General features: G+C 64.4%; 104 protein-coding genes (2 of these 104 running past the window's edge). 55 read left to right on the plus strand and 49 right to left on the minus strand.

Going from position 1 to position 114,138, the window contains the following annotated elements:
* The 4 genes in view from NYR58_RS02760 to NYR58_RS02775 are tightly spaced (at most 4 nt apart) and all read left to right on the plus strand, a layout consistent with a single transcriptional unit that may run on beyond the window.
* Positions 1-477, plus strand: the final stretch of a protein-coding gene (locus NYR58_RS02760; RefSeq protein WP_378074529.1) for an ABC transporter ATP-binding protein. 702 nt of this gene lie to the left of the window's left edge; the window shows 477 of its 1,179 coding nt (coding positions 703-1,179); the start codon falls outside the window, past its left edge; its stop codon occupies positions 475-477.
* Positions 474-1,406: an ABC transporter permease gene (locus NYR58_RS02765; protein WP_261518943.1), complete on the plus strand. Its 933-nt coding sequence runs from the start codon at positions 474-476 to the stop codon at positions 1,404-1,406. The genes NYR58_RS02760 and NYR58_RS02765 overlap by 4 nt, the downstream gene beginning before the upstream one ends.
* Positions 1,403-2,230, plus strand: coding sequence for an ABC transporter permease (locus NYR58_RS02770; protein ID WP_261518944.1), 828 nt, complete (start codon positions 1,403-1,405; stop codon positions 2,228-2,230). The genes NYR58_RS02765 and NYR58_RS02770 overlap by 4 nt, the downstream gene beginning before the upstream one ends.
* A 4-nt stretch (positions 2,231-2,234) precedes the next feature.
* Positions 2,235-3,377: a DmpA family aminopeptidase gene (locus tag NYR58_RS02775; protein ID WP_261518945.1), complete on the plus strand. Its 1,143-nt coding sequence runs from the start codon at positions 2,235-2,237 to the stop codon at positions 3,375-3,377.
* Positions 3,378-3,602: 225 nt separating this feature from the next.
* On the opposite strand, the gene NYR58_RS02780 is transcribed toward NYR58_RS02775, so the two are convergent.
* The 6 genes from NYR58_RS02780 to NYR58_RS02805 all read right to left on the minus strand — a co-directional run bounded on the left by NYR58_RS02780 (position 3,603) and on the right by NYR58_RS02805 (position 9,890).
* Entirely contained in the window at positions 3,603-5,510 is a 1,908-nt protein-coding gene (locus NYR58_RS02780; protein ID WP_261518946.1) for a bifunctional sugar phosphate isomerase/epimerase/4-hydroxyphenylpyruvate dioxygenase family protein, read from the minus strand.
* Positions 5,507-5,953, minus strand: a complete 447-nt coding sequence (locus tag NYR58_RS02785; protein WP_261518947.1) for a type II 3-dehydroquinate dehydratase — start codon at positions 5,951-5,953, stop codon at positions 5,507-5,509. Before NYR58_RS02785 ends, NYR58_RS02780 begins: the two co-directional genes overlap by 4 nt.
* A gap of 21 nt (positions 5,954-5,974) precedes the next feature.
* Entirely contained in the window at positions 5,975-7,276 is a 1,302-nt protein-coding gene (locus NYR58_RS02790; RefSeq protein ID WP_261518948.1) for a TRAP transporter large permease, read from the minus strand.
* Positions 7,273-7,788: a TRAP transporter small permease gene (locus tag NYR58_RS02795; protein ID WP_261518949.1), complete on the minus strand. Its 516-nt coding sequence runs from the start codon at positions 7,786-7,788 to the stop codon at positions 7,273-7,275. Before NYR58_RS02795 ends, NYR58_RS02790 begins: the two co-directional genes overlap by 4 nt.
* Before the next feature lie 67 nt (positions 7,789-7,855).
* Positions 7,856-8,842: a TRAP transporter substrate-binding protein DctP gene (dctP, locus tag NYR58_RS02800; RefSeq protein ID WP_261518950.1), complete on the minus strand. Its 987-nt coding sequence runs from the start codon at positions 8,840-8,842 to the stop codon at positions 7,856-7,858.
* 166 nt (positions 8,843-9,008) lie between these two features.
* Entirely contained in the window at positions 9,009-9,890 is an 882-nt protein-coding gene (locus NYR58_RS02805) for a shikimate dehydrogenase (RefSeq protein ID WP_315903318.1), read from the minus strand.
* 151 nt (positions 9,891-10,041) lie between these two features.
* On the opposite strand from NYR58_RS02805, the gene NYR58_RS02810 reads away from it, so the two are divergent.
* A complete protein-coding gene (locus tag NYR58_RS02810; RefSeq protein ID WP_261518951.1) occupies positions 10,042-10,719 on the plus strand; it encodes a TetR/AcrR family transcriptional regulator in 678 nt (225 codons plus the stop codon).
* A 287-nt stretch (positions 10,720-11,006) separates the two neighbouring features.
* Here the strand turns inward: NYR58_RS02810 and NYR58_RS02815 are convergent, their stop codons facing one another.
* The 8 genes from NYR58_RS02815 to NYR58_RS02850 all read right to left on the minus strand — a co-directional run bounded on the left by NYR58_RS02815 (position 11,007) and on the right by NYR58_RS02850 (position 20,852).
* Positions 11,007-11,885 (minus strand): 2-oxo acid dehydrogenase subunit E2, encoded by an 879-nt coding sequence (locus NYR58_RS02815; RefSeq protein ID WP_261518952.1) that lies wholly within the window; start codon positions 11,883-11,885, stop codon positions 11,007-11,009.
* Positions 11,886-11,895: 10 nt separating this feature from the next.
* Positions 11,896-13,326 carry an NAD-dependent succinate-semialdehyde dehydrogenase gene (locus tag NYR58_RS02820; protein ID WP_261518953.1) on the minus strand — a complete coding sequence of 477 codons (1,431 nt, stop codon included), beginning with the start codon at positions 13,324-13,326 and terminating at the stop codon, positions 11,896-11,898.
* Between the two features lie 15 nt (positions 13,327-13,341).
* A complete protein-coding gene (locus NYR58_RS02825) occupies positions 13,342-14,628 on the minus strand; it encodes a biotin/lipoyl-containing protein (RefSeq protein WP_261518954.1) in 1,287 nt (428 codons plus the stop codon).
* Positions 14,618-15,613 (minus strand): alpha-ketoacid dehydrogenase subunit beta, encoded by a 996-nt coding sequence (locus tag NYR58_RS02830; RefSeq protein ID WP_261518955.1) that lies wholly within the window; start codon positions 15,611-15,613, stop codon positions 14,618-14,620. Before NYR58_RS02830 ends, NYR58_RS02825 begins: the two co-directional genes overlap by 11 nt.
* Positions 15,614-15,625: 12 nt before the next feature.
* Positions 15,626-16,639: a thiamine pyrophosphate-dependent dehydrogenase E1 component subunit alpha gene (locus NYR58_RS02835; protein WP_261518956.1), complete on the minus strand. Its 1,014-nt coding sequence runs from the start codon at positions 16,637-16,639 to the stop codon at positions 15,626-15,628.
* A 57-nt stretch (positions 16,640-16,696) separates the two neighbouring features.
* Positions 16,697-17,995 carry a M24 family metallopeptidase gene (locus tag NYR58_RS02840; protein ID WP_261518957.1) on the minus strand — a complete coding sequence of 433 codons (1,299 nt, stop codon included), beginning with the start codon at positions 17,993-17,995 and terminating at the stop codon, positions 16,697-16,699.
* A gap of 64 nt (positions 17,996-18,059) precedes the next feature.
* Positions 18,060-18,869 (minus strand): SDR family NAD(P)-dependent oxidoreductase, encoded by an 810-nt coding sequence (locus tag NYR58_RS02845; RefSeq protein ID WP_261518958.1) that lies wholly within the window; start codon positions 18,867-18,869, stop codon positions 18,060-18,062.
* A gap of 12 nt (positions 18,870-18,881) precedes the next feature.
* Positions 18,882-20,852, minus strand: a complete 1,971-nt coding sequence (locus NYR58_RS02850) for an ABC transporter substrate-binding protein (protein ID WP_261518959.1) — start codon at positions 20,850-20,852, stop codon at positions 18,882-18,884.
* Between the two features lie 79 nt (positions 20,853-20,931).
* Here NYR58_RS02850 and NYR58_RS02855 point away from each other — a divergent pair, with 79 nt between their 5' ends.
* From NYR58_RS02855 to NYR58_RS02930, 16 genes are all read left to right on the plus strand, one after another.
* Entirely contained in the window at positions 20,932-21,891 is a 960-nt protein-coding gene (locus tag NYR58_RS02855; RefSeq protein ID WP_261518960.1) for a sugar ABC transporter substrate-binding protein, read from the plus strand.
* 479 nt (positions 21,892-22,370) lie between these two features.
* On the plus strand, positions 22,371-23,345 hold the full coding sequence (locus NYR58_RS02860; protein WP_261518961.1) for an ABC transporter permease: 975 nt from the start codon (positions 22,371-22,373) through the stop codon (positions 23,343-23,345).
* Positions 23,346-23,357: 12 nt separating this feature from the next.
* Positions 23,358-24,359, plus strand: coding sequence for an ABC transporter permease (locus tag NYR58_RS02865; RefSeq protein WP_261518962.1), 1,002 nt, complete (start codon positions 23,358-23,360; stop codon positions 24,357-24,359).
* On the plus strand, positions 24,356-25,876 hold the full coding sequence (locus tag NYR58_RS02870; protein ID WP_261518963.1) for a sugar ABC transporter ATP-binding protein: 1,521 nt from the start codon (positions 24,356-24,358) through the stop codon (positions 25,874-25,876). Before NYR58_RS02865 ends, NYR58_RS02870 begins: the two co-directional genes overlap by 4 nt.
* Positions 25,873-26,745, plus strand: coding sequence for an NAD(P)-dependent oxidoreductase (locus NYR58_RS02875; RefSeq protein ID WP_261518964.1), 873 nt, complete (start codon positions 25,873-25,875; stop codon positions 26,743-26,745). The genes NYR58_RS02870 and NYR58_RS02875 overlap by 4 nt, the downstream gene beginning before the upstream one ends.
* A complete protein-coding gene (locus NYR58_RS02880) occupies positions 26,742-27,449 on the plus strand; it encodes a ThuA domain-containing protein (RefSeq protein ID WP_261518965.1) in 708 nt (235 codons plus the stop codon). Before NYR58_RS02875 ends, NYR58_RS02880 begins: the two co-directional genes overlap by 4 nt.
* 284 nt (positions 27,450-27,733) lie before the next feature.
* Positions 27,734-28,588 carry a PaaX family transcriptional regulator C-terminal domain-containing protein gene (locus NYR58_RS02885; RefSeq protein WP_261518966.1) on the plus strand — a complete coding sequence of 285 codons (855 nt, stop codon included), beginning with the start codon at positions 27,734-27,736 and terminating at the stop codon, positions 28,586-28,588.
* A gap of 157 nt (positions 28,589-28,745) precedes the next feature.
* Positions 28,746-29,951, plus strand: coding sequence for a 3-oxoadipyl-CoA thiolase (gene pcaF, locus NYR58_RS02890; RefSeq protein WP_261518967.1), 1,206 nt, complete (start codon positions 28,746-28,748; stop codon positions 29,949-29,951).
* 22 nt (positions 29,952-29,973) lie between these two features.
* Positions 29,974-30,966 carry a 1,2-phenylacetyl-CoA epoxidase subunit PaaA gene (gene paaA, locus NYR58_RS02895; RefSeq protein WP_261518968.1) on the plus strand — a complete coding sequence of 331 codons (993 nt, stop codon included), beginning with the start codon at positions 29,974-29,976 and terminating at the stop codon, positions 30,964-30,966.
* 53 nt (positions 30,967-31,019) lie between these two features.
* Positions 31,020-31,304: a 1,2-phenylacetyl-CoA epoxidase subunit PaaB gene (gene paaB / locus NYR58_RS02900; RefSeq protein ID WP_261518969.1), complete on the plus strand. Its 285-nt coding sequence runs from the start codon at positions 31,020-31,022 to the stop codon at positions 31,302-31,304.
* Positions 31,304-32,104, plus strand: a complete 801-nt coding sequence (gene paaC / locus NYR58_RS02905; protein ID WP_378074526.1) for a 1,2-phenylacetyl-CoA epoxidase subunit PaaC — start codon at positions 31,304-31,306, stop codon at positions 32,102-32,104. Before paaB ends, paaC begins: the two co-directional genes overlap by 1 nt.
* A 6-nt stretch (positions 32,105-32,110) precedes the next feature.
* Positions 32,111-32,632: a 1,2-phenylacetyl-CoA epoxidase subunit PaaD gene (gene paaD / locus NYR58_RS02910; RefSeq protein WP_261518970.1), complete on the plus strand. Its 522-nt coding sequence runs from the start codon at positions 32,111-32,113 to the stop codon at positions 32,630-32,632.
* A 31-nt stretch (positions 32,633-32,663) separates the two neighbouring features.
* A complete protein-coding gene (paaE, locus tag NYR58_RS02915) occupies positions 32,664-33,743 on the plus strand; it encodes a 1,2-phenylacetyl-CoA epoxidase subunit PaaE (RefSeq protein ID WP_261518971.1) in 1,080 nt (359 codons plus the stop codon).
* Between the two features lie 22 nt (positions 33,744-33,765).
* Positions 33,766-34,518: a Phenylacetic acid catabolic protein gene (locus tag NYR58_RS02920; protein WP_261518972.1), complete on the plus strand. Its 753-nt coding sequence runs from the start codon at positions 33,766-33,768 to the stop codon at positions 34,516-34,518.
* 78 nt (positions 34,519-34,596) lie between these two features.
* Positions 34,597-36,666 carry a phenylacetic acid degradation bifunctional protein PaaZ gene (paaZ, locus tag NYR58_RS02925; RefSeq protein WP_261518973.1) on the plus strand — a complete coding sequence of 690 codons (2,070 nt, stop codon included), beginning with the start codon at positions 34,597-34,599 and terminating at the stop codon, positions 36,664-36,666.
* Positions 36,666-37,295 carry an acyltransferase gene (locus NYR58_RS02930; RefSeq protein ID WP_261518974.1) on the plus strand — a complete coding sequence of 210 codons (630 nt, stop codon included), beginning with the start codon at positions 36,666-36,668 and terminating at the stop codon, positions 37,293-37,295. Before paaZ ends, NYR58_RS02930 begins: the two co-directional genes overlap by 1 nt.
* Here the strand turns inward: NYR58_RS02930 and NYR58_RS02935 are convergent.
* The 4 genes from NYR58_RS02935 to paaG all read right to left on the minus strand — a co-directional run bounded on the left by NYR58_RS02935 (position 37,279) and on the right by paaG (position 40,585).
* Positions 37,279-37,878, minus strand: coding sequence for a TetR/AcrR family transcriptional regulator (locus NYR58_RS02935; protein WP_261518975.1), 600 nt, complete (start codon positions 37,876-37,878; stop codon positions 37,279-37,281). The two genes, NYR58_RS02930 and NYR58_RS02935, sit on opposite strands and share 17 nt — an antisense overlap.
* A gap of 119 nt (positions 37,879-37,997) precedes the next feature.
* On the minus strand, positions 37,998-39,308 hold the full coding sequence (gene paaK / locus NYR58_RS02940; RefSeq protein ID WP_261518976.1) for a phenylacetate--CoA ligase PaaK: 1,311 nt from the start codon (positions 39,306-39,308) through the stop codon (positions 37,998-38,000).
* 27 nt (positions 39,309-39,335) lie between these two features.
* Complete coding sequence (gene paaI, locus NYR58_RS02945) at positions 39,336-39,785, minus strand: hydroxyphenylacetyl-CoA thioesterase PaaI (RefSeq protein ID WP_261518977.1); 450 nt, start codon at positions 39,783-39,785, stop codon at positions 39,336-39,338.
* 11 nt (positions 39,786-39,796) lie between these two features.
* Complete coding sequence (gene paaG, locus NYR58_RS02950; protein ID WP_261518978.1) at positions 39,797-40,585, minus strand: 2-(1,2-epoxy-1,2-dihydrophenyl)acetyl-CoA isomerase PaaG; 789 nt, start codon at positions 40,583-40,585, stop codon at positions 39,797-39,799.
* A 104-nt stretch (positions 40,586-40,689) separates the two neighbouring features.
* Between paaG and paaN the strand changes: the two genes are divergently transcribed.
* From paaN to NYR58_RS02985, 7 genes are all read left to right on the plus strand, one after another.
* On the plus strand, positions 40,690-42,339 hold the full coding sequence (gene paaN, locus NYR58_RS02955; RefSeq protein WP_261518979.1) for a phenylacetic acid degradation protein PaaN: 1,650 nt from the start codon (positions 40,690-40,692) through the stop codon (positions 42,337-42,339).
* A gap of 34 nt (positions 42,340-42,373) precedes the next feature.
* Positions 42,374-43,519 carry an ABC transporter substrate-binding protein gene (locus NYR58_RS02960; protein WP_261518980.1) on the plus strand — a complete coding sequence of 382 codons (1,146 nt, stop codon included), beginning with the start codon at positions 42,374-42,376 and terminating at the stop codon, positions 43,517-43,519.
* 69 nt (positions 43,520-43,588) lie between these two features.
* The gene (locus NYR58_RS02965) at positions 43,589-44,461 is read left to right on the plus strand and encodes a branched-chain amino acid ABC transporter permease (protein WP_261518981.1); all 873 of its coding nucleotides are present in this window, start codon (positions 43,589-43,591) and stop codon (positions 44,459-44,461) included.
* Positions 44,461-45,420: a branched-chain amino acid ABC transporter permease gene (locus NYR58_RS02970; RefSeq protein WP_261518982.1), complete on the plus strand. Its 960-nt coding sequence runs from the start codon at positions 44,461-44,463 to the stop codon at positions 45,418-45,420. The genes NYR58_RS02965 and NYR58_RS02970 overlap by 1 nt, the downstream gene beginning before the upstream one ends.
* Complete coding sequence (locus tag NYR58_RS02975) at positions 45,417-46,196, plus strand: ABC transporter ATP-binding protein (protein WP_261518983.1); 780 nt, start codon at positions 45,417-45,419, stop codon at positions 46,194-46,196. The genes NYR58_RS02970 and NYR58_RS02975 overlap by 4 nt, the downstream gene beginning before the upstream one ends.
* Positions 46,183-46,884 (plus strand): ABC transporter ATP-binding protein, encoded by a 702-nt coding sequence (locus tag NYR58_RS02980; RefSeq protein WP_261518984.1) that lies wholly within the window; start codon positions 46,183-46,185, stop codon positions 46,882-46,884. The genes NYR58_RS02975 and NYR58_RS02980 overlap by 14 nt, the downstream gene beginning before the upstream one ends.
* A gap of 2 nt (positions 46,885-46,886) precedes the next feature.
* Positions 46,887-48,851 carry a 3-hydroxyacyl-CoA dehydrogenase NAD-binding domain-containing protein gene (locus tag NYR58_RS02985; protein WP_261518985.1) on the plus strand — a complete coding sequence of 655 codons (1,965 nt, stop codon included), beginning with the start codon at positions 46,887-46,889 and terminating at the stop codon, positions 48,849-48,851.
* 556 nt (positions 48,852-49,407) lie between these two features.
* Here the strand turns inward: NYR58_RS02985 and NYR58_RS02990 are convergent.
* Complete coding sequence (locus tag NYR58_RS02990; RefSeq protein ID WP_261518986.1) at positions 49,408-49,629, minus strand: PIN domain-containing protein; 222 nt, start codon at positions 49,627-49,629, stop codon at positions 49,408-49,410.
* A gap of 276 nt (positions 49,630-49,905) precedes the next feature.
* Positions 49,906-51,012: an ABC transporter ATP-binding protein gene (locus NYR58_RS02995; RefSeq protein ID WP_261518987.1), complete on the minus strand. Its 1,107-nt coding sequence runs from the start codon at positions 51,010-51,012 to the stop codon at positions 49,906-49,908.
* Between the two features lie 92 nt (positions 51,013-51,104).
* On the opposite strand from NYR58_RS02995, the gene NYR58_RS03000 reads away from it, so the two are divergent.
* Genes NYR58_RS03000 through NYR58_RS03030 form a run of 7 tightly spaced genes read left to right on the plus strand, consistent with a single transcriptional unit; the run spans position 51,105 to position 57,742 of the window.
* Positions 51,105-51,806 carry a GntR family transcriptional regulator gene (locus NYR58_RS03000; RefSeq protein ID WP_261518988.1) on the plus strand — a complete coding sequence of 234 codons (702 nt, stop codon included), beginning with the start codon at positions 51,105-51,107 and terminating at the stop codon, positions 51,804-51,806.
* Positions 51,803-52,810, plus strand: a complete 1,008-nt coding sequence (locus tag NYR58_RS03005; RefSeq protein ID WP_261518989.1) for an alpha/beta hydrolase — start codon at positions 51,803-51,805, stop codon at positions 52,808-52,810. The genes NYR58_RS03000 and NYR58_RS03005 overlap by 4 nt, the downstream gene beginning before the upstream one ends.
* 8 nt (positions 52,811-52,818) lie before the next feature.
* Positions 52,819-54,033: an ABC transporter substrate-binding protein gene (locus NYR58_RS03010; protein WP_261518990.1), complete on the plus strand. Its 1,215-nt coding sequence runs from the start codon at positions 52,819-52,821 to the stop codon at positions 54,031-54,033.
* Positions 54,034-54,092: 59 nt separating this feature from the next.
* Positions 54,093-55,010, plus strand: a complete 918-nt coding sequence (locus NYR58_RS03015; RefSeq protein WP_261518991.1) for a carbohydrate ABC transporter permease — start codon at positions 54,093-54,095, stop codon at positions 55,008-55,010.
* Entirely contained in the window at positions 55,010-55,846 is an 837-nt protein-coding gene (locus NYR58_RS03020; protein WP_261518992.1) for a carbohydrate ABC transporter permease, read from the plus strand. Before NYR58_RS03015 ends, NYR58_RS03020 begins: the two co-directional genes overlap by 1 nt.
* Before the next feature lie 22 nt (positions 55,847-55,868).
* On the plus strand, positions 55,869-56,753 hold the full coding sequence (locus NYR58_RS03025) for a sugar phosphate isomerase/epimerase family protein (protein ID WP_261518993.1): 885 nt from the start codon (positions 55,869-55,871) through the stop codon (positions 56,751-56,753).
* The gene (locus NYR58_RS03030) at positions 56,750-57,742 is read left to right on the plus strand and encodes a Gfo/Idh/MocA family protein (protein WP_261518994.1); all 993 of its coding nucleotides are present in this window, start codon (positions 56,750-56,752) and stop codon (positions 57,740-57,742) included. Before NYR58_RS03025 ends, NYR58_RS03030 begins: the two co-directional genes overlap by 4 nt.
* 211 nt (positions 57,743-57,953) lie before the next feature.
* Here the strand turns inward: NYR58_RS03030 and NYR58_RS03035 are convergent, their stop codons facing one another.
* Entirely contained in the window at positions 57,954-58,658 is a 705-nt protein-coding gene (locus NYR58_RS03035) for a glutathione binding-like protein (protein ID WP_261518995.1), read from the minus strand.
* 105 nt (positions 58,659-58,763) lie between these two features.
* On the opposite strand from NYR58_RS03035, the gene pdxR reads away from it, so the two are divergent.
* From pdxR to NYR58_RS03050, 3 genes are all read left to right on the plus strand, one after another.
* Positions 58,764-60,212: a MocR-like pyridoxine biosynthesis transcription factor PdxR gene (gene pdxR / locus NYR58_RS03040; RefSeq protein ID WP_261518996.1), complete on the plus strand. Its 1,449-nt coding sequence runs from the start codon at positions 58,764-58,766 to the stop codon at positions 60,210-60,212.
* A 138-nt stretch (positions 60,213-60,350) separates the two neighbouring features.
* Positions 60,351-61,283 (plus strand): sigma-70 family RNA polymerase sigma factor, encoded by a 933-nt coding sequence (locus tag NYR58_RS03045; RefSeq protein WP_261518997.1) that lies wholly within the window; start codon positions 60,351-60,353, stop codon positions 61,281-61,283.
* Between the two features lie 281 nt (positions 61,284-61,564).
* Complete coding sequence (locus NYR58_RS03050; protein WP_261518998.1) at positions 61,565-61,942, plus strand: putative quinol monooxygenase; 378 nt, start codon at positions 61,565-61,567, stop codon at positions 61,940-61,942.
* 188 nt (positions 61,943-62,130) lie between these two features.
* On the opposite strand, the gene NYR58_RS03055 is transcribed toward NYR58_RS03050, so the two are convergent.
* From NYR58_RS03055 to NYR58_RS03065, 3 genes are all read right to left on the minus strand, one after another.
* Complete coding sequence (locus NYR58_RS03055) at positions 62,131-63,270, minus strand: threonine ammonia-lyase (RefSeq protein ID WP_261518999.1); 1,140 nt, start codon at positions 63,268-63,270, stop codon at positions 62,131-62,133.
* A 61-nt stretch (positions 63,271-63,331) separates the two neighbouring features.
* Entirely contained in the window at positions 63,332-63,820 is a 489-nt protein-coding gene (locus NYR58_RS03060) for an anthrone oxygenase family protein (protein WP_261519166.1), read from the minus strand.
* 175 nt (positions 63,821-63,995) lie between these two features.
* On the minus strand, positions 63,996-64,814 hold the full coding sequence (locus tag NYR58_RS03065) for an alpha/beta fold hydrolase (protein ID WP_261519000.1): 819 nt from the start codon (positions 64,812-64,814) through the stop codon (positions 63,996-63,998).
* Between the two features lie 591 nt (positions 64,815-65,405).
* Between NYR58_RS03065 and NYR58_RS03070 the strand changes: the two genes are divergently transcribed.
* On the plus strand, positions 65,406-66,950 hold the full coding sequence (locus NYR58_RS03070) for a Fic family protein (protein WP_261519001.1): 1,545 nt from the start codon (positions 65,406-65,408) through the stop codon (positions 66,948-66,950).
* A gap of 200 nt (positions 66,951-67,150) precedes the next feature.
* Entirely contained in the window at positions 67,151-67,756 is a 606-nt protein-coding gene (locus NYR58_RS03075) for an efflux RND transporter permease subunit (RefSeq protein WP_261519002.1), read from the plus strand.
* A 140-nt stretch (positions 67,757-67,896) separates the two neighbouring features.
* Here NYR58_RS03075 and NYR58_RS03080 read toward each other — a convergent pair whose 3' ends face one another.
* The 12 genes from NYR58_RS03080 to NYR58_RS03135 all read right to left on the minus strand — a co-directional run bounded on the left by NYR58_RS03080 (position 67,897) and on the right by NYR58_RS03135 (position 82,651).
* Entirely contained in the window at positions 67,897-69,474 is a 1,578-nt protein-coding gene (locus NYR58_RS03080) for an ABC transporter substrate-binding protein (RefSeq protein WP_261519003.1), read from the minus strand.
* Between the two features lie 36 nt (positions 69,475-69,510).
* Positions 69,511-70,605, minus strand: coding sequence for a DUF917 domain-containing protein (locus NYR58_RS03085; protein ID WP_261519004.1), 1,095 nt, complete (start codon positions 70,603-70,605; stop codon positions 69,511-69,513).
* Positions 70,602-71,729: a DUF917 domain-containing protein gene (locus NYR58_RS03090; protein WP_261519005.1), complete on the minus strand. Its 1,128-nt coding sequence runs from the start codon at positions 71,727-71,729 to the stop codon at positions 70,602-70,604. Before NYR58_RS03090 ends, NYR58_RS03085 begins: the two co-directional genes overlap by 4 nt.
* The gene (locus NYR58_RS03095) at positions 71,710-73,281 is read right to left on the minus strand and encodes a hydantoinase/oxoprolinase family protein (RefSeq protein WP_261519006.1); all 1,572 of its coding nucleotides are present in this window, start codon (positions 73,279-73,281) and stop codon (positions 71,710-71,712) included. Before NYR58_RS03095 ends, NYR58_RS03090 begins: the two co-directional genes overlap by 20 nt.
* Before the next feature lie 33 nt (positions 73,282-73,314).
* On the minus strand, positions 73,315-74,994 hold the full coding sequence (locus tag NYR58_RS03100; RefSeq protein ID WP_261519007.1) for a dipeptide ABC transporter ATP-binding protein: 1,680 nt from the start codon (positions 74,992-74,994) through the stop codon (positions 73,315-73,317).
* Positions 74,995-74,997: 3 nt separating this feature from the next.
* On the minus strand, positions 74,998-75,873 hold the full coding sequence (locus NYR58_RS03105; protein ID WP_261519008.1) for an ABC transporter permease: 876 nt from the start codon (positions 75,871-75,873) through the stop codon (positions 74,998-75,000).
* Complete coding sequence (locus tag NYR58_RS03110; RefSeq protein ID WP_261519009.1) at positions 75,873-76,901, minus strand: ABC transporter permease; 1,029 nt, start codon at positions 76,899-76,901, stop codon at positions 75,873-75,875. The genes NYR58_RS03105 and NYR58_RS03110 overlap by 1 nt, the downstream gene beginning before the upstream one ends.
* A 114-nt stretch (positions 76,902-77,015) precedes the next feature.
* Entirely contained in the window at positions 77,016-78,920 is a 1,905-nt protein-coding gene (locus tag NYR58_RS03115) for a helix-turn-helix transcriptional regulator (protein ID WP_261519010.1), read from the minus strand.
* Positions 78,921-79,086: 166 nt separating this feature from the next.
* Positions 79,087-79,899: a glucosamine-6-phosphate deaminase gene (gene nagB / locus NYR58_RS03120; protein WP_261519011.1), complete on the minus strand. Its 813-nt coding sequence runs from the start codon at positions 79,897-79,899 to the stop codon at positions 79,087-79,089.
* Between the two features lie 3 nt (positions 79,900-79,902).
* Entirely contained in the window at positions 79,903-81,015 is a 1,113-nt protein-coding gene (locus tag NYR58_RS03125; RefSeq protein WP_261519012.1) for an N-acetylglucosamine-6-phosphate deacetylase, read from the minus strand.
* On the minus strand, positions 81,015-81,740 hold the full coding sequence (locus NYR58_RS03130; RefSeq protein WP_261519013.1) for a GntR family transcriptional regulator: 726 nt from the start codon (positions 81,738-81,740) through the stop codon (positions 81,015-81,017). Before NYR58_RS03130 ends, NYR58_RS03125 begins: the two co-directional genes overlap by 1 nt.
* On the minus strand, positions 81,737-82,651 hold the full coding sequence (locus NYR58_RS03135) for a BadF/BadG/BcrA/BcrD ATPase family protein (RefSeq protein ID WP_261519014.1): 915 nt from the start codon (positions 82,649-82,651) through the stop codon (positions 81,737-81,739). Before NYR58_RS03135 ends, NYR58_RS03130 begins: the two co-directional genes overlap by 4 nt.
* A gap of 159 nt (positions 82,652-82,810) precedes the next feature.
* On the opposite strand from NYR58_RS03135, the gene NYR58_RS03140 reads away from it, so the two are divergent.
* From NYR58_RS03140 to NYR58_RS03160, 5 genes are all read left to right on the plus strand, one after another.
* On the plus strand, positions 82,811-83,725 hold the full coding sequence (locus NYR58_RS03140; RefSeq protein WP_261519015.1) for an N-acetylmuramic acid 6-phosphate etherase: 915 nt from the start codon (positions 82,811-82,813) through the stop codon (positions 83,723-83,725).
* Positions 83,722-84,975: an ABC transporter substrate-binding protein gene (locus tag NYR58_RS03145; RefSeq protein ID WP_378074525.1), complete on the plus strand. Its 1,254-nt coding sequence runs from the start codon at positions 83,722-83,724 to the stop codon at positions 84,973-84,975. Before NYR58_RS03140 ends, NYR58_RS03145 begins: the two co-directional genes overlap by 4 nt.
* Positions 84,976-85,059: 84 nt before the next feature.
* On the plus strand, positions 85,060-86,025 hold the full coding sequence (locus NYR58_RS03150) for a carbohydrate ABC transporter permease (RefSeq protein WP_261519016.1): 966 nt from the start codon (positions 85,060-85,062) through the stop codon (positions 86,023-86,025).
* Positions 86,026-86,036: 11 nt separating this feature from the next.
* On the plus strand, positions 86,037-86,909 hold the full coding sequence (locus NYR58_RS03155) for a carbohydrate ABC transporter permease (protein ID WP_261519017.1): 873 nt from the start codon (positions 86,037-86,039) through the stop codon (positions 86,907-86,909).
* 24 nt (positions 86,910-86,933) lie between these two features.
* On the plus strand, positions 86,934-88,061 hold the full coding sequence (locus NYR58_RS03160) for an ABC transporter ATP-binding protein (protein ID WP_261519018.1): 1,128 nt from the start codon (positions 86,934-86,936) through the stop codon (positions 88,059-88,061).
* A 32-nt stretch (positions 88,062-88,093) separates the two neighbouring features.
* Here NYR58_RS03160 and NYR58_RS03165 read toward each other — a convergent pair whose 3' ends face one another.
* Genes NYR58_RS03165 through NYR58_RS03175 form a run of 3 tightly spaced genes read right to left on the minus strand, consistent with a single transcriptional unit; the run spans position 88,094 to position 90,925 of the window.
* Positions 88,094-88,921, minus strand: a complete 828-nt coding sequence (locus NYR58_RS03165; protein WP_261519019.1) for an ABC transporter ATP-binding protein — start codon at positions 88,919-88,921, stop codon at positions 88,094-88,096.
* The gene (locus tag NYR58_RS03170; RefSeq protein ID WP_261519168.1) at positions 88,914-89,924 is read right to left on the minus strand and encodes a FecCD family ABC transporter permease; all 1,011 of its coding nucleotides are present in this window, start codon (positions 89,922-89,924) and stop codon (positions 88,914-88,916) included. The genes NYR58_RS03165 and NYR58_RS03170 overlap by 8 nt, the downstream gene beginning before the upstream one ends.
* A 5-nt stretch (positions 89,925-89,929) precedes the next feature.
* Positions 89,930-90,925: a FecCD family ABC transporter permease gene (locus NYR58_RS03175; protein ID WP_261519020.1), complete on the minus strand. Its 996-nt coding sequence runs from the start codon at positions 90,923-90,925 to the stop codon at positions 89,930-89,932.
* Positions 90,926-91,017: 92 nt separating this feature from the next.
* On the opposite strand from NYR58_RS03175, the gene NYR58_RS03180 reads away from it, so the two are divergent.
* Positions 91,018-91,923: an ABC transporter substrate-binding protein gene (locus NYR58_RS03180; RefSeq protein ID WP_261519021.1), complete on the plus strand. Its 906-nt coding sequence runs from the start codon at positions 91,018-91,020 to the stop codon at positions 91,921-91,923.
* A gap of 42 nt (positions 91,924-91,965) precedes the next feature.
* On the opposite strand, the gene NYR58_RS03185 is transcribed toward NYR58_RS03180, so the two are convergent.
* The 8 genes from NYR58_RS03185 to NYR58_RS03220 all read right to left on the minus strand — a co-directional run bounded on the left by NYR58_RS03185 (position 91,966) and on the right by NYR58_RS03220 (position 101,996).
* The gene (locus tag NYR58_RS03185) at positions 91,966-93,510 is read right to left on the minus strand and encodes an alkaline phosphatase family protein (RefSeq protein ID WP_261519169.1); all 1,545 of its coding nucleotides are present in this window, start codon (positions 93,508-93,510) and stop codon (positions 91,966-91,968) included.
* Between the two features lie 14 nt (positions 93,511-93,524).
* Positions 93,525-94,346, minus strand: coding sequence for an ABC transporter permease (locus NYR58_RS03190; RefSeq protein WP_261519022.1), 822 nt, complete (start codon positions 94,344-94,346; stop codon positions 93,525-93,527).
* On the minus strand, positions 94,343-95,227 hold the full coding sequence (locus NYR58_RS03195; RefSeq protein WP_261519023.1) for an ABC transporter permease: 885 nt from the start codon (positions 95,225-95,227) through the stop codon (positions 94,343-94,345). Before NYR58_RS03195 ends, NYR58_RS03190 begins: the two co-directional genes overlap by 4 nt.
* Positions 95,220-96,314, minus strand: coding sequence for an ABC transporter ATP-binding protein (locus NYR58_RS03200; protein ID WP_261519024.1), 1,095 nt, complete (start codon positions 96,312-96,314; stop codon positions 95,220-95,222). Before NYR58_RS03200 ends, NYR58_RS03195 begins: the two co-directional genes overlap by 8 nt.
* A 69-nt stretch (positions 96,315-96,383) precedes the next feature.
* Positions 96,384-97,553, minus strand: a complete 1,170-nt coding sequence (locus NYR58_RS03205) for an extracellular solute-binding protein (protein ID WP_261519025.1) — start codon at positions 97,551-97,553, stop codon at positions 96,384-96,386.
* 458 nt (positions 97,554-98,011) lie between these two features.
* On the minus strand, positions 98,012-99,463 hold the full coding sequence (gene phnY / locus NYR58_RS03210) for a phosphonoacetaldehyde dehydrogenase (protein WP_261519026.1): 1,452 nt from the start codon (positions 99,461-99,463) through the stop codon (positions 98,012-98,014).
* A 42-nt stretch (positions 99,464-99,505) separates the two neighbouring features.
* Complete coding sequence (gene phnA / locus NYR58_RS03215; RefSeq protein ID WP_261519027.1) at positions 99,506-100,765, minus strand: phosphonoacetate hydrolase; 1,260 nt, start codon at positions 100,763-100,765, stop codon at positions 99,506-99,508.
* 31 nt (positions 100,766-100,796) lie between these two features.
* Positions 100,797-101,996, minus strand: a complete 1,200-nt coding sequence (locus NYR58_RS03220; protein ID WP_261519028.1) for a 2-aminoethylphosphonate--pyruvate transaminase — start codon at positions 101,994-101,996, stop codon at positions 100,797-100,799.
* 119 nt (positions 101,997-102,115) lie between these two features.
* On the opposite strand from NYR58_RS03220, the gene NYR58_RS03225 reads away from it, so the two are divergent.
* Positions 102,116-103,006 (plus strand): LysR substrate-binding domain-containing protein, encoded by an 891-nt coding sequence (locus tag NYR58_RS03225; protein ID WP_261519029.1) that lies wholly within the window; start codon positions 102,116-102,118, stop codon positions 103,004-103,006.
* 32 nt (positions 103,007-103,038) lie between these two features.
* Here NYR58_RS03225 and NYR58_RS03230 read toward each other — a convergent pair whose 3' ends face one another.
* On the minus strand, positions 103,039-103,977 hold the full coding sequence (locus tag NYR58_RS03230) for a carbon-nitrogen hydrolase family protein (RefSeq protein ID WP_261519030.1): 939 nt from the start codon (positions 103,975-103,977) through the stop codon (positions 103,039-103,041).
* 413 nt (positions 103,978-104,390) lie between these two features.
* On the opposite strand from NYR58_RS03230, the gene NYR58_RS03235 reads away from it, so the two are divergent.
* The 6 genes from NYR58_RS03235 to NYR58_RS03260 all read left to right on the plus strand — a co-directional run bounded on the left by NYR58_RS03235 (position 104,391) and on the right by NYR58_RS03260 (position 110,886).
* Positions 104,391-105,383: a glycosyltransferase family 2 protein gene (locus tag NYR58_RS03235; RefSeq protein ID WP_261519031.1), complete on the plus strand. Its 993-nt coding sequence runs from the start codon at positions 104,391-104,393 to the stop codon at positions 105,381-105,383.
* A 156-nt stretch (positions 105,384-105,539) separates the two neighbouring features.
* Entirely contained in the window at positions 105,540-106,421 is an 882-nt protein-coding gene (gene rfbA, locus NYR58_RS03240; protein ID WP_261519032.1) for a glucose-1-phosphate thymidylyltransferase RfbA, read from the plus strand.
* Positions 106,414-106,974, plus strand: a complete 561-nt coding sequence (gene rfbC / locus NYR58_RS03245) for a dTDP-4-dehydrorhamnose 3,5-epimerase (RefSeq protein ID WP_261519033.1) — start codon at positions 106,414-106,416, stop codon at positions 106,972-106,974. Before rfbA ends, rfbC begins: the two co-directional genes overlap by 8 nt.
* 37 nt (positions 106,975-107,011) lie before the next feature.
* Complete coding sequence (gene rfbB / locus NYR58_RS03250) at positions 107,012-108,082, plus strand: dTDP-glucose 4,6-dehydratase (RefSeq protein ID WP_261519034.1); 1,071 nt, start codon at positions 107,012-107,014, stop codon at positions 108,080-108,082.
* Positions 108,079-108,963, plus strand: coding sequence for a dTDP-4-dehydrorhamnose reductase (rfbD, locus tag NYR58_RS03255; RefSeq protein WP_261519035.1), 885 nt, complete (start codon positions 108,079-108,081; stop codon positions 108,961-108,963). Before rfbB ends, rfbD begins: the two co-directional genes overlap by 4 nt.
* 33 nt (positions 108,964-108,996) lie before the next feature.
* The gene (locus NYR58_RS03260) at positions 108,997-110,886 is read left to right on the plus strand and encodes a glycosyltransferase family 2 protein (RefSeq protein ID WP_261519036.1); all 1,890 of its coding nucleotides are present in this window, start codon (positions 108,997-108,999) and stop codon (positions 110,884-110,886) included.
* 197 nt (positions 110,887-111,083) lie between these two features.
* Here the strand turns inward: NYR58_RS03260 and NYR58_RS03265 are convergent, their stop codons facing one another.
* On the minus strand, positions 111,084-111,800 hold the full coding sequence (locus tag NYR58_RS03265) for a hypothetical protein (RefSeq protein ID WP_261519037.1): 717 nt from the start codon (positions 111,798-111,800) through the stop codon (positions 111,084-111,086).
* A gap of 278 nt (positions 111,801-112,078) precedes the next feature.
* Here NYR58_RS03265 and NYR58_RS03270 point away from each other — a divergent pair, with 278 nt between their 5' ends.
* Entirely contained in the window at positions 112,079-112,351 is a 273-nt protein-coding gene (locus NYR58_RS03270) for a hypothetical protein (RefSeq protein ID WP_261519038.1), read from the plus strand.
* Between the two features lie 223 nt (positions 112,352-112,574).
* A protein-coding gene (locus tag NYR58_RS03275) for a hypothetical protein (protein ID WP_261519039.1) crosses the window boundary here: on the plus strand, positions 112,575-114,138 show its 5' portion. The gene runs 434 nt beyond the window's last position; only the first 1,564 of its 1,998 coding nucleotides appear in the window; it begins with the start codon at positions 112,575-112,577; its stop codon lies beyond the right edge, outside the window.

The following is a 114,138-nucleotide window of genomic DNA, read 5'->3' on the forward strand; positions in this document are numbered from 1 at the left end:
CATGGGAAGCTGCAGCAGATCGGCCGCCCGCAAGAGCTCTATCGCGCCCCGCGCAACGTCTTCGTGGCGCGTTTCGTGGGCGAGAGCAATCTCTTTCCTGCAACCGTCACCCAATCCGACCCTGCCGGAATCGCCTTGCGACTGTCCGACGGCCAGGAGGTGCGCCTGCCCGCGTCAACGGGCAACGTCCTGATGGTGGGCGCGAAGGTGCGACTGATGGCCCGTCCCGAAGATGCGCGGCCCGCCACCGGCAAGAATAACGCGGGCGGTCTGCGCTTTCAGGGCCGGATAAAGCAGGTCTTCTTCGTTGGTGCACACTACAAGATCCTTGTGCACACGCAGGCCCACGGAACGCTCAAGGCATCGCTGCCAGCAGGCGAGGATCTTGGCTCCACGCCCGCCCCCGGCCAGGCGGTAGAGCTGCACTTTCCGCCGGCCACGCTGCATGTGCTCCTCGATGAGGAGGCCGGCCGATGATGGTTCGCGGCACGCTGAAATGGCGCCAGGCGATAGCGCTTCTCGGCCTGCTCGGCGGCCCGACATTGTTCCTCGGCGTCTTCTTTCTGGGGCCGCTCGTCATTATGCTGATTTATAGCTGGCTCGAGCCCGGCCTCTACGGCGGCGTGGTGTGGAACTTCTACCACCTGAATTACGGCCGCATCTTCGGCTGGGCCAATACGCGCTACGAGCAGTTCGACCCCGCCTATCTGCGGATTTTCGCCCGCTCGATCTGGCTGGCGCTGTGCACCGTGGGTTTAAGCCTCGCCATCTGCTATCCAGCCGCCTTCTGGATCAGCCGCCAGCCCGAGTGGCGCAAGAACCTCTTCATCTTCCTCATCACGCTTCCTTTCTTCGTGAGCCTCATCGTGCGGCTGTTTGCCTGGGTGCTGCTGCTTCGGCCAACGGGTTTCATCAACCAGGCGCTCATGGGCCTCGGCATCGTCGACCAGCCGCTGGAGATGATCTTCACCGGCTTTGCCGTGGTGCTCGGCATGGTCTACATCTTCATCCCCTTCATGTTCCTGCCGGTCTATGCGAGCGTGGAGAAGCTCGACATGGCCATGGTGGAAGCCTCATTCGACCTCGGCGCCGGCCGCTGGCAGACCTTCCGCCGCGTAATCCTGCCGATGACGCTGCCCGGCGTCATCGGCGGTTCGATCATCGTCTTCATACCGAGCCTGGGCAACTTCATCGTGCCGTCGCTGCTCGGCGGCGCCAAGGTGATGATGATCGGCAATCTGATCGAACAGCAGTTCCTCTCGGCGCGCAACTGGCCCTTCGGCGCCGCACTCAGCATGGTGGTCATGGCCACCGTGCTCGTTCTGCTGCTCGTCTATGTGCGACAGATGACGCGAGAAGATCGCGCCGTCGCGGCCGCCCCCGAACCGACGGGAGACATGAGATGACGCGTTCCGGCATCCTGTCGCGCCTCCTATCGGTCTATGGGCTCCTCTTCTTCGCCTTCATCTATGCGCCGATCCTGCTGATCGTGGTCTTCTCCTTCAATGCCAACCCGGTCAACATGATGATCTGGGACGGTTTCACGCTCGACTGGTACCGCACCATATTCGGTTTCCCAAGTCGACTTACGGAGTCCACTCTCTACGTTGAATCGACCCGCCAGCTCTATGCTGCAGTGCGCAACAGCCTGTTGGTTGCCCTGGTTGCCAGCAGCGTGTCGACGATTTTTGGGACGGCGATCGCGCTCGCAGTTGCGCGCTACCGTTTCCGCCTGCGCAGCTTCTACCGGGCTTTCATGTTCATGCCGATGATCATGCCGGACATCGTGCTCGGCATCGCGCTCTTGATCTTCTTTGTTTCCCTTGGCGCGCAGCTCAGCATCTACACGATCATGATCGGCCACTGCACCTTTCTGATCAGCTACGTCTTCATCGTCGTCAGCGCCCGCATCGCCGACATGGACGACAAGCTGGAGGAGGCTTCCGCCGATCTCGGCGCAAACCCTTGGCAAACCTTCCGCCGCGTGACCCTCCCATTGATCCTGCCCGGCGTCGTCGGCGGCGGACTGCTTGCTTTCATCATCTCCATGGACGATCTGGTCATTACCTACTTCATCGCCGGCGTCGACTCGACCACGCTGCCGGTCTTCATCTACGGCATGCTGCGGCGCGGCATAAAGCCGGAGATCAACGCCATCGCGACGATCATGCTCGTCTTCTCGATCCTGGTCGCCTCGGCTGGCCTCTATCTTCGGGCCAGGAGGAAATGACAGGATGATCGAGAAGCAGACACGCCGCAGGCCGCGCGCCCGTGAGCTTGGCCTCCGCCTGCCCGGAGTGCCGGGCGCCCACAACGCCATCACCGACGTGCCCGGCGTTCTGGTCGGATACGAGACCTTGAGCTCGCATCGCGAGCCGGGCCTGCAAACGGGGCCGCTGCCGGTGCAGACGGGCGTGACGGCGATCCTCCCCGCCGGATTCGAGACAAGGCCGCGCCCGGTCTGGGCAGGCCAATTTACGCTCAATGGCAATGGCGAAATGACCGGCACGCACTGGATCCGCGACGGCGGCTACTTCGTCGGGCCGATCCTGCTTACCAACACCCACAGCGTGGGCGCGGTGCATGACGGGGCGACACGTTGGATTCTGGAGCACCACGGCAAGGCGTGGCGGGACACGCATCTCTGGGCCATGCCCGTCGTCGCGGAAACCTATGACGGCGTGCTGAACGACATCAACGGCCAGCATGTCCGTCCCGAGCACGCCTTGGCAGCCATCCGCGCGGCATCCCCGGGGCCGGTGGCCGAAGGTAATGTGGGCGGTGGCGCAGGCATGATCTGCTACGAGTTCAAAGGCGGCACCGGCACCGCTTCGCGGCGTGTGGAGATTGCAGACGGCACATATCACCTGGGTGTGCTCGTACAGGCCAATCACGGCGTGCGGCCATGGCTGAATGTCCTCGGCGTTCCGGTCGGCCATGCCATGAGGGAGGATCGCATTCCCGACTTGCACCACGAGCGCGGGTCCGTGATCTGCATCATCGGTACCGACCTTCCCCTGCTGCCATCCCAGCTTCAAAAGCTGGCGCGGCGGGCCACGATCGGGATCGGCCGCGGCGGCACGCCGGGCGGTAACAATTCGGGTGACATGTTCCTCGCCTTCAGCATCGCCAACGACATGGACCTGCCCCAATTGAGCGGCCCCTGGCGGCAGATGACCTGCCTCAACGACGAGCTGCTCGATTCCGTCTACCTTGCCGCCGTAGAGGCGGTCGAGGAGGCGGTGCTCAACGCCATGCTGGCCGCCGAGGACACGCCGACGGCCCGCCCGGCAGGATCGATATGCCGCGCTATCGACGCAACAAGGCTTCTGAGGCTGGTCGAGGGGCACATGCAGCGACGTGGCGTCTCAGGCTGAGGCCGTCTCTCGTTCCCTCCGGTATGGTTACAGCGCGCCAGGCAACCGGCTTCTTCCCGGCGGGCCTTCGCATGAAAATTGACCCAAATCGCCTCGAACGCAATCAGCACACAAAGGGCATCGGGCAGTCGGTTCCGCGCAGCCTTTCGGTGCGCTGATTGGCGCCTCTACGTGCAGAATTTGACGCACAGCCCGCTGGAAGATGCCGCGTAAACCCGGCGCGCCTCAGCTCTTTGGCATCCCGGCCGGCCTCAGCTCTCGCTTCTGTGCGGCGATACGGAAGGACGCATTGGCGGCACCATAGCCGCGGTATTCGCCGCGGCGTTCCACGATCTCGAAAAAGAAACCCTCGCCGTAATTGGTGCTGTAAAGCTGGAAATATTCGCCGCCTTCATCGCGGTCATACAGGATATTATGCGACCGCAGCTGTTGAGACAGAGCTGCATCAATGCCGAACCGTGCCTCGAGGTCATCGTAATAATTGGGCGAGATCTCCAGCGGACGGAAGCCGAGCTTCCGCATCGCCGCCGCGCTTGCAAAGATATCGCGGCTGGCAAAGGCGAGGTGCTGCACGGACGAACCGAAGCTTTCGGCGATAAAATGGCCCGCCAGTGTCCTGCGGCTCTCGGCGCCGTTGAGCGTGAGCCGCAGCGCGCCATTCTCGCTCTCTATGACCTGGCTGCGCACGAGCCCGCCGGGGTCGACCACGTCTACCATCGGGGACTTCCGGGTACGGAAGATCGCTGTGTAGAACAGAATCCAGGTCAACATCTCCTCATAGTTCATCGTCTGCGCGATGTGATCCACGGCAACAAGGCCTGCGTCGACCGTCGTCTTGCGCTCCGGGAGCGGCGCGAATTCAATATCCCAGACACGCGAAAGCTCGCTGCGGCTGTCGATGAAATAGATCACGCCGCCGCCGACACCGCGAATGGCCGGAATGGCCAGCTCGCCTGGCCCGTGCTTCTGCTCGAAGGGTTCAACACCAAGCGCGCGGGCGCGCGCCACCGTCGCCTGCGCGTCCTCGACTCGAATGCCGAACGCATAGGCATTCGTGCCGTGCACAAGATACGAGGAATGGGCAAAGCCTTCGTGCTCGGTGTTGATGACGATGTTGATGCCGGACGCGGAGGGTCCCTGCCGCCACAGCACCACATCCTTGTTGCGATGCTTTGCCTGTGGCGCAAAGCCCATGGTCGAAAGAAGGTGGCCCAGCTCGTCCGCTTCCTCGTCATTGGCAGCGAATTCAACGAATTCCACGCCCTCCACCGGAATCCGCTCGGGCATGTCGGGCACGTCGATTGCAATCGTGCCAGGTTCGATGCGGCGGACCTGGTCCATCAGGTTCACCAACGCCCGCCTGCCGTCCACCGCGATCGACTTGGGCGAACCGCCGCGGAACTGGTCGTTGAAGATTTCGAGCGAGAGTGGGCCGTCATACCCTGTGGCCGCCACAGCGCGCATGAAATCGACAACGGGCAGGTCGCCCTGGCCCGGCATGTTGCGATAGTGCCGGCTCCAGGAGAGCAGGTCCATCTCCATACAGGGCGCATCCGCGAGCTGCACGATGAAGATGCGATCGCCCGGGATGGCGCGGATCGTCTCGACGTCGAGCTTGCGCGCCAGCGTATGGAAGGAATCGAGAATGAGGCCGATATTGGGGTGGTCGGCGCGCCTCACAATCTCCCATGCATCGCGATGGTCGTTGATGTGTCGCCCCCAGGCAAGCGCCTCGTAGCCGACCCTCAGCCCCCGCCTTGCGGCGCGCTCGCCAAGTTCATGGAAGTCGGCCGCGGCGCGGTCGATACCGCCAAGGGCGGTCGGCGATACGTTGGAGCACACGAGCATCAGGTCGGTGCCGAGTTCGGCCATCAGGTCGAATTTGCGCTCGGCCCGGTCGAAGGCACGTGAGCGCTGCGGCTCGGGAAGGCCCTCGAAATCGCGGAAGGGCTGGAACAGTGTGATCTCCAGCCCGTGATCCCGGATCATGCGGCCCACTTCGGCTGGCGTCCCGTCAAAGGCGAGGAAATCGTTTTCGAAGATTTCCACGCCATCGAAACCGGCGGCGGCGATCGCCGCCAGCTTCTCGCGCAGGTCGCCGCTGATCGACACGGTCGCGATCGACGTCTTCATGTCTCATGCTCCCGAACCAGGTCGATCAACGCCTTCACTGCGAGCGCGTATCCGCGCGACCCAAGCCCGGCCAGCACGGCGGTGGCGACGGTCGAGACGAGCGATCGGTGATAGATCTCCTCGCGCCGGTGAATGTTGGAGATGTGGAACTCGACGATGGGCCGGGGAAACATCTTCAGCGCATCGAGCAGCGGGATCGACCTGAAGCTCAAGCCTGCGGGGTTGATGAGGATGCCCGCACCTTCGTCGATCGCCTCATGGACCCAGTCGACAAGCTGATGCTCGGCATTCGACTGATGGAATCGCACAGGCCTGTCGCTCGCCGCCTCGCGGCACATCACCTCGATCTCTGTGAGTGTTGTGGTGCCGTAGATTTCCGGCTCGCGTTTTCCGAGGCGGTTGAGGTTCGGTCCGTTGAGGACGAAAATGGGCTTGATGGTCATTGTCGCCTACCTTTCCGGCAGTCAGCCGCCATATCCGAGCAGCCTCGGCAGCCAAAGCACGAGATCAGGGAAGAAGGTGATGAGGCCGAGCGCGCCAACCATGGCCCACAGGAACGGAAACACGTCGCGAACGAGCCGGCGCAGCGGTACGCCGGCAATCCGCGTCATGACAAAGAGAAGCAGACCGTAGGGTGGGGTAATGAGGCCGAGCATGATGTTGACAACGACCATGACGCCGAAGTGAACCATATCGATTCCGAGTGCCTGCGCCGTCGGGATGAGCACGGGCACCACGACCAGAAGAATGGTCGTGCCCTCCAGCAGGCAGCCGAGCAGCAAGAGTGCGATGTTGACGATGATCAGGAAACCGGTCGGAGAAAGATCGCGGGCGGTCAGGAACGCGCTCAGTGCCTGCGGGATGTTCTCCACCGTGACGACGTAATTGAAGACCATCGCGCCGGCGATCAGCATTCCGATGGATGCTGAGGTCCGTGCGCTTGACAGCACCGACCGATAGAAATCGCCTAAGCTTACGCTGCGGTAGAGAACCGTCGACACGAGAAGCGCGTAGGCTGCGGCGATGGCCGCCGCCTCCGTCGGCGTGGTGACACCGGAGTAGATGCCGCCGAGCAGGACCACAGGCATCATCAGCGTCGGCAGCGCCCGCCAGGTGATGCCCGGCAGGGCGCGAAGCGGCGTGGGCGGCTCGACCGGGAATCCCCTTCTGTGCGCATCGAAGACGACGATGATCATCTGCGAGAGGGCCATCAGCAGCCCCGGCACGACGCCTGCGAGAAACAGGTACCCGATCGAGGCGTCAGACACCAACGCGTAGATGATCATCGGGATCGAGGGCGGGATGATGGGCCCGATCACCGCTGTCGCCGCCGTCAGTGCCGCGGCATAGCTCGGCGGATACCTCTGATCTCTGGTCATGAGCTGCTGCATCATCTTGCCGGTTCCGGCGGCATCTGCGATCGCGGAGCCCGACATGCCCGCAAAGATGATCGACTGGAGGATGTTGACGTGAGCCAGCCCGCCACGGAACCGTCCGACCACCGCGTTGCAGAAGGCCATGAGCCGGTCCGTCATCGAGCCGATATTCATCAGCTCCGCGGCGAGGATGAACAGCGGCACGGCAAGGATGATGTAGTTGAAATACATGCCGTTCAGCAGCTGCTCGGCGGCGGTTCCCATGTCGAGCCCCGAAAGCATCAGGTAGAGAATGGAGCCGGCGATCATGGCGTGGCCGATCGGCAGGCCCAGGAAGGCAAGCCCGGTGATTGCCACGAGCGACAGGGAGAAAGGGCTGGCCAAGCTCATACGCCGGAGCCCGCTTCCGTCGGGTCGAACGCATCGACGTCGCGACCGGTAAGCACCTGCCAGGACAGCCAGATGTAGCGGGCGATCACGGCCAGAACGAAGACAATGTAGATGGAGAAGACCCAATCGAAGCGCAGCTTGAGATAGGAGCTCTTCTCGACCTTCATGAAGGTGACGTAGTCGACAACCGCCGGAAAGGAGTATCCGTAGAGGAATAACAGAGCCGCGGCCGAAAGCAGAAACATGATCCGGCGAAGCCGCGGCCCGGCAGAAGCGTAAAGCAGATCGAAGCGCACCTCCTCCTCTTCTCGCACCACGAGGGCCGCACCGAAGAGGACAATCCAGATCCAGAGGATGGAGCTGAGCTCGTTCGTCCATCCAACGGGCAGGTTCAGCGCGTAGCGGAAAAGGACCTGCAGCAAAAAGGCAAGGAACATCACGCCAAGCATGAGCGCGAGAAGGTTTTCCGCACGGCGATAGAGCCAGAGACCGACCCGTGATTTCGATGGCATGCGGTTCATTCCTGCTGAATGCGGTAAACCAGCCCGCCGCGGGCCATGCCCGTGGCGGGCCGGGCACTCAAAGCGCGTTGATCTTCTCGACCATGCCTTCCGGCCAGTCCTTGGCCAGGACGGAGGCAAGATACTTCTGCTGCACATGCTCGCGGAAGGCCTCGCGGTCAGGCTCATAGATCTTCAGGCCTTTCTCCTTGAAGGAGTCGGCCAGCTCGGCTTCGCGCGTGAGATGTTTTTCCGTTGAGAAGTCGATGGCCGCATCCGCTGCCGCCTGGAAGCGGGCCTGGGTGTCCGCATCCATTTCGTCCCAAACCTTCTTTGACACGGTCAGCAGGTCAAAGCCGACGAGGTGAGAGGTGAGCACGATCTGCGACATCACCTCGTAGAACTTCATGTTCTCGACATTCGGCAGCGGATTGTCCTGTCCGTCGATCGCACCGGTCTGCAGGCCCGTATAGACCTCGGCATAGGCCATCGGCGTGGGATTGGCGCCAAGCGCCTCTCCAAGAAACTGCCATGCGTCTCCGGGGGGCATGCGCAGCTTGATGCCTGCCAGGTCTGCGGGCGTGCGGATCTCCTTTTCCGGCTTGAGGCCAACCTGGCGAACGCCGAAATAGGTCGGCCCAAGAATCTTTATGCCAAGCTGATCCTCGGCCATTCCCTTCAACTCGGCGCCGGGCTCGCTGTTGAAGAAGGTCCTTACATGGGCCGCGTCCCGGAACAGGTAACCGGCGGTCACGATCGACCAGGCCGGGATCTGCTTGGAGATGTCCTGCGGCGCAATGTTGCCCATTTCGAGATTGCCCCGCTGCAGCGCGACGAGCTCGGTACCCTGCTTGAAGAGGTTGCCGCCGTAGTAGCCTTCAAAAGTGAAGTCGTCGGCGATCGCGTCGGCAAACCTCTGCATCATCTCCGCGCGGATATCCTGTTCCGAGAACACCGCGGAGAAGCGGAGCTTCGGCTTGTCTTGCGCCCGTGCCGGAAAGGTTGCGGATGCGGCGAGGCCGCCGGTTGCGATGATGAACTGGCGGCGATTGATGGTGATGTTCATGCTTTCCTCCCTTTTGCGATGGTTGATCTTGCGGCCCTCGCGGGTCCCGCTTTCGGTTGAGCACGCTGCATACCGTTGATGTTGCGGGCCATGCGATTCTCCGCCTTCCCAGCTCCGGGACAGGCTCCGATGCGTTCGTCGTCGCGAGCGATTACCGCAGCCTGGCTCATGCTGTTGCCTCGAAATGCCTGGCCATCGCGGTCATGTCCGTCCTCCGTCCGGTGAAAAGCTCGAAGGCGCGGACTGCCTGCCCGATCGCCATGCCCATCCCGGGAAGAACCTTGCAGCCCAGGCGGCGTGCATGGCGCAGAAGCTCTGTCTCCCTCGGGAAATAGACGATTTCGGCCACCCAGTGGTGGGACGCCAGGAGTTCGCCCGGAAAGGGCATCCCGGGATACTGCGCCATTCCCACAGGTGTCGCGTTGACCAGACCATCGGCCGCGGCGACCGCTTCCTGGACATTCGTTTCCGCACGGGCCGAGCCACCGGTGGCAATGTTCATGCGCTCTGCCAGGCGTTCCGCCCGTCCGGCTTGGGTGTCGATGATCGCGAGATCCTTCACACCCAGCTTGATGAGGGCATAGGCGACCGCAGCCCCCGCTCCGCCAGCCCCGAACTGGACCACGCGGTCAAGGCGAACACCTGCCATGTCCCGTCTGAAACTTTCCGCAAAGCCCCAGCAGTCGGTATTGTGACCGAAGCGCAACCCGTCCTTCAACACCACCGTATTGACGGCACCGACCACCTGGGCTGCATCCGACAACTCATCGAGAAGTGGCAGGATTTCCTGCTTGTAGGGGAACGTGACGTTGAAACCGGAAAAGCCGAAATATTCGGCGAAGCGGACGAGTTGAGAGATCGGCGGTGCCGGATCGCCCATGAGATCGGCATCAATCAGCCGGTAGATGTAAGCGATGCCCTGAGCGCGCCCCTCCGCTTCGTGCATGGCAGGGGTGCGCGAAAGCTGAATCCCGCGGCCAATGAGACCGACCAGCACGCCGCCGCGTGATGATGGCTGCATTCGCCCGGCTTCAGCGCTGATCGCCACAGGCTTCAAGTCTGACCCTCCCTCATGGCCACGCATCCATTCCTCGAAGCGCGCCATACGATGCAATTTGAACTATCCAGTTAATTCAGTCAAGGACTTTGAACGAACCGGTTAATTCGTGTAAGACCGCCGCAGCGAGGAGACCGCGGGCATGGGCGAGAAGGATCTGGAGCTACAGAAGGGCATCGGCCGTGGTGGCTGGAAGCAGGATCCCGCCGGCGTGCAGTCGAATATCCTCGCCGTCGCGACATCGGAATTTGCCGCCAACGGCCTGTCGGGCGCGCGCATGGACGAAATCGCGGCCAAAACGCGCACTTCGAAGCGCATGATCTACTACTATTTTGGCGACAAGAACGGGCTCTACCGCCGCGTACTCGAAGAGGCGTACCGGAAGGTGCGTGAAGGGGAGCGCCATCTGGATCTCGAGCATCTGCCGCCGGTGGAAGCGCTTAGGCGTCTTGTCGAGTTCACCTTCGATCACCACAGCAGCAATCCCGATTTCATCCGTCTGGTGATGATCGAGAACATCCACCATGGAGCGTATATTCGACAGTCGGAGCTGATTGGGCGCCTCAATGCCGGTGCGGTCGAGAAGCTGGAGGCGATCTGCCAGCGCGGCAAGGAGGCGGGCATTTTCCGTGACGATGTCGATCCGTTGGAGCTGCATTGGCAGATAAGCGCGCTCAGCTTCTTCAACGTGTCCAACCGGGCAACATTCTCCCTGATTTTTGGAGAACGCCTTTACAGCACCGCCGGCCAGGAAACTTTACGCCAGCATGTGGTGACAATGGTGCTGCGCTTTGCCGTCAAACCAGGCCATGCGTCCTGATCCGGGATGACCAGCTCGGTGACAGGGCTCCGGCGGCATGCAGCGCCACCGTCGAAGGAATGCAGACGTCGTTCAGGCAGGCACCGCCGCGCCTCATCGGCTGATCAGCTACGGCATCTTGTAGCCGGATGGAATCATCTGGCGTCGCACAGATGCGGCAAAAACAAATAGATGAACCGGTCCAGGATTGGATGCCGGCTCAGATCGCGGCCAGGAGGGCACGCGCAAGCCTCCGGAACCGGCCCCGGACCGATGAAACCGGCATGTTGTCCAGCCGTCTCCGTCTCTCAGATCATGATCCGCCGGGGATCGGCAATGAGTCCGACGAGATGGGTCATGAACCGCGCCGCCTCGGCCCCATTGATCACCCGATGATCGTAGCTGAGATGCAGCGGCACCATCGGCACCGGTTTGAAGGCCTCACCGTCCCAGACCGGCACGGTCTCGGTTCGGGTGATGCCGAGGATCGAGACCTCGGGCGGATTGACGATCGGCGAAAAGGCGCTGCCGCCGATACCCCCGAGATTGGTGATCGTCGTCGACGCACCGCCCATCTCCTTCGCCGTCACCTTTCGATTCTGTGCCCGCGCGGCGAGATCCGCGATCTCCGCGGCGATCTGCCAGATGCCCTTGCGGTCGACATCGCGCACCACCGGCACCATCAAACCATGTGCGGTATCGACCGCGATGCCGATATGCACATAGTCTTTCACAATCAGCGTCTTGCCGTCCGGGCTGAGCGAAGCGTTGAAGCGCGGAAACGCACGCAGGGCCCGTGCCAGCGCCTTTGCCTGAAACGCCAGCGCGGTGAGCCTGATGCCGCGCGCCGCGGCTTCCGATGTCAAGGCCTTGCGGAGTGCCTCGATGGCCGAAACATCCGCGCGGTCGTGGTGCGTGACCTGTGGGATCAAGGCATTTGCCGCCGAAAGATTGGCGGCAGCGACCCGCGCGAAACGGCTTACCGGCTCCTCGGACACCGCCCCATAGGCCGCGTGATCAACATTCCAGTAAGACACGTCCGCGGCTGCGTTGGCGGCGGGCTTGCCGCCATCCAGATCCTCCCGCGCGATCGAGGTGCGGCCGAGCTCTCTTGCCAATTTTTCAAGGTCGATGCCCTTCTTCCGGGCAAGGGCCCGGACCGAGGGCGGTGCGATCACATCGGTCATGACCCCTCCATTACCAGCTTGCCGAGATGTACTGGGTTTCCATGAATTCGAGCATGCCCTCATGCCCGCCTTCCCGGCCAAGCCCCGACTGCTTCATCCCGCCAAACGGCGCGGCGGGGTCCGAAACCAGTCCGCGGTTGAGCCCGACCATGCCATAGTCCAGGCGCTCACAGACCTGCAGGGCGCGCTTCATGTTCTGCGAGAAGACATAGGCGACAAGGCCATACATGGTGTTGTTGGCGCGGCGGATCACATCCTCCTGATCGGAGAAGGTCTGGATCGCGGCAACGGGGCCGAAGATCTCATCGTGCACGCAATCGGCGGTTTCCGGCACGTTCGACAGAACGGTGGGAGGGTAGAAGAATCCTCTGCCATCCGGCACCGCGCCACCGCATTCGATCCTGGCTCCCTTGGCCACCGCATCGCTGACGAAGGCGGCCACCTTGTCCCGGGTGTCGGCATTGACCAGCGGGCCGACATCGACGGTGGGATCCATGCCATTGCCCACCTTGAGCGCCATCATGCGCTCCGTCAGTTGGCGGGTGAACGCTTCCGCGATGTCCTCATGCACATAGATGCGGTTTGCCGCCGTGCAGGCCTCGCCCAGATTGCGCATCTTGGCGAGCATCGTGCCCTCGATCGCGGTCTGCATGTCGGCATCCTCGAACACGATGCAGGGCGCGTTGCCGCCCAGTTCCATCGCCGGCTTCAGCACCTGATCGGCGGCGGATTTGAGAAGCCTGCGTCCCACCCCGGTCGAGCCGGTAAAGCTGATCACGCGCACGCGGGGATCGTGCAGCATGTGATCGACCAGCGCACCGCTGCGCCTCGACGGCAGAACGTTGACCAGACCGGGCGGCACTCCCGCTTCTTCGAGCAGCGGCATAAGCGAAAGCATCGTCAGAGGGGTCTGCGAGGCCGGCTTGATGACGACACCACAGCCCGCCGCCAGCGCCGGAGCAATCTTTCGCGTGCCCATGGCGGCGGGATAATTCCAAGGCGTGACCAGCACCGCCAGACCGGCCGGCTTGTGCTGCACCATGATGCGCGCGCCGGAGGCGGGAGCACGGGCAATCAGCCCGTCTGCGCGCACCGCTTCCTCCGCAAACCAGCGGAAGAATTCGGCCGCATAGGTGGCCTCGCCCCTTGCGTCCGCTCCGGCCTTGCCATTCTCCAGCGTGATCAGCCGCGCGAAGTCGTCAAGCCGTGCGGTCATCAGCTCCCAGGCGCGGCGCAGCACCTCGGAGCGTTCGCGCGGGCTGCGCGCAGCCCATTGCGACATCGCCGCCTCGGCGGCGTCGAGGGCTGCGTCCGCATCGGCGGTCTCGGCCGAGGCCACAGAGGCGAGCACCTCCTCTGTGGCCGGATTGACGACGTCGAAGCGCTCACCTCCCGCACCCGGCACCCATTGGCCGTTGATGTAAAGATTCGTGCATTCCATGACGTTCTCCATGGCTCAGAGAAGATGGCGAAGCGGCTCTTCCATCCGGCCGGCAAAATCGGACAGAAGGCTCAAGGCCTCGGTGGCGGTCAGATGATGGCTCGCGCATTCCAGGGTGATCGACAGGCCGCTGCCGGAGGAGGTGAGCGTTAAAACCGGCACCTCCTCGGGGCCGAGATCGACCGCGCTGACGGGGCTTGCGCGCAGGTCGCGCACGCGCAGGTCCGGCGTGCTGTCGGGGTCGGCCTCGGTGAGGCCGCTCAGCGGCCCGGACGGAACGGTGTAGCTGCGGGCCTGCCCCCATCTCTCGACCACAACCGTTGCCTCCTCGCCAGGCAGACCCGCCGCCGCAAAGCCCGCCAGCAGGGCATTCGAGTCGGTCAACCCGGCATGCTGCGCCGCCCATACGGCAAAATCGGAAAAACCTTCGACGGGAAGCTGCGCGATCAGGCGGCGTGCGGCCGGGCTTGCGGACTGTGCCGAACGGGCCGGCAGCTTTCTCAGAATCTCGAGATCGGCGGCGTGATAAGGTTGCGGATAACCGGCTTCGACCAGATGGCCCAGGTCCAAACCTTCCTGCAGGGCCAGCCGCCGCGCCTTGGGCGAGGCAAGGATGCGGCCGCTGGCTTCGCCCCGCGCAGGGCCTCTTGCCGCCGGCGCAGGCATGGCCGGCTTTTTCGTCTCTGGCCTCGGGGCAGGGGCGCTTGCCGGCGTCCTCCCGGTCGCCGCCGAGCGGCTGACCTGCACCGTTTGTGCCGGTTTCTCGGCGGAAATCACCGCAATGGTCTCGCCAACGGGCGCTTCCTCGCCGGCTGCGATGAGCACGGCAGCAAGAAAGCCGTCGATCCCGGCCTCGACTTCCATGGTCGACTTGTCCGTCTCGACCTCAAAGAGGATGTCGCTGGCTGCCACCGCATCTCCCGGCGCCTTGTGCCACGCAACGATCAGACCCGTATCCTGGGCCATGCCGAGCGCCGGCATGATCACGGCCTCGCCCTCGGGCAGCGCGTCCCCGGCGGGCGCCTCGGCAACGGCTGCGGGCGGGGCCGCCCCGCCCCCTTCGGCTGTCTCCGATATCAGGGCGATGACATTGCCCACGGGCACCTCGTCGCCTTCCCTGGCCTGCACGTCGGTCAGATACCCGTCGCTCGGCGCCTCGACCTCCATCGTCGCCTTGTCGGTCTCCACCTCGAAAAGCGCGTCGCCCGCCTTGACCGCATCGCCGGGCTTCTTCAGCCAGCACAGGATTTTGCCGGTGTCCTGCGCCATGCCGAGTGCCGGCATGATAACCTCATGCGGCATGGATCATCTCCCCGGACACAAGCTTGCGTGCCTTCTCGACGACCGCTTCCGGCGTCGGCACGGTGAGATCCTCGAGCACCGGGCTGAAAGGCACGGGAACGTCCATCGCGCCCATTCGCAGAACCGGTGCGTCAAGGTGGTAGAAGGCCTTTTCGTTGATCCGGCTCGCGATCTCGCCGGTGATGCCGTAGCTCTGGTGGCCTTCGTCCACCACGATCACGCGGGAGGTCTTTTTCGCGGAATTGACAAGCGTTTCCTCGTCAAGGGGAACGATGGTGCGCGGGTCGATCACCTCGGCGCTGATGTTTTCGGCAGCCAGGATGTCGGCCGCCTTCTCGCACACCTGCACCATCGAGGACGTGGCGACCAGCGTGATGTCCTTGCCCGCGCGCTTGATCTCGGCTTGCCCGAAGGGGATCAGGTATTCCTCATCCGGCACCGGGGCCTTGTCGCTGTACATCAGCTTGTCTTCGAAGATCACGACTGGGTTGTTGTCGCGGATCGCGGTCTTCATCAGGCCCTTGGCCTCGTAGGCGCTGGAGGGCAGTGCAACCTTCAATCCCGGTATATGGGCCACCAGCGCGTGCAGCGACTGCGAATGCTGAGCGGCCGACCGGCGGGTCGCACCGAGATTGGTGCGAAGCACCAGCGGCACGCTCAGCTTGCCGCCGGACATGTAATGCGTCTTGGCCGCCTGGTTGCAGAGCTGGTCCATGATGAGGAAAATGAAATCCCCGAACATGAGGTCCACCACGGGCCGCGCGCCGGTCATGGCGGCGCCCACCGCAATTCCCATGAAACCGGGCTCCGAGATCGGCGTGTCGATCACGCGCTGCGTGCCGAACTCCTCGACCAGGCCGGACAGCACCTTGAACGGCGTGCCCGCCTCTGCCACGTCCTCGCCGATGATGAAAACGGTCGGGTCGCGGCGCATTTCCTCTGCCAGCGCCTCATTCACCGCCTGCGAAAGGGTGATGTTTCGCATCTCAGGTTCTCCTCACGCGCCGGGCCGCAGGGTGTCGGGGTCGGTTGCGGCATAGACATGCATGTCAACCTCCGCTGCCTCGGGGTATCTGGCGGCCAGTGCATATTCGACCGCGGCCTTGGCATCGGCGCGCACCTCCTCCTCGATCGCCTGCAACTCCTTGGCGCTTGCGACGCCCTCATCCGTCAGCCACTTGCCGAAATTCACGATCGGGTCGCGGCGCTCTTTCCAGATCGCTTCCTCCTCCTTGCTGCGGTAGTAGTCGCGGTTGATGTCGCCGACGTGGTGGCCGTGATAGCGGTAGGTGACAAGCTCTATGAAGAAGGGGCCTTCGCCCCTGCGCGCGCGGCCCACCAGCTTTTGCGCCAGATCGTTGACCGCCAGCACGTCCTGCCCATCGACCCGGAAGCTTTCGATCCCGAAGGCCTCGGCGCGCGCGACGATCGAGCCTGCCGCGATCTCCTCGGTCTTTGTATATTCGGAATAGCCGTTGTTTTCGCAGGCATAGATCACGGGCAGCTTCCAAAGCGCGGCCATGTTCATGACCTCGTACAACAGCCCCTGCGCCGTGGCGCCATCGCCGAAGAAGCACACCGTCACGTCGTCCGAACCCTGCAATTTGGCGCGCAGGGCCGATCCGGTGGCGATCCCCATGGAGCCGCCCACGATGGCATTTGCCCCGAGGTTGCCATTGGACTGGTCCGCGATATGCATCGAGCCACCTTTGCCGCGGCAGTAGCCTTCCTCCCGGCCCAGCAGCTCGCAGAACATTTCCTTGAACCGGGCGCCCTTTGCGACGCAATGACCGTGGCCACGGTGGGTCGACGTTATCTTGTCGCTGACCCTGAGGGCCTCGCAGATGCCGACGGCAACAGCCTCCTCACCGGAATACATATGTGTCAGCCCCGGCATCTTGGCCGAGAGATAGAGCTGGTTCGCGTTGTCTTCGAAAACGCGGATGCGCACCATCTGACGGTACATCCGCAGGTAGTCTTCTGAATTGGTCTTCTTCTTGACCGGGCTCATGAGCGCATCTTTTCGGAAAAGAGCCCGGACCGTGAGGCCCGGGCGGTCTGAGGGGAGTCAGTAGCGGTTGGCGATCGGCAGCTCTTCGGCCGGGAACAGCGAAATCACTTCGCAGCCCCTGTCGGTGACGACCACCTCTTCCTCGATCCGTGCGGCCGAATATCCATCAGCGGCCGGGCAGTAGGTTTCCAGTGCGAAAACCATGCCGGTCTGGATCTCCATCGGATTGTCGAGGCTGACGGCACGGCTGATGATCGGCCTCTCGTGAAGGGCAAGGCCCAGCCCGTGGCCGAACTGCAGACCGAAGGCCGACAGCTCGTCGGGAAAGCCGAACTCCTGCGCCTTGGGCCACAGCTTGGCGACCTGGTCGGTGGTCACGCCCGGCTTGATCGCCTGAATGGCGGCGTCGAGCCATTCCCGGCATTTCACATAGGCATCGCGCTGGGCCGGGGTGGCACGGCCGATGTTGAATGTCCGATAGTAACAGGTCCGATAGCCCTGATAGGACTGCAGGATATCGAAGAACGCCTGGTCACCGGGGCGGAACAGCCGGTCGGTAAAGTTATGCGGATGCGGGTTGCAGCGCTCGCCCGAGATGGCGTTGATCGCCTCGACGTCGTCCGAGCCCATCTCGTAGAGCAGCTTGTTCGCAAGGGCGACGATGTCGTTTTCCCGCACGCCCGGTTTCAGCTCCTCATAGATCATATGGTAGACACCATCGACCATGCTGGCCGCCTGGGTCAGAAGCTGGATCTCGTCCCAGTTCTTGATCTCGCGCGCTGAAAGCATGATCTGCTGGCCGTCCACCACGGTCAGGCCGGCTTCCTGCAGCGCGTGAAACATGGCGGTTTCGGCATAGTCGACGCCCACCGGCATGTCGATCATTCCGGCATCGCGGATGAGCCCGGCAATATCTTCGGCATACTTCTTCATCAATCCGAAGCTTGGCGGGATGGTGCCGCGCATGCCGGTCACGCCGGCATGGCAATGGTCCGGCACAAGCCAGTCGGAATATTTGCGGTGGTGCACGGCGGCCGAACCGAAGTCCCAAACATGGGGCGCCTCATCACCGGTCAGGAGGCAGAACCGGCACATCTTGTCGCGTTCCCATTCGCCGATCTTGGTGGCCGAAACATAGCGGATGTTGTTTACGTCAAACAGAAGCAGCGAGCCGGCCTTGCTTTTCTTCAGCGCTTCGCGGGCGCGGCTCAGCCGATAGCGGCGCAGACGGTCATGGTCGATGCGCCGTTCGAAATCGACGGAAGTAAAACCCCAGGCAGGAAGCCGGCCCTCCCATTGCCAATGGGGTTCGAGATCCTGAGGCGTGAGGATGCTGGGGGTCAGGGCACGAGACATGTCACTCTCCTTTGGATGCGGTCATTCGCACCTATTTTATAATATTTTTCAATCGCTTAAGGTGCTATTGGATGCACCAGCCCCCGTCGATGTGGATCATCTGGCCGGTCATGTAGTCGCTGTCATCCGAGGCGAGGAAGGAGGCGGTGCCGACGATATCGTCGGGGTAGGAGACCCGTTTGATCTGCAGGAAGTTCTGGACGATATCGTCATAGGCCTGACCCTCGCGATCCTTGAAGCCGATGTCGACAAGGTCCTTGTCCAGCTGTTCCCACAGCGGGGTGACCACCACGCCGGGGGCATAGCCGTTGACGGTGATGTTGTGCTCGGCCAGCGCGACGGCGCCGCAATGGGTCAGCGCCAGACAGCCATATTTCGAGGTGCAGTAGACCGTCACGTCCACCAGGGGCTTGCGCGACGCGATGGAGCCCACATTGATGATCTTGTAGGGGTGATCCTTCATCGGCCCCTGCGCGATCATCTGGCGGGCCGCTTCCTGCATGCCAAGCCACATCGCCCTGGTGTTCACGTTCATGATCATGTCCCAGTTGTCTTCATCGATGTCCATGAAGAAGCGGGGCTTGTTGATGCCGGCGTTGAACAGGGCCACGTTCAGGTTTCCGAAGGCTTCCACCGTCGCAGCCACGGCGGCGGCATTGTCCTCACGCCGGGTGACGTCCGTCCTGACCGCAATCGCCCTGCCGTTGCCACCCTCGTTGATCCGGTCGGCAAGTTTCCTGGCCTCATCCAGATCGATGTCTGCAAGACAGACATTCGCACCCTGCCTGGCAAAGCTCTCGGCATTGGCCGCCCCCATGCCGCGCGCGGCACCGGTGATCAGGATGTTCTTACCTTTCAGGCGATCGGGGTTCATGATGCATTCCTCCTAAGTCACGTCGTCCCGTGTTCGTTGCATCAGCGCCTCGGCCCGGTTCTGGGCCTGGCGCAGGGCCGCGCGCGGGGTCAGGATGCCGCGCAGCATGTCGTGGAATTCCTCGCCGCAGATCTGGATGATGTCGCAGATCTCCGGCACCGGCGGGCGAGGCCAGAACTGCAGCTCGTCGCGCCACGACAGTTGATCGACGGCCTGGAAGATCGAGGACAGGCGGCGCACTTCCGGGTCCGCGCCGACCGAGTAGCGCGGCGCTGTTCGGCTGCCATTCTGCACGTAGAGCTTCTGGGCCTGCGGTGAGGTGAAGGCGATCAGCGCCTCGATGACATCGTCGAGGCGCTCCTCCGGCAGATTGGCCGGAATGCCCAGCACGTAACCGCCCACGGGCGCGAGCGGTCTGCCCATCGGGCCATGCGGGTGCGGCAGATAGCCGGTGTTGCCATATGCCGGCGAGGAGGGGTCGAGCTCGAAATAGGGCGCCAGCAGAGTGTAGCCATAGGCCATCGCCACCTGGCCTGCCGCATAAGGGCGTACCCGCTCGTACCACGACATCGACAGGATGTCGGGTGGCGAATATTTCAGAAGCGCCATCAGGAACTCGGCGGCGCGCAGCCCCGTCTCGGTGTCAATCGTCGGCCAGTAGCCGCGCCCGGCGAGATGGTCGGTCTCGAACCCGCCGGCATTCTCGGGCAGGTTCAATACGGGCTGGCCGAAATCGGCCATCGTCATCAGCACCGTGTGCCCAAGTGCCGTGCCGCGCGCTGCGTTCCACGTGATGCCATACCGACCCTGCCGCGGCAGATGAAAGGCAGCCGCCGCGGAAAGAAGCGCATCGGTGGTCGTTGGCGGCTCAAGCCCGGCTTCGGCAAACAGGTCCTTGCGATAGAACAGAAGCTCAGGCGTGGTCTGGGCCGGCACGCCATAGGGGCGACCGTTCCAATGCGCGGCCTTCCATCCGGCCGTGTGGAAGTCCGCCGGATCGAGCCGGGCGACGTCCATCACCTCGTCGAGCGGCATCAGCACGCCATGTTCGGCAAAACCACCGACCCACGGCAGATCGACGGCGATGATGTCATAGCGGCTGGTCTTGCGCTCGGCGTTGCGCACCGCCTCCTCGCGCAGCCGGTCGATGGAGAAGGCGCGCTGATGAATCCGCGTGCCGACGACCTGTTCGAACTGGCGCTTGAGGTTGTCCATCACCATGAAGGTCGGATCGGCATGAACCAGCATGCGGATACCGCCCGATACCTTCAGCGGCTCGGGCAGGACCTGCAAGGGCGGGATCGACCGACGCGACATGTAGGAGCCGCCATAGAAATAGTCGGAAGTATCCGCGGTGTGTTCCCTGCCGCCAAACCGCCCCTCGGCCAGACGCTTCACCCGGCCGGCGAGTTGCATCCACTGCTCCAGCAGCTTTTCACTGGGGTGCATCGAGAAGCTCTTGCCGCTTTTGGTGCGCGGACGCTGGTCAATCAGCCCGGCGTCGACCATTTCCCGCAGACGCCGGTTGGCTGTGGCGTAAGGCACGCGGCTCGCGCCGATCAGCGAGGTCGGGGTTACGGTCTTGGCTTCCAGATGCCTGCGGATCAGATGCAGCGCCATTCGGAAATAGGGGTTGGGCGCGAACAGCTCGATCGAACCCTCGAGCTCGTCGGCAAAATCATCCAGAAAGGACACGATCTGAAGCATCTCGGTTTTCGCCTGCGGCGAAACCAGAAGCTCCTCACGATGTCGGCCCATTGCGTTCATTGGATGCGTCTGCGCCTTCCAGGTCCGATGCGGCGACAGCGCCGCCGATCGCGTCTTTTTGGATGAATCCGATTTAGGCATCGCGCCACTCCCCGAAAAATGTTCAACTTCGCACCCGGAGCCTATCGCCAAAATGTTCAGAATGGATATCAAGATGTCCGTTCTGGATATCACTGAGGCATCCTGGACGATCCGGAATTGGCAAAGTGTGGGCACTCATCCGACACACCGGATGACGCTTCCCCCGGTTGGGAAGACATGAAATCGAAACGGGATACTTCGGGAGGAGACCCACATGAACTATCGCAACGTACTGGCTGCGAGCACCGCCGCTGCCGCCCTGGCCTTCGCCAGTGCCGCTTCGGCCGAAACCTGGACCATCGGCATCACCCAGAACAATGTGGGCGTGGACAGCTACCAGACCACCTATGAGAAGGCCTTCATCGCGGCCGCCGAAGCCAATCCGAATGTCGAAGCCGTTGTGCTGGATGCCGGCGGCGATGTCGCACGCCAGATCGCCCAGATGGAAGACCTGATCCAGCAGGAAGTGGATGCCATCATCATCTGGCCAACCAACGGCGAAGCCGTCATCCCCGCCGTGCGCAAGGCGCACAAGGACGGCATCCCGGTGGTCGTGACGAACTCGAACATCGCCGAGGAAGGCTTCCCCTTCGTCAAGTCCTTCTCCGGGCCCGACAACATCACCCAGGGTGCCCGTGCCGCCGAGATCATGTGCGACCGTTTCAAGGAACTGGGCATCGCTGATGAGGCGCAGATCGTCGAGATCACCGGCCAGCCTGGCTATACGACCGCGATCGAGCGCTCGGAAGGCTTTCAGAATCGTCTCCCCGAAGTCTGCCCCAACGTGACGCTGCTGGAAAGCCAGCCCGGCGACTGGAACCGCGAGAAGGCGCAGAAGGTGATGGAAGCCTTCCTCGTCAAGTATGACGACATCGACGGTGTCTATTCCGGCGACGACAATATGGGCGTCGGGGCGCTGAACGCCGCCAAGGCCGCCGGAAGGGCCGACAAGATCGTCTTTGTCGGGGCTACCAATTTCGCCGTCGGCTACGAGGCGATGGAACGTGGCGAATACTGGGGCTCGATCTACCAGTCGCCGGTCGACGATGCCGAGGCCGCACTGCAGACAGCCATCGACGTTCTTGAAGGCAAGGATGTGCCGTTCCTGAACTATTTCGACACGCCGAAAATTACCCAGGAAAACATGGGCGAGTTCACCAAGCCGGTCTTCTAGACCGGCAGCCTCCCAGGGCGCGGCCAGGGCCGCGCCCGATCCGGCAGAAGACTTCCCCGGAGGGATCCATGGCCCGAGTTCCCGGCTGTTCTCGCGCCGCTCCACACGCTGCCCGCCGAAGGCGCTGGCGCCTTCTCGGCCCGTATCGACAGGGTGCCGCGCCGATCGCGCACGCACCGTTCTGCAAAACATGGTATCACCGTGATCGGCCCCGCACCCGACAGTGTGGCATCCGGTATGGTGCAACGGATCGATCCGGGCATGAAGGGGAATCGTTTGCCGCGGGGTGGCCTGCACAGGCCGGAAGGGATCTTGGGGCCGAAATCCTCAAAAAGGCCGGTTGAGGTGGGGCACGACATCAACGGGCACCCCGATGTCTCGTCTCGCCGGAAGAAAACCACATGGCCGGCCGGATCGTGATGATCGATGGCGGCACGACGCCGGTGTGATCAGCTCATCGGCGGAAGGGAGGAGAAGCCATGGCAGGGCTGACAAAGGAACAGATCGGCGGCATCCTGGCCCGGCAGGGCATTCTCGTCGCCTTCGCGCTGTTCATGATCGGGTTTTCGATCGCGAACGCGCGTTTTCTCGATCCCGACAACATCATGGGTGTGGTTCGCTCCTCGGCCATTCTCGGCGTGATGGCTCTGGGGGTGACGTTCGTTGTCATCAGCGGCAATCTCGACCTGTCGGTGGGGTCGATGATGTCGTTTTCCACCATCGTTGTTCTCGACCTGCACGACAAGATCGGCCCGACGCTGGCCATTCCGGCAATGTTCGCCATGACCCTGTGTCTTGGTGCTCTCATCGGGTTCCTGGTGGGATATCTGAAGCTCAATTCCCTGATCGTCACCCTGGGCATGCTGTCGGCCATTCACGGCCTGACGCTGACCTATTCGGGTGGAAAGAACATGGATATTGCCGACAAGGCCGGCACCTGGTTCGGCGTCTTCGGACAGGGCGACGCGCTCGGCATTCCCGTGCCCATCCTGATCTTCGTGCTGCTGGCGGCGGGGCTCGGCATCCTTCTTGCCAAGACACCCTTCGGGCGCAAGGTCTACGCCGTGGGCGGCAATCGCACCGCGGCGACATTCTCGGGCATCCGGCAGGCACGGGTTGTCTTCTCCTGCTACCTGATATCGGCTTTCTGCGTGGCCACTGCCGGCCTCATCCAGGCCGGCCGCTCACTGGGATCGCAGAATACCGTCGGTCAGGGGCTCGAACTTGAGGTGCTGGCCGCGGTCATACTCGGCGGCGCGTCGCTGATGGGCGGGTCGGGCACGATCTTCAAGACCGCGATCGGCGTGCTCATCCTCGGCTTCATTCAGAACGGCCTCCTGCTCGTCGGCCTGCAATTCTACGCCCAGTATGTCGTGACCTGGATCATCATCATCCTTGCGGTTTGGCTCGATATCGCGGCCAAGCGCGGCAGGCTGTGGTCCCCGATCGCTTGAGGAGAAGAAACCATGCAAGCGGGTACTCTCAGCACGTTTCTCAAACGCGGAGCGATATGGGGCTTTATCGTTCTGGAGCTGATCTTCTTCTCCGTGGCGGGCGAGTTCCTGTCGCTCAGCGACAAGGCCTTCATGGATGCGGGAAACATGCTGCTGCTTCTGAAGCAGACCGCTCCGCTGGGCATCATTGCCATGGGCATGACCATCATCATGATCAACGGCAATATCGACCTTTCGGTCGGCGCGACCTTCGCCCTGTGCGCGATCGTGCTTCTGGACAGCTTGACCTGGCCGATCTTTGCCGGACTGGGCGACGGCGTCATCCCGGTCGCCTGGGCACTGGCGCTCTTGACCGGCATCGCGCTGGGCGCGCTGAACGGCCTGATCGTCTGGAAGACGGGGGTTGACGCCTTCATCGTGACGTTGGGCTCGATGCTCGGCTATCGCGGCCTGGTGTTCATGTACAACGGCGAACAACCCACCAGCCATCTGAACTGGACGCTGGTGGATTTTGCCGAGGCGCAATGGCTGGGCCTGCACACCGCCACCTGGTTCCTTTTGTTCGTTACCGTGGCGATCTGGTTCCTGATGAACCGCACCGTCCACGGACGCAACGCCTATGCCATAGGCGACAACCGCACCGCCGCCGTCAATGCCGGGATCCGCGTTGGCCCCCATATGATGATCAACTTCATGATCATCGGTTTCCTGGCGGCGCTTTCGGCGGTGGTATTCTATTCGGAATCCGGCTCGGTGAACCCCAATGATGGCGAGCTCTACGAGCTCTGGGTCATCACCGCCGTCGTTCTGGGCGGCACCAAGCTGACCGGCGGATCAGGCTCGATCATATCCACCTTTGGGGGCGTTCTGGCAATTCAGCTTCTTCGCAAGGGCCTCGCGCATATCGGCACCAATACCGAAACCGTCAATCTCGTGATCGGTCTGATCCTGATCGCCGTGTTGTTCCTGGATCGCCAGCTCAACCTCAAGGGCAAAGAGGAGTTGAAGGTATGATCGATCGGGCCCCGGTCCTGCGCCTCGAGCACATCGTCAAGACCTTCCCGGGCGTCCGGGCTCTTGACGACGTCTCCCTCTCCGTCCTGCCGGGAGAGGTGCACGCCCTGATGGGGGAAAATGGCGCGGGCAAATCCACCCTGATGAAAGTGCTGGGCGGCATCTATCAGCCGGATGCGGGCCAGATCGTCGTTGACGAGAAACCCGTCGTCATGGCCTCGCCCCTTGAGGCGAAGGCCAGGGGCATCGTCTTCATCCATCAGGAGCTGAGCCTCGCCGGGGAACTGACCGTTGCGGAAAACATCTATCTGGGCGAGCTGCCGCGCAAGCGGTTCGGGTTGGTGGACTGGGATACGCTCTATTCGCGAACAGACGCGATTCTCGAAAAGCTCAAGGTGGGCTTCGATGCCCGAACCCTGGTTGGAAGCCTGTCGATCGCCAATCAGCAGATGGTCGAAATCGCCCGTGCCCTCACCGTCGATGCGAGGGCCGTGATCTTCGACGAACCCACGGCCTCGCTGACCGATGCCGAAAAGGTGGTGCTGTTCGACGTGATCGAGGATCTGAAGGCGCACGGGGTGGGGATCATCTACATCTCGCATCGTATGGAAGAGATTTTCCGCATCACCGACCGGATCACCGTTCTGCGCGATGGCACCCATCAGGGCACGGTCAACACCGCCGAGACGGATGAAGAGGCTGTCACCCAGCTGATGATCGGCCGCAAGCTCGATCTCAGCCGCAATGTCAGCCATCACGAGATTGGGGATGTGGCGCTGGAGGTGCGCGGCCTGTCCTGCGGGCATTTGTTCAAGGATATCAGCTTCGAGGTATATCGCGGCGAGGTGGTCGGATTCTATGGCCTCGTCGGCGCCGGTCGCACCGAGATCGCTGAAACATTGTTCGGACTGCGCGATCCCAGCGACGGAAAGATCCTGCTCGACGGCAAGGAAGTGCGCATCGCCTCCCCGGCTGAAGCCATCGCGCGAGGCATTTCGTTGGTGCCCGAGGACCGCAAGGGCCAGGGTCTGATCCTGGGAATGAACTGCCGGGACAACATCACCCTGCCGCAGATCGACGATCTGAAGGCGGGGCCATTCGTGGACGAAGGATCCGAAATTGCGATTTTCGACAAGTACCGCGATCGCCTCGACATCCGTACGCCCGGCTGGAAGCAGCTTGTCGGCAATCTCTCCGGGGGAAACCAGCAGAAGATCGTGATCGGCAAGTGGCTTGCCATGCACCCCAGTGTGCTGATCCTGGACGAGCCGACCCGCGGCATCGACGTGGGATCGAAATCGGAAATCCACAATCTGATCCGCGAACTGGCAGCCCAAGGCTATGCGGTCATCGTGATCAGCTCGGAAATGCCCGAAGTGCTGCACGTCAGCGACCGCATCATAGCCATGTATTGCGGTCGCATCATGCGCACCTTCACCTCGGATGAGGTGAACGAGGAAAACCTGATCCAGGCGATTTCCGGTATCGGCACAGAGAACGGGAACAGCACCGCATGATGCAGGTGGGTTTTGCCGGACTGGGGCGGATGGGCATGCACATGGCGCGCAATCTTGCCCGTGCCGGCCACGATCTGACGGTGTGGAACCGTAGCCGGGCCAAGGCCGAGGCGCTGGCGGCCGAGATCGGATGCGAAGTCGCCGGCACGCCGCGCGAGCTTGCCACCCGGACAGATGTGGTGGTCACCATGTTGGCCGACGATCCGTCGTCCGCACTCGTGCATTTCGGAGCCGACGGGCTCTTTTCCGGGAAAGGCGCAAACCACTTCATCGAAATGGGCACAATGAGCCCTGATCACATCGCGGAGCTCGTCAGAAACGCGCCCGCAGGCACGGTCGTCCTCGACGCTCCGGTGTCAGGTGCAATTCAAGCGGCGGAAGCGGCCGAGCTGATGATCATGGTTGGCAGCGACGCACCCACCGCGGCGCCATTGAGGCCCCTTTTCGAGGCCATCGGCAAGCGGACGATCTTCCTTGGGAAGACGGGTGCGGGCGCGGTTATGAAGCTCGCCGTCAATTCGCTGATCCACGGCATCAACCAAGCCCTCGCAGAGGCGATGAATCTGGTCGAGGAAGCCGGGATCGCTCCGCGGATCGCTTTTGACACGATCGAAGCCAGCGCAGCCTGCGCACCCATGCTGAAATATCGGCGACCTCTTTATCTGGACGAGGCTTCTCACGCGGTAACGTTCACGGTTGCACTGGCGCGCAAGGACATGGAAATGACCATCGCGTTGGCCGAACGCTTCGGCGTGCCGATGCCACAGGCGCGCGTGACACTCCACAAGCTGAAACAGGCCGAAGAAGCCGGCTACGACCAGCGGGACATGGCCTCCATGCTCGATTTCATGAAAGGGAAAAACACATGAAAGCGGCGCTTTTTGTTGGCGGCTGGAAGGGGCATGCCCCCACCGACTTCGCTGTTTGGTACAGGGGGCTGCTTGAAGAAAACGGCTTCACAGTCGATGTCCACGACACGTTGGAGCCGCTCGAGACCCCAGAAGATCTCGCCGAGCTCAGCCTCATTACGCCGATCTGGTCTTCGGCTCGCTCGGGGCACCGCGAAGAATTCGGCAACATGACCAAGCCCCAGGAGGATGGGCTTTTGAAGCTCATTGCGAACGGGTGTGGCATCGCCGGCTGGCATGGCCACATGGGCGATGCCTTCCGCGACCGGCCAACCTACCATTTTCTCATCGGCGGCCAGTTCGTGGCGCATCCGCCGGGCTGGCCCGACAACCTGCAGCCCAGGGAGGACTACATCGACTACGATGTGACGATCTGCCGTCCCGCCGATCCGATCGTTCAGGGAATCAAGAGCTTTCGGATGAGGTCGGAGCAATATTACATGCTGGTGGATCCATCGAATGAGGTGCTGGCGACCACGACGTTCTCGGGAGATCACCTGTGGTGGATCGAAGGCACGGTGATGCCTGTGGCCTGGAAGCGCCGCTGGAACAAGGGCCGGGTCTTCTATTGTTCGATCGGTCACGAGCTCGATGATCTGAGGGTGCCCCAGGTCACCGAAATCATGCGTCGCGGCGCGATCTGGGCGGCAGGTGGAGAACTTTGAGCCATAGAGTCCCCGCCCAAAGGTGGCATCGACCCCAAAACCGCGAGTGCCGCAGTCTGCTGCAAGGCGGGCGGGCGAGGCCCTGAGGCGCGGAAGCCCTGCCGTATGGCGGCCAGCGCTCTTTGCCCGCTTGGGCGGCGCTCGCCAACCACGGGCGCCCTTGGCACATCACGGTCCGCAGCAACGCCGGGGGCGCCTTGCCGAAGGGATTGCGCGCGGGCCGGCCGCGTTGCACAAGACCCTTTTCCCGGCTCTTATGGCGAGGATTGCAGACGGTGGGGAACATGCCGCAGGACAGGATGACCGAGCGTCGGTTGATCGACGGAATCCTCGAAGGAATGGCATTGCGCTCGGCCGCGTTCATCGTGACGGTCTATGGCGATGTGGTCGTGCCGCGTGGCGGCGTCCTGTGGACGGGCACGCTGATCGAGGTCTGCGAGCGCGTGGGCATCAGCGAAACGCTGGTGCGAACCGCCGTCTCGCGCCTCGTCGCAGCCCAGCGGCTGCGGGGCGAGCGGCTTGGACGGCGCAGCTACTATCGGCTCGATGCCTCGGCCAGGAAGGAGTTCGAGCAGGCGGCGGGGATGCTCTATGGCGCCGAGGTGCCGTCGCGCGGCTGGCAGATTCTCCATGCTCCCGGAATTGGCGAAGACGAGGCCCGCCGCCAGCGCATGGGCCACATGGGCGGGGCGGTCTTCATCCGTCCCGATCGTGGCCAGCCGGCACCCGAGGGCGCGCTGCTGTTCCGTGCCGCAGACCCGGCCGAACTCGACAGGATCGGCCGCTTCTGGGATCTTTCGGCGCTGCACCAGCGATATGTGGATATGCTCGCGCGGTTCGCGCCGCTCGCGCAGGTGGGTGCTGCGCTGTCGGACGAAACCGCGCTGATCGCCCGGCTGCTGCTGGTGCACGACTATCGCGGCGTGTTGCTGCGCGACCCGCGCCTGCCGCAGGCCGCCCTGCCGCCGGACTGGAAGGGGCACGAGGCGCGGGCGCTCTTCCGCAGCCTCTACCGGCAGCTTTCCCCCGCCGCCGAGCGCTGGATCGGTGCCCATTTCGTGGGCAGCGACGGCTTTCTGCCCGAAAGGACCGCCGAAAGCGAGGCGCGGCTGGCAAATCTCACCCTCGCCGCCGCCTGACCCACCGCTTTTCTCGCTCCCGTCCTTATTTCACATGCCAAAACATCACGAAAAATGCAAAATTACCACTTTCTTTGTGATGCTTTTGGGTGTATAAATCGACCAATCGGTCGGCGAATTGAGGAGTGCCGACCCTTTGCGCCAACAGGGAGAGAGCATGCAGGACGCCTTCATCTGTGATGCGGTGCGCACGCCGATTGGTCGATATGGCGGGGCGCTGGCCCCGATCCGGGCCGACGATCTGGCGGCCCTGCCGTTGAAAGCGCTGATGGAGCGCAATCCGGGCGTGGATTGGTCGGCGGTCGATGACCTGATCTTCGGCTGCGCCAATCAGGCGGGCGAGGACAACCGCAATGTCGGTCGCATGGCCGTCCTGCTGGCCGGCCTGCCGATCGGCGTGCCGGCGACCACGGTGAACCGGCTTTGCGGCTCGGGCATGGACGCGGTCGGCATGGCAGCCAGGGCGATCAAGGCGGGCGACTGTGACGTCGTCATCGCCGGCGGCGTCGAGAGCATGACCCGCGCCCCCTTCGTGATGCCAAAGGCGGAGACTGCCTTCTCGCGCAGCAATGCGGTCTACGACACCACCATTGGCTGGCGCTTCGTGAACCCGGTGATGAAGGAGAGGTTCGGCATCGACTCCATGCCGCAGACCGCCGACAACGTTGCCGCCGATTTCAACATCAGCCGCGAGGATCAGGACGCCTTCGCCGCGCGCAGCCAGGCCCGCTGGGAGGCTGCGCAGAAGGCCGGCCTCTTCCGCGACGAGATCGTGCCCGTCACCATCCCGCAGAAGAAGGGCGAGCCCGTCATCTTCGATACAGACGAGCATCCGCGCCCCGGCACCACCGTCGAGACGCTCGCAAAGCTCAAGGGCGTCAATGGTCCCGACCGGACCGTGACCGCAGGCAATGCCTCGGGTGTCAACGACGGGGCCGCCGCATTGGCGATCCTGTCGGGCCAGGCCGCGCAAAGGCAGGGCTTGACGCCCAAGGCGCGCATCGTCGCCATGGCGGCGGTGGGAGTCGAGCCGCGCATCATGGGCATCGGCCCGGCACCGGCCGCCAAGAAGGTGCTGGCGCGTGCCGGGCTGACCATCGGGCAGATGGATGTAATCGAGCTGAACGAAGCCTTCGCCAGCCAGGCACTGGCCACCCTGCGCGAGCTCGGCCTGCCCGACGATGCTGCCCATGTGAACCCGAATGGCGGCGCCATCGCGATGGGCCATCCGCTTGGCATGTCGGGGGCGCGGCTTGTGACGACGGCGATGTACCAGCTGCATCGCACCAGGGGGCGCTACGCGTTGTGCGCCATGTGCATCGGCGTCGGACAGGGCATCGCCGTCATCATCGAACGCGTGTGACCCGAAAGGGGGAGAACCAGCCATGTATGCCCAACTTGTGAAATCGGAAGGGGTGAAGTCCCGCGAGGACATGAGCCCCGAGGAGCTTGCCTTTCAGGAGCGCATCGATCGCGGCGAGAAGATCGAGCCCAAGGACTGGATGCCGGAGGGCTATCGCAAGACGCTGATCCGCCAGATCGGCCAGCACGCCCACAGCGAGATCGTCGGCCAGCTGCCGGAGGGCAACTGGATCACTCGCGCCCCCACGCTGGAGCGCAAGGCGATCCTGCTGGCCAAGGTGCAGGACGAGGCCGGGCACGGGCTCTATCTCTATTCGGCCGCCGAGACGCTCGGCGTCTCCCGCGACGAGCTGACCGAGCTTCTGCATGCCGGCAAGATGAAGTACTCGTCGATCTTCAACTATCCGACACTGACCTGGGCCGACATCGGCGCGGTGGGTTGGCTGGTCGATGGGGCGGCGATCATGAACCAGGTGCCGCTGCAACGCACCTCCTACGGCCCTTACTCCCGCGCCATGATCCGCATCTGCAAGGAAGAATCCTTCCACCAGCGCCAGGGCTACGCCATCATGATGAAGATGGCGCAGGGCACGCCCGAGCAGAAGCGGATGGCCCAGGATGCGCTGAACCGCTTCTGGTATCCCGCGCTCATGATGTTCGGCCCCTCCGACAAGGACTCCGTGCACTCCGCGCAGTCCATGGCCTGGAAGATCAAGATCAACACCAATGACGAGTTGCGCCAGAAGTTCGTCGATCAGACGGTGCCACAGGCGGAATATCTGGGCCTGACCATCCCCGACCCGAAGCTGAAATGGAACGAGGAAAAGGGCGGCTACGATTTCAGCGAGCCGGATTGGACCGAGTTCTTCGAGGTCATCGCCGGCAATGGCCCCTGCAACAGGGACCGGCTCGCCGCCCGGGTGAAAGCCTGGGAGGACGGCGCCTGGTTCCGCGAGGGACTGATGGCCCACGCCGAGAAGGCCGCAGCCCGCCGCGCCCCGGCTGCCGCCGAGTAGTGCGCAACCCAAAGCCAGCCGCGCCCGCGCGCGCTAAGTTCAGGGAGAGACAAATGTCCAAGGAATGGCCGCTCTGGGAGGTTTTCATCCGGGGCCAGCACGGGCTCAACCATCGCCATGTCGGCAGCCTGCACGCGCCCGATGCCGAAATGGCGATCATGAACGCCCGCGACGTCTATACGCGCCGCAATGAAGGCGTGTCGATCTGGGTGGTGCGCTCCAGCGACATCACCGCCTCCAGCCCGTCGGACAAGGGGCCGCTGTTCGAGCCGTCGAACGCCAAGATCTATCGCCATCCGACCTTTTTCGACATTCCCGAAGACGTGGGGCACATGTGATGTCGTCGCTGCCTGAGATGACCCATGCCGCTGCAACGGACCGCGTGTCGCGCGAGGCCCTTTTCGAGGGGCTGCTGCGCATCGGCGATTCCGCCCTCATCCTCGGCCATCGCGTGTCCGAATGGTGCGGCCACGCGCCGGCGCTTGAGGAGGACATCGCGCTGGCGAATGTGGCGCTGGACCTGATCGGCCAGACCCAGCTCTGGCTGGAGCTTGCCGGAACGGTGGAAGGCAAGGGCCGTTCGGCCGACGATCTGGCCTATCTGCGCGATGCGTGGGACTTCCGCAACCTGCTCATCTGCGAGCGCCCGAACGGTGATTTCGGCCACACGCTGATGCGCCAGTTCCTGTTCGACGCCTATCACCACGAGCTGCTCAAGGGGCTGAGCGCCTCCTCGGATCCACGCGTGGCCGAAATCGCGGCCAAGGCGGGCAAGGAGGTGGCCTATCATCTGGAACGCTCCTCCGATCTGGTGGTGCGGCTGGGCGACGGAACCGAGGAAAGCCATCGTCGCATGCAGGAGGCGCTGGAGGCGCTATGGCCCTATACCGGGGAAATGTTCCTGCGCGACGACAAGGATGCCGAACTGGCCGACGCCGGCATCGCGCCCGATCCGGCCAGCCTGCGCCCGGCGTGGGAGCGGACCGTGCGCGAGGTAATGACCGATGCCACGCTGCAGGTCCCGGACAGCACCTTCGCCCACAAGGGCGGCAAGCAGGGCATCCACAGCGAATATCTGGGCTATATCCTGGCCGAGATGCAGTTCCTGCAGCGGGCCTATCCGGGCGCAAGCTGGTGACGTGTCATGGTTGCGGCAACGCGTCCCAGCGAGGAGCAGATCTGGGCCTGGCTGTCTGAACTGCCAGACCCCGAGATCCCGGTGATCAGCCTGACCGAGCTCGGCATCATCCGCAGCGTCGAATGGCAGGACGACACGCTGGTCGTGAAGGTCACGCCCACCTACTCCGGCTGTCCGGCGACCAGCGTCATCAATCTGGACATCGAGACCGCGTTGCGCCGCCGGGGGGTTCGCAAGCTGCGCCTGGAGCGCCAGTTGACCCCGCCCTGGACCACCGACTGGATCAGCGCCGAGGGCCGCGAGAAGCTGCGCGCCTACGGCATCGCGCCGCCCGTGGACGGCACCGCGGCGGACGGGGTGGCGGCCGGGCGCATCGCTCGGATGACCGGCGCGAGGGTGACCGTCGCCTGCCCGCGCTGCGGCTCGACCGACACCGAACGGATCAGCCAGTTCGGCTCGACGCCCTGCAAGGCGAGCTATCGCTGCCAGGACTGTCTGGAACCCTTCGATTACTTCAAATGCATCTGAGAATGCGCTCCGCTTCAGGAAGGACATCCAAATGGCACGCTTCCATCCGCTGAAGGTCATCGACGTGCGCCGCGAGACGCGCGACGCCGTGGTCGTCACCCTGGAGCCGCGTGACGAGGACCGTGCGCTGTTCGGCTTTACCCAGGGGCAATATCTGACCTTTCGCCGCAATTTCGACGGCGAGGAGCTGCGCCGAAGCTATTCGATCTGCGCCGGCGTCGACGAGGGCTGTCTGAAGGTGGGGATCAAGCGCGTCGAGGGCGGCGCCTTCAGCACCTGGGCGAACGAGAACCTTGCGCCCGGCGACGAGATCGAGGCGATGCCGCCCATGGGCAAGTTCCATACCGAACTCGACCCCGAGGCAGAGAAACACTATCTGGCCATCGCCGCCGGCTCGGGCATCACGCCGATACTGTCGATCATCAAGACCGTGCTGGCGCGCGAGCCGAAGTCGCGCCTCACCCTGGTCTATGCCAACCGCCAGGTCAGCTCGATCATGTTCCGCGAGGAGCTGGAGGATCTGAAGAACCTTCACCTCGGCCGGTTTTCGGTTCTGCACGTTCTCAAGGCCGAGGCACAGGAGATCGAGCTGTTTACCGGCCGCATCGACGCCGAAAAGATGGCGGCGCTGTTTCGGCACTGGATCGACCCCGCGACGATCGACACCGTCTTCATCTGCGGTCCCGAAGCGATGATGCTGAGCGTCGCGGCCAGCCTGCGCGAGCACGGGCTGCGCGATGATCAGATCAAGTTCGAGCTGTTCGCCAGCAGCCAGCCGGGCCGCGCAAAGGTGCGCCCCGTCCCGCGCGCCGAAGCGGCACGCGCCGGCAACGGCGTGGCCGCCACGGTGACGCTGGACGGGACCACCCGCAGCTTCCAGATGCCCTGCGAGGGCGAAACCATCCTGGATGCCGCGCTCGCCAACGCCATGGACGCGCCCTATTCCTGCAAGGCCGGCGTCTGTTCGACATGCCGCTGCAAGGTGCTGGAGGGCGAGGTCGAGATGGCGGTCAACCACGCGCTCGAGGATTACGAGGTGCGCGCCGGCTACGTGCTGAGCTGCCAGGCCCGTCCGATCAGCGACCGCGTGGTCGTGAGCTATGACGAATGATCCGCAGGGCAGGGAGAAAGCCATGTCCGACCGCATGAACATCGAGGACTATCTGGCGCAGGGCGGCGTGTTGAGCGCGCCCGACAATGTCCCCGCCCGCTATCGCGGCGAGCTTCTGCGCCTCATGTCGTCCTTCGTGGACAGCGAGCTGGCCGCCTCGGCCGGCTTCGCCGGGGCGATCAACTTCGCGCCCGGCATCAAGGAACGCATCGCCGCCAGCCGCATCACCCTCGAAAAGGCCGATCATGCCGAGCGGGTGCTGCAGGTGATGGCCGATTTCGGCACCGACATGGCGCGCTACCAGGCCAGCCACGACTGGGCGGCCCGGGTGGCGCGCGACGCCGATCTGGGTGCTGCCCGCCGGCTCGGCGACATGCGGCTGTCGGTCTTTCATTATCCGATCGTCGGCTGGACCGACGCCGTCGTCATGAACGTGCTTCAGGGACTGGCGACCGGCATCCAGATGAGCGAGCTGACCCGCGTCTCCTATGGTCCGCTGGCCGAGGTGTTCCGCAAGATCGCCCCGCGCGAGGCACGCCACGCCGAACTGGGCCTGGAAGGGTTGGCACGGATCGTGGCGACGGATTCGGGGCGCGAAGAGGCCCGGCAGGCCGTCGCCTATTGGCAGCCGCGCGTGGCGGCGGGCTTCGGCCTCACCAACTCGGCCCGCTACGAGACGCTGGCGCGCTTTGGCCTGCGCCACAGCCCCAACGAGGTGCTGCTGTCGCGCTGGGAAGCGTTGACTGCGCAACATCTGGCCGCGCTCGGCCTGTAATCGGCACCGGCGGCCCCACATGTCAGCAAGCTGCAGACAGGCCCGCCATCCCATGACGAAAGAACCAGGGAAACGAAGATGACCAGTCCGCGACGTCTTGAAAGCTATGTCTGTGGCCGCTGGGTCCCCGCCAGCGCCCAGGGCAAGACTCTCTGCGATGCCGCAACCGGCGAGCCCGTCGCCGTGATCGATTCCTCCGGCATCGATTTCGCCCGCGTGCTGGCCCACGGACGCGACGTGGCAGGACCGAAGCTGCGTGCCATGTCCTTCCACCAGCGCGCGGCCATGCTCAAGGCGCTGGGCCTGGCACTGATGGCGCAGAAGGAAGAGTTCTACGCCGAAAGCCTGCACACCGGTGCCACCCGCGCCGACGGCTGGGTGGACATCGAGGGCGGCATCGGCACCATGCTCACCTTTGCCTCCAAGGGGCGGCGCGAATTGCCGAACACCCGGGTGCTGTTGGATGGCGATGTCGAAAGGCTGTCCCGGGACGACACGTTCAGCGCCCAGCACATCCTGACGCCCCTGCAGGGCGTTGCAGTGCACATCAACGCCTTCAACTTCCCCGTCTGGGGCATGCTCGAAAAGATCGCCCCGACGCTTCTTGCCGGCGTGCCCTGCGTGGTCAAGCCCGCCAGCCAGACCGCCTACCTCACCGAGCTGACGGTGCGGCGCATCGTGGAGACCGGAATCCTGCCTGAGGGCGCCCTTCAGCTCATCTGCGGGTCTGTGGGCGATCTCCTGGATCATCTGACGGAGCAAGACGCCGTGACCTTCACCGGCTCGGCCGCAACCGGGCGCAGGCTTAAAACCCATCCGGCCATCGTCGCCAATTCGGTGCGCTTCACCATGGAGGCGGACAGTCTGAACGCCGCGATCCTCGGCCCGGATGCGGTGGCGGGCACCCCGGAATTCGATCTGTTCGTGAAGGAAGTGGCGCGCGAGATGACGGCCAAGGCCGGGCAGAAATGCACTGCCATCCGCCGGGTCATCGCGCCGCGCGCCCAGCTTGACGCGCTGGTTGCAGCGCTCGGCGACCGGCTGGCGGGAACCGCCGTCGGCTTGCCGGGAGACGAGGGCACCCGTATGGGGCCGCTGGCCAGCCTCGAACAGCGCGAGGAGGTGCGCGCCCGCATCCGCGACCTGCAGGCGGTGGCCGAGATCGTCTCGGGCAATCCCGATGTGGTGCATCTGGCCTCGGGCGATGCCGCGAAGGGGGCCTTCCTCAATCCGGTGCTCTTGTATGCGGGCAAGCCCTTCGAGGCCGCGCCCGTGCATGAGATCGAGGCCTTCGGTCCGGTCGCGACCGTCATGCCCTATGACGATCCGGGCGAGGCGGTGGCGCTTGCACGGATGGGCAGGGGCTCGCTGGTCTCCTCGGTGTTCACGAACGATCCGAAGGCCGCCGAGGAGCTGGTTCTGGGCCTTGCCCCCTTCCATGGGCGGGTGCTCATCGGCAACCGTGCCTCGGCCAAGACATCGACCGGCCATGGCTCGCCCCTGGCGCCGCTCGTCCATGGCGGGCCGGGCCGGGCCGGCGGCGGCGAGGAGATGGGCGGCATGCGCGGCGTCAAGCACTACATGCAGCGGACGGCCGTCCAGGGCGCGCCGGCGCTGCTGTCGGCCGTCACCGGGCGCTGGGTACCGGGCGGCGAGGTGAACCGGGATGTGCACCCATTCCGAAAGTCGCTGGCCGAGCTGCGCATCGGGGATCAGCTCATCACCGACACGCGCACCGTCACGCGCGAGGATGTCGAGCACTTCGCCCATTTCACCGGCGACACCTTCTATGCCCACATGGACGAGGCGGCGGCCAGGGCGAACCCGTTCTTCGACGATCGGGTGGCGCATGGCTATCTGGTGGCCAGCTTCGCCGCCGGCCTTTTCGTCGAGCCGAACCCCGGCCCGGTGCTGGCAAATTACGGGGTCGACAATCTGCGCTTCCTGACGCCAGTCTATTTCGGCGACACGCTTCAGGTGCGCCTGACCTGCAAGGAGATCAACCCGCGCGAGAATGCCGATCACGGCGAGGTGCGCTGGGACTGCCAGGTGACGAACCAGAAGGGCGACGTGGTGGCGCAGTACGACGTGCTGACCATGGTGGCCAAGACGTGGCCTCCAGAATCGCCGGAGGAGGCGGCACGGTAATGCGCCCCTCAAGCCGCATCTATGCCTGGGACGGCATCGTGCCGGTCGTGGATCCGGCCGCCTTCGTCCATCCGGAGGCCGTGGTGATCGGCGACGTGATCGTGGGGGCGGGCGTCTATGTCGGCCCCTGCGCCGTGCTGCGCGGCGATTTCGGCCGCATCGTGCTGCGTCCGGGCTGCAACGTGCAGGAGACCTGCGTGCTGCACTCCTTTCCCGGCAAGGATGTCGTGGTCGAGGAAGAGGGCCATATCGGCCATGGCGCGGTGCTGCATGGCTGCCATGTCGGCCGCAACGCCATGGTCGGCATGAACGCTGTGGTGATGGACGAGGCGGTGATCGGAGAAAACACGATCGTCGCCGCCATGGCCTTCGTGAAGGCCGGGGCGCGGATCGCGCCGAACAGCCTCGCCGTCGGCTCTCCGGCCCGTGTGGTGCGGGCGCTTTCGCCCGAGGAAATCGACTGGAAGCGGCGCGGCACCGCCGTCTATCGGCAGCTGGCGCTTGAAGCGCGGCAGAAGCTCCGCCCGGCCGAGCCGCTCGCGGCGCCCGAGCCGGACCGTCGCCGGGCCGAGGCGCCGCGGTACGATCCGCTGCCGCTGGCGCGGACAGACTTCACCGCACGGCCTTGATGCCTTCCAGGATGAGGGTCGTGGCGATCTCGGCGTAGTCCTCGCGCGTGATGGGGCCGCCCTCGCGGAACCACATGTAGACCCAGTTCATCATGCCGAAAAGCGACATGGTGACCGGGGTCAGCAGCGGGCGTTGCGGATTGTCGAGGCCAGGGTTGATCTCGCGCAGGATGGCAGCAAAGCGGCGCACGATGCGCCGCTCGACGGCCAGGATCTTGGCCCTCATATCCTCCGGCAGGGCCGGGGTGGCGCTCAGCTGCACCTTGTGGTGGTTGTCGGCGCCGCGATAGCGGTCGAGAACGGTGCCCACCAGCCGGCGCAGGCGCTGCTGCGGGGGCAGGCGCGGGTCGTCAGCCTCCTCGATGGCAGCGTCAAGCTCCTCCAGATGGGTGAAGACGATGGCGAAGATCAGCGCATCCTTGCTGGGATAGTAGTGGTAGAGCAGCGCCTTCGACATCTGGCTGTGCGCCGCGATCTGCGCCATGGACGCCTTTTCCATGCCAAGTTCGGCAAAGACTGCGGCGGCCTTGTTCAGAAGGTCGCGCTGCTTTTCCTCGAAATCGGCTGCCCGTGTCCGCGCCATGCCATCCTCTTGTCGTCCGTTTGCCCGCAGCCGGGATACGGGAAGGGGTCAGGGGGCGATCAGCCCCCGCCGCCTTAAAGGGTTGCGACTGCACGTGGTGTCGGTGTCGCGATGCGGAATCATGTCTTCGGTCGATTGTCAACCACCCGCCTGGCCTTGCCCTCGGAGCGGGCGATGGCGCCGGGATCCTTCACCTCGATGCGCGTCGACACGCCCACCACGCTCTTGATGTGATGAGCCAGTTCCCGGGCGGAATGGGCGCGGGCTGCCTCGTCCGCCATCTCCGGCGCGCATTCGACATGGACGGTCATGCTGTCCAGGCGCCCCGAACGGGTCAGCTCGATCTGGAAATGCGGGGCAAGACCCTTGCATTTCAGGATCTGCTCCTCGATCTGGGTCGGGAAGACGTTGACGCCGCGCAGTATGATCATGTCGTCGCTGCGCCCGGTGATCTTGTCGATCCGGCGCATGCTGCGCGCGGTGCCGGGCAGAAGCCGGGTCAGGTCCCGGGTGCGGTAGCGCACCATCGGCAACCCTTCCTTGGTCAGCGTGGTGATGACCAGTTCACCCGTCTCGCCGTCGGGCAGCACCGCTCCAGTCGCCGGGTCGATGATCTCGGGATAGAAATGGTCTTCCCAGATGTGCAGTCCGTCCTTGGTCTCGACGCATTCCATGGCGACGCCGGGCCCCATGATCTCGGACAGCCCATAGATGTCGACGGCGTGCATGTCGAAGGCGTCCTCGATCTCCCGCCGCATGGCATTGGTCCAGGGTTCGGCGCCGAAGATGCCGATCTCGAGGGAGGATTGGCGCGGGTCGAGCCCCTGACGGCGGAACTCGTCCAGGATCGACAGCATGTAGCTCGGCGTCACCATGATGATGCGCGGCCTGAAATCGTTGATCAGCGTCACCTGCCGCTCGGTCATGCCGCCCGAGATCGGCACCACGGTGCAGCCCAGCCGCTCGGCTCCGTAATGCGCGCCCAGCCCGCCGGTGAACAGGCCATAGCCATAGGCCACGTGAACCATGTCCCCCGGCCGCCCCCCGGCGGCCCGGATCGAGCGGGCGACGAGGTCCGCCCAATGGTCGATGTCGGCCTGGGTGTAGCCCACCACCGTCGGCTTGCCGGTGGTGCCGGACGAGCCGTGAATGCGCACCAGCTTCGATTGCGGCACGGCGAACATGCCGAAGGGGTAGGTGTCGCGCAAATCCTGCTTGGTGGTGAAGGGGAACTTCGCGATGTCCGCGAGCGACTTCAGGTCTTCGGGATGGACATCATGTTCGATGAAGCGGTTGCGGTAGAAGGGCGAGTGGTTGAAGGCGTGTTTCAGCGACCGCTTCATGCGGTGGAACTGCAACGCCTCGATCTCGTCGCGCGAGGCGGTCTCGATCGGGTCCAGCTCCTTCTTGTCCGGTGTCAGTGGATGCATGGTTTCCTCCCTTGCGATGCGGTGCGGTCAGGATTCGACCGGCAGGTGGGTGCCTTTGACGGTGCGGGAATGGCCGCGGAACTCGGCCATATGCACACCATCCTGATTGATCACCCGGACGTCGTAGATGCCGGAGCGGCCGCGGCGCGAAACCTCGCGCGCAACGGCTGTCAGCCGGTCGCCGATGCGGCCGGGGACCAGATAGGTGATCGAGCAATGCTGCGCGACGGCAATCTGGTTGTAGCTGTTGCAGGCAAAGGCAAAGGCACTGTCGGCCAGGGTGAAGATGTAGCCGCCGTGACAATTGCCATGGCCGTTCGACATCGCCTCCGTCACCGTCATGGAAAGCGTCGCTTCGCCCGGGGCGATATGGTCGAGGCTCATGCCCAGCCGCTGGCTGGCAGAATCGTCATTCCACATCGCCCGCGCCGAGGCTTCGGCGAGTTCCTGAGGCGCCATGTCGGATACGGGTTTCATGGCAGCCGCCCTCATCGTCCCTTGAAATGCGGCTTGCGCTTTTCCAGGAACGCCGCCACACCCTCGGCATAGTCGGCGCTGCGGCCGGCCTGGCGCTGGCAGTCCCGTTCCAGATCGAGCTGCGCGTCAAACCCGTTGGTGGCGGCATGCTGTATCAGCCGCTTGGTCAGCCCCAGCCCCACCGTCGGCCCGGCGGCGAGCGATTTCGCCATCGCCATCGCCTCATCCATCAGGCGCTCGTCCTCCACCGCTTTCCAGATCAGGCCCCATTCCGCCGCCTTTTCCGCGCTCAGCGGCTCGGCGGTCAGGGCGAGCGCCTTGGCGCGCGGCTCGCCCAGAATGCGCGTCAGCAGCCACGAACCGCCGGCATCCGGCACCAGCCCGATCTTGGAAAAAGCCTGGACGAATTTCGCGGATTTTGCCGCCAGAACGATGTCGCAGGCGATGGCGATGTTGGCGCCGGCCCCCGCAGCCACGCCATTGACCGCGCAGACCACCGGCTTTTCCAGCGCGCGGATCAGCCGCAGCGAAGGATTGTAATAGGTCTCCAGCGTATGGCCGAGATCAACCGCCTCGCCGCCCTTGCGCGGGTCGCGGTCGCCCAGATCCTGCCCCGCGCAGAAGCCACGGCCGGCGCCTGTCAGAAGCACCGCACGCACCTTGGCATCGTCATGGGCGCGCTGCAGGCCCGCTCTGAGTGCCAGATGCATGTCCGTGTTGAAGGAATTCAGCTTGTCAGGGCGATTGAGCGTCAGCGTCAGAACGCCATCGGCCAAGGCCTCCAGCACAGTCTCCGTCATGCGATAACTCCCTTGCTCCGGTCGTCCGGGAGGTTTTGAAAATTTTTGTTGCATAAACCGACCGGCCGGTCAATGATAAAGCTGCGAATTGAGGGGAGAATGCCGTGACAGGGTTTTTCGACCGCCATCTGCCGCTGTTGGAGGCTGCGCTGCAGGCTGTGCGCGAGCGCGGGTTCTGGAGCCCGTTTCCTGAAATTCCAAGCGGCAGGATCTATGGCGAGACCGCGCGGGAAGAGGGCGAGGCCGCCTTCCGGGCGCTGTGCGGGGGCGTCTTCGCCCTGCCCGGCCATCCGAATGAGGCGCTGCGCGGCAGCGAGACATCCCCCCATGGCGGAGCGCTGGAAATCCGTTATCCGGCGGCTGATCCGCAAACGCTGATCGCGGCGGCGCAGAAGGCACAGGCTGCCCTCGCCCAGGCCAGCCCCGAGGCCAGGGTGGGGGCCTGCCTCGAAGCGCTGGTGCGGCTCAATCGCATGAGCTTCCTGATGGCCCACGCCACCATGCACACCACTGGCCAGGCTTTCGCGATGGCCTTTCAGGCGGGCGGACCCCATGCGCAGGACCGGGGCCTTGAGGCGGTCGCCATGGCCTGGGACGAGATGACCCGCTTTGCCCGGCAGGCGCGCTGGGAAAAGCCGCAGGGCAGGGCGGGGTCGATCACGCTCGAAAAGCACTGGTCGATCGTGCCGGCGGGCCTTTCCCTGTCGATCGGCTGCAACACCTTTCCGACCTGGAATTCCTATCCCGGCCTGTTTGCCAGCCTGGCGACCGGCAATCCGGTGATCGTCAAGCCGCATCCTGCCGCCATCCTGCCCCTGGCGCTGACGGTGCGCTGCCTGCGCGAGGTTCTGGTGGAGGCGGGCCTGCCCGCCGATGCGGTGCTGCTGGCGGTGGACGAAGCGGGCGCCGAGATCACGCAGGAACTGGCGATCCACCCGGCGGTGCGGCTGATCGACTACACCGGCTCCGGTGCCTTTGCGGATTGGCTGCGCGAACATGCCGGACAGGCGCGGCTGTTCACCGAAGAGGCGGGTGTCAACACGGTCGTCATCGCCGCGACGGATGATTTTGCCGGCATGTGCGCCAATCTGGCGTTTTCGCTGGCGCTTTATTCCGGGCAGATGTGCACCGCGCCGCAGAACATCTATGTGCCCGAAAGCGGGATCGACACCGATCAGGGCCACAAGAGCTTCGAGGAGGTGGGTGCTGCGCTCGCCGCGGCCATCGACGCGCTGCTGTCCGATCCCGATCGCGCGGCCGGCATCTGCGGCGCCATCGCCAACCCGGCGACGCTGGAGCGTGTCCGCCAGGCGCGCCGGCTCGGCCGGGTGGTCCGCGACTCTGCGCCGCTGGGGCAGGGGCGCACCGCGACGCCGCTGCTGGTGGCTGTGCAGGACGGCGATCCGGCCTGCGAGAGCGAGTGTTTCGGCCCCATCGCCTTCCTGGTCGCGGCGAAGGATGCCGATACCGCGATTGCCCGCGCTTGTGATCTTGCGCGCCGCAAGGGCGCGATCACCGCAGCACTCTACGACCGGGACGAAACGCGCATTGCCGGCGCCGTCCGGGCCTTTGCTGCGGCCGCCGTCAACCTGTCGGTCAACCTGACCGGCAACATCTATGTCAACCAGTCGGCAGCCTTCAGCGATTTCCACGTCACCGGGGCCAACCCGGCGGGAAACGCCTGCCTGACCGACACCGCCTTTGTCGCCAGCCGGTTCACACGCGCCATGTGGCGCCGGCCGGTGGCGGCCTGATCCACCGCAACCAGCCTCTGGGAGGAGCCAAACCATGAAGAAGACCCTTGCAACGACTGTTCCAGCGGCGCTGATCGCCCTCGGCCTGGCCTCTGTCGCCAGCGCCGAGATCAAGATCGGCGCTTCGGTTTCCGCAACCGGCCCTGCTGCCTTTCTCGGCGATCCCGAGGCCAAGACGCTGGAGATGCTGGTCGAGGAGATCAACGCCAAGGGCGGCATCAATGGCGAGAAGATCGAGCTCGTGCTCTACGATGACGGCGGCGACCCCAACAAGGCGCGCACCTTCGCCACCCGGCTGATCGAGAATGACGAGGTGCAGGCCATCATCGGCGGCAGCACCACCGGCACCTCCATGTCGATCCTTTCGGTGGCCGAGGACGCCGAGATTCCCTTCATCTCGCTCGCCGGCGCCATCGACATCGTCCAGCCGGTCAAGCCCTACACCTTCAAGACGCCGCATACCGACCGCATGGCCTGCCAGAAGATCTTCGAGGACATGCAGAAGCGCGGTATCGAGACGATCGGCATGATCTCGGGCACGGACGGCTTCGGCGCCTCGATGCAGGCCCAATGCAAGGACGTGGCCGGCGAATACGGCATCAAGATCGCCGCGGACGAAACCTATGACCCGAAGGACGCCGACATGACGGCGCAGCTCACCAAGATCCGCAACACCGAGGGCGTTCAGGCGGTGCTGAACCCGGGGTTCGGCCAGGGCCCCGCCATCGTGACCCGCAACTATCGCCAGCTCGGCATCGAGCTGCCGCTCTACCAGTCGCACGGCGTTGCCTCCGACGGCTTCATCGAGCTGGCGGGCAAGGATGCGGTCGAGGGTGTGCGCCTGCCGGGCACAGCGCTTCTGGTGGCCGACCTGCTCGCCGAGGACGATCCGCAGAAGCCGGTCGTGATGGCCTACAAGACCGCCTACGAGGAGAGGCACAACGAACCCGTCAGCACCTTCGGCGGCTATGCCCATGACGGTTTCGCGCTGCTCGTCGATGCCTTGACCCGTGCCGGCTCGGCAGAGCCCGAGGCGATCCGCGACGCGCTCGAAGCGACCTCGGCACTGGTTGGCACGACCGGTGTCTACACCATGTCGGCGGAAGACCATCTGGGGCTCGACCTGTCGGCCTTCCGCATGCTCGAAGTCAAGGGCGGAACCTGGTCCCTCGTCGAGTAAGAGCCGCGCGGTCCCCGTCGCCGGGGACCGCTTCCGCCCGCTGGCACGATCCGGCCGGAGAGCCTCGGCATGTCTGAACTGCTGCAATTCCTGTTCTCGGGACTGACGGTGGGCGCGGTCTACGCGCTCGTCGCACTCGGCTTCACGATCATCTACAACGCCTCGGACGTGGTGAACTTCGCGCAGGGCGAATTCGTCATGCTCGGCGGCATGATCACATGGTTCGCCTATCAGGCGGGCCTGCCGCTGCCGCTGGCAGCCCTCGTCGCCATCCTGGCCACAGCGGCCCTGGGTGTGACGCTCAACAAGCTGGCCATCGAGCCTGCACGCGGCGCGCCGGTGGTGTCGCTCATCATCATCACCATCGGCGCTTCGGTTTTCATCCAGGGCGCCGCGCAACAGGTGTTCGACAAGCAGATCCACAGCTTTCCCGCCTTTTCCGGCGACACGCCCCTGCGGGTTCTGGAGGCGACCATCCAGCCGCAGAGCCTGTGGGTGATCGGCGGCGCGCTCGTCGTGTTTGTCGGCCTGTGGCTGTTCTTCACCCGCACGCTCATCGGCCGGGCCGTGCTGGCGACCTCCAACAACCGCCTGGCTGCGCAGCTTGTCGGCATCAACACGAACTTCGTGATGACCTTGTCCTTCGCTCTGTCGGCAGGGATCGGCGCGCTGGCGGGCGTGCTGGCCACGCCGATCACGCTTACCGCCTACAATGTCGGCATCGGTTTCGCGCTCAAGGGCTTCGCCGGCGCCATGCTGGGCGGCATGGGCAATCCGAAGGGCGCGCTGGTCGGAGGCTTCCTGATCGGGCTCATCGAGGCCCTTACGGCAGGTTACCTGTCTTCCACCTACAAGGAGGCGGTCGCCTTCGTGGTGATCCTGCTCGTCCTGTTCTTCATGCCGCAGGGCCTGTTCGGCAGCAAATCGACGGAGCGGGTCTGATGCCGAGACTGTCCGCCAAATCCGCCACGCTTCTGGTGCTGGCCGCGCTTGTCGTGGTCTCGCCCCTCTTCTTCCCCTCCGGCTACTATTATCGTGTCGGGGCGCTGATCTTCGTCAACGGGCTGGCCGTGACCGGCATCGTCATCCTGACCGGCTATGCCGGGCAGATCAGCCTGGGCCATGCCGGCTTCGCCGGCATTGGCGGCTATGCCTGCGCGCTGGCGCCTGTGCATCTGGGCCTGCCTCCCGCCCTTGCGGCGGTTCTGGGCGTGCTCATCTCCGGTGCCCTGGCCTATCTCGTCGGCCGACCGATCCTGCGGCTCAAGGGCTACTATCTCGCCGTTGCAACGCTGGGCTTCGGCATCCTCGTCTCGATGGTGCTGAACAACGAGCGCCAGCTCACTGGGGGCCCCGACGGCATCATCGTGCCCGACCTCGGCCTGCGCGGACTTCTGAAGGATTGGGGGCTCAACATCTCCAACGGCGAGTTCTGGTACTTCTTCTGCGGCATTGCCTTGCTGATCGGCGCCTGGATCGCGCTGAACCTGCGCCAAAGCCCGACCGGACGGGCGCTGCGCGCCCTGCATGGCTCGGAAATCGCCGCCCAGACGGTCGGAATCGATGTGGCGCGGCTGAAGCTGCAGGCCTTCGTGATATCGGCGGTCTATGCCTCGGTCGCCGGCTCGCTGCTGGCGCTGCAGAACAAGTTCATCACCCCGGATGTGGCCGGCTTCATGCATTCGATCGAGATGGTGACCATGGCCGTGCTGGGCGGTGCCGGCTCGGTGCTGGGTGCGATCCTCGGGGCGGGCGTGCTGACGCTTCTGCCGCAGGTGCTTACCGTTTTCGCGGAGTTCGAGCAGCTCGTCCTCGGCCTGGTGATGATGCTGATGATGATCTTCCTGCGCGAAGGACTGCTGCCATCGCTGCTGCGCAAGCTGAGGGGGCGTGACGAATGACGCTGCTTTCGATCGAGGGACTGGGCATCGCCTTCGGCGGCATCAAGGCGGTTCACGATGTCAGCTTGAAGGTGGATCCCGGCGAGATCGTTTCGATCATCGGTCCGAACGGCGCTGGAAAGACCACGCTGTTCAACATGATCTCCGGCATCTATCAGCCGGATTCAGGCTGCGTGCTGCTGGAGGGCGAGGACGTCACCGGCATGGCACCGTTCCGCCTGGCCAGCCGCGGCATGTCGCGCACCTTCCAGAACCTGCAGATCTTCCAGAACATGACGGTGCTGGAGAACGCCATAGCAGGCTTCCACCTGCAGGAGCGGGGGGCGGTGCTGGCCGATCTTTTGCACCTGCCGTCCTCGCGCCGTCGAGCGCGGGCGGCGGAAGCGGGGGCGCGTGCACTTCTCGCCCGCGTCGGGCTGGAGCGCGCCGCAGACCGCGAGGCGGGAAGCCTGTCCTATGGGTCGCTCAAGCGGCTGGAGATCGCCCGGGCGCTGGCGCTGCGGCCCAAGGTGCTGCTGCTCGACGAGCCTGCCGCCGGCTGCAATGCGGTCGAGACCGAGGAGATCGACCAGCTCATCGCCGAAGTCGCCGCATCCGGCGTCGCCATCCTTCTGGTCGAACATGACATGAAGCTGGTCATGCGCATCTCCAGCCATGTCGTGGTTCTGGACCAGGGCGAGAAGATTGCCGAAGGCGCGCCCGCAGAGGTCAGCCGCGACCCCGCGGTGATTGCCGCCTATCTGGGGAGCGAGGAGGCTGCGCATGCTGACGGTTGAGGGACTGCGCTCGCGATACGGGCGCATCGAGGTGCTGCACGGTATCGACCTGCATGTGGATTCCGGCGAGATCGTCACCGTCGTCGGCGCCAATGGCGCAGGCAAGACCACGCTCCTGCGCTGCCTGTCCGGGGTGCAGCCCCTGTCGTCCGGCACCATCACCTTCCGCGGTGAGCCGCTGCACCTGGTGCCCGCCTACCGGCGGCTGGCGCGCGGCCTGGCCCATTCGCCCGAGGGGCGGCAGATCTTCACAAACCTGACGGTCGAGGAGAACCTGCGCCTTGGCGCCTTCCTCTACACCGACGAGCGTGTGGAGAAGGACATGGACGACGCCTTCCAGATGTTTCCGATCCTGAAGGAAAAGCGGAACCTGGTCGCCGGCGGGCTTTCGGGCGGGCAGCAGCAGATGCTGGCCATGGCGCGGGCGCTGATGGGCCGGCCGTTCTGCCTGCTGCTCGACGAGCCCTCGATGGGTCTGGCCCCGATCGTCGTGCAGCAGATCTTCGAGGTGATCAGCGGCCTGAAGGCGCTCGGTGTCACCGTGCTCCTGGTCGAACAGAACGCCTTCGGCGCCCTGAAGATTGCCGACCGCGGCTATGTCATGGAAACCGGCCGCATCACCATGCAGGGGCCGTCCGAGGAACTGATCAGCAACCCGCGCATCCGCGAGGCCTATCTGGGACTGTGAGCATGTCTGTCATCGCCATCGAGCACGAAGGGGACATCGCCGTTGTCAGCGTGGACAACCCGCCCGTAAACGCGCTGAGCCAGGCACTGCGGCAAGGTCTTTGGGACGCGGTGGGGGCGCTCGATGTCGATCCCTCGGTCGCGGCGGTGGTGCTGATCTGTGCCGGGCGTACCTTCATCGCCGGGGCCGACGTGAGCGAGTTCGGCAAGCCGCCGCAGCCGCCGCACCTGCCCGATCTGGTGGCGCGGATCGAGGGCGCGCGGAAGCCTTGGGTGGCGGCCATCCACGGCTCGGCGCTCGGTGGCGGCTTCGAGGTGGCGATGGGGTGCCGCTTCCGCCTGGCCGCCCCTGATGCCTCGGTGGGCTTTCCCGAAGTGACGCTTGGCGTCGTTCCCGGCGCGTCGGGTACGGTGCGCACGCCGCGCCTGGCCGGAGCCGAACTGGCGGTGGAACTGGTAACCTCCGGCCGCCCGATGGGTGCTGCCGGCGCGGCCCGCGCCGGCCTCATCGACGCGGTGATCGAGGGCAGCCTGCGCGACGGTGCCATCGCCTTCGCGCGGCAGGCGCTGACGCGGCCTTTGCCCGCACCGGTCTCGGCCCGTGCCGTCACCGCCCCCGATGCCTCGTTCTGGAGCGAAAAGGAAAAAGCCGTCGCCAGGGCGGCCCGCGGCGCGACAGCGCCGCTGCGGGCGCTTGCATGCGTGCGCAAGGGCGTCGAGGCATCCTTTGGCGAGGCCATGGCCTTCGAACGCGAGACCTTTCTCGAACTGCGCGGTTCGGAAGAGGCGGCGGCGCTGCGCCATGTGTTCTTCGCCGAGCGCGCCGCACTGCGCCCTGCCGCGCTGCGCGATGTCGAGCCGCTGCCGCTCCGCCGTGCCGCGGTGATCGGCGGCGGCACCATGGGCGCAGGCATCGCCGCCGCCATGCGCGAGGCCGGCCTGCCCGTCACCCTGGTCGAACGCGACGCAGAAGGGGTGGCGCGCGGTCTCGACACCCTGCGCGGCATCTTCGCCGGCAATGTCCGGCGCGGCAGGCTGAGCGAGGCGCAGGCCGAGGCGCTGGTGCGCGGCGTTACCGGAACGACGGACCATGCCAGCCTTGCCGAGGCCGATCTGGTGATCGAGGCGGTGTTCGAGGATATCGACGTCAAGCGGGCGGTGTTCGATGCGGTTGGCCGGGTCTGCCGCCAGGATGCGGTGCTGGCGACCAACACCTCCTATCTCGATCCGCGCTCCATCGCCGAGGGTCTTCCCGGCCCCGAGCGGTTCATCGGCCTGCATTTCTTCAGCCCGGCCAATGTGATGAAACTTCTCGAGATCGTGCCCACCCCGCAAACCTCGCTACGCACCCTGGCTACGGGCTTTGCCGTGGCGCGGCTTCTGAAGAAGATCCCGGTGCGTGCCGGCATCTGCGAGGGCTTCATCGGCAACCGTATCCTGAAACTTTATCGTGCCGGCGCCGAGGCGCTGGTCCGCCAGGGCATTCCCATCGCCGAGATCGATGCTGCAATGCGCGACTACGGCTTTGCGATGGGTCCGTTCGAGGCACAGGATCTGGGCGGGCTCGACATCGCTTTCCTGCAGCGGGAGGGCGCGCGGGCAGCCGGGCGGCATGTGCCCGAAACGCTGGGCGACATTCTGGTGCGCGCCGGCCGCAAGGGGCAGAAGACCGGCGCCGGCTGGTACGACTATGTTCCGGGCGAGCGTCGGCCGCAGCCCTCGCCGGCGGTGGCAGAACTGCTCGCCGGGGAAATCATCGCCAAAACCTCCATGAGCCGCCGGGCAATTGCCGAACATCTGGTCGCCGAGATGGCGGCCGAGGGGCGGGCGATCCTGGAGGAGGGCATCGCCGAAAGCCCCGCCGCCATCGACCTCGTCGAGATTCACGGCTACGGCTTTCCGCGCTGGCGCGGCGGCCCGATGTTCGCCACCGGAATGCGCGGCAATGCAGGGCCTCGGGGCGCCTAGTTGTGCGATCCCAACAGATGGTGCCCATCTGTTTCGACAAGTCAGCCCACTGGGTGCCGGAAGGTCTGCGGCGGAGCATGTTGAGCATGGCGTGGCGGATCATGGCTGAGGGCCAGCTTCTGTTGGGGGGTGAATAACGTTATGCGGCAAAATACGAAGGGACGAGCTGCGGGCCATTGACAGCGCGTCCACTACGTAGATGCATATTCTTACCGCTACGCACCGGGACAAGGGTTCGATCCGCTGATTGTAATCCACTGCGAAGGATTCGAGGTACGCGCTGCACCCATCGGGGAGGGATGTGGCATTTCGGTTCATCCCGGTCGACAGGGGGCCCCTTGCTTTGGGGATGTCCGGGTTCGTTTGTTTCAAGCCGAAATTCATCGCAGGTGTCTCATCGGCTTCGGAAAGGGCCAAGGCCGGAGATCCGCCATACAGACTTTCCAAGCGGCACGCGGAAGCACTGCTAGAGGGACATCGAGGCTGTGCCGACGACGGTGGAGCGGTTGGCGCGCAAGCTGAACGAGGAGCTGGCGGCGAATGGTGGCCCCGGGTTTCACGGCTTGATCTTCTCGATCAGGGTGACGCCGGGCAGTCCTTCGAAATGCGTGTCGCAGGTCAGAAGCGTGGCGCTCCGTGCACGGGCGGTTGCGAAGATGATGGCGTCGGTGATCGCCAGCCTATGCTCCCGGCAGGCCTCTGCCGCCGCCGCGGCTGCCGAGTTGTCACGGTGCGCTCCGATCCTGTCGGTCAGCGCGGCGGTCATCCAGATGCTCATCCCCGGGCCGGTCTTCCCGATCGGCATTTTCGCCCCGCTGATCGGCATTCCCTTCTTTGTCCCCCTCATCCTGTCCGGTGCAAGGCGGTGATGATGACGATCCGGCAATCCTGCGGATGGACGAGCCCGCCTGTGCACGCGACCTTTCGCGGCGGATCGGACATGTGATCTTCAACGGGGTCGCGGCCAAGAGCAGGACATTCGCCGGACCGGTTGAGCAGGCGCTTCCCTGCCCGCCGGCACCAGGCTCAGCCGGCCGAGCTCCGGGTTCCCGGTTTACGCCGGCTCGCGGGCAAGCGCTTCGACCCTTCGCCCGCTCTGCAATTCGAAGAGGTGTATGTTCGCCGTATCGAACACGAGATCAACGCACTCGCCTGCCCGCGAAACGCGCCCGGGGGTGAGCCGCGCCGTCAGTTCCATCCCCGCCAGGTCACACAGCACCATGACGTCCGAGCCCAATGGCTCAAGGATCTTGGTCGTTGCCGTGAAGGTCGTCGAATCTCCATGCGCGCGGAACTGCGACGGTTCGAGATGCTCGGGACGGATGCCGAGGACGACATCCGTCCCGCTCTGGATCTGGTGGGGGGGCACCTTGATGCGCAGGTCGTCCTTGATAACGGCTTCCACCTTGCCGCCCTCGGCAACATAGCGGGCCTTGAGCATGTTCATGGCAGGCGAACCGATGAATTCTGCCACGAAGAGATTGGCCGGACGCTCGTAGACCTCGAATGGCGTGCCGACCTGCTCGATATGGCCGTTGCGCAGAACCGTGATCCGGTCCGCCAGGGTCATGGCCTCGACCTGGTCGTGTGTGACGTAGATCGTGGTGGTCCTCAGCAGGGCGTGCAGCCGTTTGATCTGCGTGCGCATGTCGACGCGCAGCTTGGCGTCCAGATTGGAAAGCGGCTCGTCGAACAGAAATGCCGAGGGACGCCGCACGATTGCCCGCCCCATCGCCACGCGCTGGCGCTGCCCGCCGGAAAGCTGGCCGGGCTTGCGGTCGAGAAGCGATGAGATCTGCAGGATGTCCGCCGCCTCCGCAAGCCTCTTCTCCACCTCCGAATCCGGGGCCTTGCGCATCCGCAATCCGAAGGCCATGTTCTCGCGCACGGTCATGTGCGGGTAGAGCGCATAGTCCTGAAAGACCATTGCGATGTCCCGGTGGCGCGGCTCAAGGCTGTTCACCAGCCTGTCACCGATCAGAACCCTGCCGTCGGTAATGGTTTCCAGGCCGGCCACCATGCGCAGCAGGGTGCTCTTGCCGCAGCCGGACGGGCCGACGAACACCATGAACTCGTGATCGGCGATGTCGAGTGACACGCCGTGGATGACCTCCACGCCCCCGTAGCTCTTGAAGACGTCCTTCAGCTCGATCGTGGCCATGCGCGCCGCACCCTTCGGTTTCGCCCTTGCTTTATCGTTATCATTATTGATATTAATAAAAGAAAGAAGAGCAGGCGACAAGAGGCGGAAGGATGGCATTTGCCCTGGCCAGCAGAAGAGGACGCGAGGCCACTGCGCGGGTTTCGAAGAGCGCAGAGGTCTTCGAGGGCATCAAGCGGGCGATCATGCTTGGCGAGGTGGTGCCGGGAGAAGCCCTTCTGGAGCTCGAGCTTGCCGAATATTTCGGCTGCAGCCAGGGTACGGTGCGCGAGGCTCTCCTCAATCTCCAGGACGAGGGGCTCGTTGTGCGCATGGGCCACCGCGGCACGCGCGTCTCCGACTGTACGCGCGACGAAGCGGTCGAGATGTTCCGCCTGCGCCACGGAATCGAGACGCGCGGCATCCGCCGTGCCGTTCAGCGGATAAACGACAAGGGGCTTGAGGAACTGCGCCACTATCTTTCGGCGATGATCAAGGCCGCCCGCGCAAAGGACGAGTACGCCCTTGCCGATTTCGACCGCAGTTTTCACATGTCGCTGTTTCAGGCGGCCGATCTGCCGGCGGTGGAACCCTTGCTGTCACGCTGCATCCTGCACAACCAGCGCTTCAAGATCCTGCGCAGCGGCGAGCAGCGCGACCTCAACGTCACGGCGCGTCGCCACGAGGTGATCATCGAGGCGCTCGAAGCGCGCGACGAGGAAGCCGCGATCCGCGCAATCAGCCACCACGTCGCGACAATCGTCGACTTCGGGCCTGCGCTTTTCGAACAGCCCGCCCAAGAGGAAGGCGCATGACAGGACCGGCTGGACACTCAGCCCTGCGGTTGCCCGACCCGTCGCCACCGATGCGGGCGCTCATCGCGCGGCTGAAGGCGGAGGACGAGGGGCTCTGCGACCTCTTCACGCTGCCGCTCGACGAGGCGCGTGCGCAATTCGAGCAAAGCAACAGGCGCTGGAACGTCGAACTGCCTGAAATGGCCATCGCACGCGAGATCGCGCTGCCGGCAACCTCCGCTCCCGCTCCTCTTCGGGCGACGTTGCGCGTGCCAATCCGGGCCAGGCCGGGCTTCATCCTGTATCTGCACGGCGGCGGCTGGATGTTCGGCTCGCCGCATACCCATGAAAGGGCCATTCGGATGCTAGCAGAATCCTGCCGCATGGCCGTCATAGCCCCCTTCTATCGCCGCGCGCCCGAGGCGCCGTTTCCAGCCGGGCTGGAGGATTGCAAGGCGGCTTGGCAAGCCGCCCATGCAGCGGCAGCCGAACACGGCATCGAGGTCGGGCCTGCCGGCATCTCGGGCGATTCCGCGGGTGCCAATCTCGCCATGGCCACCATGCTGAGCGCCCTCAGGGAGGGTACGGCGGGACCCCATTTCGCCATGCTGTTCTACGGTGTCTATGGCGCGGATTTTTCAACCGCGTCCTATCGCATGCCGGATCCGCCCTATGGCCTCACCGCCGAGCGGATGAGAGCCTATTGGGACCGCTACGCGCCGCAGCCCGTCTCACGCAACGATCCCCTGGCCGCTCCGCTCAATGCTTCCGAGGATGCGCTGGCGGCTCTGCCGCCCCTTTTCCTGAACGCGGCCGAGCTCGATCCGCTGCGCGATGACACGCTCGGCCTTTACGAACGCCTGAGAGATCTCGGGCGCCATGATGTCTGCCACCTGCATCGCGGCGTCGTGCATGGCTTTATGCAGATGACCGTGGCGCTCGAAGAGGCGCGCACGGCCTTTGCTCTGGCCGCCGAATGGCTGGACACAGCCGGATATTCATCCAACCAAGGGAGGAAACGATGAGAAAAGTCTTGAAAGCTCTGACGATGGCAGCGTCGCTATCGGCAATGGCGGGTCTTGCCCATGCGGATTCGACCGTCCGCTTCTGGTACCATTTCGACAATCCCGACAATCCGATGGATGAGCTCGTCGCCAAGTTCGAGGAGCAGAATCCGGGCATTGCCATCGAAGCCGAGAACGTGCCTTGGAACAGCTATTACGACAACCTGTACACGGCGATCGTTGGTGGCGGCGCCCCCGACGCAGCCATGGTCAAGCTCTTCGCCCAGCCGCGCCTCGTCGAGATGGGTGCGCTCGAGCCGATCGACGCGTGGCTGGCCAGTTGGGAAGGCAAGAATGACCTGCTCGACAACATCCTGGATATCAATGCCGGACCGGATGGCAACCAGTACTACCTCCCGGTCCAGTATGTGGTGCTGTATCTCTATTACCGTGCCGACCTGTTCGCGGAGGCGGGCCTTGAGCCGCCCGCGACCTGCGAGGACTTCCTTGCCGCGGCCAAGGCCCTGACCAGGGATACCGATGGTGACGGCAACATCGACGTCTATGGCTTCGGCTTCCGCGGCGGCGGGGCTGGCCACGACCACTGGGCAAGCCTGGTGCTGTCGCACGAAGGTGTCTCGCTGGAAGACGAAGAAAGCCTGACGAGCGAGGCGGCCATTGCCGCCAACCAGTGGGTCATCGACCTGCATCGCGAGCATGGTGTCTTCCCGCCATCGGCGCCCAATGACGGGTTCCAGGAGATCATCGCCGCTTTCCAGCAGGGGCGCACGGCAATGACGATCCACCATATCGGCTCCTCCAACGCCATGGTCGAGGCGCTCGGAGACAAGGTCTCCGCCGCGCCGGTGCCCGAGTGCGGCGGCGGACGATGGACCGCCTTCGGCGATGAGTCGCTGGCCGTGTTCTCCTCGGCGGAAGACAAGGAGGCCGCCTGGAAGTGGATTTCCTTCCTCGCCTCAAGCGGAAACAACGCGCTCTTCAACGAGGCGACCGGCCAGCTGCCCGTCACCAAGTCCGACTCGGAAAACTGGCAGAACCATGAGGCACGCTTCGTCCAGGCGACAATGAACTCCCTGCCTTTCGCCGAGACGCTTCCAGCCACCGGCGCCACGTCCGATTTCGTGAACAATGTCTGGCCCCGTGCCATGCAGCGCGCCCTCCTGGGCGAGATCACCTCCAAGGAGATGATGCGCGAGATCCAGGAACTCTACGCCACGAAGTAACCCTCTCCCGGCAGCCGGGCAATGGCCCGGCTGCCCATTTTCCAGCCACCGGTCCAACCATGTCCTCAGCCGCTCGCACAGCGCCGCTTGGCCGTCGGAGAACCCGGGAGAGGGTTTCCGCCTTTCCCTACCTCCTGCTGACGCCGGCGGTCCTTGTCACCCTGCTGATCGTCTTTCTGCCCATGGCGGAGGCGGTGTACCTGAGCCTGCACGACTACGTCGTCTGGCGTCCGGCGGACCGCACCTTCGTATGGTTCGGCAATTTCGTCGCGGCGCTCCAGGACGAGGTCTTCTGGATCTCTTTCGCAAACACGCTGCTGTGGATCGGGATCACCATTCCCGCTCAGGCGTTGCTCGGCCTCCTCACCGCCATCCTGCTCAACCGCGATTTTTTCTGGCGGCCGGTGGCGCGGGCGCTGATCATCATCCCCTGGGCGCTGCCGAGCGTCGTCATCGCCCTGATGTGGCGCTGGATCTACGATGCCAATTATGGCGTGCTCAACGACATCCTGTTCCGGCTCGGGATCCTGCAGTCTTCCTTTCCCTGGCTTGCCGACCCCGACACGGCGCTCTATGCTATCATCCTGACCCTCACCTGGCAGGGCTTTCCCTTCTTTGCGGTGATGATCCTGGCGGGTCTGCAGTCCATTCCCCGGAGTTACTACGAGGCGGCGGCGATCGACGGCGCCAGCACCTGGCAGCAGTTCCGAAACATCACACTGCCCGGCATCGCCGGCGTTCTCGGCACCGCGATCCTCCTGCGCACGATCTGGGTCGCCAATTCCATCGACGTCATCTACGTCATGACCGGCGGGGGGCCGGGCTATGCAACCCATACATTGCCGCTCTACGCCTTCATCGAGGCCCGCTCCAGCCTGAATTTCGGCTACGGCTCTGCGCTGGCGGTAATCTTCACCCTCATGCTCACCGGGCTCGTTCTCGTCTATCTCTCGCGCATCAACAGGACCCTCGACTGATGGTACGCCGCCAGTCCGCCCTCCGCTCGCTCCTCGGCACGCACCTGCCGGTGCTCGCGATCGTCGCCTTCGCGCTTGGTCCCTATATCTGGATGGCGCTGACCTCCCTTACCCCGCAGGAGCATCTTCTGCAGGCCGGCGTCGCGCTCGACCCGCTGAACTGGACCACGGCAAATTACGAGAGGCTCGTCGGTCGCACGGACTTCCCGCTTAACATGGTGCACAGCTTCATCGTGGCCATCGGGACGGTCGTTCTCGGATTGAGCCTCAGCGTTACCGCGGCCTACGCATTCTCGCGCTTCCGCTTTCCGGGGCGGCGCGTACTGATGATCAAGTTTCTGGTCATCAACATGTTTCCTGTGGTCCTGCTCATCCTGCCGCTTTTCGTGATCATGCGCCGCCTCGGCCTCATCGACACCCACGCGGCGCTGATCATCGCCAACGCCACGGTCGCCATTCCCTTCTCGGTCTGGATGATGACGAGCTACATCAACTCGATTCCCAGAAGCCTGGACGAGGCGGCCATGGTCGACGGCTGCTCGCGGCTGGGCGCGCTCAGAAAGGTGATTCTGCCGCTCATCCTGCCGGGCATCATCGCCACCGGCATCTACATCTTCATCACGTCCTGGAACGAATACCTCTACGCGCTGACCTTGGGCGGCCGCAACGTACGCACCATCACCGTCGCTATCCAGACGCTCATCGGCGAGTACCAGATCGAATGGGGCCTGCTGACGGCCGGCGGCGTGCTGGGCGCCATGCCGGCCACGCTGCTCTTCCTGCTCATCCAGAGACGCCTGATCTCGGGCCTCACCCAAGGCGCTGTCAAGGGCTGAGCGAACCATGGAGAACACAACAATGACCAATCCCGTGGGGCTGATCTCCATGCAGATCGCCCGCCCTTTCACGAGCGAGCACTTTCCATGGCTGGAGCGCCTCAAGGCATTGGGCTATGACTTCATCGAACTGCTGGTACCGGAGCCTGGCGACGTCGATCTCGGGGAATTGCGTGGCGCACTCGGCGACGCCGGGCTCGACGTCGTGCTGGCTGCCCGCGTCTCCCTGGAGCGCAATCTGACCAGCAGCGATGCCAATTGCCGCCAAAAGGGCCGGGACTACCTGAAATACGCCGTCGAATGCGCCCACACGCTTGGCGCGCGCATCCTTGGTGGCCCCCTCTATGGAAATCCGCTGGTCTTTGCCGGGCGGGCGCCACAGCCGGTCGACGAGGCGCAGCGCGCAGCGCGCGAGAGCTGGTGCGTCGAGGGTCTCAAGGTCTTGGCCCCCATCGCCGCACAGGCGGGCGTCACGCTTGCCGTGGAACCGCTCAACCGCTTCGAGACCGACATCCTGTGCACGACCCGGCAGGGAATCGCACTCGTCGATCTCGTCGATGAGCCATCGGTGAGGCTCATGCTCGACACCTTCCACATGCATATGGAGGATGCGAGCATTCCCGAAGCCATCACGGAGGCGGGATCCCGCATCGCCCACTTTCAGGCGAACGAGAACCACCGCGGCTTCATCGGCACGGGCGCCACCGACTGGGTCGCCGTGGCCCGGGCTCTCCATGCCGCCGGATATGCCGGCCCCATATCGCTCGAGCCGTTCCGCCGCGACGACGACCGCATTGCGGTGCCGATCGCGCAGTGGCGGCCTCCCCATGAGGACGAGACGGAAAAGCTCTCCGCAAGCCTCACCCTCCTGAAAAACGCAATGACCATGGGACGCTATCGTCGATGACCCTCAATATCGGCTGGATCGGTTGCGGGCGCCATGCCTCGCAGATGCTGTTGCCACAGCTCGTGCGCGAAGACGTGCGGATTGCCGCGGTGTGCGACATCGACACCCGACGAGCGGCGGACGTGGCCCGACAATACGGGGTGGGCGCTGTCTTCTCCGACGCGCGGGATCTGCTTGCCCATCCCGGGATCGACGCCGTCGGTCTGGCCATCGGCCCTGCCGCCCATCTCGAGATCGGCAAAGCCGCGCTCGAACGCGGCCTGCCGGTCTTCATGGAGAAGCCGCCCGGCGCCTCCCACCAGGACGCATTGCGCCTCAGCGAGGCATCGCAAAAGGCCGGAAAACCACTTGTGGTCGGCTTCATGAAACGCTTTTCGGCCGGAAACAGGATTGCCAAGGCGGTGATCGAGCGCGACTTCGGTTCCGCCCTCGGCTTCTACGGCTCCTACATGACGGCGCCCACCTACTTCCAGGGCAATGCCGACTATACCGGCTTCCTGCTGCATCATTGCGTGCACTATATGGATCTGCCGGCCCACCTTGTCGGTCCCATCGCATCGATGCAGCCACGCGTGATGGAAAAGGAGCCCGGCAAGATCCTGCTCCATATCGCAATCGGCTTCGAAAACGGGGCGATCGGAACGCTGGTGATGGGGACGATCCAGTCGCGCGGCACGCCCATGGAGTTCGTGCAGGTTATGGGCGACCACCGTCGCGTCGAGGTCGACAACATCATCGGGGTCACCTACTACCGCGATCCCCCGTTCAAGGCCGACAACCCCGAAGCAAGCTTGGTCGACGGGGAAGACACGATGTCCTGGCGTCCCAATTTCACGGCCGCAGCCAACGAGGATTTCAAGGGCTACCACGCGCTGCTCAAGGAGACTGTGGCCGCGTTTCGGGGCGAGCGCCATTCGGCTCCGCTGATCGAGGAGGGTGTTACCGCGATGCGCTGGCTTGAGACCGTTCGCGCCAGCCTGCCGGGCTGACAGCGCTGCACGACACACCGCAGGCCCGACGGTCCCAGCGCAGACGGGCGCCGAGAATGAAGTCTGTCCATTACCGCGAAACGACGATGACGCCCCGCATCGACGGGTGCCGCGAGCAGAAGGCTGACGGCGCACTCTTGCACATCGTGTCGCCGTCCACTTGCCGCGACGTTCGGCAGCCGTAAAGGCGTGCTTCAATTGGCACGATGGTTCAGACTCGGATACCCGGTCGTTTCTGACCGAACAGCACTTCGCGTTCAGCCTTTGTGAGCGGCCTGCGTCGTGCGCTATAGACATCTATGATACCGTCATATGTCCTGACTGCAGCGGGGCGCGCAGCGATCGTGGCGAACCAGCGGGCCAGGTTGGGAAAGCGTCCGAGGTCCTGCCCGAACGCTTCGTGCGGGACGATCCACGGATAGCAGGCGATGTCGGCGACCGAATAGTCGTCGGCGATGAACTCGTGGTCCGCCAGGCGCCGGTCGAGGACACCGTAGAGACGGGCGGTCTCCCGCGTATAACGGTCGATGGCATAGGGCACCTTCTCCGGCGCGTGGACATTGAAATGGCCGATCTGCCCGGCCATGGGACCAAGCCCGCCTGCCTGCCAGAACAGCCACTGGAGAACGGTGTTGCGCCCGCGCGGAGACCGCGGCATCAGCGCGCCGGCCTTGTCGGCGAGGTAGACGAGCATGGCCCCCGACTCGAACATGGCCACCGGCGCCCCGCCGTCGACAGGCGAATGATCGACAAGGGCCGGGATCTTGTTGTTGGGCGAGATGGCGAGGAACTCCGGTGTAAACTGTTCGCCCTTTGACAGGGCGATGGGGACGATCCGGTGCGGCAGACCGGTCTCCTCGAAGAACAGCTTGAGCTTCAGGCCGTTCGGCGTCGGTGAGAAATAGAGGTCGATCATTGCCGGTTCCTGTCTGCCGCACTTCCTCCACGGGCAGCCAAATGCGTTGCAGGCAAAAATGGCTGACTGTATGGTTCCTAAACAGGTCCGATAAGCCGGAAGTTCATGGAGCCAATTCTCGACATCGCGATCAAGCTGCCCGCGAAGGGATCGCGCGAACTGTTGCGATCTTTGCACCGGCAATTGCGGGCCGCGATCATCGACGGGCGGCTCCAGCCCGGACTTCGGCTTCCGCCGACACGTGCGCTGGCGCGGGGGTTGGGCATATCGCGTAACACTGTGATCGCCGCCTATGACATGCTGTTAAGCGAGGGCTATGTGGAGGGCCGCAAGGGTTCGGGCACTTACGTTGCGGATGTCCGTCCTCGGCTGGAGCGGCCCAGGACTCCATTGCGGGCCGACCCCGTCGCCGACAAGCGGCTTGCCCCCACCTGGCGCGGGTGGCGGCCCATGGCAGAGACCTGCAGCGGCGAGACCTACCGCTACGACTTCGTTGCCGGCATGCCAGATACGGAATTTCCGTTCGAAATCTGGCAGCGGCTGTCGACGCGTGCTGTGCGCAAGGTTGCGAGAAGCCCGGTCCATGAGCACGACCCGGCCGGCGAACCGCCATTGCGCGAGGCGATTGCCAGCCACGTCTCCTTCGTTCGCGCGGTGGCGTGCCGGCCCGAGGACATCGTGGTGACGGCGGGCACGAGACAGGCGATCGATCTCATCGCCCGCATCCTAGTGACGCCGGGGCAGACAGAGGTCGCCGTTGAAGACCCCGGATACGGACCCACACGCCGTTCGTTTGTCGGGGCTGGCGCAAAGGTCCTTTCCATCCCCGTGGACGAGGAAGGGCTCGTCGTGGACCGGCTGCCGCCGAGCGCGCGCGTCATCTGCGTCACACCTTCGCATCAGTTCCCGCTCGGCGTCGCCATGTCGGCGCGCCGGCGCGCCGCGCTGCTCGATTTCGCCGAGAGCTTCGGCGCCGTCATCGTCGAGGACGACTACGATAGCGAATTCCGGCACGATCGCATGCCGCTCGACGCCCTGCAGACGCTCGACCGCGCGGGGTCGGTTCTTTATGTCGGCACGTTTTCCAAGAGCATGTTCCCGGCGCTCAGGATGGGCTTTGTCGTCGTCCCCGAGTGGGCGCGCTACGCGCTGACGCTGGCCAAGCAGATGAACGATTGGCACAATCCGCTCATCAGTCAGCTCGCGCTCGCCGACTTCATTGCCGAGGGCCATCTGGCGCGCCATGTGCGAAAGATGCGCAGGATCTATTCGGCGCGGCACGAAGCGCTGCGCGCCGCGCTCGATACGCATATGGGCGACCGCCTGCGCCCGTTCCGCGCCCATGCCGGCGTTCATCTCGCCGCCGAGCTGACCGTGCCTTGCGATGAACGGGCCTTGGTTGCGAAGGCCGCTGCAAGCGGCATCAGGATCGAGGACATCGCCCGCTACGCTTCACGCGACATCGCGCAGAAAGGTCTCGTATTCGGCTTCGGGATGATCGAGGCAGCGGATATCGAGCCGGCGATCAAGGAACTGGCCAGCTTGGCGACATGACCGCAAGCTATTTCGCCACCTGGCCGATCAAGCCTCACCGCGGCCGATTCGGGATAAACACCGCCTCGCGTCACAAAATTATGGCCTGGATCGTCACGCCGTCAAAGAAGTTGTCCTTTGACAAAAGAGTTCTCGACAATGACGCCGAAAAAGAGCGGACGACTGCATAAATCTCCGGGGCAAGCGACCGAAGGCCGGTCAGCGATCCGAACCTTCGAGCAGGCACGCCCGCGGCTTCTCGGCATCGCGTACCGTATTCTTGGCTCCCGGGCGGAAGCGGAAGATGCTGTCCAGGACACATACCTCCGCTGGCAGGCAGCGGATATCGAGAGCATCCAATCTCCGGGCGCGTGGCTGACAACGGCCTGCACACGACGCGCCGTCGACATGCTACGCGCCTCCTACCGCAGCCGCGTGGACTATGTGGGCAACTGGCTACCCGAACCCGTCCATACGTTCGTCGATGACGACGCGGAGTCGCAAATGGGGCTTTCATCCTCTCTCTCGACTGCCTTTCTGCTGATGCTGGAGCGTCTGACACCGAAAGAACGGGCCGCCTATCTTCTCTACGAGATTTTCGAGATGTCCTATGCCGACGTCGCCGCATCGTTGGATATGAACGAGCCGGCATGCCGGAAGCTCGTTTCGCGGGCCAAAGCGCGGATTGGCGAAGGGCATGTCAGACACCAGCCGTCGAAGGAGCGTCAGGAGGAACTCCTTGCTGCCTTCGAAGATGCAATCCGTACCGGCATGCCCGATACCCTCGCCGCGACGCTTGCCAGCGATGTGCGCCTGACCGCCGACGGCGGGGGCAAGGTAGCAACGGTGACAGAAATCCTGGAAGGCGGTGCGGTGCGGACCTTCCTGGTCGAACGTCTGAGCGAATGGTGGGCTGCCTATGAGTGGACGTTCACCGACATCAACGGTGCCCGTGGGCTTGTTTTACGAGAGGGCGAGCAGATCGTCGCAACGGTCTCTTTCGCGTATGACGAGGCAGACCTCATCACCGATATCTTCATCGTGCGCAACCCGGACAAGCTGGAACGTCTCGGCGAGGTCAGAATTTGCTGACGCCAAAGGGCATCAAGGCGATCGGTCGGTCGCTGGCAGCCCATGCCCACTATCGCCCTGAACCAGGCCGGAGACGCGTCCGAGGCGTTCAGGGTTGCCTTGACGATTGGCATGCCACGGCGTCTTCCGCCTCGCGGCGGTCGAATTGGCGAGGCATGTTCACGGAGGCCGAACTCCTCGCCCATGCCGGGGTCTCATCTTTCATGTCCTGAACCGCGCCGCACGTCTCGACTTGGGAAAAAACTCGGCCCACGTCACAAACGCCTCTCCTCGAACGTCACATGGTCATGGGCATGGTGCCCAGCCGTCGGCGGGAAAGCGCCGCGAAACCCGAGGTGAAGATCATGAGCATGAAAGCACTGTACATCAGACACAAGGCGCAACCCGGCAAACGCGACGAGGTGAAGCGCATCTGGGAGAAGTACGCCCGCGAATATATCGAGGGAGCCAGCGGACAGATCGCCTATGTGTACGGGTACGACGATACCGATCCAGATGCGATCGTGGCCTACCAGCTATACACCGGTGATGCAGCAACGGACGACTTCGTCAACCAACCCTGGTACAAGGATTATCAGCGGGAGACGGCGGCCCTTCTCGTCGGCCAGTCCGAGTTTCGTTCGATCACGCCGCAATGGATCAAAGGTGACAGCGCCTAAGCGGCGACATGAGCCCGGCGACTGTCCGGTCGCCGGGCCATTTTCGCGACAAGGCAATGCAAGGTTCGCCCAGCCAGTTGGGGGTCGTGGGGTGTCGCTGCTGCGTACACCGGGCCGAACGGATGCATTCCAGATCACAGTCCTGGTGATCCGACGGTTTTCAGAAGAGCATTGTGGAGCAGACGGTTTCACGCGAGGATCTGCCGAAGCTGCTCTTCGGACGGGTTTCCTCCGGAAAGGACAACGGCAACGGTCTTGCCCCGGAACACGGCCTGATGAGCGATTATCGCTGCCAGTCCGGCCGCGCCTGCGGGCTCAAGCAACACACCGAGCTCCAGAAACGCCACCCGCATGGCAGTTCCAATCGTCGCCTCGTCCACAAGCAGAAAATCGTCCGCGACGTGCAGCAACTCGGCAAGGGATTCGGCAAAGGGTGTCTGAATCGCAATTCCGTCCGCAATCGTATCGGGGACGTGTGTCTGCACCCGGCCCGTGCGCCATGATCGCTCCATAGCCGGCGCACCCCTGGCACAGACGCCGATCAGGCGTGTGTCGGCACAGGTGTGCTTGACATAGGTGCCGATCCCCCCGAGCAGTGCTCCATCCCCAACCGGCACGACGATCGCGTCGATCGGCTCCTTCCACCGCATCAGTTCAATGCCGATGGTCCCGGCTCCCTCGGCAATGGCGGGCTCCCGCCCGTCCTCGACAAACAAGGCTCCGCATTGATCTGCAAACGCTTTGGCGGCGGCGTAAACCTTATCGAGATCACCTTCGACGAGGCTGACGTCCGCGCCAAGGGCGGAGATGCGGCTGATCTTGCTCCGGTTCGCGTCGGATTTCGCGAAGGCAGTCAGGGGCAGCCCCCGGGATCGCGCTGCATAAGCCATGCCCTGGCCGAAATTGCCGGCCGTGACGCAAACGACATGAGAAACGTGGTCCAGCCGCGAAACGAACGTCTGCGCACCCCTGGCTTTGAATGAACGAATGGGATTGACTGTCTCCACTTTCACGATGATGTGGCAGCCCATTTTTTCGGAAATGGATTCCGCCAGGAATTGCGGTGTGTCGCGGAACTCGGCACTGATATGCGCCGTTGCTTCCTCTATACGAGCTGCGGAAAGGCGCGGGCGGGTGTATTTCACCAGGCCGGGTTCAACGCTCTCCATGGCAAAACGACCCTTTCGTACCTGCAGATCCAGCGTGAAATGGTGGGCAGGTGGACGTTCCTGCCAGGAAATTTCCCGTGCCGGACCGAGCGAGTCGGGCCGCGTCGTGTCCAGGCGTGTCCAGTCGCCGCGACATTGCCAATGCCGCATTTTCTCCATCGGTGTTCTTGCAAGACCGGCTCATCTCCACCCGACTTTTCCCGGTGCTGATTGAGGTGCATCAAGGCAAGTCGGAGTGCCGGGCAAGAAGTGCGACGACAAAAAGCGCCATCGCGGCTGTCGAGGCCACGGTGCGGACATGGTTCCAGAAGGTCCAGTCCCTGAGGTATCGGGCCCAGACTTCCGCCGATCCGGCCCCGGCCCGCGCCAACTCATTGTTCAGCGGCACGTTGTAGACGACCGTACAGATGAACATGCCGACAACATAGATCAGCCCGCCTGCGAGCATGACCATCGCGCCGGGTTCGCTCCAGCGAACAAGTGCGAGCACGGCCAGGATTGCAGCAGCGACGGTCGTGCCGAAAAACAGCGGCATAAACAGCGAGCCGAGAATGGTGGAGTTGATCGAGTTCATGGCGGCCGCGCCCTGCGCCGGCCCGATGCGGTCGAGCGCGGTCATGATGAAGGTCGAGAAGGCGAAATAGAGCCCGGCGATCAGCCCGCAGCCGATGGCCGAGACCCACAAAAGGGCGGTGATGAGCGCTTGCATTTCTGTTTGTTCCTTTTGAGTGCCTGCGCCGGACAGCCGCGGCAATGGGTTGCGCTCACGCAGTGCCTTCCCAGACCCCCGTTGCCGCCGTTCGGCGGGCATATGATGAGAATGGGTCGGTTGTCCGTCATTGCTGTCATCTCTGTAGGCTTGGGAATAGACGCGGGTCGCCCCGTCAGTTCGCACTGCCGGACTGCGGCCGTTCGGCATCGAGGAAAGGGGCCACGAGTTCCGCGACAACCGGCGTTGCAACCAGGTTGTAGTGGGTCGTGCCGGGCACGATCGCCAGCTGCGCCTGCGGCCTCAACGAACCGTCAAGTCCGGCATCACGCTGGCCGCCGCCGAGAAGGCGCCAGGCCTCCATTATGTATTCCGGCGTTTGCGCATCCGCATCGGCGAAAACCAGCATGGTTGGCGACGAGATTGCAGCAAATTCTTCGGACCAGTCGTAGTCGCGCTTCAAGAGGTCGCCCATCTTGGCAAACAACTGCACCCAATCCACATCGGGATAGAGCTCGGCCAACGGAGACTGTGCGACGTTCGCACCGATCTGTGGCGCCATCGCCTCCATCTGGTCGAACGCGGCAATGACTTCGGGGTAATACCCGCTGCGCTTCATGGCTTCGGAAACGACCACAAGCCTGTCGACAACCTCGGGATGCCGGATCGCCAGTTGCATGGCCACGCCGCCTCCGAGGGAGTAGCCCATCACATCCGCTTTCGCGATACCGAGGTGAGCCAGCAATGCGGCGATGTCATCGGCCATGAATTCGAAGCGAAGCGGCCGGTCGATATCCTTCGTTCGGCCATGCGCCTGCAGATGAACGAGGATGACTTGCCGAGATCCGGCGAATACCGGCAGGCTCGATTCGAAGAGTTCGAGCGCCGCGATGCCGCCGTGAAGCAGGATCAGTGGCTTACCCGTGCCGTGAATCTCGTAGTACAGCTCAAGCCCGTTGACGGGCGCATACCCCGTCTTCGTGGGGGTGGTCATATTGTTTTCCTCCTGAAGATCTCGCGCCCTCGCCGGGAAAAGGAAAAAGGTGGATAGGACCGGTACTGAAGTCAGTGAAAGAAAATGCCGCCTATGCACTCCAACCTCCGGGCAAGATGTCTGCGCAACAACCTGCCGCTTCGAATGGCTGCCGAACAGGTCCAAAACTGGCTAACCTCGGGGAGCCAATTTTTGCGCGTGTGTGTGTGTCGGCCTCTCGAACTTTGATGCGATGGTGGACGACGACGATCCGTCGCCGTGAAGCCTTGAGCATGAGGGCAGTTGGTTTCGCCGGTTCCGGCATCTCCGGTATCGCCAGAGCCTCGAAGCCGATCGCCACATCGCCACAATGGTGGGCGAGATGATGGCTCGCGCCATCGCGACTGTTTCCCCAAGGCAAATGTATTGTCATGCCATTTTGATGCTTACCAAGCACATTGGAATGCCGCGTCCCTGTTGTTGCTCCTCCCTCGGCGCCAAGCACATTTTTCACGAAGAGTGTGTTTCGAGAAACACTTTTCACGTGTTAGAATCAAAATTCGGGGGAAACCCCCCTTAAGACCGCGCTTTGACAGAGAGAGATGTTTTTTCATGGCTGCAGCGGCGCAGACTCAGTTTTCAGGACCCGTGACGGTTTTTCAGGAACGGCGCCTCCCCGAGACGGCGACGCCAGCCGGCTATGTTGCGCTGATCGATGCTTACGACCTCGCCGTTCCGCTGCCCCGGACGCTCTCGGCGACCGGCGAGCGCCACCGCATCATAGAGCAGGACGGCTGGCGCATCATGACGCCGCGCCACGCCCCGCATGCCACCCTCGAAGGACACCTCACCTTCGCCCTCAAATATGAGGGCCTCGATCTTGCTGTCCTCAAGCGCCTGTTCGTTGCCACCGGTCCCGATGCCATCGAAGCGCTCGTGCGCGAGAAGCCAACGGGCAGCTATGCCCGCCGCATCTGGTTCCTTTATGAATGGCTGACCGGAGACCGCCTCGATCTGCCGGACGCAACGGCGGGACGCTACGTGCCTGTGGTCGATCCCGAGCAGCAATACGCTCCCGAAGGAGAGAACGCACCGCGCTACCGGGTCAGGAACAACCTGCCCGGCACGCCGGACTTCTGCCCGCTGGTCTACCGCACTGAAGCGCTGGAACGCTTCGCCGCGCTGAAACTGCCGCAGCGCGCGCAGGACATCGTCGCTGCGGTGCCGCGCGACATTCTTGCCCGCACTGCCGCCTTCCTGCTGCTCAAGGACTCACGGTCGAGCTACGCCATCGAGGGCGAACGCCCGCCGCAGGACCGCATCCAGCGCTGGGGTCGCGCCATCGGCGAAGCCGGTCGCCGCCCGCTCGATGGCGAGGAGCTGCTGCGCCTGCAACGCATCGTCATCGGCGATGCGCGCTTCGTGAAGCTCGGCTTCCGCCAGGAGGGCGGCTTCGTGGGCGAGCATGACCGCGAAACCCGAATGCCACTGCCGGACCATATCAGTGCGCGCCATGAAGACCTGCAGACACTGATTGACGGCATGATCGCGTTCGACCGCGGCCCGGCGCAAAGCCTCGATGCCGTGGTGGCCGCCGCGATCCTCGCCTTCGGCTTCGTCTATATCCATCCGTTCGAGGACGGCAACGGCCGGATTCACCGCTACCTCATCCATCACGTGCTCGCCGAGCGCGGCTTCAATCCGCCCGGCGTCGTTTTCCCGGTCTCGTCGGCGATCCTGGAACGCATCGACGAGTACCGGGCCGTGCTCGAAAGCTACTCCGCGCGCCTGCTGCCGCTCGTCGAGTGGGAGCCGACAGAGAGCTTCAACGTGCGCGTCCTGAATGACACGGGCGATTTTTATCGCTTCTTCGATGCAACCCCGCACGCCGAATTCCTCTACGCCTGCGTCCAAAAGACAATCGAGGAAGACCTGCCGCACGAGACGGACTTCCTGCGGCGCTACGACCGCTTCCGTCAGGACATCGAAGCCTTCCTCGACATGTCCGAGCGCACGACCGACCTGCTCTTCCGCTTCCTTCAGCAGAACGAAGGACGCCTCTCCCGCCGCGCCCGCGAGAAGGAGTTCGCGGCACTGACCGATGAGGAGGCAATGCGAATCGAGGAGACCTACCGTGCATCTTTCGGCCCGGAGTGACGGTCGGAAACGCTAGACCGGTTCATCTATTTGTTTTTGCCGCATTTGTGCGACGCCAGCTGATTCCATCCGGCTGCAAAATGCTGCAGATCAGCCCGGCGATCTCCCGTCATATGTGATGCCAGAACGGAAGCGGCTTGTGTTCGTCTTCAGTGTCCGACTGATCCTCTGAAGACGAGGTCGTCAGGATATCGCCGACTTTGCTGGCGAATTTCAGCGTTATCGGCAGACCGTGGCGTGTATGGAAGGCCTCCGCGTGGCAAGGTGCTATTCTGGTGTTTCTGACGGCCGTTCGGGTACAGCTCCGCGCAACGCTGCCACCCGGTTGTACGATCGAATATGATGGCATCGCCATCGACTCCGGCGAAGGCAAGACGGCACTCGCTGCGAACGTCCCATTGTGCATCGGCGCAATGTTTCTCCTCCTGATCGCTCAGTTCAATTCTTTCCGCCGACCGCTCCTCATCGTCGCCACCATTCCGCTTCGGGTCGTGGGTGCGGCCATCGGCCTGCTCGTCATGCGGGCAGATTTCGGCTTCATGGTCATTCTCTGCCTCCTGTCGCTCATCCTGACGCAGGCTCCCCCATTCTACGGGAAGGCAAGCGTCATCGCCTTCGGACCGGGCATCGGCACCGTCATGACGCTGGATGCCACCCCGGTGCTCAATGCGCTGTTCTTCCGGGGACCGCACCCATCCCCCCTGCCATCATGTTCGACGAGCGGAAGGCGTCCGCCCGCAGGATCGTGCTTCGAGGGCCGCATGTCGGCAACGACGTCGCTCGGGGGGACACACGTTCGGCACTGAGGGTGCCATGTCAAAAAAGTCGAAGAGATTGCGGATCGGCAAAGGAGGCGATCCCGACAGACCGGGAAAGAGGGTTGCCCGGCCTTCGGGAAGTGAAAAGGCCGGAAGCCAAATGGTTCCGGCCCTGTCGGACTTGTGCTTCAGTTCTCGCAGTCCCACCAGAAGCGCGAGAAATCGGTGTCCCAGCTCTGCATGGGCACCCAGGCATAGCCCTGCAGACATTGGCTGGCGGCAAAGCGCTTCTTCTGCGTGAGCAGGAAGACATCCGACTGACGATCGTGAAGCTTTTGCTGGATTTCCTTGTAGATCGCGTTGCGCGCCTCTGGGTCCGTCTCCTCACGCGAAGCGTCGATCAGCGCATCGATCTGCGGATCCATCACCCATTCCATCGATGACCAGGTTCCCTTGGCCTTGGAATGATACTGGACATAAAAGACCGAATCCGGTGAAGGATAGGTCGGCCCATAGAAGACCTGGGTTGAATCGGGCGTCGTCTCCACCGCGGAGGCAAGCTCGGTGATGCGGTTCCAGGGTTCAGGCTGCAGCTCCACCTCGAAGCCGATGGTCTCAAGGGTCGACTTCAAGAGCAGTCCGATCTCCTCCTCGAACGCCGTCTTGGCGACATAGGCATGGGTGAGCTTGATCGGCTCCTCGCCCGCATATTTCGATTTGGCCACCTCCTCACGCGCCTTCTCGAGGTTGAATTCAGGCTCAGGCAGGCTGTCGAGATGCGCGTCGGCAAAGACCGGAGCCAGCGGACCCTTCAGCACGCCGCCCGGGTAGATGACATCGCGAACCGTCTCATAGTCGATCGCATAGGCAATGGCGCGGCGGATGTGAACGTCGTCGGTCGGCGGGACCTGATTGTTGAGCTTGATGTAGAAAGCCGTGGCGGTGTCGGCGGCGATGATCTTGTAGTTTTCCAGCTTTTCGATCGCCTCGTAGGTCTCGTTGCTCTGATATTGCGACGACATGCCGAGTTCGCCCTTGGTGGCCAGCGCCTTCACCGTCGCCTCGTCCCGCGTGACAACGAAGCGCAGCTCGTCGATGGGCCGCTCCTTGGGCCATCCCATATGATAGTCCTCATAGCGCTCCATCGTCATCTGCGCGCCGCGTGTCCAGGCAGTTAGCCTGTAGGGGCCGGCGCCGGCAGGGTTTTCCGCCAGATAGTTCTCGCCCCACTCGCCGTCATCCTGCGCGGCGACAAGGTCGGAGTTGACCACCAGGATAAGCGGGGTGACGGAAATGAAGGGCGCATAGACGCGGTTGAGCGTGATCTCCACTGTACGTGCGTCGAGCGCCTTGATGCTCTCCGGTTCCACGAGGCCCGAAAACAGATAGGAGGGACCTTCGTTGAGAGCCAGAAGCCGGCGCAGGGACCAGACCACATCCTTGGCCTCCACGGGGCTGCCGTCCTGGAAGGTGGCCCCCTCCTTGAGCGTGAATGTGTAGGTCTTGCTGTCCTCGGAAATCTGCCAGCTTTCGGCAAGCTGAGGTACCACGTTGCCCTGTGGATCGACGGTCGTCAGCGCATCGTAAAGATTCACGATCGCCATGTATTCGGTATAGTCGTTGACCTTCGCCGGATCGACGGTGCCGAAGATCTGTACGGCATTGACGACCAGCGAGATCCTGTCCTCCTGGGCCTGTGCGGCGGTGCTTGTTGCGCCTGGGCTTGCCAGTGCTGCCACAAGGGCGAAGGGGAGTATCCGTTTCATGACATTCTCCTCTGGATGGTTGCTTTGATTCTGGTGTCAGGCCGTCTCGCCCGGTGATTCCACCGGAACGAAGCGCTGCTCGTAGCCGAAGTAGCCCGGTCCCACGAGATCGAGACCTGCCTGGCTGCGCCACTGCCGGTCGCATGGCAGGCCGATGAAGGAGACGGCGAGCCCGTAGCGCAGCTGTTCGGTGGTAATCGGCAGGCCGCCATCGGCGTCCAGCGCACAGATAAGATCGGGCGTCGTGGCTAGCGCGCGCCCCTCACTGTCCCGCGCGATCAGGAACTCATTCTGGAACTCGACGGTGAAGTGCCGCCCCTGGTCGCCATCCATGCCCTTGAGCAACGCCTTGCCGCGCGCAAAGCCGCCCGTGGTGCGCCGCTCGATGTCGATGACGCGGGCGCTAAACAGCCGCCGCCCGCCAAGCCGGGAAAGCAGGGCTTCGGCGGGATTGCGATTGAGTTTGCGCTCGGCTGCGATCGTCTCGCCGATTTCCCGGATCAGCGACAGAGTGTTGCGCAGCAGCCCTTTCTTCATCTGCGCCCCATCCATCGGGTAGAGCGCAACAAGCGCGGCGCCGCCCATCTGCACGGTCTGGGCGCGTGCAAGTCGCTCCGTCCACTGGTTGGAAATGGCGTTGATGACGGAGGAGTTTCCCTTCTCATCGGCGATCACCATGGGCGTGGCGGAGATGCCATGCATGGTGAAACTCACCATCTGCAGCTCGGGAAAGGCACGCCCCATGCCGTCGCCGTCGATCAGGGGAAGGCCGGTCGCAGCCGCCACCGCAAAGGGAATGGTGGAGTTGAGGCCGCCCGCTTCGATGCAGATCAGTGCATCGGCCTTTTTGCCGAGAAAGGTTTCGAGCTGATGCAGCGCCTCGCGCGCCTCGTCACCACGCGGCAATTTCTCCACCATCACCGTCGGGGCGCCCATCATGCATACGGGCACGCACAGGGCATCGTCGTCCACCTCCTCGGCGTCGATCACCCTGACCGGCCCGTGGCGGGCGATGGCGGCCTGCGCCATCAGCTTGCCGATGTGCGGGTCGCCGCCCCCACCGGTACCGAGAAAGGCGCCGCCAAGGGCAATCGGTTCCATCTCTTCCGCCGAGACCAAGAATTTCGTCATGGCGCGCTGCCTCCTTCCGGTTCATTCGCCGCCATTGGCCGGTAGTTGATGTCCTCGAAGCCGAACCCCCGGGGCCCGACCACCTCCAGGGCCTCAGGAGTTCCCAACAGCGGATGGCAGGGAAGAGCGACGACCGCCACGCGCTGGCCGTAACGCAACATCTCCGTGGTGATCGCCGTGCCGCTGTCGATGTCGAGGATGATGATGAGATCGGGAACCACCACCTCCACCACGCCATCGCGCTTGAAAATCAGGTTCTCGTTCTGGATGAGGACCGAGCCCGTCTGCCCCCCATGGGCGTCGAAGCCCTCGATGATCGCTTCTCCGGTGACAAAGCCGCCACGCAGGTGACGCTTAAGGTCGACGATCTTCCCCGTGTGCACGAGGCGGCCCTGTTCCATCTCGCACAGGGCTGCAATGGGGTCGGCGTGGCTTTCTCGCGCTTGCCGCACCGCCCGGCCAAGCGCGATTGCCCTGGTATAGGAATGGGGGATGGAAAAGCGCTTGACGAAAGCGCCGCTCATCGGCGCACTGGCAAGCGTGGAGGCGCCTCCCTGCGCGATCACACAGGCGCGCGCCATGCGCTCGTGCCACTTTTCGGTGATTGCATGGTCGAAGATGACGACATTGCCATGCGGATCGCACATGACGGAGGGCGTGGAACGGTGCCCGTAGATGGAGTAGGTCGTCATCTGCATCTCGGGGAAGGCGCGGCCCATGCCGTCCGCATCGACCACGGGCAGACCTGCGAGGGAGGCGGTGATCAACGGTTCGAAGGCGTTCTGGCCACCGATTTCTTCACAGGCGATGGCGTCGGCCTTGAAATCCAGCCGTTCCTCCAGCGCGCGCAGGCAGCGCAGGCCCTCCCGGCCTTCCTTGATGCGCTCGAAGGAGATGAGCGGCGCGCCGATGCCGCCGAGCGAGACGACCTTGGCATCGTCCGGCAGGTCGCGAAGCGGCATGATGCGCAGCCGGTTGCCCTCGCGCAGTGCCTGCCGGGCGCGCAGCTTGCCGATGTAGGGATTGCCACCGCCACCGGTGCCAAGGATGGCTGCGCCGATTTCCAGCGCCTCGATGTCCTCCTCGCTCAGCGTCCACAGGCTTTCACGCCGGCTGGTCAGCATGCGCGCCTCCCATTTCGCCCACCACCTTGACGTGAATGCGGGTGGCATTGCCTGGCAGATAGGCAAGCGGCACATCTTCGCGCTCGATCACCTCGATGGTGCCGGCCTGGGCGCCGGAGGCAAGTGCCCTTTGGGTGGCTTCTTCCTCCGCCTGCCGCAGGCACTCCTCGCGACTCAAGCCGTTCTCAAGCGCATAGATGCGGTCGACCTCGCCGCTGATCTGCGCAATCGCCGCGCCCACGGCATTGGCAACCGCGAAATTCTCGGGCCTGAGCACCGCGAGCTCGCCAAGCCTCTCCGGCATCAGGATGGAGCCGCCGCCCACAGCAATCACCGGCACAGGCTCGGGGGAGATGCGGCTGCGTTCCACAGCCGTCTCCAGCATCTGCGTGATGAGGCGTCTTGCCTCGCCTGCCGTCGCCTTGTCGATCGCTGCCGCTCTTGACACATCGCCAACCTCGCATTGGCCAAGCGCCACCGCGATGTCGGTAGCCGTCAACGTGTCGCCACCAAACACCATCGCCTCTTTGGTGATGCGATAGCCGACCGACTGCGGGCCGACGCTTACGGCACCGTCGGGCCCGCGCCGGACCAGCGAACCGCCGCCCAGCCCGATGGAAAAGACATCCGGCATGCGGAAATTGGTGCGCACGCCGCCAATGTCGACCACCGTGGCCGCCTGGCGCGGAAAGCCTTGCTGCAGGGCGCCGACATCGGTCGTGGTGCCGCCGATGTCCACCACGATGCCATTCTTGATGCCGGTGAGAAACGCCGCCCCGCGCATGGAGTTCGTGGGACCGGAGGCAAAGGTGAGCACCGGAAAGCGCTTTACCACATCGGCGCTCATCAGCGTGCCGTCGTTCTGCGTGATATAGAAGGGGCAGACAAGCCCGATGGACCTCAGAGCACGGGCGAAGGCTTCCACCGTGCGCTCGCTCAACGCCAGCAGGCTGGCGTTCATGATCGCCGCGCTTTCGCGTTCCAGAAGGCCGATGCGGCCGATATCGCTCGAAAGCACGACGGGCAGGTCCGGGCACTTCCTGCGCAACCGTTCCTTCGCCGCAATCTCCATTTCCCGATTGATCGGGCTGAAGACGGCGCTGATGGCGGCGGCGGCAACCTTTTTGGCGTTGATGTCGTCGGCGATGCGGTCGATCTCAGCCTCGTCGAGCGGGGCGATTTCACGACCGTCGAACTCGTAGCCGCCGCGCACCAGATATCCCAGATCCCCCGTCGCCTGGCGCAGGCTCTCCGGCCAGTCCACCATGGGCGGCAGGCAGGCCGTGGCCGGAAGGCCAAGCCGAATGGCGGCGACGGGGCTGATGTGCTTGCGCTCGATGACGGCATTGGTGAAATGCGTGGTGCCGATCATCACGGTGTCGATGCGGGTTCGCTCCACGCCGGATTTTGTCAGAACCTGCTCCAGCGCCTCCAGCACGCCCGAGGTCACGTCCTCGGTCGTGGCCGCCTTGACACCGGCCAGCACCTTGCGGTCCTGCATGACCACGGCATCGGTATTGGTGCCCCCCACATCTATGCCTAAGCGATACACCGAATTCTCCTTTCCTCGTTCGGCCGGCCATCGTCACGCGACGGCGTCGACCAGAAACCTTCTGCGTTCCTCGATGCTTACCGAGGGTTTCATGCGCTCCTCCTCGTCGTCCATCACGGGCACGGCCGCAATCAGCGCTCGCGTATAGGGGTGCCGGGGCTCGGCGAAGACGTCTGCCGGTCGCCCCTCCTCGACGATTTCGCCGCGCAGCATGATGGCGATGCGGCTGCAGAAATTGCGCATCAGCGAGAGATCGTGAGAAATGAAGAGGTAGGTAAGTCCCAATTCGTCGCGCAGCTTCTGCAGCAGTGCGATGACATTCTTCTGCACCGAGACGTCGAGCGCCGAGGTCGGCTCGTCGAGGACGATGATCTTCGGATTGGCAGCAAGCGCGCGTGCGATCGCTACGCGCTGCTTCTGGCCGCCCGAAAGCTCGTGCGGATATTTCGAGATGTAGTGCGGCGGCAGGTCCACCTGGCCGAGAAGCTCCATCGTGCGCTCCTCGGCTGCCCTGCGGTCAAGACCGGCAAAGCGCAGCGGCACGGCAAGCGTCTGGCCGACTGAACGTTTCGGATTGAGCGAGGTTCCAGGGTTCTGGTAGACGATTTGGGTGAGATGGCGGAAGGCGTCGCTGCGCGCGGTGCCGGAAAGTTCGGTGCCGTCGACGTTGATGGCGCCTGCGCTCGGCGCGATCAGACCCATGATCATGCGCGCCACGGTCGTCTTGCCGGAGCCGGATTCGCCGGCAAGCCCAAAGATTTCGCCACGGCGGATCGAAAGGTCGACATTCCTGACAGCGGTGTGCTCGCGACCGCCGCCGAAAAGGCGCCGTTCGCGGAAAATCTTGGAGACGCCCGAAAGCGCCACAATGACATCGCCGTCAACAGTCGGCTGGTCGCTCACGCGCGCACCGTAAAGCGCCGGGATGGCATCGACCAATTGGCGCGTATAGGCCTGGCACGGCGCGGAAAACAGACGCCTGCGCTCGCCGTGCTCGACAATTTCACCATGGCGCATCACGTAGATGTCGTCGGCCATCTGGCGAACCACACCGAGATTGTGCGTGATCATCAGAAGCGACAGGCCATTGTCGGCGACCAGCCGGTTGATGAGCTTCATGATTTCGTCCTGCGTCGTCACGTCGAGCGCGGTGCCCGGCTCGTCGGCGATCAGCAGCTTGGGCTGGTGCAGCAGTGCCAGTGCAATCAGCACCCGTTGGCGCATGCCGCCCGAAAGCTGCGCGGGGAAGGCGGCACATATGCGCTCAGGATCGGAAAGCTGCACCTTGCGCAGCACCTCGTGGATGCGTTCCCGGCGCTCCGCTGCGTCCGTCTTGCGGCCCAGCCGGCGATCGGCAAACCGCATGACGTCATCGAGATGCCGGCCGATGCGGAAGACCGGATTGAACGAGGACAGGGGATCCTGCATGATGATGGAAAAGGCCGTTCCCTTCATCGCATTGCGCTGGCCTTCCGAAAGGGTGAGCAGGTTCTGACCCTCGAAAAGCACCGAGCCGCTTTCGATCCGCGCATTGCCCGGCAACGTGCCCAGGATGGATTTCGCCGTTACCGACTTGCCGGAACCCGTCTCGCCGATCAGTGCTGCACGACCGCCCTCGGGGATTGTCAGCGACACATCCTTCAGCACATGGGTGCGCAATCCGTAGGTGTGGAAGGAGACGTTCAGACTGCGAATGTCGAGCAGCGGCTGCATCGCCTACGCCTCCACGTCGAACATGTCACGCAGGCCATCGCCCAGCAGGTTGAAGCCAAGCGTCGCATAGAAGATGGCAAAGCCGGGGGCGAGCACTTCCCACCACATTTCGGGCAGGAACTGCCGCCCGTCGGCAACCATGGACCCCAGATCGGGCGTCGGCGGCTTTACCCCAAGACCGAGAAAGGAAAGCGTTGCCCCGAAGAGGATGACGAAGGCGGCATCCAGCGTCGTCTTCACCGAGATTACTGAAATGCAGTTGGGCAGGATCTCACGGGTGAGCACATGCCAGTGGCTGGCGCCGGCAAGGCGCGCCGCCTCGATGAAATCCTCCGCAGCGATGGATTTCGACACGCGGTAGACAAGGCGGGCGTGCCAGGTCCACCACAGAAGGGTAATGGCGAACATGGCGTTGACAAGGTTGGGCTCCAGCACATTTCCGATGGCCAGCGCCATGACAAGTGGCGGAATCGCCAGCATGACGTTGGTGAAGCCGGTAATCAGACGCTCCGTCAGTCCGCTGAAATAGCCCGCCAGCATGCCAAGCGCCGCACCCACCGGCACGGCAACGCCGAGCACGCCGATGACGAGCAGCAGAGAGACGCGAAACCCGAAGATGACGCGCGTAAGGATATCGCGCCCCACCTTGTCGGTGCCCAGCAGATGCACCCAATCAGGTGCCATATGGCGGCTGCGAAAGTCGACCACGGCGCCCACATGGTCGGGGAAGGGTGCAATGAGCGGCGCGAAGATGGCCGTAAGCACCACCGAGACCACCATGAAGGCGCCCACGACGGCGGCCGGATTGCGGGTGAAGCGGTACCACGCCATGTAGCGGGTGGAAAGCGCCTGAGGTTCGGGAGTCTGGGCAACGGCCATCAGCGCGCCTCCTTGAAGCGCAGCCGCGGATCGATGATGAGCAGCACCACATCGATGACGAGATTGGCGACGATGAAGAAGAAGCCGGAGACGAGCACGACCGCCATCACGGCATTGAGATCTTTCTGAAGAATGGCTTCCAGCCCGTAGGAGGCAAAGCCGCCCCAGGAAAACACCATTTCCACCACGAAGGCATTGCCGATCAGCGAGGCAAATTCGAGGCCCATGATGGTCAATGGCGCAATGGAGGAAAGCTTCAGCAGATAGCGGAAGACGATGACGCGATCCGGCACGCCGAAGGACTTAAGCGTCAGGACGTGATCGCGCCGCTGATGTTCGATCATTGCGGAACGGGTGATGCGCGTCACCTGGCCGATGCCAGCCATGGCCAGGGCCAGAGCGGGAAACGCGATGTGTTGCAGCGCGCTCAAGAACACGTCGCCGCGGCCATGAACCACCGAATCGACCAGCAGCAGCCCGGTCGGCCCCGACGGCAGGGACAAGCTGTGGTCGATGCGGCCCAGAATCGGCCAGCCTGGCAGGAAGTTGGCGGCAAGAAGCTGCAGGAGGATCGCGAACAGGAAGCTCGGCATGGTGACGCCGACGATGGAGAAGAAGCGGCCCGCATTGTCGATCCAGCTGTTGCGAAAGCGCGCCGTTGTCACTCCGAGCGGCACCGAGATAGCGATCATGAGGAAGACGGTGACGATCACCAGCTCCAGCGTGGCGGGCAGCAGCTCCAGGATCTCGCCGCTCACCGGCTTGCCGGAGATCAACGAGCGTCCGAAGTCGCCCTTCAGTGCACTCGCCGCATAGTCCAGATATTGCACGAGGACGGGCTGATCGAGGCCCATTTCCTGGCGCATGGCATCGACCTGTTCCTGCGTGGCGCTGGGGCCGAGCGCAATGCGCGCCGGATCGCCCGGGACGATGCGCGCCAGCACGAAGATCATCAAAGAGAGGACAAACATCACGCCGGCAAAACCCAACAGGCGCCGCAGCAAGATGTCGAGAGCGTTTGCTTGCATGGTGTTCCCGTTTGCCCCGCGGTCTGGGCGCCGCGTTCGACGTGATCTTCGCGTCAGGCAAAGGCCGGGATCAAGGTTCGCGAAGTATAGGTTTTCCGCGAAGAGGTATAGGTTTCACGCCACCCAGCCCAGCGCCCGGGCGGTGGCGACCGCCTCGCTACGCCTGCGGCAGCCGATCTTCCGGTAGATGTTGGACAGGTGAAACTTGACGGTCACCTCGGAGATGCCGAGCTGACGGGCGACATATTTGTTCGTGCCGCCCTCGACCACCAGCAGCAGCACCTTCATCTCCCGGCGCGTCAGCCCCGCCCTGCGCGCACCTTCGGCAATCGGGGTCTCCATCGCCCTGATCCTGCGCACCACCTGCCGTGTTTCGCTTGAGGCGAGAACGAATTGTCGCAGTCGCTTGTCGGCCAGAAGCCGCTCCAGCATCGCCGCGTCGTCGACAAGCGGGATGATGCTTCCAAGCCTTGCGCTAGCCTCCAGCACCTTCAGCAACGCAGAGCGCGCCGCCGTGATGTCGCGTTGGTGGCGTGCTACATGCGCCGACCACAGAAGCAGCGTGATGCGCTGCCGCTCCGTGACGTGATCGTTGCGCAAGAGCGCAGCCAGCTGCTCGCGCAGCATCGGCCGCGAAGGCACCTCCCAGATCAGATGCCGCAGCCAGGCCATCGCAAGCGCGATCTCCTGGGGATCGACAAGGCGCAACAGATTGTCCGCCGCCCCTTCCACCCATGTGCGGTTGATCCGCGACTGAACGGCGGTCAGAAGGTCGGCCGCTTCCTGCCAGCGATTGCCACTTTGCAGGATCGCCACCTCGCGCAGCGTGATGAGCGTGCGAAAGCGATTGGAACGCCACTCCTGCACGCGCCATTTGTCCAGAAAGACCCGGGCGGCCGGAATGGCAATGCAGCGGCTCAGCGCCTGTCCCCCGTAATTGATCGCAAGCTCCGCCACGGTGGGCCAGATTTCGCCATAGGCGAACTGGTCGAACTCGTCATTGAGGAAGTCGACCAGTGGGCGCACCTCGCCCTGCTCATAGCGTATGACGGCGCTCACCAGGCCAAGGATACGCTTGTCGGAGGGCGTCTCGAAGGGCACCTTTTGCAATGTTTCGCCGGCGTCGCGCAGATGGGATTTGGCGGCGGGCAGAGTGCCGCGCATCAGCGCCAGGATCGCAAGGTAAAGGTCGATATAGAAGCCCAGAAGGTGGGCCTCGGCACGCTGGTAGTGAAAGCGCGCGCGCCGGGCGAGTTCCACCGCCGCGTCGAACTGGCGACGGCGCACGAACACCTCCAGCATGGCGTTGTAGAAACTGCCGCGCTGGAGATGGTCCTCAAGGGGCACTTCTCCAAGCGCGTCGAACAGCCGCTCGCGCATCGTATCGGTAATCGGCCGGTCCTCATACATTGCCATAAGGAAACGGAAGAGGCGGAAATCGAGGCAATAGCGGTCGGTCTTTTCCAGAACCCGTGTCAGGTCGTTGGCCTCAGCGCCGAAGTGGTGGGCAATGAGATGGCGCGCGCGGCTGACATTGCCAGCCTTCAGCGCGTGCATGGCACTGGCGAAGATCAGCGTCCTGGTCTCTCGCCGCATCTGTTCGGGAAAGCCGGCAATCGCCTGCTGGCAGGCTTCCATGCCGAAAAAATGCATGAAGAAGTGGCCGCCGCCGCTGCGGAAGAGCCGCAAGGCCGTATCAAAATCGTTGCGCGCCTGGGCTTGCGACAGGGCGCGCAGAAGGGCCGCGCCGCCGCTCGTGTCTTCGCGCAGCGCGGCACCGTCGAACGCGCTGGCCAAAAGCGCGCCGACATGCGGCGAGCGCGGACGCAGCACGCCCGCCGCCTTGTCGGCGACCAGCGTGCTGCGCAGCCTGCCGGTCAGGCTGTCAAGCAGGGCAGGGGAGATCTCATCAAGGGGAATGCCCTGCGGCTGGTACGCCAGCCGCGACAAAAGGGCGACGTGTTGACCGTCAAGCGTCGCCAACAGATCAGAAACGATGAGCGCTTCGGCGCTGTCCATGGACTGCTTATAGCAAAGGCATCGCCAGGGCCAAGCCACACCCGATTCTGTCGCAGGCACATGCGACGTCCGAGCGCGCTGGAAGATCAGTTGCTCTGAGCGTCACAGCGTCAATTCCAAGGCTCCCGGAATCGCTGCCAGGAGGGATGCATGCAAGCAAGCAGCGTCAGCGCTTCGCGGGCGGGGCCGGGGGGGCGTCGGTGTCCTGATAGGCCGCCCAGTCGGGTTCGTTGCGGAAGACGAAGTCGTAATAGTCGCGGCCCTTCAGCAGCGCCGCCGCCTCCTCGTCGAGCACCACCTTGCAATTGGCATGAAGCTGCAGCGCCGAGGCTGTCACCGAGGCGGTGATCGGCCCCTCGACCGCGCGGGCGACGACTTCCGCCTTGGCGCTCCCGCAGGCCAGCAGGAGCAGCTCGCGCGCTTCGAGGATCGTGCCCACACCCATGGTCAGCGCCCGGGTGGGCACGCGCTCCGGGTCGCCGCCGAACATCGCGGCGTTCTGGCGTCGCGTGGTCGGGGTCAGGGTCTTGTCGCGCGTGCGCGAGCTGATGGCGCTCAGCGGTTCGTTGAAACCGATATGCCCCGACTCGCCGATGCCCAGAAGCTGCAGATCTATCCCGCCGGCCTCCCTGATCAGCCGCTCGTAGTCCGCCGCCGCCTGCTTCAGGTCGCTGGCGGTTCCGTCGGGAAGATGGGTGTTGGCCGGGTCGATATCGACGTGGTCGAACAGTCGCGCGCGCATGTAATAGGCATAGGAATGCGGGCTCTCCGGCCCGAGGCCGATATATTCGTCCAGGTTGAAGGTGGTTGCGCGCGCAAAGGACACGCCCGAGGCGATCAACGCCTGGTAGACCTGCTCCATCGTGCGCCCGGTGGCCAATCCGAGCACCAGTTCGGGCCGGGCGCGCAGGCGGTCGGCGATCAGCCGTGCGACCAGGGCCACGGCGCTCTCGCGCGTGGGTCTGACGATGACTTCCATGTCTCAGCCTTCCTTCTCTGCCACCGCAGAAAGGCTGCGGCCGGCGATGACCACCTCGCGCACCGCGAGCGCGTCGTCGAGCACCACAAGATCGGCCCGCGCGCCGGGGCGGATGGTGCCGATGTCGAGGGCGCCGATCCATCGCGCCGGAATGGTGCTGAGCCGCCGGGCCGCCTCGGCAAGCGGCAGGCCGATGGCGACAAGATTGCGCAATGCCTGGTCCATGGTCAGCGCCGAACCGGCAAGCGTGCCGTCCGCCAGCCGCACGCTGCCATCCCGCTTGGTCACGACATGCCCGCCGAGCCGGTAGCCGCTGCCGTCGGGCATGCCGGCGCTCGCGGTGGCGTCGGTCACGCCGTAGAGATTCGGGATCGCCCGGCGGGCGGCAAGGATCGCGCCGGGCTCCACATGGATGAGATCCGGTATGATCTCGGCAAAGCCGGCATGGGCCAGTGCCGCACCGGCGATGCCGTTGGCGCGGTGGGCAAGCCCCGTCATGGCGTTGAAGAGATGCGTTACCCCGCATCCGCAGGCAATGGCATGGTGCGCCTCGGCATAGCTGCACAGGCTGTGGCCGATCTGAGCGCGTGCGCCCGCCGCCTGGATGGCCGCGCGCAAGGCGCCGCCGGGGTCGCATTCGGGCGCGAAGGTGACGACGCGCACCGGCGCAAGCGCGGTCCATTTGCGCAGCAGCGCCGGGTCGGCAGGCCGGGCATGGGGCGGCTGCGCGCCCAGCTTGTCGGGGTTGATGAACGGCCCCTCGAGATGCGCGCCCAGAACGCACGCCGCGTCGGGCCAGTCGGCGGCCGCAGCCTCGGCCACGGCGGCGAGGAAGGCCGCGGTCTCCTCCACCGGCGCGGTGACCGAGGTCGCCAGCAGGCTGGTGGTGCCGTGGCGGGCGTGCAGCATCGCGGCGGTCCGGATGGCCGCCGCGCCGGCCATCATGTCCGCCCCGCCGCCGCCATGCACATGCAGGTCGACGAAGCCGGGCAGCACGAAGGGCGGCCGCGGAGCCGCGACCGGCTCACCCTCGAGCCCGGCGATGCGCGCATCGAAGGTGACGCGGCCTGAGACCCATCCCTCGGGGGCAAGAATCGATCCCGTAAGCTCCGCCATCAGGACAGCTCCGTCACGAAGTCCCAGCGATCACCGCGAAAGGTGGAACGGGTAAATTCCACCGCCCGGTCCTCGGCCGTATAGCCGATGCGCGTGATCAGCAGCCCGCAGGCGCCGGGCTCGGTCTCCAGCATCGCGGCCTGGTGCTTGTCGAGCGAGATGGCCGAAAGCCGCTGGACGGCGCGCACCGGGCGCATCCCGCGCGCTTCCAGGGTGACATAGAGCGATTCGCCCACCTCGTCAGGATCGGGCAGGGCTTCGTGGACGAGCGTGGAGGCCTCGAGCGCCAGCGGCTGGCCGTCGGCGCTGCGCAGCCGCACGATGCGGGTGACCTTGCGCCCGGGAGAAAGACCGAGCGCGATCACCTCCTCCGGCGTGGCCAATCCGACGCCGCGACTGATGAGTCGCGACTGCGCCACCATCCCGCGCGCCGCCACGTCGTCCGACAGGCTGGTCAGCCGCGTGAGCGACTGTGAGACCTTGGCGGAGACATAGGTGCCCGAACCGCGCCGCTGTTCCACCACGCCCTGGCGGGCAAGCTGCTCCAGCGCGTGGCGCACGGTGATGCGGCTCACGCCGTGGATCTCGGCCAGCCGCCGCTCGGGCGGCAGGGCCGCGCCGGGGCTATATTCTCCGGTTTCGATCTGCCGGGCGAGGGTCTCGGCAAGCTGCTGATAGAGCGGTGCGCGTGCCCCCGCTTCCGGCCGCCGCTGCGTTTCGGTCATGACGCCCCCCCGCTTCGCATGGACCGATCCAGAAGAAGCCGCACCAGCCCGTCAAGCGCATTTCCCCGCGGCGCAACCAGCCGGGCACGATGGCGCTCGGGCAGGCGCGGGCCGAACACCTCGGCAAGTCCGCCGAGCAGCGCAATGGGCAGGCCGGCTGTCGAAACGTCGATAGCGTCGATTGTCTCGGCAATCTCTGCCGCGCCCTCGCGCAGAATCTCCTCGGCAAGCGCATCCCGATCGGCCGCCGCTGCCACCACCAACGGCGCAAGCGCGGCATATTCGGTCGACCGCGCCTTGCGCAGCCAGGCCTGGATGTCGCCCAGCGAGGCACCCAGGCGCTCGGGCAGGGTCTCAAACAGCCGGGAAGGCGCGGTGCGCCGCCCGTCGCGCCATTTAAGATAGGCCTGAAGCGCACGATGCCCGATCCAGGCACCGCCACCCTCGTCGCCGACGGGAAAGCCCCAGCCGCTCGCCTGCACCACCTCGCCTCCCGGATGCAGCGCATAGGCCGTCACCCCGGTGCCGACGGCAACGGCAACCCCCGGTGCACCGGCAAAGGCGCCGATCAGCGAAGCATAGCCGTCGGTGACAATGGTGAGTTCGGCACCGCTCAGCGGCGAGTGCTCGCGAAATGCCGCCCGGTTCTCGGCGCAGAGCGCGCCGGCAAGCCCGGCTGCAAGCCGGATGGCGCCCTCCTCCGGCGCGCCTGCGCCCGCCGCGGCGAAGGCCGCGCGCATGGCCGCAAGAACCGACTCCCAGGCCGCCGGCACCCCGAGCGTCAGGCTGGACGGACCAGCGCGGCCCTCGCCCAACGGGCGGCCGCCCGCATCGCACACCCGCACACGCGTACCGGTGGCGCCGCCATCGACGGCGACAAGGAACTGCGGGCAATGTCCATCGCGTGCCACGGGAAGAATCCAAATCCTGATAAGCTTGACTACACTATAACCAAATTCCCCAATTGGACAAGGCATTCCGGGAAATTTGAAGACCAAAATAAGTTTGGTATTGATTTTGGTCTTATGATTGGTCATAAATCAAGATGTCATCTGAATCCGGGAGCGCCCATGAACACCGAAGACGTCAGCCAGCGCTATCAGCGCCTCGACACCTGGCCGACGGGTGAGGTCGTTGCCGCGCTCATCGAGGGGCAGATGCGAGCCCCTGCCGCCGTCTGGGCCGTCGAAGGGCATCTCGAGGCCGCTGCCGAGGCGGCCGCTGCCCGGCTGGCGCAGGGCGGGGGACGGATCGTCTATGCCGGCGCCGGCGCCTCGGGGCGCATTGCCGTGCAGGACGGGGTGGAGCTCCATCCCACCTATGGCTGGCCGGACGATCGCCTCGTCTATCTCATGGCGGGCGGCGAGGGTGCGCTTGTGCGCTCCGTCGAAGGTGCGGAGGACGACGCCGAAGAGGCCAGGCGAAGAGTGGCCGAGCTGGACCTCGGCCCGACCGACGTGCTGATCGCCGTCGCCGCGAGCGGGGCCACGCCCTTCGTCGTCGCCGCCGCCCAGGCGGCGCGCACCGCCGGCGCGCTGGTGATCGGACTTGCCAACAATCCCGACAGCCCTCTGGCGGCTGTCAGTGACCATGCGGTGGAGCTTCTCACCGGCGCGGAGGTAATCGCCGGTTCCACGCGCATGGCCGCCGGCACGGCGCAGAAGATCGCGCTCAATGTGCTGTCGACGGCCATCATGGTGCGCCTGCGCCGCGTCCATGACAACCTGATGGTCGATCTCGCGTCGACCAACGCCAAGCTCGCCAGGCGGCGGCTGGCCATCCTGCGTCGCATCGTGCCCGCCGATGAGGCAGCGGCACAGCGGGCGCTGGAGCGCGCCGGCGGCCACATCAAGACGGCTGCACTGCTGCTGCGGGGCTGCACCCCCGAAAAGGCGGGCGAGGCACTGGCGCGCGCGGGCGGCGACCTGCGCGCCGCGCTTGCAACCCTCAACACATCTCGGACCGAAAAGGGAGGAACCCCATGAAACGCCTGCTCATGACCACCGCCGCCTACGCGGCGCTTTCGCTTGCTGCCGCCGGCGCGGTGGCGCAGACATTGACCATCGAAAGCTGGCGCTCGGAGGACCAGGCGATCTGGGATGAGGTCCTTCTGCCCGCCTTCGAGGCCAAACACCCCGACATCAATGTCGAGTTCAAGCCGACCGCGCCCACGGAGTACAATGCTGCGCTCAACGCACGGCTCGACGGCGGCACCGCCGGCGACCTGATCGTCTGCCGGCCCTTCGACGGCTCTCTTGTGCTCTATCAGAAGGGACATCTGGCCGAGATCACCGATCTTGCCGGTCTCGAGAACTTCCCCTCCGTGGCCAAGGCCGCCTGGTCCACGGACGATGGGGCCGAGACCTTCTGCGTGCCCATGGCATCGGTCATCCACGGCTTCATCTACAACCGCGAAGCCTTCGAGGAGCTGGGGCTCAAGGAGCCGCAGACGGTCGAGGAATTCTTCGCCGTGCTCGACGCGATCAAGGAGGATGGCAGCTACACGCCGCTGGCCATGGGAACCGCCGACCAGTGGGAATCGGCCACCATGGGCTACACCAATATCGGCCCGAACTACTGGAAAGGGGAAGAGGGCCGGCTGGGCCTGATCGAGGGAACCGCCAAGTTCACCGATCCCGAATTCGTCAAGCCGCTTGAGGTGCTGGCGCGCTGGAGCGACTATATGGGCCGCGGCTATCAGGCGCAAAGCTATTCGGACAGCCAGAACCTCTTCACATTGGGGCGCGCGGCCATCTATCCGGCCGGCTCGTGGGAGATCACCGGCTTCAACAAGCAGGCATTCTTCGAGATGGGCGCCTTCCCGCCGCCCGTCGAGGCCGCGGGCGACACCTGCTATATCTCCGATCATACCGATATCGGAATCGGCATGAACGCGGCCACCGAGCATCCCGAGGCGGCGCGCACCTTCCTTGAGTGGGTGGCCTCGCCCGAATTCGCCGAGCTCTACACCAACGCCCTGCCGGGCTTCTTCTCGCTGTCGAACGCGACCTTCGAGGTGAAGGATCCGCTGGCGCGGGAGTTCCTGTCCTGGCGCGAGCAATGCGAGAGCACGATCCGGGTGGCCCACCAGATCCTCTCGCGCGGCGAGCCGAACACCTGGAACAACCTCTGGACGGTCGGCGCCAACGTGATCAACGGCGTCATGACACCCGAAGAGGCGGCGCGCACGCTCCAGGACGGGCTTGCGAAGTGGTACGCTCCTCAGAAGGACTGATCTGACGGATCTGAGCGCCCGGCTTGCCCGGGCGCGCAGGCCATCCTGACATCGGCCCACCACTCCGACAGCGGGGATGCCTCCGTGACCCAGACAGCCACAGATTCCGCAGCACCGGCCGCGCTCAGGCGCCGCCGCAAGCGTGCCGGGCGCCTGCACATCGTCGTGTTCCTCGCCCCGGCCGTGCTGATCTACACCATCTTCTCGGTCTATCCGCTGGCCGAGAGCCTGCGGCTCAGCCTCTATGACGGGCTCGAGGACGGCAGCGCCGTGTGGATCGGGCTCGGCAACTATGCCACCCTGCTCTTCGATCCCGATTGGGCGCGGCAGTTCTGGAATGCCTTCTCGAACAATCTGGTCCTGTTCTTCGTCCACATGGTGGTGCAGAACCCGCTGGGCCTGCTCCTGGCGGCACTCCTGAGCCTCGCGCCGCGCTTCGGGGGCGCCTATCGCACGCTGATCTTCGTGCCCACGCTGCTGTCGGTCGTCATCGTCGGCTTCATCTGGGAGCTGATCCTGTCGCCGCTCTGGGGCGTGGCCGAGACGCTTCTCGGCGCGGTCGGGCTCGCCGGGCTTTACCAGCCCTGGCTGGGGCTCGAAAGTTCCGCGCTGGTCACCGTGTCGCTGATCTCGGTATGGCAGTATGTGGGCATCCCGATGATGCTGATCTATGCCGCCCTCATCGCCATCCCTGACGAGCTCATCGACGCCGCGCGCGTCGACGGGCTTTCGGGCTTTGCCATCTTCTGGAAGGTGAAGCTGCCGCTGATCCTGCCCACGCTCGGCATCGTCGCGATCCTCACCTATATCGGAAACTTCACCGCCAGCTTCGACCTCATCTACTCGATCCAGGGTGCGCTCGGAGCGCCGAACTTCTCCACCGACGTGATGGGCACGCTCCTCTTCCGCACCTTCTTCGGCCAGCAGCTCCAGCTTGGCGACGTCCACATGGGCGCCACCGTGGCCAGCATGCTGTTCTTCATCATCCTCGTGGGCGTGACGATCTACCTCGCCCTCGTCCAGCGCCGCCTGCAACGCTACGAGATGTAAGGGGAAGGTCCATGAACACACCCGTCAGAACCGCCCGCGCCCGCACCAGCCGTCTTCGCCGCATCTCGGGCACGGCCTCGGTCCATGCCGTGCTGCTGGGCTACACGCTGATCGCCGTCTTCCCCGTCTTCCTGGTGATGATGAACTCCTTCAAGGACCGGCGTGGCATCTTCGGCGAGCCGCTGAGCCTGCCGCATGCCGGGACGTTCAGCCTGGAAGGCTATGCAACGGTGCTGAGCGAGGGTTCCTTTGCGACCTATTTCGGCAACTCGCTGATCGTCACCGTGGCCTCGCTCTTTCTGATCCTGTTTCTCGGCGCGGCGGCAGCGCATGCCCTGGCCGAGTACCGCTTCCGCTTCAATGCCCTGCTCAAGATCTACATGATCGTCGGCATCATGGTGCCCATCCGGCTCGGTACGGTCGCCATCCTCAAGCTCATGGTCGATCTGAACCTCGTCAACACCCTGTTGGCGCTCATTCTCGTCTATACCGCGCAGGGACTGCCGGTGGCCGTCTTCATCCTCACCGAGTTCATGCGCACGCTCTCCCGCGACATCAAGGATTGCGCCCGCATCGACGGGCTGAGCGAATACCGCATCTTTCTCGAGGTCGTGCTGCCGCTCATCCGGCCGGTGCTTGCCACCGTCGCCGTGTTCTCCATGATCCCGATCTGGAACGATCTGTGGTTCCCGCTGATCCTGGCCTCCAGCGATGCCACAAAGACGGTAACGCTCGGCGTGCAGCAGTTCATCGGCCAGTTCACCGTCAATTGGGGGGCCGTGCTCGCCGCCCTCAGCATCGCCATCCTGCCGGTACTCGGCCTCTACGCGCTGTTCTCGCGCCAGCTCATCGCAGGGATCACCTCGGGCGCGGTGAAGGGCTGAGCCCGTCCAACACGGAGACAGGAAATGTCCGATCTCACCCTTAGAAACGTCATCAAGTCCTATGGCTCCACCAAGGTGATCCACGGCGTCGATCTGCAAGTCCGCGACGGCGAGTTCGTGGTCTTTGTCGGCCCGTCGGGCTGTGGCAAGTCCACGCTTCTGCGCATGATTGCCGGGCTTGAGAGCATCACCGGCGGCGAGGTCGCCATCGGCGGCGAGATCGTCAACGACATCTCGCCGGCCGACCGCGGCATTGCCATGGTGTTCCAGTCCTATGCGCTCTATCCCCACAAGGACGTCTACGGCAACATGGCCTTTGCCCTGCGCCATGCCGGTGTCGACAAGGCCGAGATCGACGCCCGCGTCCAACGCGCCGCCGACATCCTCGGGCTGCGCGACCTTCTGCACCGCCGCCCCAAGGAGCTGTCGGGCGGCCAGCGCCAGCGTGTCGCCATCGGCCGGGCGATCGTGCGCGACCCCAAGATCTTTCTCTTCGACGAGCCGTTGTCCAACCTCGACGCGGCGCTGCGGGTTCAGATGCGGGTGGAGATCCTGCGTCTTCACCAGCGGTTGAAGACGACCATGATCTACGTCACCCACGATCAGGTGGAGGCAATGACGCTCGCCGACCGGATTGTGGTGCTTCACGGCGGGCGCATCGCACAGGTGGGCACGCCGCTCGAGCTCTACCATCACCCCGACAGCATCTTCGTGGCGGGCTTCATCGGCAGCCCGAAGATGAACTTCCTCGAGGCCGCCCTCACCGGCTGGTCGCAGGAGGGCGCACATGTACAGGTGCCTTCGCTGGGCGAAATCGTGGTGCCGGTCAGCCGCCAGGGGGGCAGCGAGCGGGAGACAGGCGCCAGGCTCGGCATCAGGCCCGAACACGTGCAGCTTGCCGATCCGGCGACGGCGGCGATGAGGGGCGAGGTGCTGGTGGTCGAGCGGCTGGGCGGCGAGACCTATCTGCATCTCGATGTGGGCGCGGCCGATCCGTTCGTGGTCAAGACCGACGGCGCGGTCTCGGCACGCAGCGGCGAGCATGTGGGCCTGGCTTTCCCTCCCCACGCGCTGCATCTCTTCTCCGCCTCCGGCGCCGCGTTTCCGCACCGCGAACGCCACCGCACGCTCGCTGAACCTCAAGGCGCGTGATCGGCCCCGGGGGGGGGGGGGGAAAGCGGGCCTCACTCGGCCGCAGAGGCAAGGCCGGCGTCGTCCGCAGCGCTTGCGTTCGGCAGGGGCACGAGAACCGGCGTCTCCTCTCCGGCAAGCTGCACGATCCGGCAGCGGATGGCGAACACCTGCTGCACCCGCTCCTCCGTGAGCACCTGTCGGGTCGGTCCGTGCGCGGCGATGCGGCCATCGCAGAAAAGCACCACATGGTCCGCATAGCGCATCGCCATGTTGAGATCGTGCAGCACAAGGGCGAAGCTGCGCCCCTCCTGCCGGTTCAGGCGGCGGATCAGCTCCAGCACCTCGAAGGCATGCGCCACGTCGAGATGGTTGGTCGGCTCGTCGAGAAAGATGCGCGGCGCGTCCTGCGCGAGCGTCATGGCGATCCAGGCCCGCTGCTTCTGCCCGCCCGACAACTGACCGATCGGCCGGTCGCGCAGCGCCTCCGTTCCGGTCGCGGCGAGGGCGCGCTGGCAGGCGGCGCGGTCGGCATCGGAAGGTCCGGCAAACCGGCGGCGATGGGCAAACCGGCCCAGCATCACAAGCTCGCCCACGGTCAGCTCCGGTGGCGCCTCGGGCGTCTGCGAGAGCATGGCGACGGCACGGGCAAGCGCCCGCGGGGTCCATTCGGGCAGCGCCCGCCCGGCGATCTCCACCGTGCCCCGAAGAGGCGGGTGAAGACCGCGCATCAGCCGCAGGGCCGTCGACTTGCCGCTGCCATTTGGACCGCAGAAGGCGATCACCGCGCCTGCGGGCAGATCGAGCGTCACATCGTCCAGTGCGCGGGTGCGGTTGTAGGCGGCGCTTGCGGCACGCAGGCGGGCGAACGGATCAGCCATGGGCGCGTCGTCCTTTCAGAAGAAGCCAAAGGAAGATGGGGGCGCCGACGAGCGCCGTCAGTGCCCCCGCCGGCAGCTCCAGCGGGGCAGCGATGATGCGCGCCAGCGTGTCGGCACCCAGCACCATCAACCCGCCGATGAGCGCCGTCGAAACCAGATATCCCGGCGCGAACTGCCCGTGAATGTATCGCGCAGCGTGTGGCGCCACGAGCCCCACGAACCCCACCGCGCCCACCTGCGAGACGGCCAGCGCCGTCAGCAGAACCGACAGCGACAGGAGCGCTGCCTGCGTCCGCCCGAGCGCCAGCCCCGTCGCGGCCGCGCTTTCGGCATCGAGCGCGATCTGGCGCAGCGGCAGTCGCAGGGCCACCAGCGCGGGAATGCTCAGCGCAAGCCCTGCTGCGACCGTGGCCGCATCGCTCCAATGCGCCGCGCTCACCGAGCCCGTCAGCCAGGTCAGCGCCTGGTTGGCGCGGTAGATCGGGCCAAGGATCATCATCAGTGTCACCGCGGCCTTGGCAAGCGCGGCAAGCGCGACGCCATAGAGGATGATGCGAAGCGGGCTGCGCCCACCGGGATCGAGAAGCGTCAGCAGTGCCACCAGCGCGGCAAAGCCGAAGGCGCCGATCATGGCGGCGAGCGGCTGCCAGTGAATCGAAACGGTGAGCGCATTGGCATCGTCGGAGAAGATCCAGAGAAAGGCGACCACGCCCAGAGCGGCTCCGTCCGTCACCCCAAGCACGGAGGGGGCGGCCACCGGGTTCCGCGTGACCCGCTGAAGCAGCGCCCCCGCCAGCGCCAGCGCCATGCCCGTCAGCACCGCCAGCACGACCCGCGGCAGCCGCAAGGTCCAGATGATCACCGAATCCATCGGCGCGCCGCCACCCGCCAGCGCGGCGACCACGCGGCCGGGCGGCAGAAAGCTCGATCCAAGCCCGGCGGCGAGCACCGCGCCCGCCCCGAGCACGAGGCCAAGCAGCGCAAGGCGGTTGCCGGCGGCCATTGCACTCACAGCACTGCCTCCCGCCGTTGGCGCAGCAGCGCAATCAGCGTCGGCACGCCCACGAGCGCGAGCACCGCCCCGATCGGCGCCTCGCCCGGGGCGACGATCAGCCGTGCGACGATGTCAGCCGCAAGGGCGACGATCGCGCCGACGAGACAGGTGGTGATGGCAAGCGTGGCCATGGCCGGCTTCGGCTGCAGCCATCGGGCGATGTGCGGCGCCACCAGCCCGAGAAACACCACCGGCCCGGCCATGGCGACGGTCCCCGCGGCAAGAAGCGCGCCAAGGGCGAGCGCGGCAAGCCGGACGGTCGAGACGCGAACGCCGAGGCTGCGTGCGCTGTCATCGTCGAGCCGCAGCGCATCGAGCGCCGGGGCGAGAAGCATCGTCCCCAGAAAGCCCGCAAGGAGCGAGGGAACGCCGAGGCGCAGAAGGTCGCTGCCGCGGTCGGCAAAGCCACCGGACAGCCAGAAAAGCAACGTCTCGAGCGCGGTCTCGTCGATCAGCAGCAGGAGCTGCGTCAGCGAGGCCAGCATCCCCGCGACCGTCACGCCGGCAAGCAGCGTGGTGGCGGGCCTTGCGGCATCCCCCGCCGCAATGGCGATGCCGAACACGGCGATCGTGGCCGCCAGCGCGCCGAACGCCGCCAGCGCGCCAAGCTCAAGCAGGCTTGCCGCGCCAAGATGTGCGATGCCGAAGGTCACGGCAAAGGCCGCGCCGGCATTGATGCCCATCAGCCCCGGCTCGGCCAGGGGATTGCGCGTGGCCACCTGCATCAGGAGGCCCGACAGCCCCAGCGCCGCCCCGGCGACAGCCGCCACCAGCGTGCGCGGCACGCGCAGCGACACGATGATCAGCGCATCGCTGTCCGTCCCGCCCCGAAGTGCCGCAAGCACGGTCGCGGGATCATAGATGCGCAGGCCCATGTGCAGGCTCGCCGCCGCGGCAAGCCCGAGACCGAAAAGGAGAAGAAGATACAGCCGGCTCACATGCAGGTTCATTTGGCGCCCTGATTGACATTCCCGACCGATACAGTCAACAAATCCTCTGGAAAGCCTGACTGGAATTGTCGACAAAAAAAGGGGCCAAGACCATGCACCGACGCCTTCTCCTCAAGCTTCTGTCAGCGTTCTCGCTGGCGCTTGCCACGCCCGCGCTCGCCCGTGAGGTTGCCGACGCGATGGGGACGGTGACAGTTCCTGACAATCCGCAGCGCGTCGTGGTGCTGACGAATGAGGGCACCGAGGCGCTTCTTGCCCTTGGGGTGGTCCCCGTGGGTGCGGCGAACTCCTGGGTCGGTGATCCCTGGTGGGACCACATCGAGGACCGCATGGGCGATGCCGTTCCCGTGGGCACCGAAAGCGCCGTCAATCTCGAGCTTGTTGCAGCGCTCAAGCCCGATCTGATCCTCGCCAACAAGCAGCGCCACGAAGAGATCTATCCGCAGCTCACGGCCATCGCACCCACGGTGATGTCGGCGGAGCTGCGCGGCGACTGGAAGATCAACTTCCGCCTTTATGCCGCAGCGCTGGGGCTTGAGGAGAAGGCGGCCGAGGCCATTGCCGATTACGACAGGGCGGTCGCCGAACTTTCTGCCGCGCTCGGCGACCATCTGAAGGAGAAGGTCTCGGTGATCCGGTTCCTGCCCGGGCAGATCCGCATCTATCAGCTCGACAGCTTCTCCGGCGTGCTCTTGAAGGATGTGGGCTTCGATCGCCCCGACAACCAGAAGGTCGATGCCTTCGCCATACGCACCGGCAAGGAGAGCATCCCCGACATGGACGGCGACCGCATCTTTCATTTCACCTACGACACGGGCGACGGGCAGGGCCATGCGCTGGCCGAGGAGGTGCTCTCCGATCCGCTCTGGCAGTCGCTTTCGGCGGTACAGGCGGGCAGGGTCCATGCGGTGAGTGACGCCATCTGGAACACCGCCGGCGGCATCCTCGCCGCCCGCCTCATGCTTGAGGACATCGCCCGCATCTATGGCGTCGAGTGAGCCAATCGGCGCGCTCCCGCCTGACGCGCGCCGACTGTTTCTTCACGCGCTGTCGGGCGTCCGGTTGCGCTGGCGCGCGACGACGCCCGTCTCGGTCAAAAGCAGGTTGGCGAGCGTCTGGTCCTCGGCGCGCATTCGCCAGGAAAGAAGTCGCATGGCCTGGTCGCGGGCGAGCGGTGCATGGGCGGGCTCCAGCGCCAGGTTCCGCCATGGCGCGCCTTCCTCCATCGAGAGCAGGAGGGGAGGAAGCCCGGCGAAATGGACGTAGAGATGCGTCCCGTCAATGCTGGCGTTGAAAGAGCAGGCCTCCGACGGCAGGCCGAAAAACCGCTCCGGCCGGCCAAGCGCGATGTCGCGAAAGTCGATCGCGTAGTGCGCCGCATCGCGCCAGCCGTCCGGGCGGTGCCCCTCGATGAAGGCAAGGAGCGAGAAGCCGTCGCATTGCCCCGGCGCCGCCGCGCCCAGCCACGCAAGGATCGTCGGCATGATGTCGACGGCCTCGGTGAACGCGCTGACAACCTGCCCGCGCGTCGCATCCGCCTCGCGGCGCGGATCGTGGATGATGAGCGGCAGGTGAAAGGCCTGCGGAAACACCGCCTCCTTGCCGAGCATGTAGTGGTCGCCGAGCAGCTCCCCATGATCGGAGGTGAAGATCACCAGGGTACGCTCCAGCGTGCCGGTCGCCCGGAGCTGAGCCAGGATGCGGCCCACATGATGGTCGATCTCGGCAACCAGCGCGGCATATGTGGCGCGGATCTGGCCGATCTGCGCACGGCTGAGGTTGGCCGGGTCGAGCGAGCGGCCGAACACCCAGTTCTCGCGTGTCTGGTTGGCAAGCCGCCAGGCAACCCAGGGATGGAGCGCTGCCGTCTCCTCGAGGCTTCCGCGGGTCTGGGGCGCCGGCATCTCGTCCGCCGCAAACATGTCGTGCCAGGGGAGGGGGGCAAGCCACGGCGGATGGGGGCGGATGTAGGAGAGATGCGCGAACCACCCATCGCCCTGCTCGCCCTGCCAGTCGAGAAAGCGGTCCGTCAGGTAGGCGGTGTCGCTGTCGCTGTCGCGATAGCGGGCAGGGCCCCACAGCTCGCCATCGTGGCGGGCGGCCTCGGGCGTGTAAAGGGCCCTCAGGCCCACGGAGGTGTCGTAACCCTGGGCGCGCAGATGCGACAGCCAGGGTGCGGCATCCTCGAGCATCGGGCAGACGGGATCGAACCCGGGGAGGATGCCCTCATAGCTGCGCAGTGCCGGATCGTTCGGCGCCCGCCCGCGCGGATCGGGCGAGGTATCCGTGTAGCCGAAAAGGGCCGGAGCATAGCCCAGTGCGCGCGCCTCCAGCGCCAGATTGGTGAAGCGCGCATCGAGCGGGGTGCCGTTCTGCACCGAGCGGTGATTGTGGAGATACATGCCGGTGAGCAGGCAGGCGCGCGACGGCCCGCAGGGGCTCGCCTGCCCGTAGTGATTGGCAAATCGCACGCTCTGGCGCGCCAGCGCGTCGAGATGCGGCGTGTGCGCCTGGGAATTGCCGGCGCAGCCGAGAGCATCGGCCCGCATCTGGTCGGCGGTGATGAGCAGGACATTCCAAGACATCGTCACGGGAACCTTCAGGCCGCGGCTTCGGCGGCGAGCGCGCGTCTGCGCACCTCCGCACGGCGCATGAGTTCATAGATGATGGCCCCCAGGATCGTCAGGGCGATCAGGATCACCGCGATGGCGTTGACAGCGGGCGTCAGGCCGAGCCGCACGCGGCTTGCGATGTTCAGCGTCATGGTGGTCTCTGTGCCGATGACGAAGAGGGTGGTGTTGTAGTTCTCGAAGCTCTGGAGAAAGGCCATGAGTGCCGCGGCAAGAAGCGCCGGCCGCAGGAAGGGCACCGTGATGCGCCAGAAGGTCCAGGTATGGCTGGCCCCGAGGTCGAGGGCCGCCTCTTCCAGCGTGCGGTCGAACCGCTGCAGGCGCGCCAGAATGAGAAGCATCGCGAAGGCGGCGATGAAGGTCGTCTGCGCCACGACGGCGAGCATGAGCCCGCCGCCGACGCCGAAATACTGCCGCCAGAAGATGAGCGTCGAAATGCCGATGATGACGCCCGGCGTAAGGATCGGCGACACCATGATTCCATAGATCAGCGTCCGCGCCCGGCTTTGGAGGTTGTAAAGCACGAGCGCGCCGGCAAGCCCGATGGGAACGGACAGCGCCACCACCCCAAGGCCGATCAGGATCGAGTTCCACACCGCACGGCCCATGAGCTGATCGGCGAAGAGCTCCTGGAACCAGCGCAGCGTGAACCCCTGCCAGGGCAGCATGGTCGGAAAGCGGCTGTCGTTGAAGGCCGCCGCCATCATGAAGACGAGCGGCAGGAACAGATAGGCGAAGAACAGGACCAGATAGAGATAGATGAACGAGCGCAACAGGGAAGAGGACGTCATTTCGCGATATCCTGCAGGCTGACGCGGAACAGGCGCATCATCACGAGGATGAAGACGATGCACAGGATGAGGAGGGCAAAGGCATAGGCCGCACCCTGGTTCCAGTCGCCGCCGTCGAAAAACCAGGAATAGATGACCTCGGTGAACCAGCGCGAGCGCGGCCCGCCAAGCAGGCGCGGCACCGCGATCGTGCCGGCCGAAAGCATGAAGGTCATGATGCAGCCGACGGCAATGCCCGGTTTGGCATGCGGAATGACGACACGCCAGTGAATGCGCCAGGTCGAGGCGCCCAGGTCACGGGCAGCCTCGATCTGGTGGCGGTCGAGGCTCTCCATGGCGTTGTAGAGCGGAAACACCATGAACAGGATGTAGGCATAGACCATGCCGATCATGACGCCGATATTGCCGTCGATGAACTGGATCGGGCGGTCGATCAGCCCCAGGCCAACCAGCGCACTGTTGAAGATTCCGTTGCGCGAAAGGATCAGGAACCAGGCGAAGGTGCGCAGGATCTCGTTGACCCAGAAGGGCACGATGAGCGCCACGATCAGCAGTGCCGCCGCCTGCCCGCGCGCCACCTGCGCGAGGTGATAGGCAATGGGGTAGCAAACCGCCAGCGCCAGAACGGTGACGAGCATCGACGACCAGATCGTCTTGAAGAAGATGCCGCGGTGAATCGTGTTGGCCCAAAGCGTGGCATAGTTCTTGAGCGTATAGACGTCCTCGGGCCCGCCGATCTTCGAGGGTGGCAGGGAAGGGCGGAAGGAGAAATCCACCATCATCACCTGCGGCAGCACGATCATGAAGGCCACCCACAGAAGGGTGGTCAAAAGGGCCATCCAGGCGATGAGGGGGCCAGTGCGCCGGAAGAGCTCAGCCATGGGCGGTCTGTCCCTGCGGCAGGATCATCGTGGCATCGGTATCGAAGCCGACGCGCAGCAAAGTTGCCGCCTGCAGCCTTGCCTGGGTCCGCCCGTCATTGGTCAGATGCAGTATGGTCTCGCGCTCGCCGGCGCCATCCAGCAACACATTGATGAAGGCGCCCTCGAAGTCGAAGCGCTGAGGCGCGCTTTCCAGCATGTTGTCGGCCGCCTCGCCCGCGTCCAGAACGCGCATCCGCTCAGGCCGGACAAGGGCAATGGCGGGCGTGCCGACCGGCAGCGCGTGAAGGTTGCGGCCGCGCATCGGCCCGACCGCCGTCTCGATCAGCGCCTCTTTTCCCTCGATCCGCGAGATGGTGCCGGGGAACAGGTTGCTCTCCCCCACGAAGGTGGCGACGAAGGCGTTTTGCGGCGCGTCGTAGATGTCGGCCGGCTGGCCGATCTGCAGCACCTCGCCCTGCGACATCACGCCGATGCGGTCGGACATGGTGAGCGCCTCGCCCTGGTCGTGCGTGATGTAGATGAAGGTCACGCCCGTCTTGCGCTGGATGGCGCGCAGTTCGGAGCGCATGTGCTGACGCAGCTTGAGGTCGAGCGCCGACAGCGGCTCGTCGAGCAGCAGCACCGCCGGCTCGACGGCAAGCGCGCGGGCAATCGCCACCCGCTGGCGCTGGCCGCCGGAAAGCTCGGAAACCGCCTTGTCCGCATAGCCGGGCAGGGCGATGAGATCGAGCAGCTCCTCGGCGCGCCGCCGCCGCTGCGCCTTGCCGACACCGCGCGCCTCGAGCCCGAAGGCGATGTTCTCCCACACCTTCATGAGCGGGAAGAGCGCCAGATTCTGGAAGATCAGCGCCGTCGGGCGCCTGTTGGGGCCAATGCCCCGCATGTCCTTGCTGCCGATCCGCACAGCCCCTTCCGTGGGCTCCATAAAGCCGGAAATCAGGCGCAGGATGGTTGTCTTGCCACAGCCGGAAGGGCCGAGAAAACTGAAGAACTCCCCCGCCCCGATCTTGAGGCTTACATTGCGCACGGCGACGAAATCGCCGAAACGCATGGTTACGTTGTCGAGTTCGACGCTCTGGCCCATCCCGTTCCCCTCTCCAGGATTTGGCGGCTCCCGGCGCAGGTGCCCCGGGAGCCAATTTAGCAGCCAGGCTTATCCCGCCAAGAGGCGGTCGCGGAATTCGTTGCGCGCGGCCACGAACCAGGCCGGCTCCGGCGGATACCACCACAGCTCCTCGATGGCGTTGCCCGGATAGGCAGCGGCGAAGTTGGCCGCATAGTCCTCGCCCGCAAGCGGTGCCGCACCCTCGGTGCACGAATTGTAGCCCGACAGGCGCACATGAATGGCCGCGTTCTCGGGCGTGTAGTACCAGTTCAGGAACTCATAGGCCTGGTCGATGTTGCGCGCGCCCTTCGGGATGGCCATGCTGTCCATCCAGGTGAGCGCGCCTTCCTTCGGCGCCAGATAGGTGATGCGCCCGCCGCTTTCGGTGCGCATGCGCATGGCCGGGCCGTCCCAGGTCTGGCCGATGACGGCATTGTTCAGCATGAACGCCGCCTCCGTCTCCTGGGCGTTCGACCAGAACTGCACGATCGCGTTCTTGCGCTCGAGCGCGAATTGCAGGCAGCGCTCGTAGATCTCGCGCATCGCCGTCTCGTCGGTGTAGGTGACGCGCATCTTGTCGGAATCGATCTCGCCGATCGAGTCGAGATAGAGGCCGATCCCGAGCAGCGAGGAGTGGGCCCGCACCGTGGCGCGGTCGTCCTCCGCCCACACGTCGCCATAGCCAAGCTTGCCGTGCACGGCCTCGATCACCGAGGTGTCGATGCACAGACCCTCGGTGCCCCAATTGAAGGGAGAGGCAAAACGCTCGCCGTTGCGCACGCCACCCAGCTCGCCGGAGCTCGCCCACATCGAGGGGATGACGCCCGCCACATTGATGCGGCTTTCATCCATGGGCTGCAGCAGCTCCTGCTCGAGCCATACCGGAACATAGGTGATCGAGGGCATCACGATGTCGAACCCTTCGCCGCCCGAGGCGCGCAGACGGTTCAGAACCTCGTCGTTGGAGCCGTAGGTCGACAGGTTGAGCTTGATCCCGGTCTTCGCCTCGAAGCTTTCGATCATCTCCGGATAGACATAGTCCGACCAGGTGAACAGGTTCAGCTCGCCGGAGCTCTGGCCGAAGGCCGGACCGCCGATGAACGGCGCCCCCAGCGTCAGCGCACCCGCCGCGCCGGCGCTCTTGAGCAGCGTGCGCCGGTTGAAGGCGCGGGCCGCACCCGCCGTCTGCACGGCATAGTTCTTTGCAGGCTTCTTCATGATTTCCACTCCCGGTTTGCGGACCGCAGAAGAAGACGGCACGCCCTTCAGGCCGCCATCGATATCTCCAATCTTCCCGATCCAGTCTCGTCCATCGGATATCGTCAAATCAGTTCATCGAGTTCCGTGCCTTCGCCTCCTTCCGCGCTGTTCCCCTTTTCTCACTCAACCACACGTCCCGGGAAGACCCGCTTTCGGCGCATCGCCGGTCTTCGTTCGGGACCGCTGGTTTTCCAGGCTGCGGGAACGATGATGCCCAACTCTCGGCGTGCCTCAATTTGACCATTTGTGTTACATTTTTTTGAAGCCTGCGCCCGATCCCGCAAGAATCCCCGCCGGAATGACGAGCGCCGGAGGGCATCGCCGCGAATTCTGTGCCTGGCGCTCTCATTTGTAAATTCATCCTTCCCGGTCGTTCTCCGGCCGCCTGTCATGCGTCACGCTGCCGTGGCGGGCGGCTATGCCGGCCACGGCAGCGAGTAGGTCCTGACATTGGTATATCCCTTCATCGCCTCCTTCACGCCTTCCTTGTAGCCCAGCCCCGAATCCTTGATGCCGCCGAAGGGGGACATCTCGATCCGGTAGCCCGGCACCTCCCAGACATTGACCGTGCCGACCTCCAGCCCCTCGACGAAACGGGTTATCCAGTCGAGCCTGTCGGTGCACAGGCCCGCCGACAGCCCGTAGGCCGTCGCGTTGGATATCTGAATGACCGTGTCGATGTCGTTCGGGCAGCGGATGATCGGAATGACGGGACCGAACGTCTCCTCGCGCACCAGCTCGCAGTCATGGGGAACGCGGTCGACCACGGTCGGCGGATAGAGGGCGCCCTGGCGGGTGTTGCCATGGAGCAGAACGGCGCCCTTCTCCACCGCGTCGTTGACCCGCGCCTCGAACAGGCGGGCCGAACGCGCGTTGATGACCGTGCCGACATCGGTTTCGGGATCCATGGGATCGCCGCAGCGCAACGCCCGGGCGCGGGCCAGGATCTTCTCCGACAGGGCATCGGCGATGGGCTCGACGGCGAGGATGCGCTTGACCGCCGTGCAGCGCTGCCCGGAGTTTCTGGTGGCGCCGCTCACCGCCAGATCGGCGGCCCGGTCGAGATCGGCATCGGCCAGCACGATCAGAGGATCGTTGCCGCCAAGTTCAAGCACCAGGCGCTTGTAGCCGGCGGTTGCCGCGATGTGCTTGCCGACCCTCACCGAGCCGGTGAAGGTGACAAGATCGGCATCCGGATCGGTGATCATGGCATCGCCCATGGTGGCGGGATTGCCGGTGACCACCGACAGCATCTCGGGGGGCAGGCCCGCCTCATAGAGAATGTCCGCCAGAAGAAGGGCCGTCAGCGGCGTAAGCTCGGTGGGTTTGAGCACCACACGGTTGTTGGTGGCCACCGCGGGCGCGATCTTGTGGGCCACCATGTTGAGCGGGTGGTTGAACGGCGTGATCGCCGAAATGACGCCCAGAAGCGGCGTGCGCATCGTGTAGATGCGCCGTGGCTTGCCCTGCGGAGTGATGTCGCAGGAAAAGATCTCGCCGTCGTCCTGGATGACAAGCTGTCCGGCCAGCGAGAAGACATCGCAGGCGCGCCCCACCTCATAGAGCGAATCCTTTAGGCAAAGGCCGGATTCGGCGGTAATCAGCCGGGCGATCTCGTCGCGGCGGGCGGCAAGCTGCTCGGCAACACCCGTCAGGATCCGCTGGCGCTCATGGCGCGTGAGCCTTGCCCGAAAGGCGCGGGCCCTCCAGAACGCATCGCGCACATGCTCGGGCCGGGCGGCGGGCACGCTCCCGATCACCTCGCCGCTATAGGGATTGACGACCTCGATCGTCTCGTCGGTGCCGACCGCGCGCCCGGCGATCCGCATCTTCTCTTCGCGAAAGGCTGTCTTCACCGAAACGTCCATCTCTTCATCGTCCCTGCTCGATGTCGTTGACCGGCTGTGCGCTCAGTGTGCGGCGGCAGCCCTCGTCGCAACGTGAAAGGCATCGAAGTTGCGCAGCTGCGGCGCTTGGGGAAGATCCTCCATCGACCTGTTGACGATGAACGGAACCTCCTGCTCGCCGAGCCCGCCATGGGAGCGCAGGGGCTCCTTCAGGGCCGACAGATCATGACGGTCGGCGCTGGTGCCGATCACCTTGTTCTCATCCGACAGGAGCACGATGTCGCCGATGCGGTCGGCGGGCAGCTCGAAGCGCCGGCAGGCCTCGTCGCGCCCGAGCACCAGCTCCATGCCGTCGATCGCGCTGAGACGGGCCATGATCGCGCCGATATCCGCGTTCTTCGGCAGATAGGCGGTGGCAAAGGACCCGAGCGCGCCATGATGGACCACATACGGGTCGGTGATCGGCAGGATCACGCGCGCCGCGCCCGGACCAAGCCAGCGGTCGAGCAGTTCCTGCACATAGATGACATCCGGGCTTCCGTCCGGCCGGTGCTTGGGCTTCATGCCATGGTCGGCGGTGATGACGACGACAGCGCCGGCAGCATCGAACTCGGCCAGATAGCGGTCGAACATCGCGTAGAAGGCGTTCGCCTCTGGCTCGCCGGGGGCGAACTTGTGCTGGATGTAGTCTGTCGTGGTCAGATACATCACGTCCGGCCGGAAATCGCGCAGAAGCTTCAATCCGGCCGCGAAGACGAACTCGCTGAGGGCCGCCGAATACACATCAGGCACCCGCCGGCCGAGCCAGTAGGCGGCGTTGTCGATGCCGTGTTCGGCTGCCGTCGTGGTGTCGGCCTTCTCCGACGAGAAGCACATGGCGCGGCCCTCGCCGAAGGTCAGCCCGTGGCCGAGAAGGGCGCGCAACTTGTCCTTGGCGGTGACCACGGCAACACGGGCGCCGGCGGCGTGGAAGCCGGCGAATATGGTGGGCGCGCGAAGGAAACGCGGATCGTTCATCATGACCTCCGCGTCGCGCTCGGGCTCATAGAGATAGTTGCCGCAGATCCCGTGGATGGCGGGCGGCCGCCCGGTGGCGATGGACAGGTTGTTCGGATTGGTGAAGCTCGGAATGGCGCTGTGGGCGGTGCGCGTGGTGCCCTTGCGCATCACCCCCTGAAGCGTCGGCATCAGGTCCGCAGCCATGGCGGTCTCGAGATAGGCAGGTTCGCAGCCGTCGAGGCAGAAGACGACGGCAGGGCGCACAGGCCAGGGATATTCCCTGTCGTTGACGATGATCGCTCGGGGAGCGTTTCCTGAGGTCATGGGGTCCTTTCTCCGTGGTTGGCCGGACCACTCAGGCAGCCAGCCGGGCCTTTTCCTCCAGCGCCGAGGCGGGGGGTGCCGCGCTCGCAACGCCCATCTCCTCGAGGCTCTCCCCGACTGCCTTGACGACCCGGCGCATGACCGAAGCATCAAGGCGACCGATGCAGCCGATGCGGAAGGAATCGACCACGGTCAGCTTGCCGGGATAGATGATGAAACCTTTCCCCTTCATCAGATCGTAAAAGTGTTGGAAGGCGAAGCGGGGATCGGCGGGATTGAAGAATGTGACGATGATCGGCGACAGCCAGCGATCGGCAAGAAGCGTCTCGAAGCCGAGCGCGCGCATGCCTTCGACCAGCGTGTCGCGGTTTTCGACGTAGCGGGCAAGACGGCCGCTCACGCCGCCCTCGGCGCGGTGCTGGCCGAGCGCCTCGAGGAAGGCCGCCACCACATGGGTGGGCGGGGTGAAGCGCCACTGGCCCGTCTCCTCCATGTAGGCCCACTGCGCATGGAGATCGAGGCTCAGGGAATGGCTGCGCCCCCGGGCGGCGCGCAGCGCCTCCTTGCGGGCGATGACAAAGCCAAAGCCCGGCACGCCCTCGATGCACTTGTTGGCCGAGGAGACGACCGCCTCGAAGGGCACCTTGGCCGCATCCAGCGGGATGGCGCCAAGCGCGCTCATGGAATCGATCAGCAGCTTGCGCCCTCGGGCGTGAACCACCGCGGCGATTTCCTCGACAGGGTTGAGGATGCCGGAGCTCGTCTCGCAATGGACGACGATCACATGCCCGATGTCCGGGTCCTCGTCGAGGGCGCGCGCCACCTCCTCAGCCCGCGGCGGCAGATAGTCGCCCTTGTCGATCAGCCGGTAGGAGCGGCCAAGATAGTCCAGCGTTCGCGCGATGCGCTGGCCATAGGCTCCATTGGCAAGAACCAGGGACCGCCCATCGCGGGGGATGAAACTTCCCAGCATCGCCTCGACGACGAAGGTGCCGCTGCCCTGCATCGGCACGCAATCGAACTCCTCGACAGTGCCGGAAGAACAGACGAGCTCGAGCAGCTGGCGGCGCAGCGTTGCGGTCATGGCCCGGAAATCCCCATCCCAGGAGCCCCAGTCGCGCAACATGGCGGCCTTGACCCTCGGCGAGGTCGTCAGCGGCCCGGGGGTGAGCAGATAGGGTTCGCTGCCCGGCGGATCGACAATGTCCGCACACGAGGATCCGTTTGCCATGCGCCGCTCCCGCTCGCAGTGTTTTCCGGTCGACTCTACGGCGCCTGATTTCATTTGAAAAATCGATATTTCAGATAATAGAATAGGGCAAGGTGATAGTTCCTGCGGAGGGTTCCGCCTTGCGCTACGTCCAGCTTCGAGCCTTTCATCATGTCGCGGTGTGCGGAGGCTTCTCAAAGGCGGCCGGGGCGCTGGGCCTGTCGCAGCCGGCGATCTCCGACCAGGTTCGGCGGCTCGAGGAGGATTACGACGTCATCCTCTTCAACCGCCAGCGCCGGCAGGTCACGCTGACCGAGATCGGCCGGCAATTGCTGGAGGTCACGAGGCGCCTCTTCGCAACAGAAGGGCAGGCCTTCGAAATCCTCTCGCAGTCCCAGACGCTGCGCGGCAGCACATTGCGCGTGGTCGCCGATTCCGCCTTCCACGTGCTGCACGCGCTCGCCCGCTTTCGCGCTGCATTTCCCGGCGTGGGCATCACCGTGCATGTGGGCAACACCGAACAGGTGATGAACCGCCTCTACGACTTTCAGGCCGATGTCGGTGTGCTGGGCGAGATGCCCGACAGCCAGGACTTCAAGACGCTTCTGCTCAGTTCGGAGCCGATCGTCGCTTTCGTCTCGCGCGACGATGCGCTTGCCGCCCGCAGCACCGTGACGCTTGCCGAGCTTTGCACGCAGCCGCTGGTGCTGCGCGAAAAGGGGTCGAAGACACGCTACAAATTCGAGGCCGAAGCCGCCGCCCGCGGCCTCAAGCCGCAGATCGCAATCGAAGCGGAGGGACGGGAAGCGGTCCGAGAGATCGTCGCCACCGGAATCGGGGTCGGCGTCGTCTCGGCCGCCGAATTCGGCCAGGATCCCCGCCTGGTGGCCATCCCCATCGCCGACTGCGACATGCGCATGGACGAAGCCCTGATCTGCCTGCGCGAGCGGGCCCAGTCGAGGCTCATCAGCGCCTTCTTCTCGGTCGCCGATACGGCATCGCAGCCGGCAGGCGACCTGGCGGCGGGCTGAGGTGCTTGCAGATCGTCGAGGATCCGGCTTTTTCACCCGGAAAAGGAGACAGGCTCCAGCGGCTTTCTGTTCACGCTCAGCGAAAAGATGTCGGGCCGGGCATAGTGGCCGCAGACATCGAGCGAGCGCCGTGCGCGCCGCGCCAGTTCGACGTCGAGCTCGGCGTAGAGAATTCCCTTTTCGCGATGGAGCGGCCCGGCGGCGATGCTGCCTGTCGGCGTCACCACCACCGCATCGCCGTCGTTGAGCCACTCTTCCGCCTTGAAGAGCCGGTCACGCTCCGGAAAGTCGCCTGGAATGTCGCTGCCCTGCAGGGCCGTGGCGGTGCCGATCACCCACGTGCCACCCTCCTTGGCGATGTGCCGCAAAGTGGCAAGGCAGGTTTCCCCATTGTCCCATGTCGGATTGACGAAAATCTCCATGCCCTGGGCATAGAGCGCATAGCGCGCCAGCGGCATGTAGCTTTCCCAGCAGATCAGACAGCCAAGCCGCCCGGCCGGCGTCTCGACCACCTTGAGGCCGGTTGCATCGCCCATGCCCCAGACCATGCGTTCCGGGTTGGTCGGCATGAGCTTGCGGTGGCGGTTGAGCAGGGTTCCCTCGGGGCCGATGACCACGACGGTGTTGAACAGCGTGGTGCCGGAGAATTGGCTGTCGATCTCATGAAGCCCGATCACGATGGTCGCACCGTGCCTGGCGGCCGCCTCCTGGATGGGCTCGAGGTCGTTCCCGCCAAGATCGACCGCATTCTGGCGCAGCCTGGCGTGAATTTCGCTTGAAAGCGCCATGTCGCCCCCGGGCCTCAAGCGCCAGATCCAGGTTGGATAACCGGGAATATAGGCTTCCGGGAATATGAGCAGGCTTGCTCCCGCGCGCACCGCTTCTTCAACCGATGCCAGCACGGCTTCGATCGTCTTGCCCCGGTCGAGCAGGACCGGCGGCTTTTGAATCACGGCAATCTTCGTCGACATGACAGGTTCTCCTCCCTTCCGGCACCGGTGCCGGCCCCCCGCGCCTGTGCGGGACATCTTGCTAATGTGGACAGATCCTGCTTCGCGGCCAGTCTTTTTTTCGCGATGATCTTTTTCGGGATGATCGGCGCGCGGAGTTCTTGTCGCGGATGCCGGTGCCGGTGCCGGTGGAAACGCCGATCATGTGCATGCCGCCTTCTTTTGGCCGTCTTTGCACGATTCCACCCCGCCATTCGCTTGCTTTGCACTGATGGCATGCTAGTGGTCTGACCGAAACAGATGGTACCCATCCGTTTCGACAAGTCAGCCCACAAACTGTTGATCTGGTGGGGCGATTTTTCCCAAAAGATGGGTACCATCTGTTGGGATCGCACCACGAGCGAGGGCCCGCGGGCCAATGGGACGATTCCGGTATGGCGAAGCGCCAAGACAGGGCAAGACAAGGTGAATGCGAGGCTTTCGGGAGCAGGGCGCCCCGCCGCGCGTTTGCCGACAAGCGCATCGCCGTCCTGCTGGCCACCTATAACGGGGCGCGGTTTCTGGAAAGGCAGATCGGCACGCTGGCACGCCAGACCGCCGGGACCATCGACATATGGGCATCCGACGACGGCTCTACGGACGGCTCACGCGCCGTTCTCGAAAAGACCGCCGGTCTGTGGCAAAGGGGCGAATTTCATATTCTCGATGGGCCTGGCTGCGGATATGCGGAGAACTTCCGCTCCTTGATGACAAACCCGCAGATAGAGGCCGATTACGTGGCCTTCTGCGATCAGGACGACGAATGGGACGAGGACAAGCTGGAAGAGGCGCTGTCCTGGCTGTGCCGGCAGGAAGCACCGGCTCTCTACTGCTCGCGCACGCGCATCATCACGAGCAGGGGCGAGACGACGGGCCTTTCGCCGCTGTTCCCCCGCCCGCCGGATTTCCGCAACGCCATCGTGCAGAGCATTGCCGGCGCCAACACGATGGTGATGAACCGGGCCGCCTGGCAGGTGGTGCGCGAGGCTTCGCGGCGCACGTCCTTCGTCAGCCACGACTGGTGGTGCTATATCATGGTCAGCGGCGTGGGAGGGGTTGTCCACTATTCGCCGCAGCCGAAGATCGGCTATCGCCAGCATGACGGCAACCAGATCGGCGAGAACAGCTCCTGGCGGGCGCGGATGTCCCGCATCAGCCATCTGATGCGCGGTCGCTTCATGGACTGGAACACCCGCAACCTTGCCGCGTTGGAGGCCTGCGGCGACATGCTCTCTCCCTCTGCCAGGAAAACAGCAGCACTGTTCGCCGAGGCAAGAACGGGCAGGCTTGTCGGGCGCCTCGGCGCGCTGCGGCGCTCCGGCGTGTACCGGCAGACCGTGCTCGGCCAGATCGGCCTCCTGGCGGCGTGCATCCTGAGAAAACTGTGAAGGCAGCCGCACAGGCCCCGCATTGGAAAGCAGGACGGTCCAGATGAGGAAATTCCGGGCATAGAGGTGAAGAAAACACAGCCCCCGCGGTTGTCTATTTCCGCGTGCGTGGTATTTCGAGCCGTGCGGGGGGGACGGGCTTTGGAAAGGCGAAGCATGAAGGGCATCATCCTGGCCGGTGGCAGCGGAACCCGCCTCTATCCTTTGACCATCTCGGTCTCCAAGCAGATTCTGCCGATCTACGACAAGCCGATGATCTACTATCCGCTTGGCGCGCTCATGCTGGCGGGCATCAGGGATATCCTCGTCATCTCCACGCCGCGGGACCTGCCGCAGTTCCAGAATCTTCTGGGTGACGGCAGCGCCTTCGGCATTTCGCTTTCCTATGCCGAGCAGCCGCACCCCAACGGCCTCGCCGAAGCCTTCATCATCGGTCGCCGGTTTATCGGCAGCAGCCCGGCAAGCCTCATTCTCGGCGACAACATCTTCTTTGGCGCGGGGCTGTCGAAACTCGCCCGCAATGCAGCCTCGCAGGAAAAGGGTGCCACGGTCTTCGCCTATCATGTCGACGATCCCCAACGCTACGGTGTGGTGAGCTTCGACCCCGCAACGGGACGGGCCAGCCGCATCGAGGAGAAACCGGCCAATCCGAAATCGAACTGGGCCGTGACGGGCTGGTATTTCTACGACAACGACGTGGTCGACATCGCCGCCTCCATCAAGCCCTCCGCCAGGGGCGAGCTGGAGATTACCGATGTGAACAGCGTCTATCTGGAGCGGGGCGATCTGCAGGTGTGTCAGCTCGGGCGCGGCTATGCCTGGCTCGACACGGGCACGCACGACAGCCTGCACGAGGCATCCTCCTTCGTGCGCACGATCGAGCACCGCCAGGGCATGAAGGTCATGTGCCCCGAGGAAATCGCCTTCGAGCTTGGTTACCTGACGGCCGAGGCGGTGCTGGCGCGTGCCGACAGCCTGGGCAAAACGGGATATGCGGCCTATCTGCGCCGCCGAATCGGGGAGCTGACGCATGGTTGAGATGCGCCCGCTCGGCCTTCCCGGCGTGTTCGAGATCGTTCCGAAGAAGTTCGGCGACGAACGCGGCTTCTTCTCCGAGACCTACAATGCCCAGGCGCTGGCCCGGCACGGCATCGAGCTTGCCTTCGTGCAGGACAACCATTCCCTGTCGGCGGCGGTGGGGGTGCTGCGCGGTCTGCACTATCAGCTTCCTCCCCGTGCGCAGGACAAGCTGGTGCGCGTGGTGGCGGGGCGGATTCTCGACGTGGCCGTCGACATCCGCAGGGGCTCGCCCACCTTCGCCCAATGGGTGGCGCTGGAGGTGTCGGCGGAAAAATGGAACCAGATACTCGTTCCGGCGGGCTATGCGCACGGTTTCGTGACGCTGGAGCCCAATACGGAGGTCGTCTACAAGGTGACGGATTACTACTCCCCGGAGCATGACCGCTCCATCCGTTTCGACGACCCCGAGATCGGCATTTCGTGGCCTTTCGCACCGGATCAGCTGCGCCTGTCGGACAAGGACCGGGCAGCGCCGCTCCTCGCCGATGCGGAGGTTTTCGACTTCGAGTGAAGATTCTCGTCGTTTCTACCCAGCGGAGAGGGACAGAATGCGCATACTTGTAACCGGGGGCGCGGGCTTTATCGGATCGGCGGTCTGCCGCCATCTGGTGGAAAAGGGGGTGGAGCGTGTCGTCAATGTCGACAAGCTCACCTATGCGGGCAACACGGCCTCCCTGCAGAGCGTGGCGGACCGCCCGAACTACGCCTTCCGGCAGGTGGACATCTGCGACGACCGCGCCATTCTGGAGATCCTGCGTGCCGAGCACATCGACAAGGTGATGCATCTGGCGGCGGAAAGCCATGTGGACCGCTCGATCGACGGGCCCGCCGCCTTTGTGGAGACCAATGTCGTCGGAACCTTCCGCCTGCTCAACGCCGTGCTGGAATATTGGCGTGGCCTCCCTAAGGCCGAGCAGGAGCGTTTCCGCTTCCATCACGTCTCCACCGACGAGGTGTTCGGCGATCTTCCCTTCGACAGCGGCATCTTCACCGAGGAGAGCGCCTATGCGCCATCCTCGCCCTACTCGGCATCGAAGGCGGCTTCCGACCATTTCGTGCGCGCCTGGCACGAGACCTATGGCCTGCCGGTCGTGCTTTCCAACTGCTCCAACAATTACGGGCCCTATCATTTTCCGGAAAAGCTCATCCCGCTCGTCATCCTCAACGCGCTGGAGGAGCGCCCGCTGCCCATCTATGGCACGGGCGCGAATGTGCGCGACTGGCTCTATGTGGAGGACCATGCCCGCGCGCTGGAGATGGTGGTCACCCGGGGCAGGGTGGGCGAGAGCTACAACATCGGCGGGCGCGCCGAACGTACGAACCTTTCGGTCGTGGAAAGCATCTGCGATGTTCTCGACCGGAAGCGGCCGCGCGGCGGCGGCAGGAGCTATCGCGAGCTCATCACCTTCGTTGCCGACCGGCCGGGCCACGACCGGCGCTATGCCATAGACCCGTCGAAGATCGAGCGTGAGCTCGGCTGGCGCGCGCAGGAGACCTTCGAGACGGGCCTGGCGCGCACGGTCGACTGGTATCTCGAGAACGAGTGGTGGTGGGGGCCGATCCGGCGCCAGCGCTATGCCGGCGAGCGCCTCGGCTCCGCCCGCAAGGGGGCCGCATGAGACTTGTCGTGACGGGCCGGGAAGGGCAGGTCGTCCGCAGCCTTATGGAACGGGCGAAGGGGCGTGCCGAGGTCGTTGCGCTGGGCCGCCCGGCGCTCGATCTGGCGCGGCCGGAGACGATTGCGCCTGCCCTGGCCGATGCGCGCCCGGACATCGTGGTCTCCGCCGCCGCCTACACGGCCGTCGACCAGGCGGAGGACGAGCCGGAACGCGCCTTCGCCGTGAATGCGACAGGCGCCGGTGCCGTGGCCGAGGCAGCCGCCAGGCTCGGCGTGCCGGTGATCCATCTTTCCACCGATTACGTGTTCGACGGCACGAAGGAACACCCCTATTCGGAGGAGGATGCGCCGGCGCCCAGAAGCGTCTACGGTGCATCGAAGCTGGCTGGCGAGGAGGCTGTGGCCGCCGCCAACCCGGACCATGTCATCCTGCGCACCGCCTGGGTCTACAGCCCCTTCGGAAAGAACTTCGTGAAGACCATGCTGGCGCTGGCCCAAACGCGCGATCATCTCAGGGTGGTCGATGACCAGCACGGCAACCCCAGCGCGGCGCACGACATTGCCGAGGCGGTTCTCGCCATCGTCGAGACCTGGCGGCGCCGTGCCGAAAGGCGCCCTCGCGGCGTCTATCATTTCGCCGGTTCCGGGGAGACGAGCTGGTGCGGCCTAGCCAGACACGCTTTGGCCGTAAGCCGGGCGGCCGGCGGGCCGCACGCCGAGGTGGAGGCCATTACCACCGCAGAATACCCCACAAGGGCGGCGCGGCCGCGGAATTCGCGCCTTGACTGCCGCCGCTTCCGCGCGGATTTCGGGTATTTAGCGCCGGAATGGCAAACCAGTCTCGAAGCGGTGGTAAAGAGACTCCTCGCCGAGGTGGTCTGACATGCGGGCACGGGAAACTGGCGGGTCGGCCTGATGCGCGACTTGATGGCCCGTTGTGTCCGTTACGCACGCTACGGCATGCTTGTTGGGCGACTGGTGATCGTTCACCTGCGCAGTCCGCGGCGGCTCGCACACGCGCTGCGGCGCGCCGCGCAGATGTTGTGGCAGAGCGGGCCGCGCGGACTGGTGGCGGCGCTGCGGCAATACGAAAGGCGCGGCGGCCAGGGCAGCGTGAGCTATCAGGAATGGATTGCGCTCCATGACACGCTGACGGAGCAGGCCCTTGATGCCATCCGGCGTCAGCTCGCCGAGATTGAGGCTCCGCCGCTCATTTCCGTCGTCATGCCGGTGCACGATACCCCGGAATCTCATCTGCGCGAGGCGATCGAAAGCGTGCGGGCACAGATCTACGAGAAATGGGAACTGTGCATTGCCGACGATTGTTCCCGCGCGCCCCACGTCAGAAAGGTGCTGGACAGCTATGCCGCTCTCGACCCGCGCATAAAGGTGGCCTATCGCCGACGGAACGGTCACATCTCGCGGGCGTCCAACTCCGCATTCGCGCTGGCGGGCGGCGAATGGGTGGCGATGCTCGATCATGACGACGTGTTGCGGCCTCACGCATTGGCGGAGGTGGCCCTGGAGATCGCCCGTCATCCGCAAGCCCAGATCATCTATACCGACGAGGACAAGATCGACGCGCGGGGACAGCGCTACGACCCCTATTTCAAGCCCGATTTCTCGCGCGAGCTGTTCCGCTCGCAGAACTATCTGAACCATCTGACCGTTCACCGCGCCGCCAACATCCGGGAGGTCGGCGGCTGGCGTCCGGGCTTCGAGGGCAGCCAGGACTACGATCTCAATCTGCGGATCTTCGAGCGCATCGACCCCTCCGCGATACGCCATATTCCCAAGGTGCTCTATCACTGGCGCGCCGGCAAGGGCTCGACCGCTCTGAATGCGGACGAGAAGGGCTATGCCTACAGCGCGGGCCTGCGCGCGTTGCAGGAGCATGTGCGCCGCACGGGACTTGCGGCGACGGCAGAACAGGCGCCGGGCACTCCCTTCTATCGCCTGCGCCATTCCCTGCCCGAACCTCCGCCGTTGGTCAGCCTCATCATCCCCACACGCGACAGGACAGAGCTTCTGCGCAATTGCATCGAATCGATCCGCCAGAAGACGACCTACCCGAACTATGAGATCATCGTGGTGGACAACGAGTCTCAGGAAAGCGAGACACGGGCCTATTTGGACGAGATCGAACGGGCCGGGAAAGCCCGCATTCTGCGATATGATGGGGCCTTCAACTATTCGGCCATCAACAACTTCGCAGTCGGCAAGGCGAACGGCTCGATCGTCGGCCTCGTCAACAACGACATAGAAGTGATCGCGCCGGACTGGCTTGCGGAAATGGTCTCCTGGGCCGCCCAGCCGGACGTCGGCTGTGTCGGAGCCAAGCTCTACTATGCGGACGGGCGCATCCAGCATGGCGGTGTCATTCTGGGGATTGGAGGAGTGGCTGGTCATTCTCACAAGTATTTCTCACGCATGCATGCGGGATATTTCAGCAGGCTCAAACTGGTTCAGAACCTATCCGCCGTGACTGGCGCTTGCCTCGTGGTCCGCAGGGAAGTCTATGAACGTGTTGGGGGGCTTGACGAGAAGAACCTTGCCATCGCGTTCAACGACGTTGACCTCTGCCTTAAAGTACGTGATGCTGGGTATGTTAACGTATGGACGCCCTATGCAGAGCTCTATCATCTGGAGAGTGTGTCTCGTGGACCTGAGAATAATCCGGAGAAGATTGAGCGTTTTAATCGAGAAGCTGAATACATGAAGAGAAAGTGGAAACTATTTCCAGATCCATATTATTCAATAAATCTCACTATCGATAAAGAAGATTTTTCGATAATAAATAGATAATAAATTCTTATATGAGAAAAGTGAAATATTTTATTTTTATTTATGATCAGAAATCCGAATGTATGAAGTTGAGAAATTTAATTATATAATATAATTACGCAGCAATATCGTATCTGTTCAAGATTGTGGATTAGATCAGAGATTCGTAGATTGTGTAAAGCACGGCTGTCTAGACAGCGAAATTCTTGTCCGTGTCGTCATTGATCTTGATGTGAATCGTCCCGTGAGATCAGCCAATAGAGCGCGTCATCAAGAGTGTTCCACCTGCGTAAAAATCGCTTCATTTCGGGTGACTGGAAGTGTTCAATATCGAAATGATAGGGGCTGACATTGCTGCGCTCCGTGACCTCGACCTGCTTGCCGAGCATTCGGGATAGAAGGTCATTGATCTTGGAGTTATCAACAATTTTTTCATATATATCAAGACGTTGGTGTATATTGCCAGAGTTCCAGTTGAAATCGCGGCCCAATATCCACCGCGATTGGTAGTTGCGGAATAGACCTGAGAAACGAGACAAATTATCAATTATCTGATCCACGCTGTTTGAGTTTGCACGGATCGTTTCCGAGATTTCCTTGATAACCTGAGGGTGATTATCGTAGAAAATTGACCCCTTGTGAAAAATCTCGATGAGCCAGTTGTAGTGCGACATCACCTGTTGGTCGGGCTGCCGCATGCAGGTAAAGAACCGCAAAGGGCGATCCGTCAACTTGCTGAGTTGCGCCTTTGCGGTCGCGATATCAACGTGGCCAGAAAGCCAATCCATATCGTTGGCCGCGCGTCTGAAGGTCTCCTCATCTCCCATGATTGCCTCACAGTGATCGCAACCGTTCGGCAGAAATTCTTTCAGATAATCATTGACGGTTGAGCCGGCGGTTTTGGGAACGTGAACGAAGAAGATCAGTGGCTTCATCAGATGATCTCATTCATGAACTGGAGACGTTTCAGGAGCGGCAGTTGGGTTCCGGATCTTTTCCGGCACATGTCGGTCAAAACATCGTCGATATGGTCAGCTGTTCCGGCTTCTTTAGGCATCGCTCAACCTCATAGACCGCGAACTGGAGTCGGTAAACCAGATCGCGCAAGATGATGGGACATCCGCAGAAACGATGGTAGAATCCCTCGGTGTGTATCCCGACAGCTTCTGTAATCAGTCAGCGGCATCCCTACAATCTCTTGATGAAGCGGCCGTTGGAGAATCGCGAAGCCATTATCGCGGAGGCGGAAGCGGTGCTTGAGTCCGTCGATATATTGGGCGTCACGGAGCGGTTCGAGCAGTTGCAACGGCCTCTGGCCGCATTTGGTATTGCGTTGCCCGACAAAAGGCACAACCGCGCCGTCATTGATGATCTCGAGCTTACGGATCGCCAGCTAGAGACCATCAGGGCGCACAATACGATCGATTCGGAGGTCTATAGGCGCGCGATGAGGATCGTGGAGTCCAGGGAGGCGGGTGGCCCATGACCGGCGCCGGGTCGCAGGGCGTGCCCAGTGTCGTCCGCCGGCGGGGCTGCGCGCCTTCGGCCTTCGACCACGACTCCCGCTCCTCTCTGGACATACGCCCACAAACGAATAGAAGTGCGTTGGCGGCAGGCTGGATGCGGCGGCGGTCTGTTGCGCCTTGGCCTGCGCCGCAAGCCAGTGGAACGAGCGACCAGAGGCCACGATGAAGAAAATGCCTGGAGACGTGTCACCCGAAGATGCCGGCGCGCGGGATGCGGGCGAGGCGGAGCGCACATGCGTGCTCGTGCTCGGCATGCACCGCTCGGGCACCAGCGCGATGACCCGTGTCTTCAGCCTGCTCGGGTGCGATCTGCCGGCCAACCTCATGGGCGCCAACGAGACGAACAAGGCAGGCCACTGGGAATCCACCGCCATCTGCCGCTTCAACGACCGGGTGCTGGAGTCGGCCGGCTCCTGCTGGCACGACTGGCAGGCGTTCCATCCCGGCTGGCTGCGGTCGCCCAAGGCGCGCACCTTTCGCGAGGAGGCGCTGGGCGTGCTGGAGCAGGAGTTCGGCGGCTCCCGGCTCTTCGTGCTGAAGGATCCGCGCATCTGCCGCCTGGCGCCCTTCTGGCTGGATGTGCTGGCGGCGGCCGGGGCGCGCCCACTCGTCGTCCTGCCGCTGCGCAACCCGCTGGAGGTCGCCGCCTCCCTGCAGAAGCGCAACGGCTTCGAGCCCGCCTTCGGCCACCTGTTGTGGCTGCGCCACGTGCTGGCGGCGGAGGCGGCGACGCGCGGGCTGGCGCGCATCTTCCTCGGCTATGATTCCATGCTGCGCTCCTGGGCGCGGGTGGTGGAGCGGGCGGAGGAGCGCTTCGGCCTTTCGCTGCCGCGCAAGTCGAGCGCCGCCACGGCCGAGATCGAGGCGTTCCTGACCGACAAGCTGCGCCACCACAGGGAGGCGTCGGAAAGCGTGGTGGAGAACCCGGCGCTCTCGCGCTGGCTGCGCGACAGCTACCGCATTCTCTCCCGCTGGGCGGAGGAGGGCGAAGATGCGGCAGACCATGCCGCGCTCGACGCCATTCTGGCCGAGTTCGACGCCGCGGCCCCCGCCTTCGCGCAGCTTGCCGATGCCGGCCACGCGGCGATCGGCCGGGCGCGCCGCCTGGAAGGCGAGCTGGAGCAGAGCAGGGCCCGCCTGGCGGAGAAGGAGGGCCAGTTCACGCAGCTCCAGGCCGATCTCGTGGCCGCCAATGCGCGCGCGCAGGAGGCCGCCGCCGCGCGCGACGCCCGCGGGGAGGAGCTTGCCCGCCTGCAATCCGCCCTGGATGAGGCACAGAAGAAGGCCGCTGCCGGCGAAGGCCGCATTGCCACGCTGGAGGCAGAGCTTGCCGCCGCGCGCGACGCCGCGGCCCGCGCGGAGGAGGCCCTGGAGGCGGCCGAGAAGGCGGCGGCAGAGGCGCGCGGCGAGCTGCAGCAAACCAGAAGCGCGCTGGAGCAGCGCCGCCACGAGGCGGAGGAGACGGCGGAAGCCCTCAGGCAGGCGCGCGAGAGGCTGGCCGACGCGGAGACGGCGCGCGCCGCCCAGGCAAAGCTGGCCGAGGGCTTCAAGGAGCATGTCGAGCTTCTCATCACCGAGATGAGGGAGCGGCGCGCCGCCAATGCCGGCCTGGAGGAGGTGCGCCGCAAGTTCGAGGCCGAGCAGGAGGCGCTGTCCAGCCGCCTCAATGGCGAGCTGGCAGAGGTGACGCAGCGCCTGAAGGCGCGGGAGGAGGAGCTGGCCGCCGCCCGCCGCGAGGCGGAGGAGG

It is taken from the genome of Chelativorans intermedius (assembly GCF_025398255.1).
Taxonomy (GTDB): Bacteria; Pseudomonadota; Alphaproteobacteria; order Rhizobiales; family Rhizobiaceae; genus Chelativorans; species Chelativorans intermedius.

Bases quoted from the DNA above. Each gene is read 5' to 3' on its own strand.
- NYR58_RS02860 (WP_261518961.1), top strand. From the start codon at position 22,371: ATGGCAGGGCTGACAAAGGAACAGATCGGCGGCATCCTGGCCCGGCAG.
- NYR58_RS03200 (WP_261519024.1), bottom strand. From the start codon at position 96,314: ATGGGCCAGAGCGTCGAACTCGACAACGTAACCATGCGTTTCGGCGAT.
- NYR58_RS03085 (WP_261519004.1), bottom strand. From the start codon at position 70,605: ATGACGAAATTCTTGGTCTCGGCGGAAGAGATGGAACCGATTGCCCTT.
- paaA (WP_261518968.1), top strand. From the start codon at position 29,974: ATGTATGCCCAACTTGTGAAATCGGAAGGGGTGAAGTCCCGCGAGGAC.
- NYR58_RS02840 (WP_261518957.1), bottom strand. From the start codon at position 17,995: ATGTCTCGTGCCCTGACCCCCAGCATCCTCACGCCTCAGGATCTCGAA.
- rfbB (WP_261519034.1), top strand. From the start codon at position 107,012: ATGCGCATACTTGTAACCGGGGGCGCGGGCTTTATCGGATCGGCGGTC.
- rfbC (WP_261519033.1), top strand. From the start codon at position 106,414: ATGGTTGAGATGCGCCCGCTCGGCCTTCCCGGCGTGTTCGAGATCGTT.
- NYR58_RS02820 (WP_261518953.1), bottom strand. From the start codon at position 13,326: ATGGAATGCACGAATCTTTACATCAACGGCCAATGGGTGCCGGGTGCG.
- NYR58_RS02770 (WP_261518944.1), top strand. From the start codon at position 1,403: ATGACGCGTTCCGGCATCCTGTCGCGCCTCCTATCGGTCTATGGGCTC.
- NYR58_RS03235 (WP_261519031.1), top strand. From the start codon at position 104,391: ATGGCGAAGCGCCAAGACAGGGCAAGACAAGGTGAATGCGAGGCTTTC.
- NYR58_RS02790 (WP_261518948.1), bottom strand. From the start codon at position 7,276: ATGAGCTTGGCCAGCCCTTTCTCCCTGTCGCTCGTGGCAATCACCGGG.
- NYR58_RS03260 (WP_261519036.1), top strand. From the start codon at position 108,997: ATGCGCGACTTGATGGCCCGTTGTGTCCGTTACGCACGCTACGGCATG.
- NYR58_RS03185 (WP_261519169.1), bottom strand. From the start codon at position 93,510: ATGTCTTGGAATGTCCTGCTCATCACCGCCGACCAGATGCGGGCCGAT.
- NYR58_RS03015 (WP_261518991.1), top strand. From the start codon at position 54,093: ATGTCCTCAGCCGCTCGCACAGCGCCGCTTGGCCGTCGGAGAACCCGG.
- NYR58_RS03110 (WP_261519009.1), bottom strand. From the start codon at position 76,901: ATGCAAGCAAACGCTCTCGACATCTTGCTGCGGCGCCTGTTGGGTTTT.
- NYR58_RS03175 (WP_261519020.1), bottom strand. From the start codon at position 90,925: ATGAACCTGCATGTGAGCCGGCTGTATCTTCTTCTCCTTTTCGGTCTC.
- NYR58_RS02795 (WP_261518949.1), bottom strand. From the start codon at position 7,788: ATGCCATCGAAATCACGGGTCGGTCTCTGGCTCTATCGCCGTGCGGAA.
- paaZ (WP_261518973.1), top strand. From the start codon at position 34,597: ATGACCAGTCCGCGACGTCTTGAAAGCTATGTCTGTGGCCGCTGGGTC.
- NYR58_RS02960 (WP_261518980.1), top strand. From the start codon at position 42,374: ATGAAGAAGACCCTTGCAACGACTGTTCCAGCGGCGCTGATCGCCCTC.
- NYR58_RS03140 (WP_261519015.1), top strand. From the start codon at position 82,811: ATGAACACCGAAGACGTCAGCCAGCGCTATCAGCGCCTCGACACCTGG.
- NYR58_RS02765 (WP_261518943.1), top strand. From the start codon at position 474: ATGATGGTTCGCGGCACGCTGAAATGGCGCCAGGCGATAGCGCTTCTC.
- NYR58_RS02965 (WP_261518981.1), top strand. From the start codon at position 43,589: ATGTCTGAACTGCTGCAATTCCTGTTCTCGGGACTGACGGTGGGCGCG.
- NYR58_RS03025 (WP_261518993.1), top strand. From the start codon at position 55,869: ATGACCAATCCCGTGGGGCTGATCTCCATGCAGATCGCCCGCCCTTTC.
- NYR58_RS02980 (WP_261518984.1), top strand. From the start codon at position 46,183: ATGCTGACGGTTGAGGGACTGCGCTCGCGATACGGGCGCATCGAGGTG.
- NYR58_RS02865 (WP_261518962.1), top strand. From the start codon at position 23,358: ATGCAAGCGGGTACTCTCAGCACGTTTCTCAAACGCGGAGCGATATGG.
- NYR58_RS02880 (WP_261518965.1), top strand. From the start codon at position 26,742: ATGAAAGCGGCGCTTTTTGTTGGCGGCTGGAAGGGGCATGCCCCCACC.
- NYR58_RS02775 (WP_261518945.1), top strand. From the start codon at position 2,235: ATGATCGAGAAGCAGACACGCCGCAGGCCGCGCGCCCGTGAGCTTGGC.
- NYR58_RS02930 (WP_261518974.1), top strand. From the start codon at position 36,666: ATGCGCCCCTCAAGCCGCATCTATGCCTGGGACGGCATCGTGCCGGTC.
- paaG (WP_261518978.1), bottom strand. From the start codon at position 40,585: ATGACGGAGACTGTGCTGGAGGCCTTGGCCGATGGCGTTCTGACGCTG.
- NYR58_RS03035 (WP_261518995.1), bottom strand. From the start codon at position 58,658: ATGATCGACCTCTATTTCTCACCGACGCCGAACGGCCTGAAGCTCAAG.
- NYR58_RS02855 (WP_261518960.1), top strand. From the start codon at position 20,932: ATGAACTATCGCAACGTACTGGCTGCGAGCACCGCCGCTGCCGCCCTG.
- NYR58_RS02870 (WP_261518963.1), top strand. From the start codon at position 24,356: ATGATCGATCGGGCCCCGGTCCTGCGCCTCGAGCACATCGTCAAGACC.
- NYR58_RS03020 (WP_261518992.1), top strand. From the start codon at position 55,010: ATGGTACGCCGCCAGTCCGCCCTCCGCTCGCTCCTCGGCACGCACCTG.
- NYR58_RS03180 (WP_261519021.1), top strand. From the start codon at position 91,018: ATGCACCGACGCCTTCTCCTCAAGCTTCTGTCAGCGTTCTCGCTGGCG.
- NYR58_RS03065 (WP_261519000.1), bottom strand. From the start codon at position 64,814: ATGACCACCCCCACGAAGACGGGGTATGCGCCCGTCAACGGGCTTGAG.
- pcaF (WP_261518967.1), top strand. From the start codon at position 28,746: ATGCAGGACGCCTTCATCTGTGATGCGGTGCGCACGCCGATTGGTCGA.
- NYR58_RS02990 (WP_261518986.1), bottom strand. From the start codon at position 49,629: ATGAGCATCTGGATGACCGCCGCGCTGACCGACAGGATCGGAGCGCAC.
- NYR58_RS03125 (WP_261519012.1), bottom strand. From the start codon at position 81,015: ATGGCGGAGCTTACGGGATCGATTCTTGCCCCCGAGGGATGGGTCTCA.
- paaC (WP_378074526.1), top strand. From the start codon at position 31,304: ATGTCGTCGCTGCCTGAGATGACCCATGCCGCTGCAACGGACCGCGTG.
- NYR58_RS02780 (WP_261518946.1), bottom strand. From the start codon at position 5,510: ATGAAGACGTCGATCGCGACCGTGTCGATCAGCGGCGACCTGCGCGAG.
- NYR58_RS02830 (WP_261518955.1), bottom strand. From the start codon at position 15,613: ATGCGAAACATCACCCTTTCGCAGGCGGTGAATGAGGCGCTGGCAGAG.
- NYR58_RS03205 (WP_261519025.1), bottom strand. From the start codon at position 97,553: ATGAAGAAGCCTGCAAAGAACTATGCCGTGCAGACGGCGGGTGCGGCC.
- NYR58_RS03055 (WP_261518999.1), bottom strand. From the start codon at position 63,270: ATGGAGAAAATGCGGCATTGGCAATGTCGCGGCGACTGGACACGCCTG.
- phnY (WP_261519026.1), bottom strand. From the start codon at position 99,463: ATGGACGTTTCGGTGAAGACAGCCTTTCGCGAAGAGAAGATGCGGATC.
- rfbA (WP_261519032.1), top strand. From the start codon at position 105,540: ATGAAGGGCATCATCCTGGCCGGTGGCAGCGGAACCCGCCTCTATCCT.
- NYR58_RS03165 (WP_261519019.1), bottom strand. From the start codon at position 88,921: ATGGCTGATCCGTTCGCCCGCCTGCGTGCCGCAAGCGCCGCCTACAAC.
- NYR58_RS03030 (WP_261518994.1), top strand. From the start codon at position 56,750: ATGACCCTCAATATCGGCTGGATCGGTTGCGGGCGCCATGCCTCGCAG.
- NYR58_RS03170 (WP_261519168.1), bottom strand. From the start codon at position 89,924: ATGGCCGCCGGCAACCGCCTTGCGCTGCTTGGCCTCGTGCTCGGGGCG.
- paaI (WP_261518977.1), bottom strand. From the start codon at position 39,785: ATGAAACCCGTATCCGACATGGCGCCTCAGGAACTCGCCGAAGCCTCG.
- NYR58_RS02810 (WP_261518951.1), top strand. From the start codon at position 10,042: ATGGGCGAGAAGGATCTGGAGCTACAGAAGGGCATCGGCCGTGGTGGC.
- NYR58_RS02825 (WP_261518954.1), bottom strand. From the start codon at position 14,628: ATGCCGCATGAGGTTATCATGCCGGCACTCGGCATGGCGCAGGACACC.
- NYR58_RS02995 (WP_261518987.1), bottom strand. From the start codon at position 51,012: ATGGCCACGATCGAGCTGAAGGACGTCTTCAAGAGCTACGGGGGCGTG.
- NYR58_RS03045 (WP_261518997.1), top strand. From the start codon at position 60,351: ATGACGCCGAAAAAGAGCGGACGACTGCATAAATCTCCGGGGCAAGCG.
- NYR58_RS02885 (WP_261518966.1), top strand. From the start codon at position 27,734: ATGCCGCAGGACAGGATGACCGAGCGTCGGTTGATCGACGGAATCCTC.
- NYR58_RS02875 (WP_261518964.1), top strand. From the start codon at position 25,873: ATGATGCAGGTGGGTTTTGCCGGACTGGGGCGGATGGGCATGCACATG.
- NYR58_RS03155 (WP_261519017.1), top strand. From the start codon at position 86,037: ATGAACACACCCGTCAGAACCGCCCGCGCCCGCACCAGCCGTCTTCGC.
- NYR58_RS02845 (WP_261518958.1), bottom strand. From the start codon at position 18,869: ATGAACCCCGATCGCCTGAAAGGTAAGAACATCCTGATCACCGGTGCC.
- NYR58_RS03145 (WP_378074525.1), top strand. From the start codon at position 83,722: ATGAAACGCCTGCTCATGACCACCGCCGCCTACGCGGCGCTTTCGCTT.
- NYR58_RS03115 (WP_261519010.1), bottom strand. From the start codon at position 78,920: ATGGACAGCGCCGAAGCGCTCATCGTTTCTGATCTGTTGGCGACGCTT.
- NYR58_RS02785 (WP_261518947.1), bottom strand. From the start codon at position 5,953: ATGACCATCAAGCCCATTTTCGTCCTCAACGGACCGAACCTCAACCGC.
- NYR58_RS02835 (WP_261518956.1), bottom strand. From the start codon at position 16,639: ATGAGCCCGGTCAAGAAGAAGACCAATTCAGAAGACTACCTGCGGATG.
- paaK (WP_261518976.1), bottom strand. From the start codon at position 39,308: ATGCATCCACTGACACCGGACAAGAAGGAGCTGGACCCGATCGAGACC.
- NYR58_RS03220 (WP_261519028.1), bottom strand. From the start codon at position 101,996: ATGGCAAACGGATCCTCGTGTGCGGACATTGTCGATCCGCCGGGCAGC.
- NYR58_RS03090 (WP_261519005.1), bottom strand. From the start codon at position 71,729: ATGCTGACCAGCCGGCGTGAAAGCCTGTGGACGCTGAGCGAGGAGGAC.
- NYR58_RS03160 (WP_261519018.1), top strand. From the start codon at position 86,934: ATGTCCGATCTCACCCTTAGAAACGTCATCAAGTCCTATGGCTCCACC.
- NYR58_RS03050 (WP_261518998.1), top strand. From the start codon at position 61,565: ATGGTCATGGGCATGGTGCCCAGCCGTCGGCGGGAAAGCGCCGCGAAA.
- NYR58_RS03005 (WP_261518989.1), top strand. From the start codon at position 51,803: ATGACAGGACCGGCTGGACACTCAGCCCTGCGGTTGCCCGACCCGTCG.
- pdxR (WP_261518996.1), top strand. From the start codon at position 58,764: ATGGAGCCAATTCTCGACATCGCGATCAAGCTGCCCGCGAAGGGATCG.
- NYR58_RS03100 (WP_261519007.1), bottom strand. From the start codon at position 74,994: ATGCAGCCGCTGCTCGACATTCGCAGTCTGAACGTCTCCTTCCACACC.
- NYR58_RS02985 (WP_261518985.1), top strand. From the start codon at position 46,887: ATGTCTGTCATCGCCATCGAGCACGAAGGGGACATCGCCGTTGTCAGC.
- NYR58_RS03060 (WP_261519166.1), bottom strand. From the start codon at position 63,820: ATGCAAGCGCTCATCACCGCCCTTTTGTGGGTCTCGGCCATCGGCTGC.
- NYR58_RS03230 (WP_261519030.1), bottom strand. From the start codon at position 103,977: ATGTCGACGAAGATTGCCGTGATTCAAAAGCCGCCGGTCCTGCTCGAC.
- paaD (WP_261518970.1), top strand. From the start codon at position 32,111: ATGGTTGCGGCAACGCGTCCCAGCGAGGAGCAGATCTGGGCCTGGCTG.
- dctP (WP_261518950.1), bottom strand. From the start codon at position 8,842: ATGAACATCACCATCAATCGCCGCCAGTTCATCATCGCAACCGGCGGC.
- NYR58_RS03265 (WP_261519037.1), bottom strand. From the start codon at position 111,800: ATGAAGCCACTGATCTTCTTCGTTCACGTTCCCAAAACCGCCGGCTCA.
- NYR58_RS03070 (WP_261519001.1), top strand. From the start codon at position 65,406: ATGGCTGCAGCGGCGCAGACTCAGTTTTCAGGACCCGTGACGGTTTTT.
- NYR58_RS03130 (WP_261519013.1), bottom strand. From the start codon at position 81,740: ATGACCGAAACGCAGCGGCGGCCGGAAGCGGGGGCACGCGCACCGCTC.
- NYR58_RS02975 (WP_261518983.1), top strand. From the start codon at position 45,417: ATGACGCTGCTTTCGATCGAGGGACTGGGCATCGCCTTCGGCGGCATC.
- nagB (WP_261519011.1), bottom strand. From the start codon at position 79,899: ATGGAAGTCATCGTCAGACCCACGCGCGAGAGCGCCGTGGCCCTGGTC.
- paaE (WP_261518971.1), top strand. From the start codon at position 32,664: ATGGCACGCTTCCATCCGCTGAAGGTCATCGACGTGCGCCGCGAGACG.
- phnA (WP_261519027.1), bottom strand. From the start codon at position 100,765: ATGACCTCAGGAAACGCTCCCCGAGCGATCATCGTCAACGACAGGGAA.
- NYR58_RS02920 (WP_261518972.1), top strand. From the start codon at position 33,766: ATGTCCGACCGCATGAACATCGAGGACTATCTGGCGCAGGGCGGCGTG.
- NYR58_RS03195 (WP_261519023.1), bottom strand. From the start codon at position 95,227: ATGGCTGAGCTCTTCCGGCGCACTGGCCCCCTCATCGCCTGGATGGCC.
- NYR58_RS03080 (WP_261519003.1), bottom strand. From the start codon at position 69,474: ATGAAACGGATACTCCCCTTCGCCCTTGTGGCAGCACTGGCAAGCCCA.
- NYR58_RS02815 (WP_261518952.1), bottom strand. From the start codon at position 11,885: ATGACCGATGTGATCGCACCGCCCTCGGTCCGGGCCCTTGCCCGGAAG.
- NYR58_RS02970 (WP_261518982.1), top strand. From the start codon at position 44,461: ATGCCGAGACTGTCCGCCAAATCCGCCACGCTTCTGGTGCTGGCCGCG.
- NYR58_RS03000 (WP_261518988.1), top strand. From the start codon at position 51,105: ATGGCATTTGCCCTGGCCAGCAGAAGAGGACGCGAGGCCACTGCGCGG.
- rfbD (WP_261519035.1), top strand. From the start codon at position 108,079: ATGAGACTTGTCGTGACGGGCCGGGAAGGGCAGGTCGTCCGCAGCCTT.
- NYR58_RS03190 (WP_261519022.1), bottom strand. From the start codon at position 94,346: ATGACGTCCTCTTCCCTGTTGCGCTCGTTCATCTATCTCTATCTGGTC.
- NYR58_RS02935 (WP_261518975.1), bottom strand. From the start codon at position 37,878: ATGGCGCGGACACGGGCAGCCGATTTCGAGGAAAAGCAGCGCGACCTT.
- paaB (WP_261518969.1), top strand. From the start codon at position 31,020: ATGTCCAAGGAATGGCCGCTCTGGGAGGTTTTCATCCGGGGCCAGCAC.
- NYR58_RS03105 (WP_261519008.1), bottom strand. From the start codon at position 75,873: ATGGCCGTTGCCCAGACTCCCGAACCTCAGGCGCTTTCCACCCGCTAC.